The following is a 107927-nucleotide window of genomic DNA, read 5'->3' as shown; positions in this document are numbered from 1 at the left end:
GCGAGGTACTTCGCGCGACTGCCGCGGGCGCCGAGCGCGCTCACCGACGCGGTGGCGGTGTGGAGGACGAGCGGCGCGAACAGGGAGACGGCGAGCACGAGCGGGCTCGCGCCGAGCGTCGGGCCGAACGCGGCCTGCCCGAGTTCGAGGCCGGGGAGGCCGACGAGCTGTGTGATGAGTGTGAGCTTCTCCCCGAGGAAGAACCCGACGCCGGACGCGACGCCGAGCGCGAGCGCGGTGCGGCGGTCGTCCGGGAAGCGTGAGCGGAGGAAGCCGGCGCGGACGTGCAGGCTTTTCGCGGCCTCCTCGACGAGCGCGATTGCGGTGAAGAGGACGGGGAGCGCGAGCGACGCCGGGAGGACGAACAGGCTCGCGACCGCGAACAGCTCCGCGATGAACGCAAAGGGGATGAACAGCGCCGTCCACACGCCGACCCGCCAGACGGAGTGGAGGGGCGCGGCGAGCGCGTCCATCGCCTTCGCGGGAATCGGCCGCTGGGTGAACATGTCCTCTTCCCGGTAGACGCCGGTGCCGAGCGCGAAGCAGACGAGCGCGGCGAGCGAGACGGGGAGCGTGCCGAACAGGAACTCGCCGAGGCCGACCGGCGCGCCCTGGAGGTCCTGCACGACGAGTGAGAGCGGGCTGATGGCGGCGATGGGGTGGACTTCGGTGAACACGGCGGGCACGAACGCGTACGCCATCAGCGGGACGCTGACGAACACGGTGACGAACGTGAGTTCCTTGTAGGAGCGCGCGAGCATCGCGCCGACGAACGTCGCCGCGAGGAACAGCGCGGCGAGCGGGAGGACGGCGAGCACGCTCACGAGACCGCCGCCGACCGCGAACGCGATGACGGCCGTGATGGCGGCCGCGACGCCGAGGTAGGGCAGCGTCTTCCCGAGCACGATGTCACCCCGGCTCGCCGGCGACACCAGCATCGGTTCGCCCCGGCGGTTGATGCGCTCGTTGATGACGCTCGACCCGTACGCCTGGATGAGGACGTTCAGCGGCAGGAGGAACGCGAACGCGAGCACGAGCGAGCGCAGCGGGAACGGCGGGCTCAGCGAGCTCGGCGTCCCGGTCTGCGTTCCACCGAACGCGCCGCCGGGAACCGCGGGCACGCCACCACCTCCGTCACCGGTCGTTCCGTCGCCCCCGGGCGCGGTCGTCGTCGCGCCGCCGTCGGACGCGGTGGTCGTACCGTCCGCGCCGCCACCGGTACCGCCAGCGCCGTCGGTCGTGCCGTCGCCTGCCGTGCCGCCGTCGGTCGTGCCGTCGCCGACTGTCCCGCCGGTCGTGTCCTGTTCGAGGTACTGCAGGGTGACGGTGACGGGGAACGCGGCGGCCTGGTCGGGTTCGTGGCTCATGAGGTAGTCGTTGTGGGCGACGACGGCGGATCGGAGTTCGGCGAGCGCGGCCTGCGCCTTCGCGGAGTCGCCGACGTAGAACTGGCTGTCGCGAACGCTGAGCTCGGCCTCGCCCGCGACGACGTCCTGCGGGTCGGCGTCCACGGCGCGCAACTGTGGGTTGCGTTCGACGACGGCGTGGTAGTCGCTGGTCTCATCCACGCCGACGCGGTAGATGCCGTCGCCGGGACTCGGCTGAGCGGCGACGAGCACGGGCGCCAGCGCGGCGAGCACGAGGACGACACCCGCCAGCAGTGCGGCCGTTCGCCGGTCGACGTTCCCGGTGCTCTTCGCCGTCTCCCAGCGCGCGATGCGGAGGACGCGGCGCGGATTCACGCTCGGCCCTCGCGCGTCACGTCGAGGAACACGTCCTCCAGGGTCGACTCTCTCGTTCGGATGTCGAGTACCTCGCCGCCGGCGGCTTCCGCCTCGTCGCGGACGCGTTCGACGCCGTCCATCCCGTCCACCGTGACCTCGTAGCGTTCGCCCGATTCGGTGGCGTCCGCGACGGGGACGGACGTGTAGACGTGATACTCGATGCGGCCGTACGCCGCGCGGATGTCGGCGAGCGTGCCCTCGGCGGCGATGCGGCCGTCGTTCATGATGGCGACGCGGTCGCAGACGGATTCGACGTGGTAGAGGTCGTGCGCGCTGAACAACACGGTCTTCCCGCGGTCGGCGAGTTCGCGCGTGAATTCGACGACCTCGTTCGTGGTTCGGGGGTCGAGGCCGGACGCGGGTTCGTCGTAGACGAGCACGTCCGGGTCGTTCACGAGCGAGCGCGCGATGGCGACCTTCCGCTTCATCCCCTTCGAGAAATCGCCGACGGGGCGGTCGCGGGCGTCCAGGTCGAGCCGGTCGAGCGCGCGCTCGATGCGGTCGTTCGCGGTGTCACGGTCCACGTCGTAGAGGTCGGCGAAGAAGCGGAGGTAGCCCCGCGGCGTCATGTCCTCGTAGAGCGGGCTTTCCTCGGGGAGGAAGCCGAGCGTGCGCCGCATCTCCGGGTCCTGGGCGTCGTAGCCGTTCACGGTCGCGGACCCCGCCGTGGGTTCGACGAGGCCGGCGAGCATCTTCAGCGTCGACGTCTTCCCGGCGCCGTTCGGCCCGACGAGACCGAACACCTCGCCCTCGTCGATGTCGAGGTCAATGCCGCGGACGGCGGCCACGTCGCCGTACTGCTTCGTCAGTCCGTCCACGGATATCATACCCGAACACGGGGGCGTCGGGCATATCGTAGTTTCGGCAGTCGCGAGAACCTCGACGGTGTTAGAAGAAGGAGACGCCGGCGGCGTACGCCCAGTCCTGGCCGCCGATGGCGAGGAACGCGAGCGCGCCGCCCGTGATGACCATGTTCTTGAGGAACTGCGTCATCTCGTCCTGCTGCTGGTCCTCGGGCACGCTCCAGAACGCGTGCATCGTGAACGCGGAGACGACGTTGAAGACGGCGAGCGCGCCCGCGCTGAGCACGGGGTACGCGCCGGCCGCGATACCGATGCCGCCGAGGAGGAGCATCGCGCCGGACGCGACGGTCATGAACCCGGGGGCGGGCAGGCCCTTGTACTCGGCGTAGCCCGTCATCTGTTCGAGATTGAGGAAGTGGTTCAGGCCCATGAACGCGAGCGTCAGGCCGAACAGCAGGCGGCCGACCAGGAGGAAGAGTCCGGCGTCGCCGTCTACTGCCATGCGGTACGCACCTCTGTCGTGTCGAGTGACATACTCAACGGTAGTCGCGTCACGTACTTATACGTAAGCGAACCCTCGGGTAACGAGGTGACACGCGTGTCAGTGGGCTAGCCGAGGCGGGTCGCGTCGTCGCGAACCGAGTCGAAGCGCTGCATCGCCCAGTCGACCGCGTCGGGGTCGTCGTTCCGGAGGACGCCCGAGACGGGGCCGGTGCCGCAGACGACGAGCACGACGTCGCGGTCGTCGAGCGACGCGACGACGAGGCCGTACGGAAGCGCGTTGTTCGTGAGGGAGAGCGTCGCGTCGTCGCTCCGGATGAACGTCTCGACGGCGTCCTGATGGTTCGCGACGAGTTCGTCGAGCACGGCCCCCGTAACGACCACATCGGCGTCCAGTCCGTCGTCGACGCGGTCGCGGTAGAGGGCGACGTGGTTCGGGAGGACGAGCGGCGCGAGCACCCGCACTTCGGCCGCCTCCCGGAGGACGGTCGCGACCTCGTCCATCGGCTTCTGCGGGGTGTGCACGGCCTCGATGACGGTCGCGTTCTCGAACAACCGCACGTCGAGATCGGCGCTGTCGTCGACCCCGTCCAGCACGTCGTTCGCGTCGTCGATGGCGGCGACGCGGTCCCGGAAGGTCGTGTACGCGTCGAGCGCGAGGCGGCCGGTGGTCGTGAGCGCGACCTCGCCGTGCGTCCGGTCGACCAGTCCGGCGTCGGCGAGCTGGCGGACGGCGCGGTCGACGGTCGACCGGGAGGCGTCGTGGGCGTCGACGAGCGCGCGTTTCTCCGTGACGCCGCTCTCGATGCTCTCCAGGTAGTCGCCGCGCTGTGCGAGGAGGGCGACCAGGTCGGGTTCGTCCGTTGTCCCCGGAACCACGTATGTGTCAATATCGACGGGCGTTTAATATAAAGGTGGTGCGTAGACCGGTGAAATGCGCAGGCCGTGAGTGAACGCGCAACGAATGGCTTAATGACGCCTGGCGGCCCTGATACTGGTGCTGGTGTGTATACACCGGCTGTGCCTCTGAGAACGCTCCGGCCGCTCGGACGGCGGCCGGTCGGCGTTCACGCGACCCGGCGCGGTTATGTTGTCACGCGCGCTCACCATTCGTATGAGCGACACGTTCGAGTACGGTGGCGGCAGCGTCGCCCCGGGCGAGACCCTGCACACTCGATACGCCATCAGCGAGACGTTTCTCGGGGAGTCCATCCGCGTCCCGCTCACCGTCATCAACGGCGAACACGGCGGCCCGACGGTCTTCCTCTCCGCGGCCGTGCACGGCGACGAACTGAACGGCGTGAAGGTCGTCCACGACCTCGTTCAGCGCTACGACCCGAGCGACATCGCGGGAACGCTCGTCTGCGCGCACGTCGTGAACGTCCCCGGCTCCCTCGCCCAGCAGCGCTACCTCCCGATCTACGACCAGGACCTCAATCGTGCGTTCCCGGGGAAGGAGCGCAGCACGCCCGCCCAGCGCATCGCGAACGATCTCTTCACGGGCCTGTTCTCCCGGTGTGACTACGGCATCGACTTCCACACCTCGACGCGCGGCCGGACGACGATGTTCCACACGCGCGCCCAGCTCGCTGACGACGGGGTTGCGCGACTCGCGGACGCGTTCGGCGCGAACGTCGTGATGGCGGGTATCGGCGAGGAGGACAACTCCATCCGCACCGCCTGCACCGCGCGCGGCGTTCCCACGATTACCGTCGAGATGGGGAAGCCCACCGCTTCCAGCAGTCCTACGTCGACCGCGCGCTCGCCGGGACCGAGAGCGTGCTCACCGAACTCGGGCTGGTGGACGGCGAGCGCGTCACGGCCGACTGGCGGCGGGTCGTGGACACGCGGGCTGAGAAGACGTGGCTGCGCGCGGACCGCGGCGGACTGGTCGAGCTGCACGCGACCCGACGCAGCGTTCTCGACGCCGGAGACGCGGTCTGCACCGTCCACAACCACTTCGGCACGGAGTCCTCGGACGTGGTCGCGCCCTACCGCGGGCTCGTGGTCGGCTTGCTCAGGAACCCGGTCGCCCAGCCCGGTCATCCCGTCTGTCACTTCGTGAGCCTGAACGAGGAGACGGCGGACGCGATTCGCGCGACCGACCCGACGACTCCACCGGACGCGTGAGTTCGGGCGCGTCGTTCGACGGGTCGTTCACCGCCGCCGACACCCGGTGTGCGTCGAACGAAGCCGGCTCCGCGAGCACCGCGTTGAGGGGGTCGTCGCCCGCCAGCCACGCGTCGTAGTTCTCGGGCGCGACCACGACGGACTCGCGGTGATGGTAGTCCGCGACCGTTCCCGTCGCCGCCCGCGTCAGCACGGCGAACGTCTCCACCGGCTCGGGGTCGCTCGGTCCGCCCGCCGCGAACGCGTCCAGTCCCGCCTGCGCCGTCTCGGGGACGCGCTCGCTCCAGATGCCCGCCATCGCGAACGGCTCGCCGCTCTCGCGCTCGAAGTAGTACGGCCGGTTCTCCCCCGACTCCGCTCGCCACTCGTAGAACCCGCTCGCGGGCACGAGACACCGGCGCTCTCGGTAGGCGTCGTCGAAACTCGGCGTTTCGCGCACGGTCTCCGCGCGAGCGTTGATGTTCGGCGCGTAGCCGTCGTCCGCCCACGCCGGCACGAACCCCCACTCGGGCGTCGCCGCCTCACGGCCGTCGCTCCCTTGCTCGTCTTCGGCGTTCCGCACGACTGGAAGGGACTGACTCGGCGCGGCGTTGTACGTCTCGTAGCCCGCGGGCGGTGCGACGCCGAACGCCTGCTCGAACCGCTCGGGGTCGAAGAAGACCGCGTACCGCCCGCACATCAGAGCGCGCCCTCGGTCATAACCTCGCATACGGCGACATCGCACTTAGGCGTCCGGTTCCCCCGCTCGCACGAAGCTACTTGTGGCTCCCCGCCGCCCCTCCGGTATGGGTGACGATGCCATGCGTCGGTTCCCGGTGCCCGACCGGGCCGACCTCCCCGACGACGTCCGCGAGCGAATCGACGCCGAAACCGAGGACGCCGGGTTCACGCCGAACGTGTTCTCCGCGTTCGCGTACAAGCCCGCGCACTTCCGGCCCTTTTTCGACTACCACGACGCTCTCGTCGAGGAGTCCACGCTCGAACGCGGCGAAATCGAGATGCTCGTCGTCACGGTGAGCGGCGTGAACGACTGCCTCTACTGCGCCGTCGCGCACGGCGCGCTCTGCCGAATCTACAATCAGGCGCCGAAGCTCGCGGACCAGCTCGCCACCAACCACCGGCTCGCCGACCTCGGGGACGCCCACCGCGAGATGCTCGACTTCGCCGTGAAACTCACCGAGACCCCCGGCGAAATCACCGACGACGACGTACAGGGGCTCCGCGACGCCGGCTTCAGTCAGGAAGAGGTCTGGGACATCACGAGCGTCGTCTCCGTCTTCAACCTCAGCAATCGCATGGCGACGGTCGCCGATATGCGGCCCAACGACCAATTTTACGACCTCGGGCGATAGCAGACGCTTTACTTCTCGCGTTCCTCCCGTTAGGCGTGCAAGTCGTGGGGTATCGGACGGCCGTCCGGGAGGACGGGCCGGCGCTGGTCGTCGCGGACGACGGCGCGGTGTCGCGGGTGTCGCTCGCGACCGGGGAGCGACTGGACTACGGCCTCGGGGAGCGCCACTGCGCGGGCGCGGTGGACAGCGACACTCACTACGCGTGCGGCGACGAGCGCGCGCCGTACTGTCCGCAGCACAGTTCGACGTGGGTGTGCGCGCGCTGCACGGGCGACTGCTTGAAGGAGGAGATGGACTGCTACGAGGACCACGCGATATATCTCACGGCGTTCGCGCCCGCGACGTTCAAGGTCGGCGTCACCCGCGAGTGGCGCCTCGACACGCGGCTGCGAGAACAGGGCGCGCAGCGCGCGGCGCACCTCCGGACTGTCCCGAACGGCCGGCTCGCCCGCGAAATCGAGGCGGACATCGCGACCGAGATTCCGGACCGGGTGCGCGTCCCGACGAAGCTCGGTGGCATCCACGAGGACGTGGACGGGGCGGCGTGGGACTCCGTGCTCGCGGAGTTCGACCCGGTCGAAACGTTCGCGTTCAACTACGGACTCGACCTGGATAGCCGCCCCGTCGCCACCACGGCCGCCCGCGGCACCGTCGTCGGGACGCAGAGCCGCGTGCTCGTGCTCGAACGCGGGAACACGAAGTACGGCGTCGACCTCCGCGACCTCGTCGGCCGCGAACTCGACCCTGAGACGGAGAGCGCGGACCGCCAGTCGAGCCTCGCCGGCTACCTCTAGCTATATCTCGCGGAACATCGCGCGGAAACTGCTCTCGTCGAACTCCCGAACCGTCTCGTCCAGCCGTGATTCGAGTTCCTCGATGCGGTCCTCGAGCTCCTCGTACGCGGGGTTCTCCTCGAGTTCCTCGTCGGGAACGGCGCGTTCGAGGCTGCTGCGTTTCTCCACGAGCACGTACAGCTCCTGCACGTCGTCGTCGTACTGGTCGAGGGAGAGCAGGCGGTCGGCCGCGGTGACCACGTCCTCGCGGTCGACGGGCTTCGTGAGGTAGGCGTCGAATCCCATTCGGATGATGTCCATGTCGGGCGCGACCGCGGTGAGCATCGCAACCCGGCAGCTGTAGCCGCGCTCGCGAATGCGTTCAAGCACCTCCCGGCCGAGCAGGTCCGGCATTCGGCGGTCGAGGAACACCAGGGCGACGCGCTCGTCGATGCGTTCGAGGGCCTCGTGGCCGTCGTTCGCCACCCAGACCTCGTACTCGTCGGAGAGCCAGGCCTCGTAGAGACGCGTCATGTCCGGCTCGTCGTCGACGACGAGCACGACCGGCTCGTCCGCGTCGCTCATACGCATAGCGTATCGCGGGGTCACGGTTAACTGTGTTGACGCGACCGTTCGAGTTCCGGGAAAGCGTTATCACGGGCGACGTGAAACGTCTCGGCGTGCGTCTCACGACCGGTCGTGGTGGTCTCTTGTTGCTCGCCGCCCTCCTGTTCGGTGCCGCGGTCGTCACCGCCGGGGTCGTCGTCGACGCGACGCTCGCGACGGAAGAAACCCCGGTCGAGAGTGTCATCATCGGCGTGAAACTCGCCGTGCTGGTGGTCCCGACGCTCGCACTGGTCGTTCTCACTCGGCGAGTCGACCCCGGCGCTGCCGGGTCCGTGCTGGAGTGGGGCGTGCTCGTCGGCGTCTCCGTGGCGGGCACCGCGGTCGTCACGAACACCCACCTCGGCTCCCAGCCCTCCGCGGGGTCGTTCGCGCTGTCCGTGCTCACGGCGATGAACGTCGGCTGCCTGCTCGGCGTACTCATCGGCACGCACGCGGCCAACGCCGCGGAGAACGCCCGCGTTGCGAACGAGCGACGGGACGACTTCGTCTTCCTGAATCGCCTGCTCCGCCACCACCTCATGAACGCGGTTACCATCATTCGCGGTCGCGCGGAACTCGTGGCGGACGAGGTCGAGGACGAAGCGGAGTCCCACGTGCGCGCCATTCGCCAACGCAGTGACCACGTCGCGTCACTCGTCGAGACGGTGCAGACCATCGCGAACGCGCTCTCCGAGAACACGGAAACCGCCCGCGCCGACATCGGCCCGCTCGTTCGCGACATCGCCGGCGCGTACCGGGACGCGGCTCCCGAGGCGACTATCGAGGTGGACGTTCCACCGCAAACGTACGCCGAGACGAACGGCGCGCTTCGCGTGGTGTTCGACCACCTCGTCGAGAACGCGATCGAGCATAACGACGCCGCCGACCCACGCGTCCGCATCACCGCCAGCGAACGCGATGACGTGGTCGACGTGCGCGTCATCGACAACGGCTCCGGGTTCCCGGAACGCGTTCACGAGACCGCGTTCGAACCCGGAGACGCCGGAGATAGCGCGCTCGGCCTCTACGCGGTCGGTGTCATCGTCGAGGACTGCGGTGGGAGCGTCGATATCGCGGAAGCCGCCGACCGGACTGAGGTCGTGGTCACGCTTCCGCGGGCGGCTCCGCCGGCGTGACGCCACGGAACTCGAATCGCGCGCCGCCGTCCTCGCTTTCCGTCAGGTCGACCCGCCAGCCGTGCGCCTCGGCGATGCTCTCCACGATGCTCAGTCCGAACCCCGTCCCGGATTCGCTCGTCGAGTAGCCGTGTTCGAATACGCGGCCGCGCTTCGACGCCGGGACGCCGGGGCCGTCGTCCGCGACAAAGAACCCCGAGACCTCCGGGAGCGCGTCGACGGTTACGGTCACGTCGCCGTCGCCGTGCGTTCGCGCGTTCTCGAAGAGGTTTCCGAGTAACTCCACGAGGCGTTCGCGGTCCGCGGACACCACCACCGAGTCGTCGGGCGTGACGAGCGTCCCGGAGCCGTCCGGCGGGACGGTCCACGCGTCGCGCGCAGCGTCCGCGAGCACGACCGGGGTCTCGTCGCCCACGAGCGTGCCCTGTCGGGCGAGCGTGAGCACGTCCTCGATGAGGCGGTCCATGCGTTCGAGGGAGTGCTCGACCCGTTCGAGCGCGTCGCTGTCGCCGGTTTCGCGCGCCAGTTCGAGAAAGCCGCTCGCGGTGTTCAGGGGGTTCCGGAGGTCGTGTGCGACGATGCTCGCGAACTCGTCGAGGCGTTCGCGTTCCGCCGCAACCTCCCGTTCGTGCGCGACCCGGTCGAGGACGGTGGTGGTGTTCGCGGCGAGCACGCGGCCCGTGGTCACGTCCACTTCGTCGAACGTGTTCGGGTCCGGACTCCCGAAGATGAGAACGCCGAACTCGCCGAGTGGGAGAATGAGTTCACTCTCGAGCGGTGTGTCCGGGTTCGCGCACCCGTCCGTCGCGGCGAGGTCGTTGTAGACGCCGGGGTCCCCGGACGTGAACACGTCGTACGCGAGACTCTCGCCATCCGCGAGCGGCGGGTGTTCGCCGACCACCTCCTCCCCGCGGTCAGTCACGACCGCGGGACGGAGACACCTCGCGTCGGGGTCGTGGCGGAGCGCGCCCGCGAGCGGCATCTCGAGGGTTTCCACGGCCGCCGCGACCGCGCGTTCGAGCACCTCGCGCTCCGTGGTCGCGTTCGCCATCTCCCGGGTCGCGTCGTGCAGGGCGGAGAACGCACGTTCGCGTTCTCGGAGGTCTCGCTGCTGCTCGATGCGTTCGACCGCGACGTGCGCGTGCGAGACGAGAATTTCGGCGAGTTCGGCGTCCGATTCGTCGAACGCCTCGGGTTCGACGGCGACCACCTGGAACGCCCCCCAGTCGCCCATCGGGACGGAGAGCGCGGACTCGTAGGGGCCCTGGGGGTCGGCGTCCGGACTCTCGGAGACGTGGTCGGTGACGACGGTCTCGCCCGCCTGGTAGGCGGTGCCGAGCAGTCCCGCGTCCGACGGCATGTGTGTGAGGTTGTCCTCCGGGAGGTTGTCCGAGGCGTACTCCACCTCGAAGTGGTCGTCGCGCACGCTGTCGATGACGGAGAGGTCGAACTCGAGGATGTCTTCGGCCGCCTGGACGGTGCGCTCGCAGACCTCGGTGACGGTCGTCGCGGCCTCCAGTTCCACCGCGACCTCGTGAATCGCGGCGATCTTCTCCCGGCTCTCCGCCAGCTCGCGCCGGGTTTCGGCGGACTCGTCAGGGAGGAGAATGGTGCGTGCCGCCGGTTCGCCGTCGAGTGTGGCGGGCGCGCTCGCCGCGAGTGTGCGGATCGACTCGCCGTCCCTGTCTACGAGCGTGAGGTCGGTCGACGACGCCGCTGCGCGTTCGTCTATGACGCGCTGGAGGCGTTTTCTCGTCTGTTCGCGGTCGTTCGGATGGACCGTCTCGGCCACCGTGGCTCCCACGATATCCGCCTGGGTGTCGAACCCGAACAGGCTCGCGGTCGCCGCGTTCGCGCGTCGAATCACGCCGTTGCCGTCCACGACCAGGATGGGGACGGGGGCTTGTTCGGTGAACCGTGTGTAGTCGTCGCTGGCCCCGTCGCGTTCGTTCGGGAGCGCCGCGGCGAGCGCGCTCGTCCAGTCCCAGTCGTCGCCCGCGTACACGGGCGTGGCGTTCGCGGCGGTTACCGCGTCCGGTGTGGGGTCGCCGTCTGTGAGGACGACCGCCGTAGTGCCGGGAGTCTCGTTCGCGGCCGCGACGACGCGCTCCCACTCCTCGCCTGCTGCGGCGTCACAGACGACCGCGCGCACGCCCGGTTCGAGCGTGTCGCACGCAGTGGCCGCGTCGCTTACGACCGTTGCATCGTAGGGTGTGAGCGCATCCACGAGCGCGTCTCGGCGGTCGTCGGAAGCGAACGCGACGACGCGGGGGACCACCATGCGTTACGAACCTATCAGTAATCTCGACTGTATAAACATTCTGACTAGATTACTGTCGAGGCCCGTCCAGCCACTCGTCCGCCCACTCCTCGATTTCGTCGAAGACGGGGCAGAGCGACGCGCCCTTCTCGGTGAGCGAGTAGTAGGTGGCGACCGGCGCGTCCTCCTCCAGGCGTCGGTCCACGAACCCGTGTTCCTGGAGGTCGTCGAGCACCCGGGAGAGCGTGCGCGAACTCGCGTCCGTCGAGCGCTTGAGTTCGTTGAACCGCTTCTCGCCGTCGAGGAGGTCGTGGAGGACGACGAGGCGCCACTGGCTCCCGATCTGTTCGATGGAGTCCACCACGGAGCACGGTCCTTCGCCGGCGACCTGGGTCGGTTCGGATGACATGAGTGTTAGCTGGTAACCCTTACGTCGGGAAGCCCATAAATAGGTTCGCTCCCGAATCAGGTATCACGACGAAACTATGCACCGACAGACCGAACTCCCCCAGCCCCCTCGAACCACCCGATGAGCACCAGCGACCCACACGGCGACACGCAAGTCGTCACGGCGGGCACAGCGTTGAGCGAGGCGGACGCGGCGGTCGTGCTGTCGCACGGTCGCGGCGCGACCGCGCAGAGCGTCCTCTCGTTCGCGAACGAACTCCCCACGGACGGCGTCGCGTACCTCGCGCCGCAGGCCGCGCGGAACACGTGGTATCCGCAGGCGTTCACTGCCCCCGAGGAACGCAACGAGCCGTGGCTCTCCTCGGCGCTCGAGAAACTCGACAGCGTCGTCGAGACGGTCGCGGACGCGGGAATCAGTCGCGAACACGTCCTCGTCGGCGGGTTCAGTCAGGGCGCGTGTCTCTCCGCGGAGTACGTCGCGCGGAACCCGACGCGGTACGGCGGGCTCGCCGTGCTCTCCGGCGGCCTCATCGGGGCGTCCGTGAGCGAGGACGACTACCCTGGGGGCCTCGACGGCACGCCGGCCTTCCTCGGGTGTAGCGACAGCGACCCGCACATCGACGCGGAGCGCGTGCGCGAGACCGACCGCATCCTCACCGCGATGGACGCGGCGGTCGACACGCGGCTCTACGAGGGAATGGGCCACACCGTCATTCCGGACGAGCTGGACGCGGTCCGGTCGCTCGTCGAATCCCTGTAATCGTCAAGAACTGGACCGCGCGCGAGCGCCAAACGAGAAAATTCCAAACTTCTACTGGGGAAATCTTCTTTCCGGCGCTGGTGCTATCCTGAATCCCTGCAGAAGCATTAATATACATTTAATGTCTATCGCATCGACGATGTCCTTCGATTTCTTCATCTCCTCGCCAAACCACCGCGGGCAAGAATCTGTTCGAGGGACAGTCTTATATACGAACCCGGCTGTGGCGTGTATTACCATGTCCAACGACACTGGTGCGTCCTCTGACACCCGTCAGGGGGGTCGAGTTCTTCCAGGGCACATTGAGTGACCAGTCCGAGATCTCGGACGCACGCATCTTCGACACGACGCTGCGAGACGGCGAACAGTCACCGCGGACCTCGTTCGACTACGACGACAAGCGCGAGATAGCGGCGCTGCTGGACGAGATGGGCACCCACGTCATCGAGGCGGGGTTCCCGGCGAACTCCGACGCGGAGTTCGAGGCCGTTCAGGATATCGCGGCGAACACCGACGCCACCGTCTGCGGGCTGGCGCGGGTCGTGGACTCCGACGTGGAGGCCGCGCTCGACGCCGGCGTCGGCCTGGTGCACGTGTTCGCGTCCACCAGCGACGTCCAAATCGAGGACTCCATGCACTCGACGCGCGAGGAAGTCCTCGAACGCTCCGTCGAGGCGGTCGAACGCGTCCGCGACGCCGGTGCGGACGTGATGTTCTCGCCGATGGACGCGACGCGAACGGACCGCGAGTACCTCGTCAAGGTCGTCGAGGCGGTCGACGACGCCGGCGTGGACTGGATAAACATCCCGGACACGTGCGGGGTGGCGACGCCGCGGCGGTTCGCCGACCTCGTCGCCACCGTCCGCGAGCACACGGACGCCGGCATCGACGTGCACACGCACGACGACTTCGGGATGGCGAGCGCGAACGCGCTCTCCGGGTTCGAGGCGGGCGCGACGCAGGCGCAAGTGTCGGTAAACGGTATCGGCGAGCGCGCCGGAAACGCCGCCTACGAGGAGGTCGTAATGGCGCTCGAAGGCGCGTACGGCGTCGACACGGGCATCGACACGACCTACATCCGCGAGCTCGCGGACCTGGTCGCGGAGAAGAGCGACATCCCGATTCCCGCGAACAAGCCCGTGGTGGGCGCGAACGCGTTCAGCCACGAGTCCGGCATCCACGCCGCTGGCATCATCGAGAACCCCGCGACGTTCGAGACGGGCGTGATGGACCCGAGCGACGTGGGCGGCGAGCGCGAACTCGTGCTCGGCAAGCACACGGGCACGCACTCCGTGCGCGAACGCCTGCACGAAGCCGGGTACGCGCCGAGCGACGACCAGGTAGTCGCCGTGACGAAACGCCTCAAGGAGTACGCGGCGGAGCACGGCCGAGTCACCGCGTCGGACCTCGAACGGTTCGCCGCGGAGGCCGACGTGCCGACCGACCGCGAGACCGCGGAGGTGGACGCATGACGGCCCTGCACGAGCGCAATCGTTATGTCGGGTCGGCGCGTCAGGGTGTATCGTATGACACGGTCGCGCGCTCCCCGGAGTTCGCCGGTCGGGAGCGCCGCGGCCGCCGCAGCGATTCGCGTACGGGCCGCGATGGCCCACTAGCTCGCTTTTCCACCCCGAGACGTATCGTGCGCGAATCCCGACCAGTCAGCGACCGATGTACGACACACCCACCCCAGACCGATGAGTAGTGAACGAACGATAGAGCGAGACGCCGAAGAGAGCGCACAGCCCGTCACGTCGGGCGCCGAGTCCGTCGTGCGCGCGTTGGAGAACGCGAGCGTCGACACCGTGTTCGGCGTGCAGGGCGGCGCCATCATGCCCGTCTACGACGCGCTCTACGACTCCGCAATTTCGCACGTGACGATGGCGCACGAGCAGGGCGCGGCGCACGCGGCGGACGCGTACGGCCACGTCACGGGCACGCCGGGTATCTGCATGGCGACCTCGGGGCCTGGCGCGACGAACCTCGTTACCGGCCTCGCGGACGCGGGGATGGACTCAGACCCCGTGCTCGCGCTCACGGGCCAGGTGCCGACGGAGTTCGTGGGAAGCGACGCCTTCCAGGAGACGGACACGACGGGCGTCACGCGCCCAATCACGAAGGAGAACTACTTCGCGACCGACCCCGACGACGTGGGGGATACGGTCGGGGAGGCGTTCGCGATGGCGGAGCGTGGTCGACAGGGGCCGACGCTCGTCGACCTCCCGAAGGACGTGACGAACGCCGACACGGACCGCGAACCCGGCCCGGCCCGCCTCCCGGACACGTACCGGCCCGCGGTCGACGCGGACCCCGCGGCCGTGGACGCGGCCGCGAAGACGTTCGCGGCCGCTGAACGCCCCGTGATTCTCGCGGGCGGCGGCGTCATCAAGGCGGAGGCGAGCGACCGCATCCGCGACCTCGCCATCGAGAACGACGTGCCCGTGGTGACGACGATGCCCGGTATCGGCGCGTTCCCCGAGGACCACGACCTCTCGCTGTCGTGGGCGGGGATGCACGGCACGGGGTACGCGAACCTCGCGCTCACGATGTCCGACTGCATCTTCGCGGTCGGCACGCGGTTCGACGACCGGCTCACGGGCGGTATCGAGACGTTCGCGCCGGACGCCGAGATAATTCACGTCGACATCGACCCGGCGGAGATTTCGAAGAACATTCAGGCCGACCACGGCCTCGTCGGGGACGCGTCGGCGGTCGTTCGGCAGTTCGCGGACGCGCTCCCGCGCGCGCCGGACACCGAGGAGTGGGTGGCGACGTGCTGGACGTGGAAGAACGACTACCCGCTCGACTACAGCATCGACGAGGACGGCCCCGTCAAGCCCCAGTTCGTCGTCGAGGCGGTCGACGCCGCGACCGCTGACGATACGCTGGTTACGACGGGCGTCGGCCAGCACCAGATGTGGGCGGCGCAGTACTGGACGTTCACCGAACCCCGGACGTGGGTGTCCAGTCACGGCCTGGGGACGATGGGGTACGGCGTCCCGGCCGCCATCGGCGCGCGGTACGCGGCGGAGGACGACCAGTCCGTCGTGTGTTTCGACGGCGACGGGTCCTTCCTGATGACGTGTCAGGAACTCACCGTCGCGGCGCGTGAGAACCTCGACATCACGGTGTTCGTGTTGAACAACGAGTTCATCGGGATGGTTCGACAGTGGCAGGACGGCTTCTTCGACGGCCGCCGGATGGCCTCGGAGTACGACTGGATTCCCCAGTTCGACGTGCTCGCGGAGGCGTTCGGCGCCACCGGGTTCCGCATCGACGACTACGACGAGGTCGAGGACACCGTCGAGGCCGCGCTCGACGCCGACGGGCCGTCCGTCGTGGACGTGCACATCGACCCCGAGGAGGACGTGTTCCCGATGGTTCCGTCGGGCGGCGACAACGGCCTGTTCGCCCTGCAGGGTGATCACCTGTGAGCGACGGACTGCAGGGACCCGCGCCCGAGGAACGCCCGCGGCCCGAGGGCCGCCGGAACAGCCAGGGCATCCGCATCGACCCTGAGGCCGAGGCGGAACCGCAGCCCCGGCGCACCACCATCACGGCGCTCGTACAGAACGAACCCGGCGTCCTCTCCGAGGTCTCCGACCTGTTCAGCCGACGCCAGTACAACATCGAGTCCCTCACCGTCGGGACGACGCAGAACCCCGAGTGGTCGCGCGTCACCGTCGTGGTGGAGGAACCCGACCCGAACATCGAACAGATCGAGAAACAACTGGACAAGGTCGTGCCCGTCATCCACACGCGCGAACTCGGCGCGGACGCCGTGTCGCGCGAACTCGTGCTCGTGAAGCTGGACGCGGACGAACCGGAGCGCGTGCACGCCATCACCGAGATGTACGACGGCACGACGCTCGACGCCGGCCCGCGAAGCATCACGGTCGAGCTCACGGGCTCGGAGCGCGAAATCGATGACGCGCTCGACGCGCTCCGCCAGTTCGGCATTCGCGAGATAGCCCGCACCGGGAAGACCGCGCTCGCGCGCGGCGAGACCAAGACCTCCATCGCCCCAGACAGACTCAAATGACTGATTTCGAGAACTCCGTCTACTACGACGAAGACGCCGACGCATCGCACATTCAGGAGAAGACCGTAGCCGTCATCGGGTACGGCAGCCAGGGTCACGCGCACGCCCAGAACCTCGCGGACTCCGGCGTCGACGTGGTCGTCGGTCTCACGCCGGATTCGAGTTCGCGGAGCGCCGCCGAAGCCGACGGCCTCCGCGTCGCCACGCCGAGCGACGCCGCCGCGCAGGCGGACGTAGTGAGCGTTCTCGTGCCCGACACGGTCCAGCCCGCGGTCTACGACAGCATCGAGGACGACCTCGATTCGGGTGACGTGCTCCAGTTCGCGCACGGGTTCAACATCCACTACAGCCAGATCGACCCGCGCGAGGACGTGGACGTGACGATGGTCGCGCCGAAGTCGCCCGGCCACCTCGTCCGCCGGAACTACGAGAACGACGAGGGAACCCCGGGCTTGCTCGCGGTCTACCAGAACGCGACCGGGGACGCCCACGACATCGGGCTGGCGTACGCGCAGGCTATCGGCTGCACGCGCGCCGGCGTCATCGAGACGACGTTCCAGGAGGAGACCGAGACCGACCTGTTCGGCGAGCAGGCCGTGCTCTGTGGCGGCGTCACCGAACTCGTGAAGACGGGCTACGAGACGCTCGTGGACGCCGGGTACAGCCCCGAGATGGCGTACTTCGAGTGCCTGAACGAACTCAAGCTCATCGTCGACCTGATGTACGAGGACGGCATCGGCGGGATGTGGCACTCCGTCTCGGACACGGCGGAGTACGGCGGGCTCTCCCGCGGTCCCGCGGTCGTCGACGAGGACGTGCGGGAGAACATGGAGGACGTGCTCGCGGAGGTGCAGGACGGCACGTTCGCCCGCGAGTGGATTCTCGAGAACCAGGCGGGGCGTCCGAGCTACGACCAGCTCGTCGCCGCCGAGGAAGCCCACGACATCGAGGCCGTGGGCGCGGACCTCCGCGAGCTGTTCGCGTGGAACGAGGACGAGGAGCGAGAGACAGCTGAAGCCCCAGCGGACGACTGACAATGACCGAGCACACCACGATGGACGAGATATCGCACACGCATTCCGACACCGCGCCCAGCCGACGCCGCCTGTACGCGCGCGGCGAGACCGTCGCAGCGGACGGCGGCCGCCGGGACGCCGAAGACGGCGAGGAGCGCGACGAACGGGTGTCGATGGCGGACGTAACCCATTCGACACGGGAGGAGCCGAACCGCGTGTTCGAGCGCGGCGGCGAGTTCGAGGATGAGTAGCGGGACGCTCTACGACAAGGTCTACGACCGACACAAGGTCACGACGCTCCCCACGGGCCAGGACCAGTTGTTCGTCGGACTGCACCTCGTGCACGAGGTGACGAGTCCGCAGGCGTTCGGGATGCTCGAGGAGCGCGACCTCGACGTGGCGTACCCGGAGCGGACGCACGCGACGGTCGACCACATCGTCCCCACCGGCGACCGCGACCGGCCGTACGCGGACGACGCCGCGGAGGAGATGCTCTCGAAGCTGGAAGAGAACGTCCGGGACGCCGGCATCGAATTCAGCCATCCGGGAACGGGCGACCAGGGTATCGTGCACGTCGTCGGCCCCGAGCAGGGACTCACTCAGCCCGGAATGACCGTCGTCTGCGGCGACAGCCACACGGCGACCCACGGCGCGTTCGGCGCGCTCGCGTTCGGTATCGGCACGAGCCAGATTCGGGACGTGCTCGCGACGGGGACCGTGGCGATGGAGAAGGCGAAGGTCCGGCAGGTGCGCGTCGAGGGCGAACTCGGCGACGGCGTCTCCGCGAAGGACGTCATCCTCGAAGTCATCCGCCGGCTCGGCACGGACGGCGGCAGCGGGTACGTGTACGAGTACGCGGGGAGCGCCATCGACTCGCTGTCGATGGAGGGCCGGATGAGCATCTGTAACATGAGCATCGAGGGCGGCGCGCGCGCCGGCTACGTCAACCCGGACGAGACGACGTACGACTGGCTGCGCGAGACGGACGCCTTCGAGGACGACCCCGAGCGGTTCGCGGAGCTGAAGCCGTACTGGGAGTCGATTCGGTCGGACGAGAACGCCGAGTACGACGACGTTGTCACCATCGACGCGGACGACCTCGAACCCGTGGTGACGTGGGGGACGACGCCCGCGCAGGGCGTCGGCGTCACCCAGCCGATTCCCGACCCCGAGGACTGTCACAGTCCGGAGACGGCGCGGCAGGCGCAGGACCACGTCGGCGTCAGCCCGGGCGAGACGATGGAGGGCTATCCCGTGGACGTGGCGTTCCTCGGGTCGTGCACGAACGCCCGACTGCGGGATCTGCGGCGTGCTGCGGAGGTCGTGCGGGGCCGCGAGGTCGCGGACGGCGTGCGCGCGCTCGTCGTCCCGGGCAGTCAGCGCGTGCAGGCCGCGGCGGAAGCCGAGGGGCTGGACGCGGTGTTCCGAGAGGCCGGGTTCGAGTGGCGCGACCCCGGGTGTTCGATGTGTCTCGCGATGAACGACGATCAACTGGAGGGCGACGAGGTGTGTGCGTCCTCCTCGAACCGGAACTTCGTCGGCCGGCAGGGGTCGACGGAGGGCCGCACCATCCTGATGAATCCGAAGATGGTCGCCGCGGCGGCGGTCACCGGCGAGGTGACTGACGTGCGGACGCTGCGGGAGGTGACGACCGTATGAGCCAGGGTCCCGCCGACACCGTGAAACGGGTCACGGGCACGGGAATCCCCGTGCGCGGTGACGACATCGACACAGACCAGATAATTCCCGCGCGGTTCCTGAAGGTCGTGACGTTCGACGGCCTCGGGCAGTTCGCGTTCTTCGACCAGCGATTCAGCGAGGACGACGAGCCGTTAGAGCATCCGTTCAACGAGGACCGCTTCGAGGGCGCGTCCGTGCTCGCGGTGAACGCGAACTTCGGCTGCGGGTCGAGCCGGGAGCACGCGCCGCAGGCATTGATGCGGTGGGGTATCGACGCCATCGTCGGCGAGTCGTTCGCCGACATCTTCGCGGGGAACTGCCTCGCGCTCGGCATCCCCACCGTCGTCGCGGACCACGACACCGTCACCGACCTCCAGGACTTCATCGACGAGAACCCGGACGCCGAGGTCGACGTCGACATCGAGGACGAGACGGTGTCGTTCGGGGGTCGGACGGTCGATGTCGAGGTTGACGACGCCCAGCACACGGCGCTCGTGGAGGGCGTTTGGGACACGACGGCGCTCCTGAAGTCGAACGCGGACGCCGTCGAGGAGACCGCGCGCAGCCTCCCCTACACGGATGTCTGAGGAGATAGCGGTCATCCCTGGTGATGGCATCGGCTCCGAGGTTGTGCCGGTCGCGGTGGACGTGCTGGACGCCGTCGGCGATTTCGAGTTCGCGCACGCGGACGCGGGGGACGCCGTCGCCGAGGAGACGGGCACGCCGCTCCCCGAGGAGACCCGGGAGTTGGCGGCGTCGGCGGACGCGACGCTGTTCGGCGCGGCGGGCGAGACCGCGGCGGACGTGGTGCTCCCGCTCCGCGAGGCCGTCGGGTCGTTCGTGAACGTCCGGCCCGCTCGCGCGTATCCGGGCGTGGACGCGCTCTGTCCGGACCTCGACGTCGTCTTCCTCCGGGAGAACACGGAGGGCGTCTACACGGGCGCTGAGTCCCGCGAGAACGGTCGCGCGACCCTGACCCGGGTGGTGACGGAGGACGCGAGTCGTCGGCTCGCGGAGTACGCGTGCGACTACGCGCCCGAGGGGTTCCACGTCGCGCACAAGGCGAACGTGATGCGGGAGACCGACGGCCTGTTCCTCGAAACCGTCGAGTCGGTCGCGCGCGAGCGCGGCGTCCCCACCGAGTCGGTGTTGATGGACGCGCTCGCTACCCACCTCTGTCTCTCCCCGAGCGAGTTCGAGGTCGTCGTCACCCCGAACCTCGCGGGTGACGTGTTGAGCGACCTCGCCGCCGGTCTCGTCGGCGGCCTCGGTCTCCTGCCGTCGGCGAACATCGGCGGCGAACGCGGTCTCTTCGAGCCCGTGCACGGGAGCGCGCCCGACATCGCCGGCGAGGGTATCGCGAACCCGGCGGCGACCGTGCTGTCCGCCGCGATGCTCCTCGACTTCCTCGACCACGAGACCGAGGCCGCGGCGGTTCGGAGCGCGGTCGAATCCGTGCTCGCGGACGGTCCGCGCACGCCCGACCTCGGCGGGGACGCCGGAACCGACGCGGTCGCGGACGCGATTCTCGACCGGCTCTGAACGCAGTCATTACCTGGGTGGCCCGTTTCGTGCCGGTATGCAGGTGACGCGGCGGACGCTGGCGGGCGTGCTCGCGGTCGCGTTCGCGGTGAACCTCGCTGTGATGGGGGCGGGTGCGGCGCTCGCGTTCTACGAGCAAGACCTCGTGCAGACGCTGTTCTGGCTGCGGCTCCCCGGCGACACGCTCCTCGGCCTCGGCGCGCTCGTGTTCGCAGTCGACGTGTTCGCGAAACTCCGCCGACAGCGCACGCCGGACGAGTAACAACCTGGCCGACCGACGGCCCGAACCCTTACCTGACGCCTCTCGCTACACTCGCCCGATGAGCGGACACGCGCCCGCACCGACGCCGGCGGTCGAACTCGCGGCGGTCGGCATCGCGCTCGCGCTCGCAGCCGTCCACCTCTTCGGCCGACACCTCCGCGTCCTCGACCACCTCCCGCGGAGCCGCTGGCTCTCCGTCTCCGGCGGCGTCTCCGTCGCGTACGTCTTCGTGCACGTCCTCCCCGAAATAAGTCGCGCCGCCCGGCACGTCGGCGACGAACCGCTCGGCGTCGGCTTCCTCGAACGCCACGTCTACATCGTCGCGCTCGCCGGATTCCTCGCGTACTACGGCGTCGAACGCGCCGCGAAACAACACACAACGAGCGACCTCGACCCCGCGCAGGAGAGCGAGGAGGGCGAGCGCGTGTTCTGGATGCACGTCGTCGCGTTCGCGCTCTACAACGTCCTCGTCGGCTACCTCCTCCTCCACCGCGAGGAACCCGGTCTCGCCAGCCTCCTCCTCTTCGGGTTCGCGATGGCGCTCCACTTCCTCGTGAACGACTGGGGCCTCCGCACCCACCACGGCGACACCTACCACGACTACGGCCGCTGGGTGCTCGCCGCCGCCATCCTCCTCGGCCTCGCCGTCGGCTTCCTCGTCCCGCTCGACAGGCAGGCGCTCGCCGTCCTCTTCGCGTTCCTCGCCGGCGGCGTCATCCTCAACGTCATCAAGGAAGAAGTCCCCGCGGAACGCGAGAGCCGCTTTTCCGCGTTCGCGCTCGGCGCTATCGCGTACACCGCCGTCTTGCTTCTCGTCTGAACGCTGAGCGCAACCACCCCGGAATGGCACCCCGTAGCGTCCGAGTTGGACTCGACGGTTCCGTCAGTAGACCAAACCCACCACCAGCCTTCCGGGAGGAATTCGCTCCGTACTGCTGGGGTTCACGCGCTCGGAAGTAGGCTCGACCGATTATGTAGGCGAGAGTTCACGGTCTCGTGTGCATATTCGCGCTCGCGGACACTCACGGCCCGGCGAACACTTCTGGACGACGACAGTTCTGAGGTGGAACCGTCCCGAAATTGGGGTTCGAGTGAGGCAAATTCAATGGGTCAAGTGGGTTCGTACACACGAACTTCGTATGCGAATCCGAACTGACGGCGACTACGCGCACCGCATGGACACCATCGAAGCGGCCGCCGAACGCCTCGGCGTCAACAAAACTCGTGCTGTCCTCCTCGCGTGTGACTCGGTCGGGCAGCTCCTCGACGGCGTCGAAGAAGCGCTAGAACACCCCGATCTTCCTCCGAGCGTTCAGCAGGACATCGCTGACCAACTCAGCACTCGATATATCGAGGTCAGCACGTCAAATCCCACGGCATCGGTTTCACCCGGAAACGACCACGTATGAATCGAAAGGATAGACCCCATCTAGAAGCACCCTCCTGAAGTTTAGACCGGCCTAGGAAGAACCTCCAGAGCAAGAATTCGAGAGAGTTTCAGTTTCACCATCCCGCCAAGGGTTTATATGTCTCCATCCGGTACATTCGTTCACAAGGAGCTAGCAACAATATGACGCTTTCCGAAGAATGTATCGAGGGTCTTCACCGCTGCCACGGCAAGACCTTGAACCGGCTTCAGAGGCAGCCCGGGTGGTTTCCTAATGGGCTTACCCCGACAGTAGGGCGGGGGACACATAGATTCTCTGGCTCCGGTGAGATTTTTCTCTCCCATCAACTCTCTACCGCTCGATATGGTTCCTACTCGGCGGGAGATAGCCGCTCATATCGAACGTGGAACTCGCAAAATGAGTAATCTGGAAATTACTACAGACACACTCAGCGAGGATATTCTCCTCCCGAAACGGACGGTACGTATCGGCGATAAAGCAATATCTACGCCTGCGAAGGCGATCCCGGTTCGAAAGACACGGGAACACGAGCAAGTCCACGGAGCAACGCGCGGAGTCAGCGAACTCTACTGCGAAGTGGACGCACAGAAACTCAAAAAGGAACGACGAGGTGCCACAGCAATCCGTGACCACCTCCGCCGTGGCGCGAACAAGACCCGTGACGGAGAGCTGACCGCCACCTTCGTCAGCTACACCGACACGATGACCCTGCCGGTCATCGATGCGGCGTTCTTGGTGGAGGTTCAACGGCAGTTCTCCGATGTGCTTACGGTTCCGATGATGCCGCAGTTGGCTCGGAGCGTCGATGAGGCCAAGGACGAGGACGAGGCGACGCAGGATGCGTCGTACCAGTCCTACAAGAAGAGCGTTCTTCGGTTCCTCGATCAGGCAGAAGAACGCGCCCCAAACATGCCGGTAATGGGGATGCTTCCGCGCCTCGGCTGGGACTTCACCCGCGATTTGCTGGACGTATACGCGGCGCACGATATTCGTGCCTACGCTCTCAACTTCGACCGGCGCGAGATTACCGCGGCGAGCCAGGTCAGCGTCGTGAGTCCACTGATGAACAACATCGCTGGGCGTGGAATTGAGGAACACGTTCTCTTCTACGCCATCAACCTCAGCCCGGGGCAGCGCGAGGCTGCCATCGGGGCCCGACCCGCGTCCGACTTTGCATCTGTCGGAATGGGGTTCGACATCATCGGAGGCACCCACGAGGCACCCCGGATGCCGGCAGAGGTGTTCGAGCAAGACGAAGAGGAGGACGAGGAGATCACCTTCCGCCTCTTCGACAAGGAGGACTATGTGCGGCGAGAAGCCCCGATAGATCGGCTTCCCGAAGTCTTCCCTGACGACTCTGCGCTTGACGGCGAGAGCGTTGCAGAGCGCGTCAAAGCATCGCCAAACAACGCCAAGTTCCGGCTGCAGAAGCTCGTTAACGCTGAGCAGATGGGGATGGCACTCAATGCCCTCCGGAATACCGAGAATGTCGTGCTTGAGACAGTGTCAAGCAAACCGGGGATGACTGAGAAGTCGCTCAGTGCTTGCCAGGACGTTCGGGAAAGCTTCGACGACGAGTATTTCCAGTCGGGGCTTTCCGACTTCTAAACGTCGGCCCCTGGACACCGACCTACTGCGGCTTTTCTTTCGTGCTCAATCGTCTGCATGGGCTGACCACACTCTGGGCATAAATCGTATTGGGGCGTGTCATCGGCGAAGGTGGCTTTCACCTCTGCGAGTTTCTTCCATCCAACTCGTTCACCAGCATCATTCAGATTTGCGCGCCAGAGGAGAAGCTGAGTATCTGGTCCGGGTGCTGTCAAGAGGTAATTCTCACCGTCCGCATAGAGGAGTAGCTTCGGTCCGAAATAGGGCGTACTCCGCTGAGCAACTATCGTTTTCGACGGAATATCGTATCCATCCTGTAACCGGGTTATTACGTTAGCAATCGAAATTCGGTCTTTGCGTTCAGCCCGCAGCATGACCTTCTTCGATTCATAGTCGGTGACGGGTTCTCCCCTCGGGTCATCCTTCGAGAGTAAATTGGAATCCCCAATAGCGCGGGACATGTTACTCACAAATGAGTCGTTCTAGATAAAGGGAGGTGAAGGTTCAGAAGGCGGAGAACGCTTCCTTTGTTTAGAAGGCGGGTAGACCCATCTAGCCAGAACTCGTACGGGTGCTAACGGCCCCCGCCCTGAAAGACACGAAAGATAGCCCCGAGAATCAGGGCTGCGTCAGCGATACCTAAGAGCGCCCCTACCGCCAACCAACTATTCCAAATAGTCCTTAACACCCCACTCAGCGGGCCTCTCATTGCTGGTTCAGGAACCGCTCCGAGTAGTGCGACGAGAAACACAGTTACAACTACCCACGTAATCGTCCCAAGCACAATCGCGACCACGACCGCCTCAATGTCGTCGGACATACACGTACGGACTGAGTCGGTGCGGATAAACCACTACCACAGGGAACGTCTAGAATTTTCGCGCGCCCCGTGCGGGGCTGGAACCGCGCCGGAGGCGCGGTGTACCTGACTTTTGTGCCCTTAGCCCCCTCCTCCTTGGTAGGCCCCCACCCGGAAAACACTCCTAATACGTACGTGAAAACCACGAAAAGAAGGGTGGTTGGTGGTGTTGCAACTCCGCCGGCGGGCCGTCAGACCCGTAGCAGCTGCCAGAACGCCGTCGCACCGCGCCGGTCGCCACGCCGGTACCGGACTCGCGCGTTCCGAATCGCCGCCTCGTCGCGGCCCGTCCGTCCACAACTCGAACGCCCGCTGCACGCGCTCGCTTCGCTGCGCGCGCCTGACAGGGTTCGACTCCTTCGCGCGACACTTATCACTACTCACTATCGTTCGCAGGACAAGTGGGCGCTGCAGGATTGTGAACCTCCGAGAGACGGTCGCCTCACGTCGTTCGTCGCTGCGACTCTCGTCGTTCAAATCCTTCGGCCCAGATTCAGCTCCTCCCGTGTGGTCGTCGCAAAATCATGGGCGCTGCAGGATTTGAACCCGCGGCGTCTTGGTCCGAAGCCAAGTGCTCTGTCCAAGCTGAGCTAAGCGCCCGCACGTGTAGTTGTCGGCGCTGCGGGTTTGACGGTTTCGATTCTCAGTAGGTTTCGGCGAGGGCGTCGAGAGCGTCGTGGTGGTTGGTGGAGTGGGGGGCGGTGAGGGGGCTGACGGAGACGTGTCCGTCGAGGACTGAGCGGCGGTCGGTGCCTTCCGGGTCGTCGATGTCGCCGGATTCCATGTGGTCCCACATGCGGTCGTGGATGGTGACGTGGGTGGCGTCCTGGCGGCGGGCGGTCATGTCGTAGGCGTCGCTGGGGCGGGTGATGCGCATCTCGCCGGATTCCTGGCCGGTGATGGGGGCGTTGACGTTGAGGTAGTCGGCGTGGTCGAAGACGCCGGCGTCGAGGGCGTGTTCGGCGAGGTATTTGGTTGCGTGGGCGGCGGTCTGGTAGCCGGCGGTGGTGAGGTCGCGGGAGCCGACTTGGCCGGGTTCGAGGAGGCGGGAGACGGCGATTGCGGGGACGTCGAAGAAGGCGGCTTCGACGGCGGCGGAGACGGTGCCGGAGCGGCCGAGGACGTACGTGCCGAGGTTCGCGCCGGCGTTGCAGCCGGCGACGACGAGGTCGGGGGTTGGGCCGAGGGCTTCCATGCCGGCGACGACGCAGTCGGCGGGCGTTCCTTCGACCGCGTAGCCGGCGTCGCGTTCTTCGACCTGTACGTCGGTCGACATCGCGCGGCCGGTGGCGCTCTGGTCGTCCGCGGGGGCGACGACGGTGACGTCCCCGATATCGGTGAGGGCGTCGTGGACGGCGTGGAGTCCGGGGTTGTCGATGCCGTCGTCGTTCGTGAGGAGGATGTCGAGCGACTCGCTCATGGCTATTGGTTCGCGCGGTGGGGGATAAGTCCCGTCGTTAGCGCGCGCGGTCGACGACGGTGTCCTCGTCGACGACGACGTTGTACGCGGCTTCGTCGTCGTTCCAGAGGACGAGGCCTTCCTCGATGGAGAGCACGCTCCCGTAGGGTGCGCGGGCGAGCGCGGCGTTCAACGCGTCCTCGTTCACGTGAACCGCGTACGCGTCCTCGTTCTCGCTGCCGTCGCTGATTTTGTAGACGGGGTTCGCGTTCTCGTCGGCGAGGTTCGCGCTGAGTTTCGCGACGAGGAGGTTCACGCGGTTCGTAACGTGTGATTCGGCGTCCGCGAGTTTCGCGACGCGTGATTCGTCGAGCGCGATGTCGTATCGTCGCTCGCCGTCCGTGCGGAGGAGCGAGTACGAGAACTTCACGGTCTCGTTCAGGAACTCGCTCGGCCGCGGTGCGTTCTCGGCGAGCCGGCGCTGGAACCCCGGTGGTTCGATGTCGGGCCGGTGGTCGAAACTCCAGCCGGTATCGGTGGGGCGTTCGTTCGGCCAGAACCGGACGGTGGGGCCGTAGACGGTCGCGCCCCGGGATTCGAGTGCTCGTTCGGTCTCGCGGAGGCCGATGCTGGTGTTTCGGTCGGCGGGCGCGAGCGCGAGCAGCGTACCGTCGTCCGCGAGCGCGGAGAGGAGTTTCTCGCCGGCGGCGACGGGGTCGTCGAGTTCGGAGAGCACGCTGCACGCCATGACGAGGTCGTACTCGCCATCGGGCGTGAACTCCTCGATGCGCTCTCTGGTGATTTCGGTGTGGAAGTTCGGGCCGGTTTCGTCGAGGAGGGAGTCGAGCACGTCGGCGGCGTCGCTCGGCTCGACGGCGTGGTAGTCCACGAGCGCGTCGTCGGGGAGGTAGTCGTGCAGGCCGAGCGCGGGGCCGCCGACGCCCGCGCCCACGTCGAGCACGCGGAGGTCGCCGGAAAGCCGGCCGTCCTGCGCGAGGTAGTCGAGCGGGTACTGGACGGCCGCGTAGTAGTCCGGGAGGTGGTAGATGCCGTAGCCGAGCGCGGCCTCGTAGTCGTACTCGACGGGATGCTGGCGGTAGTAGTCCTCCTTCAGGCGTCGAATCGTCTCCCGCAGGCGCTTCCCGGAGTCGTTCTTCTGCCAGTTCCGTCCGTACTCGTCGAACAGGAGGTCCTCGAACGCGAACGCGTACCCGTCGGGGAACGCGGTCACCGGGTCGAAGTGCGGGCGGACGGGCGAGTCGTCGGCGGGGACGAACGTGCCGTCCTCGCGCTCGACGAGTCCGAGGTCCGCGGCTTCGTCCCGGAGCGCGAGCGCGACGACACGGTGGTCGGCCTCGACGTAGTCCGAGAGTTCCTCGGGGTCGAGCGGCCGAACGCCCCGGAGGTACTTCGCGGTGTCCCGCAGGCGCTCCCTATCGACCGGCATCCTCGTACACCTCCGTGAACTCCTCGCTCGCCAGTCGCTCTGCGGCGTCCCGGATGTCCTCCGCGCCGTCGAACGCGTCCTGAATGTCGCCGTAGACGCGCGGCGTTCCGCTCGTCACGCGGTCCGCAAGCGAACGCAGGTCCTCGTACACGGGCGTCTCTAGGCCGTCGGGCACGTCCTCCGCGGCGAGCGCGAACGCGAGAATCGCGGCGTGCGTCCGGCCCTGCACGGTCCGCATCGCGTCGTCGTGCTCCTCGGGTTCGACATCGACGAGCGTGTTCCCGGCGTCCTCCAGCTGGCGGAGCACGCCGTCCGTCGCGGGGCCGCCAGCGCCCGTCGACACCGCGACGTTTCCGGGCGCGCTGTCCCCCGCGAACAACGGGTGGAGGCTCACGCGTTCCCGGGCCGGCGCGGCGCGCGCCATCGCCGCGAGCGGGTCTGTCATCTGTCCGGTCACGTCGACGACGGCCTGCTGCGCGCGCCCCGACTGCGCCTCGATAACCTCGGCGGCGGCGTCCATCGGCACCGCGACGCAGACGAGTCCGTAGCGCTGTTCGCCGTCGAGACTCGCGACGCTCCCGCGCCCCCCGAGGGCGTCCGCGGCGTCCCGGGCCGCGTCCTCGTTCACGTCAGCGAACGCGACGGCGTTCGAGACGGTTCGCGCGAACCACCGACCCATCTCGCCCGCGCCGACGACGAGTACGTCCATCACCAGAGCGTACCGGACGACCCGGCAAAAGGCATTCGTAACAAGAGTCTTAGGGCCGCCGGGACTACTGAGGGCTATGACGGACCGGGCGACCGTCCTCGTGGTGGAGGACGAACGCGACCTCGCGGACCTCTACAAGTCGTGGTTGTCGGCCGACTACGACGTCCGGGTCGCCGGGACGGCCGAGGGCGCGCTCGACGCTATCGACGCCACCGTCGACGTGGCGCTCGTCGACCGCCGCCTTCCCGAGATGGACGGCGACGAACTCCTCGCCGCCCTCCAGGACACCAACCCCGACCTCCGCGTCGCGCTGGTCTCCGGTATCGAACCCGACTTCGACATCATCGGCCTCGGGTTCGACGCGTACGTCGTCAAACCCGTCTCCCGGACGGAACTCCACGACGTGGTCCGCCGCCTCCTCGCCCGCGCGGTGTACAGCGACGAGATTCAGGAGTTCTTCGCGCTCGCGTCGAAACGCGCGGCGCTCGAAGCCGAGAAATCGCAGGCGGAACTCGCGAACAGCGACGCCTACCACGACCTTGTCGACCGCATCCGCTCGCGCCGCGCCGAACTGGACGACCTCCTCTCCCAGCTCACGACCGACGACTTCGTCGCCGTGTTCCGCGAACTCAACGACGGACTCCGGGAGTGATCTGCCAACGCCTATTTACCGCTCAGTTCCGTTACCTCGAACCGTATGGACGGGAGTGCGCGCGTGCTCTACATCGGCTGCGGGGACGGTGTCCAGGAGCGCGCCGACCGTATCGCGGCCCACCGCGACACGCTCGCTATCCGCGTCGCCGACACCGAGTCGGCGCTGTTCGACGCGCTCTCCGAGGAACGAGTGGACTGCGTAGTGAGCGAGCACGACCCCGACACCCTGAACGGCATAGAGTTGCTCTCCCGCGTGCGGGACGTGGACCCCGCCGTTCCGTTCATTCTGTTCACGGCGAACGGGAGCGAGGCGGTCGCGAGCGCGGCCGTCGACGCGGGCGTGTCGAACTACGTGCCGCGGTCGGACGACGGGGCGTACGCCGACCTCGCGGACGCCTGTCAGTCGGCCGCCGACCAGTATCTCGCGGAGCGCGACGTAGCGATGCTGAACGACCTCGCGCGGAACGTCTACGAGCGCATCACGGACGCCTTTTTCGCGGTGGACCGCGACTGGAACGTCACGTACGTGAACGAGGAGGCCGAGGAGTTACTGGACGTGCGCGCGGAGGACGTGATTGACGAGAACCTCTGGGACGAGTTCGAGGAAGCCGTTGGGTCGCCGTTCTACACGGAGTTCCATCGAGCCATCGCGACCCAGGAGGCCGTAACATTCACCGAGCGCTACGACCCGATAGACGAACACCTTCAGATGCGGGCGTTCCCGTCCGAGGACGGCCTCTCCGTGCACTTCCACGCAATCGACCCGGGGAACGAGGCTGTGGACGGCGCGCACCTCCTCGAACTCACGAACGTGTTATCCTACGACCTCATCGACTCCATCGAGCGGGCGCAGACCGCGCTGAACGACGTGCGGGAGGGCGACCGCGAGGCAATCGACGACGTGGCGGAAGCCCTCGACCGCATGGACGACCTGGTGAATCACTCCATCACGCTCGCCTCGAACCCGGACTAGAGTTCGAAGTCGAGCGGGTAGTCCGTGAAGTTCTCGTAGCCGTCCTCGGTGACGACGACGATGTCTTCCAGGCGGACGCCGCCGACGTCGGGGTCGTAGAGGCCGGGTTCGATGGTGACGACGTGCCCGGGTTCGAGTTCGTCGGTTGCGTTCGTCGAGACCGAGGGCGCTTCGTGCACGTCGAGGCCGACGCCGTGGCCGGTGCTGTGAATGTAGCCCGTTTCCGTGCTCGGGTCGCTCCGGAGCGTGGCGTAGCCGGCGTCCTCGTACACGTCGCAGACGGCGTGGTGGACGTCCTCACCGGTCGCGCCGGGTTCGAGCGCGTCGAACGCCGCGTCCAGCGCCTCCCGCGTGACGTCGTAGAACTCGCGGGCCTCGGTGGTCGCGTCGCCCTTCACGAACGTCCGCGTCATGTCCGCGTGGTACTTCGTCTCCTTGTCCCGCGGGAAGATGTCGATGATGATTGTTTCGTCCGCGCGGAGCGGGCCGCTCCCGCGGTCGTGCGGAATCGACGCGGACTCCCCGCACGCGACGATGGTTTCGTCGAGCGAACAGCCGTGCCGGAGGAGCGTCACCTCTATCTCCTCCTTCACGCGCTCGGACGTGAGCGGCTCGCCCTCGTAGTGGAGGACGCCGTCCCGCACCGACGCGGCCTCGATGAGCGTCTGCGCGGCCCGCATCGCCGCCTCGTTCGCCTCCTGCGCGGCCTTCACGTGCTCGACCTCCTCGTCGGTTTTCGTCGCGCGAATCGTCCTCACCGTCTCGTCGTCGTCCACGTCGACGGAGACGCCGTGGTCGCGGAGACCGTCGGCGGTGGCGAGCGGGAAGCGCTCGTTCACCAGGACGGCGTCGACGCCGAACTCGTCGAGGAACTCGGCGTAGAGGAGGTCGCGCGCGGTCGACGTGTCGTTGTTCGCGCGCTTCTCCTGGTAGTCGTAGTCCGCGTACCGCCGCACGGTGTCCGCGCGCGACTCCCCTTTCGCCCGCGTGAACTCAAGCCCGGAGACGAGCAACACCGTCTCGTCGGGCGTGTAGAGGGAGACGAACGGGTCGCTCGCGTCGAACCCCGAGAGGTAGAGCTGGTCGGAAGTCGAGGCGTCCGCGTCGAGCAGATAACCGTCGGCGTCCGCGTTGTCGAGGGCGTCGTCGAGCGCGCCGAAGTCGGGTTCCATACTCGTGGCGTCCGCTGGCGCGAGTAAAACCCTACCGCCTCCGGAACGCCTACGTGCCGCCCGAGCGACTCCCCGCCATGGACGTCACGGTCACGAACTCTCGCGTGCACGGGGACGCGGACGCGCCGCCGTCGAAGAGCTACACGCACCGCGCGATTCTCGCCGCCGGGTACAGCGACGGCGCGCGCGTCCGCAACCTCCTTGACAGCGCGGACACGAAGGCGACGATGGGCGCGGTCGACGCGTTCGGTGGCGACCTCGTCGAGGTCGCGGACACGCTCGAAGTCGACGGGTTCGACGGCCGTCCCGACGTGCCGCCCGACGTACTGGACTGCGCGAACAGCGGGACGACGATGCGCCTCGTCACCGCCGCCGCGGCGCTCGCGGACGGCATCACCGTGCTCACCGGGGACGCGTCGCTCAGGTCGCGCCCGCAGGGCCCGCTGCTCGACGCGCTCAACGCGCTCGGTGCTCGCGCGGAGAGCACGCGCGGAAACGGTCAGGCACCGCTCGTCGTGGAGGGCCCGATATCGGGCGGCCGCGTCGAGATTCCCGGCGACGTGTCGAGTCAGTTCATCACCGCGCTCCTGATGGCCGGCGCGGTCACCGAGGACGGCGTCGACATCGACCTCACGACCGAACTCAAGTCCGAACCCTACGTCGACCTCACGCTCGACGTGCTCGACGACTTCGGCGTCGACGCGACGCGGACCGACGACGGCTATCGCGTCCCCGGCGGCCAGACCTACCGCGCCGAGGAGTACCAGGTGCCCGGCGACTTCTCCTCCGCGTCCTACCTCGTCGGCGCTGGCGCGCTCGCGGGCGACGACTCGGTGACCGTTCACAACGTCTACCCGAGCGAACAGGGCGACAGCGCCATCCTCGACATCGTCGAGCGGATGGGCGCGCGCGTCGACTGGAACCGGGACGACGGAACCGCCACGGTCGAGCGCGCGCCGCTCTCCGGCGTCGAGGTCGACGTCGGGGACACGCCCGACCTCCTTCCGACGATTGCGGCGCTCGGCGCGGCCGCGGACGGCACCACGCGCATCACGAACTGCGAACACGTTCGGTTCAAGGAGACGGACCGCGTGGACGCGATGGCGGCCGAACTCGCCGCGCTCGGCGCGAGCGTCGAGGAGGAACGCGACACGCTCACCGTCCACGGCGGCCAGAGCGACCTCGTCGGGGCGACGCTCTCCGGGCACGGCGACCACCGCATCGTCATGGCGCTCACGCTCGCCGGTCTCGTAGCCGACGGCGACACCACCATCACGGGCGCGCACCACGTGGACGTATCCTTCCCCGGGTTCTTCGACACGCTCTACGACCTCGGCGCGAGCGTCACGCTCGACTGAATCCCCCACGCTTCTTACTGCGCGGTTCGTCCGGCCGGTATGATTCGCTCCAGTCTCGCGGAGACGCTCGCGAGCGACGAACTCGAACCGGGGTTCGTTCGGCCCGCATACGACGACTACTGCTTCGCGCACGTTCCCGGCACCGCCGCCGGCGTGCTCGGGGAGGACCTGGGTCCCGCGCTCCCCGACGACGCCCTCCAGCACGTCGACACGGACGCCTCCACCGTGGTCGTCCTGCTCGTGGACGCGCTCGGTTTCGAGCACGCCCGCCGGCTCGCGGACTCGAACCACCTCATGGGCGGGTTCGCCGAGCACGGGACGGTGACGCCGCTCACCTCCACGTATCCCTCGGAGACCGCGGCGTGCGTCACGACGATGCAGACCGCGCGCTATCCAGTCGAGCACGGCCTGCTCGGGTGGAACGCGTACGACCCGGACGCGGACACGGTGTACGATTCGCTTCCCATGCTCGCGAAGGACGGCGGCGACCTCTCGCTCACCGCCCGCGAGCGCTTCGACGGCGACACCGTCTTCGACCGGCTCGACGCGGCGGGTGTGGACTGTCATACCGTGCAGGAGCACCAGACGCCGACGGACGCCGCGACCGACCACCACTGCGAGACCGTTGGCGAGTTCGCCGCGACGCTCGCCGAGGTCGTTGAGGCGGCCGCGGACGAGGAGCGCTCGTACGTCTACGCGTACTACTCGGGCGTCGACGCGACCGGCCACAACGTCGGCCCCGACCATCCGGCGTACGAACTGGAAGGACACGCGGTGCTCTCCGCGGTCGAGCGCGCGCTCGGCGACGTGTCCGCGGACGCGAAGGACGAGACGCTGGTGACGCTCACCGCCGACCACGGCCAGGTGGACACGACCGGGAAGACGCGGACGCTCGACGCGCTCGACGGCGTGCTGGACGAACTCCGGCGCGACCGCTCGGGCACGCCGCTCGTGCTCGGCGGCCCGCGGAACGTCCACCTGCACGTGGACGGCGACCGCTCGCGGGTCCGGGCGGCGCTCGACGGCGAGGACGCGCTCGTGTTCACCAGGGAGGAAGCGCTCGCTATCGACCTCTGGGGGCCGGGCGAGCCGGGGCCGGCGTTCGAGCGGAACTGCGGCGACCTCGTCGTCGTCCCCCGCGAGGGGATGCTGTGGTACGCCGCGGAGGACCACCAGCTCGAACTCGTGGGGATGCACGGCGGACTCGACGCTCGGGAGCTGCTCGTGCCGTTCGCGGCGGCGGGGCTCGCGGACCTCTGCTAGCACGGGACTCTCCGAGGGGCGCGTCGGTCGAGTCCCGGGGTTTCGCGGGGCCGGCGCGCTCGACGGCTACGTCACGCCCGGTCTGGCTCCGTCCTCGTATTTGAACGGTCGGTTGCGTGGAGTACAAACCCTAAATGCGCCCGCGATAGAGAGGGTGGTATGAACGGAAACCGGTTCGGGCGGCTGTTCCAGGTGACGACGTACGGGGAGAGCCACGGCCCCGGGATGGGCGTCACCGTCTCCGGCTGTCCCGCGGGTCTCGAACTCACGGAGGAGGATGTGCAGCGCGAGCTCGACCGCCGCAAGCCCGGGCAGTCGATGATAACGACCTCGCGCGGGGAGCCGGACGAGGTGTCGATTCAGTCGGGATTGCAGGACGGGTACACGACCGGGACGCCCATCGGGATGACCATCGAGAACAAGGACGCCCGGTCGGGGAAGTACGAGCCGTTCATCACGGCGCCCCGCCCGAGCCACGGCGATTTCACGTACTCCGCGAAGTTCGGAACGCGGAACTGGGGCGGCGGCGGCCGGTCGTCCGCGCGCGAGACCGTGAACTGGGTCGCCGCGGGCGCCATCGCGGACAAGATTCTCGAATCCGAGGGTATCGAGGTGAAGGCGCACGTGAACCAAATTGGGGATATCGAGGCGCCCGACGTGTCCTTCTCGGAGATGCTCGAACACACCGAGGAGAACGACGTGCGGTGTGCGCACCCCGAGACCGCCGAACGGATGCAGGAGCGCATCGAGGAGTACCAGGACGCGGGCGACTCCATCGGCGGCTCCATCTACTTCGAAGTGCAGGGCGTCCCGCGCGGACTGGGCGCGCCGCGGTTCGACTCGGTGAGCGCGCGACTCGGCCAGGCGCTGATGGCAGTGCCCGCGGCGACGGCGTTCGAGTTCGGGTTAGGTCGTGACGCCCGCGAGTACACCGGTTCGGAGCGTAACGACGAGTGGAAGTTCGATTCGGATGGTGAGCCCGTGCCCGTGGAGAACGACCACGGCGGCATCCAGGGCGGAATCACGACGGGCGAGCCGATTTACGGCGAGCTGACCCTGCACGCGCCCACGTCGATTCCGAAACCCCAGCAGACCGTGGACTGGGAGACGGGCGAGGAGAAGACGGAGCAGGTTATCGGCCGCCACGACCCCGTGCTCCCGCCGCGCGGCGTGCCGGTCGTGGAGTCGATGCTCTCGCTCACGCTCGTGGATTTCATGCTGCTTTCGGGCCGCATCAACCCCGACCGGCTCGACGGCCAGCCCGGCGAGTACGATACGGACTACCACCCGAGCAGTCCGCGGAACGAGTAGTCACGCGCGCCACGCGGCGAACGCGTTTCCGTCGTACCGGAACACGCGCTCGGGTTCGCCCCCGTGGAGCGCGTCGTCGACGACACCGTCCGTCGTCCGCAGTCGCACTTTCTGCACGCCGTCCTCGAAGAACGGAAGGGTGTTCCTGAGGCCGCGGTTCCGCGGCCGCATCACTTGCTCGGGGAGGAGGCGGGTGTCCGCGTCGTCGGTTCGCTGCACGACGAGCGTAGCGCGGTCGCCGCCGTCGTCGGGCGTGCTCGCCCGAACAAGTCGGTACTCGCGCTCGACGGACACGTCCTCGGTCGGCGTCACCGAGACCGCGGGCGCGTCGATATCGAACAGCGCGGCGTGCGTCGGGCCGGATTCGCTCGACATGTTCACGTGGAAGGCGTAGCGGCCGCCGCCGAGGTGGCCGAGCGCGACGGCGTTCTCGCACTCGACGCTCGGGCCGCTGAACGCGTGGAACGTCCACGTGTGCGTGTCGCCGGGCGCGAGCGGCGTCAGCGGAACGGGAATCGCCCACGGCGCGATGTGGTACCAGTCGTCCTCGACCTGTTTGTAGAGCGTCCAGTCGTAGACGTTTCCGGAGAGGGGTTCCGTTCGGTGGTTGTGGAGCGTGAACTCCACCGCGGCGGGCGCGTCGACGCGTTCCGCGCTCGGCCGGAGGAACGCCTGCGTCTCGGGCGTCGCGTCGTGATACCACGCTGGCGACTGCTCGGCGAACGCGGGCGGCGTCGCGTCCTCGAACGCCGACTCCTCGGTCGGCCCCGGCTGCGAGGACTGCCAGGCCGAGAGCGTGAGTGGGTCGTCGGTGTACCCGAACGCGTAGCGGCCGGGCGGGAAGGAATCCGGTCGTTCCGGCACGACCGCGAACTCCCCGACGAGCGTCTCGCCGGGAGCGAGTTCGACCGCTTCCGGCTGCCAGCGGTCGGGCGGGCCGTCGAGATACCAGCCGCCGGATTCGGCGCGGGCGACCGCGGGAACTGTCGTCGCGAACCCGTGGCGTTCGGTCGGCGCGAGGTAGAGCGTGTGGTCGTAGTCGCGGCCGGGAGACGCGTGCGGGGTCGTGTCGAACGGCGGCACCTCGTCGAGGCGGAGCGTGGTCTCGTACTCGGTGTCGTTCGTCAGCGTCGCCGTCACCCGCGCGGGATGGTCGGCGGTCGCGGTCGCGGACAGCCACGCCCGCATCACGAGGCCGCTCGGGAGGCGTCGCCGGCCGCCGAGCAGGCTTATCGTCCGGTCCCGCGTCTCGAACACCGCGGTCGTCGCGTCGGCGAGTCCGGTATCCGGCGGCGTCGGCGCGTCGGACGTGGTGGGCGTGGTCGTTCGCGTCGAATCGTCGTGTGTCGTCGTCCCGGTCGTCGCGTTCCCGCGCTCGTTACAGCCCGCGAGCGCGGCCACACTCCCCGCGGCGAGCGACGACAGGAGGGCACGTCGCTTCATACCTCAGTGCTCGCCCGCCCGAAGTAAGCGCCTTGTGGAGACGAAAACGCCCGTTTCAGTCTGTGGCGATGCACCTAACCCGCTCGCCGCCCACGAACCGGGTGATGGACGCCCGGCAGGAGACCCAGCGCAACCCGTACGGGATGGACGAGGAATGCACGAACTGCGCTCGCGCCGCCGGCCGCGACCGCGTCGTCCACGGCTACGGCGACGCCGGCGCCGACTTCGTCTTCGTCGGCCACACCCCCAGCGCGGCCGCTGAAGCCGCCGGCGTGCCCTTTGTCGGCGACGAACCCGGAGAGCGCTTTCAGGACATACTCGGGAACCTCGGACTCAACAACAGCCTCCCTACCAGCACCAGCCCCGAACTCGACAACGCCTACCTCTGTTATCTCGCGCGGTGTCGTCACCTCGACCACCCGCCGACCGACGACGAACTCCACGCCTGCGAACCCTACCTCACCGCCGACATCCGCATGATAAACCCCGAAATCATCGTCCCCGTCGGCGAACGCGCCCTCGACGAAATCGCCCGCGAATACACCACCACTCCCGCCGGCGAACTCAGTATTCAGGACCACCACGCCACCAGCGTCCGCGGCCGCGGCTTCGAACTCGTTCCCATGAAACACCCCGGCCGCATGACTGACGCCGAGAAAGAACAGTTCATCACCTACTTCCTCGACCTCCTCCAGACCGACTACCGACAAACCAAGGGCCGACGCGGCCGATAACACCGAACTCACCAGAAACACGTTCTCACCGTGCGGCAGAGCCGCGCGGGCTGAGCGCCGACTAACGCGGCGCTATGCGCCGCGCTTGGAGGTGCGACGGCTTTTTGGTGGAGGGTTTTGCCAGCGAGCGAAGCGAACGCAGCAAAAAATCCAGTATTCGAACTCGGACGAGACGGTCGCTCACGTCGTTCGCGCTGCGACTCGTCTGCTCGAATCCAGCGTTCTCGGTTTCCCTCCGGAGTCGCGCAGCCGAGACTGCGCGAATCAGTGTCGGGAAAACGCGGTGAGGCTGGGATTCGAACCCAGGAGGCTTGCGCCACCGGTTTTCAAGACCGGCGCAATAGGCCGCTCTGCCACCTCACCTCGTGCGTGTGGAGTCGGAGCGCGCACTTTACGGTGTCGTCTCTAGGCGCGCTGGAGGCCGTCGTCGGTGAGGTGGACGCCGAGTTCGGCGACGTACTGGGTGGTGTGGGCGGGGACGATGCGGCCGGCGCGGCGGCGGGCGTTGAGGACGGGGAGGAGGGTTTCGAGGTCGGTGCCGGTGCGGACGAGGGGTTGGTGGGAGAGGAAGTCCACGTCGTGGTCGGCATCGCGGGCGTGGGCGGTGATGGTGTCGAGTTCGGGGGTGGTGTACGCGCCGGCGAAGTCGATGGTGTCGGCGAACCCGGCGTAGTGGACGCGGCCGCGGTCGCTGGGACCGAGGACGACGTCGCGGCGGCGGAGTTTCATCGCGGCGCTGTCGAGGTCTTTGCGGGCGAGGAGGGGTGCGCGCGGGTCGACGACGGCGACGGTGGCGTGGTCCTCGTCGCGGAGGAGGTGGGTGACGGTGTTACCGACGCGAGCGTCGTAACTGGAGCCGACCTGGACTTCGAAGCGGGCGTCCTCGGGGTCTTCGAGCGCGTCCGTGACGGCCGCGCGGAGGTCGGCCTCGGGTGGGCGGCCGGTCTCGTGTTCCGGAGGGATGTCCTCCGCGGGCGGGTAGTTGACGAGGAGGCTGCCGCCGCTGGTGGCCGCGGCGACGCACGCGTCCTTCAGCATCGCCTCGTAGAGGCCGGTGGCTTCGGATTCGGTGAGCGGCGAGGTTTCGGGGAGGTCGGGGAGGACGAGGCCGTCGCGTGGCGGGTCGGCGAGCAGGACGTGAACGGTCATATCCGCCTCTCGGGCGGGCGCGCCGTAAAGGCCGATGATTACGGCTAAGGGTCTCGGGGGAGAGACGCGAGTATGGACTGGCGAACTCTGGCGGGCGCGCTCGCGGTGCTCAGTATTCTCGCGGGCGCGGTCGGCGCGGTAGTGTCGCTCGGAACGAACACGCTCGGCGCCCCGTCGGGGTACACGGTCGCGGCCGCGGGCGCGACGCTCGCGGTCGCGTGGGGCGGCGTCTTCGTCGCCGCGCTCGTGGGCGCGGGGAGTGCGGCGACGAAGACGACGCCGTACTGGTAGCGTCCCGCGAAAGATGGCTTTTTGACCCCCGGCGTCGAACCCGTGCGTATGGACGACATGTACGACCCGTCGGGCCGGGACTGGCCGCACGACCCGGACGGCGAGGAGGGTAGCGAGGGCGGACGCCAGTACGGGATGGCGGTCCTGTCGAAGAAGGTGGACGAGGAAGAGGACTTCCCGCTCCAGAAGGACGCGTTCGTCGAGGAGTACGGTGACGACCCCGTCCGTATCAACTACGAGAAGGTCGTCTCCGTCGAGGAGGTCTTCGAGCACGTCGAACCCGAGGAGTTCGAGACGAAGGTGGAGTTCTGGAAGAAGGTCGGTGACGGGATGCGTGCGGGCGACCTCTGGGAGTTCCAGCCGAGCGCGTAGGTCTATAGCTGGTTTTCGGCTTCGCGGGCGGCCCACTCGGCGAACGCGCCCGTTTCCGCTTGCACTTTCTCCTCGAGGAGGTTCACCGCGACGGAGTTCGCGCCCTCGGGGATGATGATGTCGGCGTTCTTCTTCGTCGGTTCGACGAACTGCTCGTGCATCGGTTTGACCGTGGAGAGGTACTGGTCCATCACGCCTTCGAGTTCGCGGCCGCGTTCGAGCACGTCCCGGTCGATGCGGCGGAGGATGCGCACGTCGGCGTCGGTTTCGACGTAGATGTGGAGGTCGAGCATGTCGTTCACGCGGTCGTCGTAGAGCGCGAGAATCCCCTCGAGAACGATGACGTCCGTGGGTTCGACGGTGACGCGTTCGTCCTGCCGGAGGTGTTCGCTGAAGTCGTACTGCGGCATCTCGACGGCCTGCCCGGAGAGGAGGCTGTCGAGGTGACTGCGGAGGAGGGGCCACTCGAACGCGTCGGGGTGGTCGTAGTTGGCGTCCGCGCGCTCCTCGAAGCTCATGTGGCTGAGGTCCTCGTAGTAGTTGTCGAGGGGGACGCGGGTGACGGCTTCGCCGACGTTCTCCGTGATTTCGCGGGCGACGGTCGTCTTCCCCGCGCCCGTTCCGCCAGCGATGCCGATGGCGAACGAGGGAATGGTCATCACTCACTGGGAGTCCGGACTGGCGTTTACAGTCTTCGGCTTGGCTTCGCGCCCGGTATGGCGTGCCACGCGCCTAAGGCTGTCGGGGAAACGGTTTAGTCCCGATGTGTGATAGGGACTAGCATGAACTCGTTGCCCGTGCGGGAGGTGATGGACCGCGACTACGTCGGCGTGAGCGAATCGGATAGCCTCCACGCCGCCGTGCGAACCATTCGGGAGGCCGACGCGACCGGCGCGCTCGTCCTCCGCGGCGGCGACGCCGTGGGCTACCTCTCGACGAGCGACGTGCTCGACCACCTCGCGGACGCGGGCGGGCTCGACGGCGCCGTCGGGGACGCGATGACCGACGTGCCGCCGTCCCTCCGCCCCGAAGCCGCCGTTGCGGACGCGGCTACGCGCCTCACTGCGGCCGATACCTCCCACGTCGTCGTCGCCAACGGCGAGGGCATCCTCGGGCTCGTCGACGCCACCGACCTCGTCCGCGCCGGACCCGACCCCGCCGCACCCCCCGCGGGCGACGAGACGCCGGACGCGGCGGCGCAGCCGGACGATCGGGTCGGCGAGCGCGACGACGCGTACTCCCCGCGGAGCGTTTGCGAGGTCTGCGGCTCGCTCGCGGACGGGCTCTCGAACGTGAACGGCCAGCTCGTCTGTGCGGACTGCCGAACGGTCTAGACGGTTCTCGACACCCAGCCGGTCGCGCCCCGCGGATACGGCTCGCGGTACTCCCGGGGCTGCACGGCGCCCGTACCGTCGACCGCGCGAACCACGACCTCGTGCTCCGTGCCGGGTTCGTCGTACGCGAACCGCCAGCCCCGCCACGCGTCCGCCGCCCGCCCGCGGAGCGTCGGGTTCTCCGCGTCGGCGGGGACGCGTCCCGGGAGCGGGTCGGTGAGTTCCGCCACCCCCCAGGTCGCTCCGCCGTCCGTCGACACCTCGACGCGCTCGATGCTGCGCGTTCCCGCGTACGCGTGCCCGGCGACCTCGATTCGCCCGCCGTCGCGGTTGACCGCGTGGAGTTTCGCGACGGTGTTCACGGGGCCGGTGCCGTGCCAGCCGCGCTTCTCCCAGTAGCCCTCGACCGGCGTCTCGGTGACTTCGAGTTCCGTCACCCACTTCACGTTCACCTCGCCCCAGTGCCCCGGGACGAGGACGCGGGCGGGAGCGCCGTGCTCGCGCGGGAGCGGGAGGCCGTTCATCCCGAACGCGAGCAGGCCATCCTCGACGGCCGAAAGCGGCACCTCCATGTAGAAGCCGTCCTTCGCGCGCAGTACGACACAGCACGCGTCCTCGGTGAGGCCGGCGTCGTCCAGGAGTTCCCGGACGGGGATGCCCGTCCAGAGCGCGGTGTCGAGTTTCGTGCCGTTCAGCGGGTCGCTCACGCAGCGCAGCGTCACGAACCGGTGTTCCGTCGGGAACGACCGGACGTCCGCGAGGTCGTGCGAGCGCTCCGTTTCCACCGCGCCGGTGACGTCGAGCGTCCAGCCGTCCCGGTCCGGCGTCGGGTTCACCGCGTTGATGTCGACCTCGTAGAACTCCCTGCTGACGAGCGGGTCGAGCCCGTCCACGTCGAACGACGCCGCGAGCGCGCGGTCGAGCAGCCGTCCCTCCGTTCCGGTTTGCGCCGCCCGCGCCTCCTCGTCGGTCGTCCCATTCGGCGCGCCCGGCGAGCCGACGACCCAGCCCCCGAGAGAGAGGCCTGTGGCGCTCAGCACGCTCGCGAGGACCGACCGCCTGTCGCCGTCCACCCCGCCAGGTTTCGGCGGGCGGAGCCGGGACGCGGCGACGGGAATGGTCGCGCCGACGGCCGCGGCGAGCGCGGACCCGAGCGCGCCGACCACTCCCCAGCCGACCAGGAGTGTCGCCGCGGCGACGAACGGTTCGGCGGGGAGCGCGAACCGACCGGCGGTCTCCCGCGCGAGTGCGACGACCGCGGCGTAGAGCGCGCCGACCCCGGCGAGCGCGCACGCCAGCACGAGCGACTGCGCGATGCTTCCGAGCGACTGGATGCCGACGCGGACGAGCACGGCCGGCGCGGCGTCCACGAACGCGGAGGCGACCGGCGCCGCGACGAACTGCGGGGTTCGACCCGCGAACCCGTACGACGCGGCGAGCGCCCCGACGCCGGCCGTCGCGGCGATACCGAGGCTGGTCGCGCGCGTCCGACACGCCCCCGTCGCCCGCGCCACCACGCCCATATCGTGCCAGTCTTTCACACGGTCGCGTGAAGCGTCTTTCGCCAAAGGCAACGCATATACGGACTCCGGAGTAGGCTTCGGTTGATGGCGATTCGGACTCTCGACGACCTCGACGCCGCCGGGACGACGGTCGGCGTGCGCGTCGACATTAACAGCCCGCTCGCGAACGACCGCTCGCTCGCGGACGACGCCCGCCTGCGCGCGCACGTCGAGACGCTCGACGAACTCCTCGACCGCGGCGCCCGCGTCGCCGTGCTCGCCCACCAGGGCCGCCCCGGCGGCGACGAGTTCGCCCGCCTCGAACCCCACGCCGCCCGCCTCGACGAACTCCTCGCGGGGCCGGTGTCGTACTGCGACGCCACCTTCACCGTCGGCGCGCGCGACGCCGTCGAGGCGCTGGACGACGGCGAGGCCGTTCTCCTCGAGAACACGCGGTTCTACAGCGAGGAGTACATGGAGTTCGACCCCGAGCGCGCGAGCGAGACGTTCCTCGTCGAGCGACTCTCGCCCGCGCTCGACGCGTACGTGAACGACGCGTTCGCCGCCGCACACCGCAGTCAGCCGAGCCTCGTCGGCTTCCCGCCCGTTCTCGACGCGTACGCGGGCCGTGTGATGGAGACCGAACTCGACGTGCTCGGGAGCGTGAACGACCAGCCCGACCCCCGTGTCGACATCGTCGGCGGCGCGAAGGTCGCGGACTCCATCGACGTCGTGCGGCACGTGCTCGAACACGACCTCGCGACCGAAGTCCTCACCACGGGCGTCGTCGCGAACGTCTTCATGCTCGCCGCGAGCGTCGACATCGGGGACGCGAGCGCCGCGTTCGTCCGCGAGGAAGGCTACTGGGATCAGGTCGAACGCGCCGCAACCCTCCTCGACGGCCACCGCGACCGTGTCCGCCTCCCGGTCGACGTGGCCGTCGAGCGCGACGGCGAACGCGTGGAACTCGACCGGGACACCCTCCCGCCCCGCGAGGGCGAGTCCGTGATGGATATCGGCCACGACACCATCGAGGCCTACTCCGAGGTCGTCGCGGACGCCGGCACGGTCGTCCTGAACGGCCCCGCTGGCGTGTTCGAGGACGACGTGTTCGCCGACGGCACCCGCGAACTTTTCACCGAGGTCGCGGAGTCGGACGCGTACAGCGTCGTCGGCGGCGGCGACAGCGCGGCCGCGATTCGACGGTTCGGTATCGACGGTTTCGACCACGTCAGCACGGGCGGCGGCGCCGCGCTCCGCATGCTCACCGGCGAACCGCTGCCCGCGGTCGACGCGCTCGACCAGTGACGACCGTCGATGACGCGACAACGGACGACCTCGACGCCCTCGCAGACCAGTGGGTCGCGCTCGTCGACGACCAGCGCCGCCACGGCACCCACCTGCTCGCCGCCGAGAACCGCGCGGCCGCACGGAACGTCCTCGGCCAGCGCATCGCCGCCGACCAACTCCGCGTCGCCCGCGACGGCGACGACTGTCTCGGGTTCGTCACGTTCTACCTCGAAGAGGGGCTCTACGACCAGGACGCCACCCGCGGCATCATCGAGAACGTCTACGTCGACCCCGACCACCGAACGCAGGGAATCGGTTCTCGACTCCTCGACGCCGCCGAAACGGCCCTCGAATCGCGCGGCGCTGACGCGCTCGCCATCGCCGTGATGGCCGACAACGACCGCGTCCGCCGACTCTACGAATCACGCGGGTACGCTCCCCACCGAGTCATTCTGGAGAAATCGGCGGAAAGCGATACCCACACAAACCCCGGGAGCCAACACTGACTCGCGCCAAGGGAGCTTGGGCGGTTCAAGCACTCGATTTGTAATCGAGAATTCGAGGGTTCAAATCCCTCCCTTGGCTTACGCGAACTCTTCGAGTTCGCGTCGTCCGTGCGGCGAGTCCTCGTGCTCGCCGCACGACCTCTCCGAGCGAGGAGAGCAACAGGTGGGATTCTGAACCAGGGAACGGAGCGTAGCGGAGTGACTGAGGTTCAAATCCCTCCCTTGGCTCGTACCTTTTTACGTCGTCGGGTGCGCTACGCGCACCACTCCTCGCAAAAAGCTACGCTAAAAACTCCCGCGCTCGCTTCGCTCACGCGGCGGGAGTACTGGGAGTTCCGCCGCGTCCCTTACCGCTGTGAGCGGCGGAGGATGAGGGGGCCGATTGCGAGGGTGCGTTTGGCGATGGTGGCAATGCGGGCGATGTAGGAGACGAGGAGGAGGAACGGGAAGACGGAGACGGTGAAGGCGGCTGCGACGAGCCAGAGGACGTTCCGGACGCCGAGCGTGGTGCCGGGGACGGGACCGGTGCCGAAGAAGCCGAGCATGCCGCCGGTGACGACGAGCGCGGGGATTGAGACGTAGAGGATGAGCTGGGAGAGGTCGATGAGCGACCACTGGAAGTAGAGCGTCTTGATGTGTTCGCGGGCGGGGCCGAACATCGAGAGTGCTGTGTGGAGTTCGTCCAGAAGCTGGTCAGCGTCGTCGCTGGCCTCCTCGGCGTACTCGTTCTGGAGGCGTTCGACCTGGAATATCTTCCAGCCGTAGTTGAAGTCGAGGGCGGCGTGGAGGACGCTGAATTCGCCGAACTGCGCGCCTTCGAGTTGGTCGCGGACGGCGTCCGCGTTCCCGGTGAGGCTGTCCGTGAATTCGTCTACTTCCTCGCGGAGGTCGTCGTCGTCGCTGCCGGCGACGGCGTCCCGGAGGGCTTCGGCGCGGCGCTGGGTTTCGTCGACGAGTGCGCGGAGGAACGCCGAAGGGTCAACGGGTGATGGGTGGCCGTACATCTCGCCGACGAACTCGCGGAAGTCCATCGTGTTGCTCATGCGGTCGTGTTGGTCGCCGAGCGGGCCGTTCTCCTGCGAGATGACGAGCTGGCTGATGGTGACAATGAGGGTGGTGCCGGTGATGATCGCGCCGAGCATCGTGGAGAAGATAGTGGCCTTGGTGTCGCCCGTGCCGAGGTTCGCCGCGAGGTCGTTCACGCTCCCGACCGCGACGAACGAGACGAACACGAAGGCGGCGAGCGCGCCCGCGACGAGGAGGCGGTTCGCGCTCAACAGCACGCGGAGTTTGATGCGGCTCTCGTTCGCGCGTTCACGCATCGTGTTCGCGGTGGAGATGTCGGCGGTGTCCTCGGCGGTCTCGATGTTCGTGTCGGACTCCGCGTCGGCGTCCACATCCCGGTCCGGTGACGTGCTCATCGCTCCACCGGGCGTTTGAGAACGAGGAACTTCGTTCCGCCGTCGGCGTAGTCGATGGTGCCGACGAGCTCCCAGCCGTCCGCGCCGAGTTCGTTCAATGCCGCTTTCGGGTCCTCCGCTTCCTTTTGCGTCGCGCCGCGTGGCGGCCGTAGCGTCTCGTACTCCCACTCCCGTGACATACGGACGGAAAGCCATGCAACCGGGAAATGCGTGGCGGCTACCGTGGAGTTCCGCGTGGCGAACGCTTACCACGCCGCGCGCAGAACGCCGCGTATGGACGACTCACTGAGTCCGGGACTGGGGACGTCGGGGAACGACGAGTTCGAGCAGTGCGCCGCGTCTGTGGAGGCGGCGCTCGAACTCGGCTACCGACACGTCGACACGGCGCAGATGTACGACAACGAGGCGGCGGTCGGCGAGGGCGTCGCGAGCGCGGACGTACCCCGGGAGGACGTGTTCGTCGCGACGAAGATTCATCCGGACAACCTCGCGCACGACGACGTGCTCGACACGTTCGCGGAGAGCCTCGACCGACTCGACATGGAGTACGTCGACCTGCTGTACGTGCACTGGCCGATGGGCGCGTACGACCCCGAGGGGACGCTGTCGGCGTTCGACGAGCTGTACGCGGACGGCCGCGTGGAGAACGTCGCGGTGTCGAACTTCTCGCCCGACCTGCTTTCGGAGGCGGTCGACCTGCTGGACGCGCCCGTGCTCGCGAACCAGTTCGAGTGCCACCCGTTCCTCCAGCAGGAGGAGTGGCGGGCCGCCTGTGAGGAACACGGCGTGACGCCGGTCGCGTACTGCCCCATCGCGCAGGGCGAGGTCGTCGGGCATCCCGTGCTCGAATCCATCGCGGACACCCACGACGCGACCGCCGCCCAAGTCTCACTGGCGTGGCTGGACGCGAAGGGCGTCGTCCCGATTCCGAAGGCGACCGGCGAACCCCACCTCCGGGAGAACTGGCACGCCCGTGACCTCGACCTCGCCGAGGGAGCGGTCGCGCGCATCGACGACATCGAGCGCGAGGAACGCCTCATCGACCCCGACGCGGCCCCGTGGAACCGGTAGACACGGAAGACTGAAACATCGACCCGGTCTACTTCTGGTGTGGCTCGGCCGCTCCGATTCAGGTACTCCGGCGAGGCGTGGAGCGACCAGCGGGTGCGCCGCGACATCCTCGAACCGCTCGACGACAACATCGGCGCGACCGAACGCGACCCGCGCTTCGACCCGCCGCCCGAGTTCCGGGCGCGCCGTTTCGAGATGGCGAACGGCGACCTCGCGCTGTTCGCGTGGCGGGCGGACGGACCGGGCGGATACTGGCTCGGGAACACGGAGACACCGAGCGCGCTCTGGCGCACCGACAAGCGCGACTTCGAGGACGCGCCCTACGCGATTTCGCGGTGGGCGCAACGCGAGTTCCTCGACACGCTCCTGGAGGCGGAGCCGTGGCTCGCGCCCTACCGGTATCTCGCGTGGTTCTTCCTGCCCGTGCTGTGTTCGAAGGACGGCCGGGAGACGACGCGAGCGTTCTTCCGCGAGCACGCCGCGGGATTCCCGGACGCGGACCGGGACGACGCGCTCTCGTTCTACGACGACTTCCTGAAGACGGGCGTATTTCAGGATGAGCGCCACGAGATGGCGGCGAAGCTCGGGACGAGCGCGGAGTTCGACCTCGTGCGGATGAGCGCGACGATGAGCGAGTTCAACGTCGCGTACGTCCTCACGGAGGCGGGCTACGACCTCACGCCCGAAATCGAGGTGTCGACGGGGCACTCGCTCGACTTCCGCGCGGACGACCCCGCGGGGAACGGCGTGCTGGTGGAGGTGACGCGGCCGAACCCGCCGTCGCGGCGCGTCGCTGATTCGCCGATAGCGGCCGTGAAGGAGACGGTGGATACGAAGACGCGCGGGCAGTTGCAGGCGCACGGCGGGGGTGCGGTGCTGTTCGTGGACTGTTCGAGTTTCCGCGATGACGACTGGCAGCGCGTGCTCGGGGAGCGCCCCGACGTGGGGCATCGGCCCGCGGTCGTGTTCCGGTTGCGGCCGGACGGCTCGCTCTCCGGGTACGCGAAGGGACGCGTTCCGCTCGACGTGGACTTCGTGCTGGAATCCGCGACTTCTTAGGTGAAGCGGCCCCAGCCGTGAGTAGATGAGTGAGTCCGCCTGGGAGTCCGTGTTCGGGTTCGAGGAGCCGTACGCGAACCAGGCGGACGCGATAGAGACCGCAATCGAGGTCGGGAAGCGACGCGGATTTCTCGCGATGGAGGGACCGTGCGGGACGGGGAAGACGATGGCCGCGTTGACCGCGGGCGCGACGCTCGTCCGGGAGACGAGTCGGTTCGAGCGCGTGCTCGTCGTCACGCCCGTGAAACAGCAACTCCAGCAGTTCGTCGACGACCTCCGCGCGATGAACGCCGACCTGGACGAGCCGATGAACGGCGTGTCGCTCGTGGGGAAGCGCGACCTCTGTCCGTACGGCCGCGAGGACGTGTTCCCGCGGGACGCGAGCACGCACGAGCGCTGCGACGACCTCCGGGAGAACACGGCCGCGCTCGTGGAGGGTGGCGAGGGGTCGACGCGCGGCACGACGACGGGCGAGGCGACCGCCGCGCTCCGGCCCGAGGACGCCCTCGAAGACGCGTGGTGGGACGCCGGGACGGCGCGCCGGCTCGCCCGCGACGCGCGCCACGACGACCCGGAGACGCTCTCCGGCGCGCTCGCAACTGCGGGTGCGGAATCGCCGTACGTCCGCCACCAGCCGAGCGCGCCCGACGAAGTCAGCGACGAGGACACGCTCTACTGTCCGTTCGAGGCGGACTGGTACGGCCGCGAGAAGGGGTCGCCGCTCGGGTTCGAGGACGCCGAAAACCACGTCGTCACCGTGGACGAACTCCTCCCGGGCGCCGTCGAGTACGGGACGTGCCCGCACCGCGCGCAGTCCGTCCTCCTCGAACACGCCGACGTGGTCGTCGGGAACTACAACCACCTCTTCGACCCCGGCACCCGCCCGCTCCTCGAAGGACTGCTCGACGAGGGGACGTTCGTCGTCGTGGACGAGGCTCACCGGATGGAAGAGCGCGTGCGCGACCTCCTGAGCGACCGCATCGGCCGACACACGCTCGTCCGCGCGCGAAACGACTTCCAGACGCTCCTCGGGTACGCCCGGCAGAGCCACGAGAACGAGCGCGAGTTCGACCAGAAGCTCGCGGACTACGGCGCGACCCTGGACGCCGTCGAGGACGCGAAGAACCTCGTGGACGACATCGTCGGCTGGCTCGACGACCGCGTCGAATCCCACCTGAGCACAGAGTACGGGACGCTCGACCCGGACCGGCTTCCCGAGCGCGACCTCGAAATCCCGCTGCGGGACCCGGAGACGAACGAGGTGGACGACCTCACGGAGTGGGCGGAGGAGTCGGGGTACACGGGCGGGCTGTGGCGGTCGCTCGGCGAAGTCGGGTCCGCCGTCGAAGCCGTGCTGAACGAGGGCGACAACGACCGCCAGTGTGTCTGCACCGCGGTCGGCCAACTCCTCGGCGCGTGGTGGGAGCGCGACCACGTCGGGTTCTTCCGGGAGATAGAACTCGAACACGCGCCCGCGGACGCCGGGTCGGTCTCCCGGACGTACGAGCAGGCGTACACGCCCGCGCTCGTGACGTTCAACTGCATGCCCGGCGACCAGATTCGGGACGTGCTCGAGGAGGTCGGCGGCGGCGTGCTGATGAGCGCGACGCTCGAACCAATCGACGTGTTCCGCGAGGTCGTCGGCCTCGACGCGCTCGCCGAGACTGAGGACCGCCCCGTCGTGGAGCGCACGTACGACATGGTGTTCCCGGAGTCGAATCGTGCGAGTTTCGTCGTGGATGCCGCGCCGTTCACGCGCACCAACCGGGGTGAACCCGGCGAATCCACGAGAACCCGCGACCAGTACGAGTACGTTCTGCGCACGGTCGCGCGCAGCCCGGGGAACGTGCTCGTCTGCATGCCGAACTACCGGGAGGCGGCGTGGGCGGGCGAGTACCTCGCGGACGCCGTGGAGAAGGACGTGCTCGTGGATTCGAGTTCGTCGAACGAGGCGACGGACGACCTGAAGGCCGAGTTCTTCGCGGGAGACGGGAAGGTACTCGTCACGAGCACGCGCGGGACGCTGACGGAGGGCGTTGACTACGACGGCGAGAAACTCGCGGCGTGCCTCGTGGTCGGGATTCCGCTCGTGAACATTGGGTCGCCGCGGGTGCGCGCGGTCCGCCACGCGTACGGCGACGCGTTCGGCGAGGAGAAGGCGTTCGAGTACGCGCTCACCGTGCCCGCGGTCCGGCGCTCCCGGCAAGCCATCGGCCGCGTCATCCGGGGGCGCGACGAGGTCGGGGTGCGCGTGCTCGCGGGCCGGCGGTACGTCGAGGGCGCGCGGCACTCCGTCCACGAGTACCTCTCGCCGGAGGAGCGCGCGGAGTTCGTGCGGATGACCCCCGAGTTCCTCGGCGACCAGCTCGACGCGTTCTGGCGCGACCACAAGTAACGTGGTCCTCGGGCACGTACCGCGCGTATGGTCGAACTCAGGACGCCCGATGAGCGGTCGTGTCTCCGCTGCGGGCGACGCGAGGTATGGGACGAGGACGCCGGCGCGTGGCAGGTCGGCGGCGACGAGGTCGGGGACGTGTACTGCATCCACGACTGGGACGTGACGGGCGAGTTCACGCCGGTCGCGAAGCCGTAGCGAACCCCTCGTTCGTCCGCCGGACGTGCCCCGTCTCGCGGAGCGACCGTAGGACGGTGAGGAGCGTGAGCTGTGAGAGGTCGAGCGCCGTCTGGAGGTCGGCGAGCGACGCGGTTCCTTCCGTTCTGAGGTAGAGGTAGACGAGTTTTCCGCGCGCCGACGACACGCCGTTCGGTATCTGTCGTTGACTCATTCGTCAGTCGGCGAAACGAGTACGACGAACATAAACACTAGCCTCGACGTTCGTCGAAACACGTGGGTTTTAGCGCGCGCGCCGCCTACGTGTGGACGTGACCGAGCGACGCCACGACCGCCTCGACCGCCACCCGACGGCGGGTCCGCGGAACTCCCTCCGGCACTGGCCGGACGCCGTCCACCCGCTCCGAGTGGCGCTCAACTACGCCGTCATCGTGCTCGCGCGCATCACGCCGAGCATGCGACTGAAGAACTGGCTCTACACGACGCTCCTCGGGATGACGGTCGAACCCGGCGCGTCGTGGGGGCTGGAGGCGACGCCGGACGTGTTCTGGCCGCACCTCATCACCGTGGAAGCGGACGCCATCGTCGGGTACGACGCGACGGTGCTCTGCCACGAATTCCTCCAGGACGAGTACCGCACGGGCGAGGTCGTCGTCGGCGAGCGCGCGATGATAGGCGCGGGCGCAATCGTTCTGCCGGGCGTCGAAATCGGTGCGGACGCGCAGGTCGCGGCGAACAGCCTCGTCGCCGAGGACGTCCCCGAGGGCGCGACAGTCGCGGGCGTCCCCGCGGAAGTCGTGGATTAGTCGATGACGCGGACGACGCCCGACCGAATCACGAGGTGGTTCGGAACGACGTACTCTGTGCCGTCGTCCTCGATGCGCGTGACGAACACGTCCACTTCCTGCACGAACCCCTCCATGTCCTCGACGCGAATCGTGTCCCCGATACCGTAGGGTTCCGTGAGAAGGAGGTAGAGCCCGGCGGCGCCCGCGGCGAGCAGGTCGCGGGTCGCGACGACAGTGAGGAGAACGGCGGCCGCGAGATACGCGGCGAACGCGACGACGAGCGCCATCGTGGCGACGCCGAGCTGGCTGAGCGCCACCAGCGCGGCGACGAACACGACGCTGTACCTGGCGGCGACGGGAAGCACGCCGATTTCGGGGAGCTTCACGCCGCGGAGGCGCTCGCTCACCGCGAGTTCGGCCTTGTCACCCGCGATGAGGCCGACAACGATTACGACGAGCGCGATGACGATGTTGGGTAGGTAGCCAGTCACTCGCACCCAGAGCGCTGTCGCGAGCAACGGATTCACGACGCGCAGCGCGAGGACGATGGCGACGCCGTAGATGACCCAGCCGGAGGTGCGGGCGACGAACGCCGTCGTCGTCGTGCCGAAGTTCCGGGCTGTGCGCTCGACGCTCGTCCCCTCGACGGCGTCACCGACGCCGAGCGCGTTCATCACGCGCTCGTTCATCCGGCGCGCGACCGCGCCCGTCACGAACCCGAGCGCGACGATGACGGCGGCGAGGATGTAGTCGTAGTTCTCCGCGACGAACTGGGAGACGTCCATCAGTACGCCTCCGGGTCGAGTTCGAGGACCAGTTCACCGCCCTTGAACGCGCGGACGAGCCCGTCGCTCTCCGAGAGCACGACGGAAACGGCGTTCGTGTCGCGCGTGATGGACGCCGCGGCCATGTGGCGGGTGCCGAGGCCCTTCGGGATGTCCACGCCCTCCGCGCTCGGTTCGAGGTAGCGGTACGCCGACGCGATTTTCCCCGAGTCCGTGATGACGAACGCGCCGTCCAACCGGGAGAACTCCTTCAACATCACGTTCACGATGGGGTCGCCGACGTGCACGTGACTCTTCTCGAACGGATTGTAGCTCAGGGGACGGCTCTTGTTCATCACCTTCCCGGCGTCCCCGACGACGAACAGCGCGCCGACGGGCTTTCCCTTCTGGCCCTTCCGGCCGAGCTCGATGACCACGTCGAGGACGTCCCGGATGACGCTCGGGTCCGCCCGGGAGTTCACGAACAGGTCGTAGATGCCGGAGTGCGCGGACTCGTCCGCCCGCACGCGGCTCATCGTGTCGATGTCGTCGCTGAACACGCTCGCCGCGCACCCGATTAGCTCGCCGTCCTCCACGAGACCGTTGTCGAGCGCGCCCTCGACGCCGAACCGCACGCGCTCCGTCACGTCCGCGAACTCGAGGGGGAGTTCGACGAACTCGTCCGCGCCGACCGAGTTCTCCTGCGCGACGACCACGACGTTCGTGTCCTCCAGCTCGGCCGCGCGCTCGTAGTACGACCCGCTCGGCGAGAACAGGAAGAGCACGTCGACGCCGTCCACGAGGTCGGTCGCGAGACCGGGGAGTGTACTCATTACTCCTACGTCGTGTGCGGGTTACGAAAAGGATTGTGGGGTGTCAGACGCCCGTCGAACGCCTCAGTCGTCGAGGTACGCGCGGATGCGGTCGTCGTCGATGTGCTCCAGCAGGCGGTCGTGCGCGCGCTCCCGCAGTTCCTCGACTTCGTCCGGACTGCGCCGGGTGGCGAACGCGTCGTCGATGTACTGCTCGCGCAGGTCGGCGTCCGCGTCGTCCGGCGTCCGGCCCTCGTACCACTCGCGCCAGCGCTCGCGCTCGCCCCAGTCGCCCGCGAACTCGGAGTCCGGGCGGAGCCAGTCGTAGTGCTCGCGCACGCCTTCCGGGTAGCCCTCGGTCGCGCGGTGGTCGGCGATGAGTTCGCGCGCGACGTGCGCGCCCGTCCCGGCGGCGATGATTGCCTGAGCGTTCCGCTCGCCCGCGGGCGCCGCGACGTACAGGCCGTCCACGCCCACGCGGCCGTCGCTGTCGGCGTACTCGGGGTCGAAGTGCTCGTGGGTCTCGCCGTCGTGTTCGTGCTCGTGGTACGCCTCGTCACCGAGAATCCCACGGAGGTAGCCGCCGTCGTACCACGCCGCCGCGAGGACGTACCGCGTCTCCACGCTCCGGCCTTCCTGGGTTTCCACGCGGAAGCCGTCCGCCGTCTCCGCGACCGACTCGACCATGTCGGGGACGAGGTCCGCGCCCGCCGTCTCGACGTGGTCGTGCAGGAGGTCGCGCAGCGTCTCCGTGTCGATGCCGCCGGGGAAGCCCGGGTAGTTCTCGACGAACGCCGCGCGCGCGAGCGCCGCGTTCCCGCGGTCGAACACCACCGTGTCGAGGCCGTAACGCGCCGTGAACACGCCCGCCGAACAGCCGGTCGGGCCGCCGCCGACCACGACCACGTCTCGGTCCGTCATCTCAGAACTCACCGTTCACGATGTCGGAGACGCGCCCGCGGTCGAACAGTTCCTCGTCCGCGTCGAACGTGTCCGGGAACAGCCCGCGCGCGGCGGTTTCGAGCTGGAACAGATGGATAATCGGGCCCTGATAGGTGAGGCCGCCGTAGAACACACGGCCGTCCTGGACGGCGGTGAGCCGGCTCGCCACCTCGTCCTCCTCCATGGGGGCGACGATGTTCTCCTGGAAGTACTCCTCGGAGATGTTCCCGGAGAGCCGGACGGCGATGGCGTCCGGGTCGATGTCGAGCAGGGTCTCGTAGTCGATGGTCGCGCCGCCCGCTTGCGCGTCCGTGACGCCCGCGGCGGCGAGCGCGTCGTCCACGCTGAGGTCGCGCCACTGCTTCGACGCCGTTCCTTCCCCGATAAGGTACGGGTAGAACGATTCCGGCGGCACGCCAGCCGGGTAGAGAAGCGCGATTTCGGGCGTCTCCTCGGGGATGCGGGACTGCACGTCCGCGACGACCTCGTCGTGGTAGGTCTTGAACGCCTCGTAGCGCTCGCGTTCCTGAAACACCTCCGCGAGCTTCTCGAACGCCTCGTAGAGCGAGTAGTACTCGTAGTCGTGCCAGTCGTACACCTGCGTGAAGATGGTGTTCCCGAAGAACGGCGCGACCCCGTTCGCTATCTCGTCCACGTCCGACTGCTCCCACTGCAGGCGGTTCACCATGAAGTTCGGGTCGATGACGTGGATGTCCGCGTCGACGGAGTAGAACACCTCCTTGCCGGTGCCGTCCTGGTAGAGCGTGGTGAGCGACTCCTTGTCGACGGAGACGCCGTCGAGTTCCGCGTAGTGGTGCGTGCCGTACCGCGACGGGACGCCGATGCCCGCGAGCCCGTCCGCCTGCCCGAGCGCCACGCCCATGTCGGCGTAGTCGCCCGTGTACGGCAGCCACGTTTCCGGCACCTCCTCGAACGTCACGTCCCCCACCGGCTCCATCGACACCGAGTACGACGTGTCCTCGGCCGTCGTGGTCTGCTCGGTCGTCGTTTCCGTTGTTGTCGTCGCGTCGGTCGTCGTCTCCGCGGTCGTGCCGTCGCCACTCTGACACCCGGCGAGCAGACCGGCCGCGACGAGTGCGCCACCGCCCTTCAGGACCGCTCGTCGACTCCGCTCTCTTTCAACCATACTGGTTTAGGCAAGCCTAAACACTAAAGGGTTTTCGAAACTTCGGCGAGCCTAAAACCTGGCTTCGAACCCGCTCACTCCGCATTCACTCCTCACGCGGTTCGCCGTAGAATACGCGGGACCGGATTCGAACTATCGGCAGACGTGCTCGCTCCGCTGCGCGCGCCTGACTGAGTTCGAATCCCTCCGGCGATTTTCACGCTCCTCACGACGCTCGTCGCGGAAAATGCGCGGGACCGGATTCGAACCACCGACGAGAAATACTCGCTCACGCCGTTCGCTGCGTGTTCCTCGTCAGGCCCGACCCGGCCTGCTCCCTCGTCGCTTCGCTCCTCAGTGCGCGGGACCGGATTCGAACCGGCGAAGGTCTACACCATAGCGTCCTAAGCGCTACGCCTTTGGCCTGGCTTGGCGACCCGCGCGCACTCCCCGGTAGCCGCGTCCGGCACAAGTACGTAACGCATCCCTCCGTGGGTTTAAATCCGGGAACGCCCAAACTCGGGTATGTACCGGGCGGGCGACGAGGTAGACCAGCGGGAGTGGCTCGCGGAACTCGACGCGGTCGCGGACAGACTCGAACTCGGGAGCGCCGCGCGGTCGAACGCCCGCGACATCTTCCTCTCCACGCTCCCCGACGAGGACCGCTCGAAGCAGGCGGCGCTCGCGGCGAGCGTGTACGCCGGCGCGCTCATCGCGGGCGACCAGCGCTCGCAATCACGGGTCGCCGACGCCGCGGACGTATCACGGCTCTCCGTGCAGGGAAAGTGGAAAACGCTGGTCGAGGAAGCCGGGTTCGACGCCCCCGACTGGTAGCTTACTGCTCCTGCGCTCGCCCCTCGCGCTCGGGAGTGACGTTGCCGTGTTCGTCTATTTCGCCCTTCACGATGCGCGTCGAGGAGATGGCGTCGCCGTCGTCGGCCGTCACGTGGTCGACGACCTCGATGTCGAGCGGGTCGAACCCGCGCTCCGCCCGGAGTTCGTTGATTCGCTCCGCGCCCGCCTCCGTCTCCGGCGAGACGATAAGCACGTCGAACTTCTCCTCCGTCGCCGCGATTCCCGTCGGTTCGTCGAGCCGCCGAATCTCGAACTCGCGGTCGTACTCGTCCGCGAACCGAGAAAGCTCCCGTTCGAGGTCGGCCTTCCGCTCGTCGAACGGCCGCACGTACCGGTCCTCGTTACGGGTCTTCGGCGCGAGGTCGTCACTCGTCAGTCCGACGGTAACGTCACCGAGTTCGAACGCTCGCTCGAAGAGCGCGCGATGGCCGTCGTGAATAGGGTCGAAAGTCCCGCCGAGGGCCACGTCCATACCCCGGGGGAAACGCCGCGCGCGTTTATCGGTTGGGGTTCTCCTGCTCCGCGTCCTCCGTCCCTTCGACCTCGATGTGGACGGGTTCGTTCTCGTCCTCTGCGTTTTCGTCCCCGCCCAGGTAGGTGTCGAGGTTGAACACGGTGTTCAGTTCGTCCTGCACGCGCCCGACGACGCCGCCGACGAGGTCGCTCGGCGCGATGGCCGTGTACTCGTAGGGGTTGTTCCCCGCGCCCTCGCTCTCCCGTTTCCGGCGCTCCACGGTCTCCTCCTCGTTCAGTTCCGCGAGCGCCTCCCGCACTGTGCTCGGGTAGAGGCCCGTTCCCTCCGCGATTTCCTCGCTCGTGCTGTTGGGGTGCTGGCGGAGGTAGACGTAGATTTTCGCGCGCGTCTCCGTGTCGAGCACCCACGAGAGGATGTTCACCACTCTGTCGTCGAACCCGGCCTTCGCTCGGTCCCGGGCGTTCCGGGAGTCCTCGCTGTCGTCTGAATCAGACATGTGTCGGCTCTTATGCGACGAAAGCCGCCCAGCGATTAAAACGCTTTGCTCAGAGACGAATCGAGTCGTAGAGCACGCGAACGCCGTCTTCCTCGCGAATGCGACGCTGTCGATGCGCGCCGCTCTCCCGGTCGTACACGTCCCAGATGCCCGAGACGCCGAGCCGTTCGACCTCCCGTTCGACGACCTCCCCGAGGTCCACGACGCCGCCCGCGGGTTCGAGGAACGACGCGTCGTGCCCGTGACGAATCGCCCGCCACTTGTTCTCGTCCAGAATCTCCCGCCGAACCTCCGTGCCCGGTTCGCCGTCCTCGTAGCGCTCCGCGAAGTCGACGACGAGCGCGTGCGTGTACTCGACGAACGCCTCCACCACCGCGGGGTCGTGCTGGCCGGCGGGCGCGCGAACCTCGACCGTGCCGTGTCCCGAGTGCGGACGCACGTCGAACCAGAGTTCGCCGCGGTCGTCGATGGAGCCGTTCTCCACCATCCGCTCCTCGTACGTCTCGAACGCGTCGTAGTCCTCGAACGCGGTCGGCATCCCCGTGTTCGGGAGGTTCTCGAAGACCTTCGCGCGCGCCGACGCCAGCCCCGTGTCGAACCCGTTCCAGAACGGCGAGTTCGCCGAGAGCGCGAGCATCACCGGGAGATACCACCGAATCTCGTTCGCCACCCAGACGGCCTTGTCCGGGTCGTCCACGCCGACGTGGACGTGCAGGCCCGCGGTCGTGTTCCGGTGCTGGGGGTACTGGATGCGCTCTAACTGCGAGCGGTACCGCGGCTTCTCCGCGTGCTCGTGTTCGCGCCACCGCGCGCCCGGGTGGAGGCCGGCACCGGCGATGCCGAACCCGTACGCGTCCGCGTACTCGACGAGCGCCTCACGCACGTCCCGAATCGCGTCGCCCGCCTCCTCGATGCCGTCGAGGCGCGGCGTCTGCGTCTCCACCACGAACTTGAACAGCTCGTGGTCCAGACGCCCGTCGAGCAACTCGGGCGGATCGCCCTCGTACACCAACTGGTCGCTCCCCGCCGTCGGCACGCCCGCCTCGTCGACCACGAAGAACTCCTCCTCGACGCCGAGCGTCCCGAGTTCCGTGAACGCGTCCCGCGAACCCGTCACCATTCGCCCGTTCGTTCACCGGCCGCGAATAAATAAGCCCGGATGCCGGCGAGCACCCGCCGCCCTACTTCGGTTGCGCGACCACGCCGAGGTGGTCCGCGTGGTAGGGTTCGAGCCGCTGCGTCTCCAGCACCTCGTAGGCGGCTTCGAGGTCATCCAGCACGTCCTCGAACACGTCGCTCGGGTCGCGCGTCACGTCCTCGCTGCGCGCCTTGAACGCGGCGAGCAGCCGGCCGTCGTCCGCGAGGAACTCGGCGTTCTCGACCGCGACCCGCGCCTGCCCGCGCGTCGCCACGTCCTGCACCACGGCGTCCACGTCCGCCTCGACGACGTGCGCGTACGTCTCCGGCTTCCGCGCGTCCTTCAGGAGGGGGAACAGCCGCGTCCGGGACTCGGCCACGTCGAGCAGGTCGCGCACGGGCCGCGGCGCGAACTCCACGGCGTACGTCGGCCCCGCGAAGTCCGCGACGTGGCTCACCGTCGTCCCGTTCGCCGCGCCGAGGTAGAGCACCGTGTCGCCGCCCGCGAGTCCGGTGTCCATCTCGTGTTCGAGCATCGCCCCCAGCTTCGAGCGGTTCGGGTTCCAGCGCCGCCACCCGTCCTCGGTGGGTTCGCCGTACACCGCGCCGCCGCGGGTCGCGAGCCACTCGCCCTCGCTCCCCTCGAACGCGCGCCGCTCCACGCCCTCCGGGCGGTTCATTCGTCACCCCGCGAGCGGATGCGCTCGATGCGCTCGTCCAGTTCGTCCTCGAGTTCGGGCCGCCGGTCGCCCGAGTAGTGGTCGATGCGCGCCGCGATGCTCAGTTTGCCCGCGAGCGCCCGCGCGGCCGACCCGCGCTCTTCTGGACGAGTCCCGCGGACGTACTCGTGAACGTAGATAACGCCGTGTTTCGGCGACGGTGCGTGCCCCCGGAGATGCGCGAACAGCGCGTCCTCCGCGCCGAGCACCTGCACCGTGCCCGACGGCATCTTCGCGAGCGACTCCAGCCCGCCCGCCTGCTCGATGAGCCGCGCGGCGAGCGTCGGCCCCGCGAGCATCGAGAGGTTCGGCGCGACGACGCGCGCCTGCTCCTCGACGTACGCTTCGAGGTCCGCGCGTTCGTTCGCCAGGTCGCGCACGCGCTCCGCGAGCGACACCACACGCTCCTCGGTCACGTCGCTCGGATCGCGCGCGGCGACCTCGCGGGCGTACTCCACACCCGTCCCGGACTCGTCGAACAGGCTGCCCGCCCACTCAGCGACGCGCTCCGCCAGTTCGTTCACGGTGTCCGTCAGGTCCGCGACCCCGCGAACGGCGTGCACCAGCTGCTGGTCGGTCGCGCGCTCGCGCTCCCGAACCTCCGTTCTCGTGGCTGCCACCGTCGCCGCGTGGAGCGCGTCGTAGTACTCGTCCGTGCTCTCCGCGAACCCTGTCTCTATCGCCTCCGTCGGCCAGTCCGCGGGCGCGTCCGCCGACCCGTCGCGCACGCTCGCCGAGAGCGCGCCCACGTCCTCGGCGTCGCCGCTCGCGAACCATCCCTGCGTCATACACTGGACTGCACGCCGTCCGCGTAAAAACCTACGTCTTCGAGTCGCTACCGCGGCTGCTCGCGCCCGCCCTCGGATGGCACGATGCGGCGCACGCGCCCCTCCGCGCCCGACTTCAACTTCACGTCAGCGCCGTTCGGGTCGGCCTCGCCGAGAACCGTCCCGACCTCGCCCTGAATCGGTTCCTTGTCGTGGCCCTGTTCGATTTCGACGGTCATTCCGCGCTCCAACTCCCGCGGTCGTGGATACTCGGGCATACTCGGAGTGTTCGACGCCCCTCCGAAAGAACGTGGCGGCCAACCTTCATACCGACCGCCCGCGTGCTCCAACCCATGCCGGAGCGCGAACTCGACCAGCTGTTCGACGAACTCGAAGCCCTCGAAGCCACGGTGGACGAGGACGCGCGCGAACGGGTGGCCGCCGCGCGCGACGCCGCCGAGGACGTGGAGGACGAAGTCGCCTCCCTCGAGGACCGCGGCGCGTTCGGGAACGTCATCCACGGGTACGACCGCGCCGACATCGCGGAGACGTTCCTCGGCAGCCTCCTGTTCGGCATCCCGATGGCCGTCGAGAGCGGCACCACCGAAGTCGGCGCGTTCTTCGCCACCCACCCCGTCTTTCTCCTCGGCACGGTCGCGGCGACGCTCGCGGTCGCCCACGGCGTCCTCTACGTCGCCGACATCCAGGACGTCCGCGTCAAAGACCCCCTGTTCGGCCTCGTCCCACGGCGGTTCGCCGGCGTTGTCACCGTGTCCCTCGGCACCGCCGTCGTCCTGCTCACCGCGTGGGGGCGAATCGACTGGGACGACCCGGCGGTCGCGCTGGGCGCGTGCGTCGCCGCGTTCTTCCCGATGGCTATCGGCGCGGCACTCGGTGACATCCTCCCCGGAAGCTAGCGCGGAAAGGACAACCGTTAAAACCGCTCCCGCGACTAACCCGAGTATGAGCGAATCAGAGACCCGGCAGGCGCGCAAGTGCGTCTCCTGCGGGATTAACATCTCCGGCACGACCGCCGCCTCGTTCAAGTGCCCGGACTGTGGCCAGCAGATCTACCGATGCTCGAAGTGCCGGAAGCAGAGCAACCTCTACGAGTGTCCCGACTGCGGGTTCCGAGGGCCATAACGATGGGGAAGGTCGCTGCTCGCATCAAGGTCATGCCGCAGAGCCCCGAAGTCGACCTCGACGACCTCACGGACCGTCTCGAGGACGCGCTCCCTGAGGGCGCGAAAATCAGTCGCACCGACCGCGAGGACGTCGCGTTCGGCCTCATCGCGCTCTTCCCGACGGTCATCATCCCGGACGAGGCGGGCGGCACGGAAGCCGTCGAGGACGCGTTCCGGAACGTCGACGACGTCGAATCCGTCGACGTCGACGAAGTCGGTCGGATATAACGCACCCACTTTTTTATTGCGGGCCTGCTGCGCAGGCCCGATAAAAACCTGGACTAAAAGCCTCCTTCCTCCAGCCGCGGCCCTCCGGGCCGCGTTAGTCGGTCGTCGGCCCGCGCCTGACAGCGCGGTGAATCGCTCCCCTCGGGCTCTAACGAGCCCCTCGGTCCGCGAACGATCGATGAGAGTTCGTGTCCCCGCCGTAACTGTTGTTCGTGTCTCGTGCCGCGTCCGGTACGGCTTTCTGCGCTCACCGAATTTCTCGACTGATGACTGAGGACGTCCGCGCAGTCGCCCGTTCGTACTTCACTGCGGAGTTGAGTCCGGCGCACGATTGGTTCCACGTGGAGCGCGTGGAGGCGAACGCGGAGCGACTCGCGGCGAGGCGAGCGGACGTGGACGAGCGCGTGCTTCGCCTCTCAGTGCTCTTGCACGATATCGGGCGGGCGCGGGAGGACCGCGGAGAGATCGAGGACCACGCGGAGTGGGGCGCGGAAGAGGCGCGGGAGATCCTCGAAGAACGCGATGCGGAGGAAGCGACTGTCGACGCCGTGGCGCACTGTATTCGGGCGCACCGCTACTCGAACGACGTGGAGCCGGAGACGGCGGAAGCGAAGGTAGTGAGCGACGCGGACAACCTCGACGCACTCGGCGCAGTTGGCGTCGCGCGGTGCTTCAGCTACGGCGGCGAAATCGGGTCGCCGATCTACGACCCGAGCCTCCCGCCCGAGGCGGATGACTCCGTGGCGGGCGAGACGCAGTTCAATCACGTCCACAAGAAGCTCCTCGACCTCCCCGAGCGGATGTACACGGACGCCGGGCGCGACCTCGCCGAAGAGCGCGCCGGCTTCGTGCGGGAGTTCGCCCAACGACTGGAAGCGGAAGCGGCGGGCGAGCGGTGAGGGTCAGAGCGTCACCTCGAACCCCCACTCGGTCTCCCCGAGGTAGTTCCCGTCCTCGAATCGGTAGGTCGCGGCGGTGAGGCAGTCGCTCTCCGGGCCGCCGAGCAGGGCGTACGTCCCGCGTTTCGTCTCGTCGGGCGCGAACTCGACTTCGTTCACGACCTGCGCGGTTGCGATGCCGTCGGTTGCACGCCAGCACGCGTCGTCCTGGGGTGCGTCCGGCACGACCTCGTTCTCCGCGCCACCGGGTGCGAGCAGGGCGGTCGCGTCGCCATCGGTGCGCGACCCGTAGAGCGTCGACCAGGGGACGATTGCGCCGAACTGCCACGTCCGCGCGGCGTCCGCGGTGTTCGTCACCGATACTTCGACGGCCGGCGGGTGCATCGTCGTCGCGTCCGCCGTTCCCGTCACCGCGAGGGACGCGTCCACGTCGTCCGGGATGTCGTCGAGCGTCACGTCATCGACGACGAACCGCGTCTCGGCCGTCGGCGTCGTAGTCGTCCCGTCACTGGTGGTTCCGTCGGTCGTGGTGTCGCTGGTGGTCGTGTCGTCGCTACCGGTCACGTCACCGAGACAGCCGGCGACCGCGGTCGCGCTGACCGTCGCGCCGAGCGTCGCGAGGAGGGCACGTCGCTGCATACCCGGAAGAACGCACGGGCGGGATAAACAGTCCGCGGAGGGTCAAAAAGCGGCTTGTCCTATTCGAGCGCGCTCGTGATGGCCTGGTCGAGGTCGGCCTTCAGGTCGTCGACGTTCTCGATGCCGACGCTCGCGCGGATGAGCGGGTCGGTGAGGCCCGCGGCCTCGCGTTCTTCCTTCGGGATGGCGGCGTGCGTCATCGCCGCGGGCTGTTCGATGAGGGACTCGACGCCGCCGAGCGATTCGGCGAGCGTGAACACCTCCGTGCTGGAGACGAACTCGCTCGCCTCCTCCAGGCTCGCGTCGAGCTCGAAGGAGAGCATCCCGCCGAAGTCGTCCATCTGCTCGGCCGCGAGGTCGTGCTGGCGGTGGGATTCGAGACCGGGATAGTAGACGTGCTCGACGTGCTCGTGCGCCTCGAGCCAGTGCGCGAGAACCTTCGCGTTCTCGCAGTGGCGGTCCATCCGCACGGGCAGCGTCTTCGTTCCGCGGAGCACGAGGAACGCGTCGAACGGCCCCGGCGTCGCGCCGACGGAGTTCTGGTAGAACCCGAACTCCTCGTCGAGTTCGTCGTCGTCGGTGATGAGCGCGCCGCCGACCACGTCGCTGTGCCCGCCGAGGTACTTCGTGAGCGAGTGCGAGACGATGTCCGCGCCGTGTTCGAGCGGCCGCTGGAGGTAGGGCGTCGCGAACGTGTTGTCCACCGCGCAGAGCGCGTCGTTGTCGTGCGCGATATCGCTCAGCGCGTCGATGTCGTTCACGCGCATCAGCGGGTTCGTCGGCGTCTCCACCCAGAGGAGTTCCGTGTTCTCCCGCATCGCCTCGGCGACGGCGTCGTGGTCGGTGGTGTCCACGAAGTCGAACTCCACGTCGTACTTCTCGTACACCTGCGTGAACAGTCGGTGCGTCCCGCCGTACACGTCGTCGCCGGTGACGACGTGGTCGCCGGCGTCGAGGAGGTTCATCACGGTGTTGATGGATCCCATTCCCGACGAGAACGCGCGGCCGTGCTCGCCGCCCTCGAGGGCCGCGAGGTTGTCCTCCAGGTCGGTCCGCGTCGGGTTTCCGGTTCGACTGTACTCGTAGCCGGTGTGCTCGCCGGGCGCGGACTGCTCGTACGTGGAGTTCGCGTAGATGGGAGTCATCAGCGCGCCCGTCTCCTCGTCCGGTTCCTGGCCGGCGTGGATGGCGCGCGTCTCGAAGTGCTCGTCGTCCATACCGATGGATGGAGTGAGTTCGTGTTAGGCCTGTCCCTCCCACCCGAGTCTGCCGGCGTCTCCGACACGAACGCGTAGCGTGCGTTTTATAACGCCAACGGCAGTACGAACCTGCATACGACTATGCCGAGTTCCAACGGACCCCTCAACAGCACGCGGAAGAAACTCTCCAACAAGCCCCGAGAGCGCGGTACGTCGCCGCCCCAGCGCTCCGTCGCCGAATACGACGAAGGCCAGAAAGTCCACCTGAAGATCGACCCCTCCACTCAGAACGGTCGGTTCCACGCCCGATTCAGCGGTCTCACCGGCGAAATCGTCGGCGAGCAGGGTCGCTCCTACAAGGTCAAAATCAACGACAACGGCAAGGAGAAGGTCGTGCTCGCCTATCCCGCGCACCTCCGCGCGCAGAACTAGCATGACCATCTTCAAGGAAACGCTCGACGAGGAGTTCCTCACCACCTCGGAGGCGAAATCCCTCCTCGAGGAGATCGAGGCCGAGCGCGCGGCCGACGAGGACCGCGAGCTCCGGTACGAGCTCGCGCGCGCCGTCGAGCACACGAATCGGTTCGCGGTGCTGGAGGCCGAGGAGTCCCGCGAGCTTGTGGACGAACTCCTCGAACTCGACACGCTGGAGGCGCAGGCGGCGTTCAAGATTGCGGACCTTCTGCCGCGGAGTCGTGACGAACTCCGCGCGGTGTTCGCGCAGGAGCGGTACGCGCTCTCTGGCGACGAACTCGACGACGTGCTGGACATCGTCGCGAAATACGCGTAACGCGTCCGACTTTTTAAGTATCGCGTCGTACTAGGTCGAGTATAGTATGAGCGACGCTGCTAGCGACGAGACGTCGGAAGCGGTCGTGCTCGATGTCCTTCACCACGGCCGGAGCAACGGCGGCGCGTACAGCGGGTCGCCGCTCGCGTACGCGGTCGCCGTGGACGATTTCACACTCTACGAGCTCAGCCTGCGCGAGGACGCCGACATCTCCATCGGTGACTACGTGCAGGTGACGCCCGCCTTCGACGCGGGTATCGAGCGCGGGCACACCGTGGGCTACGAGGACCTCACTGACGGCGCGCGCTCCGAGCTCGACTACGTCATCGAGGAGCTCGTGGAGGCGCACGAGAAGCGGTTCGTGGACTTCTTCAACGACGCGCAGCCGCTCTCGCTCCGCCTCCACCAGCTCAACCTCCTCCCCGGAATCGGCGACAAACTCCGGGACAACGTCCTGGACGAGCGCAAGCGCCACGGTCCGTTCGAGAGCTTCGACGACCTCGAAGACCGCGTCTCCGGCCTGCACAGCCCGAAGGAGACTGTTGTCGAGCGCATCGAGGAGGAGTTGGAGAACCCGGACGACGTGAAGTACCGATTGTTCGTCCGGAGAGAGTAAGGGAGTCCTGCGAGAAACACTGGTATGAGCGAGTATCGGAACCCGGACGCCCTGATTCGGCGTGCGGGCCGCGGGAACCCCGACTTCGACCAGCACTTCCTCGTCGACGACCGCGTGCTCGACCGCGTTCCGACGTACGCGAGCGAGTTCGACCGGTCGCACGTGCTCGAAATCGGCGCCGGAACGGGTGCGTTGACGGACCGCTTGCTCGTGGTTGCGGACCACGTCACCGCAATCGAACGCGACCCCGACCTCGCGGCGTTTGTGCGCGAGGAGTTCGCGGCGGCGCGCGAGCGCGGCGACCTCACCGTCATCGAGGGAGACGCGCTCGACGTGGCCCTCCCCGCGTACACCTGCTGCATCTCCAACCTCCCGTACAGCGCGTCGAGCGAACTCACGTTCCGCCTGCTGCCCGCGGGGGAGCCGGCGGTGTTGATGTACCAGCGGGAGTTCGCGGAGCGGATGGCGGCCGACGCGGACACGAGCGAGTACGGCCGGCTCTCCGTCACCGCCCAGCACTACGCGGATGTGGAGGTCGTCGAAATCGTGCCGAAGGAGGCGTTCGACCCCCAGCCCCGCGTCGAGAGCGCTATCGTGCGGTTGACGCCGCGGGCACCGGACTACGAGGTGCCGGACGAGCAGTTCTTCCTCGACTTCGTGAAGGCCGTGTTCACGCAGCGCCGGAAGACCATGCGGAACGCCATCCGGAACACCGCCCACATCTCCGGGCTCGGCGACCCCGATGCGGTCGTGGACGCGCTGGACGACGACTTGCTCTCCGCGCGCCCGGAGAAACTGGACCCGCGGCGGTTCGCGGCGGTCGCGAGCGTCGCGTACGACCACGGTGACCCGTCGTGAGCGCGCTCACGCAACTGACGGAGGCGGTGCAGGCGCTCGGTCCGGTGGAGCGCACCGTGCTCTCCGCGGCCGCGCTCGTCCTGCTGGCGCTCGGGTGGCGGGCCGCGCGCCGGTTCGCGTCCGCCGCGCGGGAGAACCGGAGCGACCGACTCCTCGACGTGCTGTTAATCGTGCTCGCGGTCGCGTTCCTCGCGCTCGGCGCCGAGGCGTTCCTCGTCCTCTGGGGCGCCCACCCGCTCGCCGTGGACGCCGTGAAGGCCGTGACCGCTCGTGCGGAACTCGGCGTTCGCTTCCTCATCACGCTCGGCCTCCTCGCGGGCGCGTACGTCTTCACGGAGTTCCTGCACGGCCGCGTAGACGACTTCGTCGCCGCGCGCGAGAACATCACCGACCACCAGGCCGAAATCACGTTTCGACTCCTCCAGATAACGCTCTACATCGGCGCGCTCATCACCGCGCTCGGCGTCTGGAACGTGAACCTCTCCGGCCTCCTCATCGGTGCTGGGTTCGCCGGCATCGTGTTCGGTATGGCCGCCCGACAGACGCTCGGCGCGGTCATCGCGGGGTTCGTGTTGATGTTCGCGCGGCCGTTCGAAATCGGCGACTGGGTGAAAATCGGCGACAACGACGGCATCGTCACGGACATCACCATCGTGAACACGCGCATCCAGACGTTCGACGGCGAGTACGTGATGCTGCCGAACGACTACGTCGGGTCCGAGGAGGTCGTGAACCGCTCGCGGAAGGGACGCCTCCGCCTGCACGTCGAGGTCGGCGTGGACTACACGACGGACGTCGACCACGCCATCGAGGTCGCGGAGGAGACGCTGAAGGACGTGGATGACGTGCTGACGGTGCCGCAGCCGCAGGTCGTGCTCACCGAGTTCGGGGATTCCGCGGTCGTGCTCGACCTCCGGTTCTGGATAGACAAGCCGAGCGCGCGCCGGAAGTGGCGCGCCCAGACCGCGGTCATCTCGCGGGTTCACGAGGCGTTCCGCGAGGAGGGCATCACCATCCCGTTCCCGCAGCGCGAACTCTCCGCGCGCCAGAACGGTCTCGGCGCGACCATCCCCGACGACTACGGTCCCGCGGGTGACGAGGGTGAGTGACCTCGCGGAGCGACGCGGCGTCGAAACCGAGGTGTATCAGCCCGCGGAGGATTCGCGGCTGCTCGCCGACGTCGCCGTGGACGAACTCGAAGCCGATGCCCGCGTGCTGGAGGTCGGGACGGGGTCGGGCGTCGTCGCGGAACGCGTCCGGAACGCGGGCGTGAACGTCGTCGCGTCGGACCTGAATCCGCACGCGTGCCGGCAGGCCCGCGAGCGCGGCGTTCCGGTCGTCCGCGCCGACCTCGTCGCGCCGTTCCGGGACGGCGCGTTCGATGCGGTGCTGTTCAATCCGCCGTATCTGCCGGCGGACCCCGACGCCGAGCGCGACGACTGGCTGGAGGTCGCGCTCACCGGCGGCGAGACGGGCCGCGAGGTCGTGGAGGCGTTCCTCGACGACGTGGCGCGCGTGCTCGCCCCCGACGGCTTCGTTCTCCTGCTCGTCAGCACGCTCACGGGCGTCGAGGAAGTCGCCGAGTACGCCGGAGACCGCGGGTTCTCCGCCGTCGCGCTCCGCGACGAGTCCTTCCCGTTCGAAACGCTCACCGTCCTGAAGTTCGTCCGATAGCTCTTCCTTCCCGGCGGTCCTTCTCTTAGGTATGTCCGGCGCGTCGAAGTGGCGGTACGCGGTGTACGCGATGCCGGCTGTCACGGCCGTCGAGGCCACGCTCGGCCTCTTCCTGGTAGCCGTTGTCGCGCGGACGGGCGTGTCGCTCGCGGCGCTCGCGGTGCTCGCCGCCCCCTTCTTGCTCGCCGCACTCGTCGTCCGCCTTCTCCTCCCGATAGCGATTCGCGCGGACGCCCGCGCCGTCTACGAGACGACCGATGGCGCGTTCGACGGCGAGGTGTACGCGATGGCGGCCGTCCCGGGAATCTTCGTTCCCGTGGTCGACTCGTTTATCGCGCTCCGGTATCTACAGCGTAGCCGCCGCGCCCTAGATAACTACGAAGAATAAACTGAGAGAGAAAATATTAAACGAGGGTATGGCGTACTCCCGAGTAGATGACAGTCGTCAGCACGACGCTCGGCCTGTTCCCGCTGCCCGACGAAGCGCGCGAGCGCCTCGCCGACCTCAAGGGCCACCAGAAAGAGGACCTCGTCTCCGGGGACGAACCCCCCGACGTCGAGGCCGTCTACGACGAAGCGCGCGACGACCTCCTCACCCGGCAGGCGGACGCCGGCCTCGACCGCGCCGTCGAGGGACAGGCGCGCTGGGACGACATGCTCGCCCACCCGCTCGCCGTCCACGAGAACGTTCGCACCGAGGGCATCGTCCGGTACTACGACAACAACAACTTCTACCGCGACCCCGTCGTCACCGGCGACCTCACGCACAGCGGCGACCTCGCGCGCGACCTCGAAACGGCGAGCGCGCTCACCGACAGCCTCCAGGCCGTCGTGCCCGGCCCCTACTCGCTCTCCCGACTCGCGACCGACGAGCACTACGGGAGTCCGGACGAGTTCCTCGCCGCCGTCGGCGACTTCCTCGCCGGCGAAGTCGAGTCCTTCCCGGACGCCGTCGAGACCGTGTTCGTCCTCGAACCCAGCCTCGCCACCGAGTCGCTCGACGACGGCGAGGACGAGCGCGCCGCCGCCGCCATCGACACTGTCGCCGCCGCGACCGACGCCGAGGTCGTCGTGCAGTCCTACTGGGGGACGTACGGCGAGAAACTCCACGCGCACCTCCTCGACACCGACATCTCGGCGCTCGGCTACGACCTCGTCACCGCCCACGACGACGCCACCTACCTCGTCCAGGAGTACGGCACGCTCGATTCGGTGAGCCTCGGCGTCGTGGACGGCCAGAACACGCTCGTCGAATCCCCCGACACCATCGAAGAACGCATCGCGTGGTTCAGAGACCAGATTCCCGTCAGCGAGTTCGACACCGTGTACGCCACACCCAACACCGAGTTGTTCTACCTGCCCGTGAACAAGTTCCAGGCGAAACTTCGCGCGCTCGGCGCCGTCGGAGGTGACGCCGATGAGTGAGAACCGCGAGCAGTTCCGTCCCCCGGGTCACGAGAACGACCACTTCCTCCTCACGACCGTCGTCGGGTCCTACCCGAAGCCGTCGTGGCTGAACCGCGCCCGCGACCTCCACAGTGACCCGGAGAGCGAGTTCGACGACGAGGACTGGCGGGAAGCCCAGGACGACGCCAGCCGACTCATCACGAACGAACACGAACGCGCCGGCCTCGACGTGGTCGTGGACGGCGAGATGCGGCGCAACGAGATGGTGGAGTTCTTCGCGGACCGCATCGACGGCTACGAATTCAACGGCCCGGTGAAGGTCTGGGGGCACAACTACTTCGACAAACCCAGCGTCACCGACGAGGTCGAGTACGACGAGTCCTGGCTCGTCTCCGAGTACGAGTTCACCGCCTCGGTCGCCGACCGCCCCGTCAAAGTCCCCATCACCGGCCCGTACACGCTCGCGTCCTGGAGCTTCAACGAAGCCTACGAGGACGAGGAAGCGCTCGCGTACGACCTCGCGGACCTCGTGAACGAGGAAATCGAGAAGCTCGTCGCCGCCGGCGCGCGCTACATCCAGATCGACGAACCCGCGCTCGCCACCACGCCGGACGACCACGCCATCGTCGGCGAGTGCCTCGAACGCATCGTCTCCGGCATCCCGGACGACGTCCGAATCGGCCTCCACGTCTGCTACGGCGACTACTCCCGCATCTATCCCGAACTCCTCGACTTTCCCGTCGACGAACTCGACCTCGAACTCGCGAACGGCGACTACGACCAGCTCGACGTGTTCAAGGACCCCGACTTCACGAAGGACCTCGCGCTCGGCGTGGTCGACGCGCACGTGGCCGAAGTCGAGTCCGTCGAACAAATCGAGCGCAACATCCGGAAGGGCCTCGAAGTCGTGCCGCCCGAACAGCTCACGGTGAGCCCGGACTGCGGCGTGAAACTCCTTCCCCGCGAGGTCGCGTACAGGAAGATGGAGAACCTCGTCACCGCCGCACGGAACGTCGAAGCCGCCCTCGACGCCGGCGACATCGACGTTCCGGCGCGCGAGTAATCCGCGAGCGCGCTTTTCTCTCTTCGCGCTCGATAGCCGATTATCGGACGCCGCGAACGAGACCGCCGAGCGTCGCGTACACGAGCGGGACAGCGAGCGCGACGTACAGCACCTGGCCGGTGTCGAGCGCGACTCCGAGGCTGTTGTGGCCGGCGAGCAGGCCGACGAACACGCCGACCGAGAAGAGGCCGACGAGGAACCCGGCGAACACGCCGTACCGGAACGAGCGCTGGCCGAATCCCGCTATCGCGCCGCCCGCGAGGAACCCTATCCAGGAGAGGTGGCCGAGCAGCACCGCGACCGCGGCGCCGGCGGCGAACCAGACGAGGTTCGCGCGCGGGTTCGCGCGCCAGTCGAGGGTCATCGCTCTTCCTCCACGAACCGAATGCTCGTCTCCGCTGGCTCGACGGGGAACGGCTTGTACTCGGTGTCCGCCCACATGCGGAGTTGGTCGCTGTAGTTCGCGCTCCACACCTCGCCGTCGTTCCCGCCCGGAACGATGCAGACCGATCGGCCGCCGGGTTCGCACACCATCCGCCAACTGCTCCCGGTCGGGCGTTCCACGGCGTAGTTGTTCACGGTCGCCCGCGAGCCGTCCGTCGGATACTCGGGATAGTTGAGGAACGACTGGCCGAACGGGTGCGTGATGGCTCCAGTCGTATTGTAGTCGCCGTACGTCTCGTAGCCCTCCGCGCCGATGGTTTCGACGGCCGCGTCGAACGCCGCGCGCATCACGTCCGCGCGCGAGCGGTCCGCGAACCACTCGCCCTCCGGGTCGAGGTGTTGGACGACCCAGTCGCGGGGGTAGTAGTCCGCGTCCAGTCCCACCGCGTCGAAGCGCGACTCGAACAGTTCGTGTTTGTACTCGTCGAACCAGAGCGCGAACGCGAGCGCGGCCGTCGAATCTCGCTCCATGTGGCCGTTCCAGTCGCGGAGCGCGCTCGCGTGTTCCGGGTGGTCGTCCGAGATGGCGTCCGCGAGCGGGCCGACGAGTCCCTCGGTGCGCCCGTCGTAGGCGTCGTCGTGGAGGTCCTGCACGAACTCGAACGTCACCGACTCCGCCGACTGCACGCGTTCGTCGAGGCGGTCGTAGATGCGGATACCGCGATACGGGTCGGAGTAGGACTCCGCGAGGTAGTGCTTCGACGCGTCGGTGACGCGCTGGTTCGCCGTCGCAACGTACGAGGGGTTCACGACGCCGGGCTTCTCGTCGAACGGCACGAACCCCTCGCTCCAGTCCGTCGCGCCGTACGGCGTGAAGCCGTCCCACTCGCCCTCACCCGCCGAGCCGTCGAAGATGCGCGTCCCCCGGACTTCCTCGCCGTCTATCGTGCGAATCGGAATCTGGCCGGTCGCGTAATAGAGCGTGTTCCCCTCGGTGTCGGCGTACACGAGGTTCTGCGTCGGCTCGTCGAACAGTTCGGTCGCCGCGAGCACATCCGAGAGGCCGGTGCTGCGGTTGAAGTCGTAGATGGCGTCCGTCGTGCGGGTGGCGGTGAGGCCGGTCCACGCGACGGCGACGCTGTACCCCTCGCGTTCGAGGTAGGGGCCGTGACGGGTCGTCCGCCGCGTGATGGTCTCGTCGGGCGCGTTCGCGACGGGAATCGTCACCTCCTCCGTCTCGAACGCCTCCCAGCCGTCCCCGTACCGGTACTCGCCGTCCCGGGTCTCGTACTCGTAGACGTCGAGCACGTCCGCGCCGACGTTCGTGAACCCCCACGCGCCGTGGTCGTTCTCGCCGATGACGACGAACGGCACGCCCGGGAACGTCACGCCCCGCACAGTGTAGTCGGGCGCGTCCAGCGCTTGCTCGAACCACACCGGGGGCGCCATCAGGGAGAGGTGGGGGTCGTTCGCGACGAGCGGCCGTCCCGACTCGGTGAGGTCGCCCGAGACGACCCACGAGTTCGACCCGATACCGGGCGGACTCTCGAACCCGGACAGCCACCCGACGAGCCCGCGCGCGTCACCGCTCGGCGTCCGCACGGGCGGCTCCCGACTTGCCTCGGGTCGTCCGCCGTCACCGTCGCGGAGGATCGGCGAATCGTGGTCCAGCCGGTACGGGTAGAGCGTGCTCGCCGTCTCCTCGCCGAGCGCGTCCGCGGCCGCCGCGTTCCGCAGCGTCTCGAAACTACCCGTGAGCTGCCACGCGATCTGCTTCTCCATCAGCACCGTGTCCGCGGGCGTCCACGGCGCCGGCTCGTACTCCAATAGCCCGAACTCCACCGGAAGGGGTTCGCGCTCGATACAGGCGTTCACACCGTCCGCGTACGCTTCCACGAGGTCGCCGGTCTCGGAGCCCGCGAGTTCGTCCCAGGTCGCGTCGGCGGCGCGCGCGAAATCCATCCGCCGGTGGAACTCGTCGGAATCGAGCGTCGCCTCCCCGACGACTTCGCTCAGCTGTCCGCGCATCTGGCGGCGCTGCAAATCCAGCTGGAACAGGCGGTTCGCGCCGTGCACGTACCCGGTCGCGAAGTAGAGCGCGCGCTCGTCGTCCGCCGCGATGGTCGGGACGCCGTACTCGTCGTCGTACGCGACGGTAGCGGGGCCGTACGGACTCGTCACAGTACCGTTCGTCCGGTCGGTCGCGTCCGCCCACGCCCCGCCCGAGAACGGCGCGAACCGCCGGAGGTAGCTCGACACGGGCGACATCGCGCCCGCCGCCGCCCCGCCGCCGACGATGGCGGCGATGAGACCGCGACGCGTCAACTCGGTATCCATAGCCCCAGCTAGGCTACCTAATACGATAAAAGGATAGAGAACTCGAGAGGGGTTTGCGAGCGTTTAGTGGTCGTCCGCGTCCTCGTACACCCACTGCGTGGTGGCGAGGTCCCAGTCAACCAGCTCGTCCTCGTCGAAGAACAGGCTGATTTCGCGCTCGTTCGCGCCCTCGTCCTCGTGGTCGCTCCCGTGGATGAGGTTGTGGCCGAGGTCGTTCCCGTAGTCACCGCGGATGGTGCCGGGAGCGGCCTCCTGCGCGTCCGTCGCGCCCATCATCTGGCGGACCTGACGGGTCGCGTCAGCGCCCTCCCAGACCATCGCGAAGACGGGGCCGGACGTGATGAACTCGACGAGCCCCTCGAAGAAGGGCTTGTCCTCGTGCTCGGCGTAGTGCTCGTGCGCGAGGTCCTCGTCGATCTGCATGAACTTCCCGCCGACCATCTTCAAGCCCTTCTCCTCCAGGCGGCCGACGATGTCGCCGATGAGGCCGCGCTGAACGCCGTCGGGCTTCACCATCACGAACGTCCGCTCGTCGTGGTGGCTCATTCGTTCTCCCCGCCCTGCGCCTGACCTTCCTCAGTCCACTCCAGGTCGCGCGGCTCGCGACCGAGGTCCGCGTTCTTCTCGCACTTCGACGAGCAGAAGTGGACGGCGGTGCCGTCGTTGTAGACGAACATCGTCCCCGTGCCGGGTTCGATGTCGCTACCGCAATAGTCGCATTCTCGTGTCTGGGGCATTATTGACCTCCGATGGGGTCAGCCTCGCGAGCCGTCTCGCGAAGCTGAATAACGTCGCCGACCCGGACGGGACCGAGGCAGTTCCGCGTGATGATGCGGCCCTGATTCGACCCCTCCTGGATTCGGCACTTCACTTGCATCGCCTCGCCGTGCATCCCGGTCTTTCCGACGACCTCGATGACCTCGGCGGACGTGGAGTCGCTTGCTGGTTCTTCCGCGCTCATGAGTTATTACTTGAGTTCCTCGACTTTCGCCGAGATGTCCTCGACATCTTCCTCGGCGTCGCCGGCGTCCACGACGGCCGCGGCGGCGGAGCCGACTTCGAGACCGGCGGCGTTCCCGAGTTCGTCCTGCGTGTCGACGAACACGTACGGGATTCCCTTCTCGTCTGCGAGTTCGGGGATGTGGAGGACGATCTCCTCGGGGGAGACGTCTTCCGCGACGAACACGAGGTCTGCGTTCCCGCGCTCGATGGACTTCGTGGTCTCGTTCGTACCTTTCTTCACGCTCCCGGTGTCGCGAGCCACTTCGAGGGCTTCGAGGGCTCGTTCCTGGAGGTCCGCTGGGACGTCGTAGTTAACGTACACTGGCATAGTTGTGTTCACCTAGTTGCCGTGGCGGGCTTGCGCTCCCCTGCCGGGTCAATCCCTAACGGCTAGGAGCATCATCGACCCCCACTGGCTGTACTACTACCGTGGGGTTCCTATGCTTAAAAGCGCTTTCAAACCCTCGCGGGAACGGCTTTCTCGCTCCTCGTCCGTGCGACGTGGACCCACGCCACCCGACACTTTTACGCCGTTTCGAAGCACAATTTAGAATGTGAAATTATCCGTCGAAGACGCACTCGCGACTGGATTCGAGAGCGTCCGCCAGCGCAACGGGCTGCTCCTCTTCGGTATCGTGTACGCCCTGACGGTCGTCGAGTCCGTCTTCGGGACGGCCTCGTCGTTCACGTTCACCCTCCCGGGCGGCGAGGAACTCACGGTGGACTCGACCGCTATCGTCGAGGTGTCGCCGCTCGCCGACAGTCTCATCGCGCTTCTCGTCGGCGTCGCCGGACTCCTCACGACCATCGCCGCGCTCCGCGTGTTCGCGAGTGACGAGACGGAACCCCTCCCGCTCGCGGCGTTCACGCGCCGCGGCGTCCGGACGTTCGCGAACGCGTTCGTCGGCGCCATCGTCTTCGCCGTCGTCGTCGCGCTCGGATTCGCCGCGCTCGTGCTCCCCGGTCTCTACCTCCTCTCGGCGCTCTTCCTCTGGGCCGTCTTCGTCGCCGTCGAGGACGAGAACTTCCTCGACGCACTGCGCTCCTCGTGGCGTCTCACGTCCGGCCACCGCCTCCAAACGTTCCTCCTCGGCGTCGCATTCCTCCTCGTCGCGTTCCTCGTCAACATCGCCACCGCGATTCCGATTACTGTCTTCGGGGCGTTCGAACTCGACTTCCTCATCACCAACCTCGGGTCCGCGTTCGTCACCGTGTTCGGGAACGGCGTGCTCGTCGCCGCCTACCAGCAGCTCTCCACCGACGAGGCGAAGCCCACTCCCGACGTGTAGGGCGAAACTGCCTTGCCCGCCTCGGCCGAACGTCCGGTAATGGTTCGCGAGGTCGCCGCCGCGCTCCGCGAGGAGGCGGAGTCCGTGAACGAACGCCGCATGCTCGTGCTCACCGGGTCCCGCGAGACGTGTCTGGACGCCGCGGACGCCGCGCTCTCCGCCGCGGACGTGCCGCGCGACGACGCCACCCACCTCGGGACGGTCGGGCGCCTCGACTGCGAGCGCCTTCGACCGCGCGACTCCGGCGACCTTCTCGGAACGACGCGGACGGCCGTCGTGTACGACGCGCACGACGAGTGTCGGCCGAACGCGCTCGGCCGCATCGCGGGCGCGGTGGACGGCGGCGGTCTCCTCCTCCTGCTCGCGCCCCACCTCGACGACTGGCCGCGCGTCCGCGAGGACTTCGACGAGAGCCTGGCGGTGCCGCCGTTCTCGCTCGCGGACGTGACCGGGCACTTCCGCCGCCGGCTCGTCGACACGCTCCGCGCGCATCCCGGAATCAGCATCTACGACGCGGACGCCCAGTCGCTCGAACGGGACGGCCGCACGCGTCCCGCGCCCCGGATTCGCCCGCCGCCACCCGAACCGCCCGCCGACCACGACTTCCCCGAGCGCGCGTACAACGCCTGCCGAACGCAGGACCAGGCCGACGCGGTGCGCGCGCTCGAAGCGCTCCGCGAGCCGGACGCGGCGGTCGTCGTGGAGGCCGACCGCGGCCGCGGGAAGTCGAGCGCCGCCGGCATCGCCGCCGCCTGTCTCGCCGACGAGGGTCTGGACGTGCTCGTCACCGCACCCCGGAAGCGGAGCGCGGACGAACTGTTCGAGCGCGCGGACGAACTCGGCTGCGACAGTCTCCGATTCGAGAAACCGCCGGTAGCCGCCGACCTCCCGGACGACCCCGACGTGGTGTTCGTGGACGAGGCCGCGGCGCTCCCCGTCCGCCTGCTCGAATCCTTCCTCGACGCAGACCACGTCGCGTTCACCACCACCGTCCACGGCTACGAGGGCGCGGGCCGCGGGTTCGACGTGCGCTTTCGCGACCGCCTCGCCGACAGCGACCTCGACGTGGCTGAAGCCCGCCTGAGCGACCCCATCCGGTACGCCGCGGGCGACCCAGTCGAGGTGTGGGCGTTCCGCGCGCTCCTCCTCGACGCCCGGCCGCCGGTCGACCCGCTCGTCGCCGACGCCACCCCCGAAGACGCGACCTACGACGCGCTCACGAGCGAGGACTTGCTCGCGGACGAAACCCTGCTCCGGGAGGCGTTCGGCCTGCTCGTCTACGCGCACTACCGCACCGAACCGAACGACCTCGCGCGCCTCCTCGACGCGCCGAACCTCCGCCTGCGCGCGCTCCGCCACGACGGTCACGTCGTCTCCGTCGCCCTCCTCGCCCGCGAGGGCGGCCTCGATTCCGAGACGCGCGAGGAGATGTACGCGGGCGGCCGCATCCTCGGGAACATGATTCCGGACGTGCTGACCAGCCAGCTTCGGGACGCGGACGCCGCCGTCCCCGTCGGCTGGCGCGTGATGCGCATCGCCACCCACCACGCCGCCCGCTCCCGCGGGTTCGGCAGCCACCTCCTCGGCGAAATCCGGCGCGAAATCGCGGGCGACCTGGACTGGTTCGGCGTCGGGTACGGCGCGACCCCCGAACTCGTCTCGTTCTGGGACGAGAACGGCTTCGACACCGTCCACGTCTCCACGACCCGGAACGACATGAGCGGCGAGTACTCCGCAATAATGCTCGACCCGCTCAGCGAGGCCGGCGAGGCGGTGCACGACCATCACGCCGAGTGGTTCGCGGACCGAATCCCGGACGTGCTCGGGGACGCACTCGACGACCTCGACGCGGACGTGGCGCGCGCCTGCCTCGCCGCCGCCGACGCGCCGCCCGCGCTCTCGCTCACCGACCACCGGTGGCGGGTCGTGGTCGGCGCCTCCTACGGGCCCGGTCTCTACGCCGCCGACCCCGCGCCCTTCCGCGCGCTCGCCGCCCACCACCTCACCGGCCCCCACCCCGACCTCCTCACCGACCGAGAGGAACGCCTTCTCGTCCGGAAACTCCTCCAGACCGAGGACTGGGACGCGGTCGCCGACGCCCTCGACTACCACTCCACGGGCCAGTGCATGCGCGCGCTCGGGAGCGCGCTCGAACCGCTCGTCGACGAGTACGGCACACCGGCCGCCCACGAGGAAGCCCGGAGGTACGACTGATGGACACGCTCGTCCTCCTCGCGTTCGGCCTGCTCGCGCTCGGCATGGTCGGCAGCATCGTTCCGCTCCTCCCGAGCGGCCTCACGGGTCTCGCCGGCGTCGCCGTCTACTGGTGGCAGACCGGCCAGCCAGGCCCGCTCGCCCTCGCCGTCCTCGTCGTGCTCGGCGTCACCGCGACCCTCGTGGACTGGTTCGGCGGCGCGCTCGCCGCAAACGCCGGCGGCGCGTCCACACGAACCACCCTGATAGCCGCGGTCGTCGGCCTGCTCCTCCTCCCCCTCGGCGGCCCCATCGGCATCATCATCGGCATCGCCGGCACCGTCTTCGTCCTCGAATACTACCGACACGGCGACCGCGATGTCAGCCTGAAAACAGCCGCGTACGCCACCGCCGGCGTCCTCGCGTCCGCGCTCGCCCAACTCCTCCTCACCGGCGCGATGTTCGCGATACTCCTCGCCGTCCACTACCTCTGAACCCGGTGTTTATTTCGAGTGCCCGCGACGCCACGATATGGGCGAGAGCCGTAGCGATTCGGACGTAACCGGCCAACTTCACCACGTCGAACTCTACACGGACGCCTTCGACCGGTCCGTCGCGTTCTGGGACTGGCTCCTCGACGAACTGGGATACGAGCCGAAGAACGACTGGGATGCCGGCCGCTCCTGGAGCAACGACCCGACGTACGTCGTGCTCGTCCGCGTCGACGACGCGGAACGGGCGTTCGACCGGAACGCGCCGGGACTCAACCACCTCGCGTTCCACGCGGCGTCCCGAAAACAGGTAGACGACTTGACGGCGGCCGTTCGGAACCGCGACCATTCGACCGTGCTGTACGAGGACCAACACCCGTTCGCCGGCGGGTATTACGCGCTCTACTGCGAAAACCCGGACGGACTCAAAGTCGAGGTCGTCGCGCCCGACTGACCGTCAGGGGTGCGCGTAGTAGACGACGCACTCCTCGTCCGCGTGGCGGTCTCGCGGCTCGCCACCGTCATCAGAAGCGCTTTGCGCTTCTGATTGGCTGCGAGAATCGCGTTGCGATTCTCGAACGCTCGACCGTTCCGTGGCGCGTTGCGCCACCTCGTCCACGCGCACGAAGCCGACGCGAACAAACTGGAGCGTCTGGTCGGACTCGTACTCGACGAGTCCGGGTTCTGCACGGCCCGACACGTCCCCATCGGGCGTCCGCATCCGCACGGGAACGCTTTCGCTGGCGGGCACCCACTGCACCACGTCCACATCGTGTTCGCGGACGAGGTCGATGTCGTCGTCCGTCACCGTCAGCGAGTCGCCGTCGTACTCGACGGGCCCGTAGCCCTTCAGCCAGAGTTTCTCGCCCTTCGCGGGAAGGTCGTCCTCCTCGACGAGGACTGCGTCGCCGACGGGGATGTCGCGCTCGCCGCAGTCCTCGTGCTCGGGGTGGACGGGCGGGTGCGCGCTGTCCGGACCGCCCGAAATCGGGAGTTCGACGCCGTCGGAGACGAAGAAACACCGCGGGCTCTCGTCGTCGATGCGGTCGCGGTTGTTCGCGTACACCGAACTCATCGCCAGGTCGACGTCCGAGGTCGAGGTTCCCAGTTCCACCATCGCGTCCACGATGGCCTCGCCGCGGATGCCGCGGCGGCGCGTCGAGAGCAGGGTGGGGACGCGGGGGTCGTCCCAGCCGTCGAACTCGCCGGCCGTTATCTTCTCCCGAATCGTGGAGGTGCTCATCTTCACGTCGTACTCGTCCACCTGCACGTGCCCCCAGTGGACGACCTCGGGGTACTCCCAGCCGAAGTAGTCGTAGACGAACCCCTGGCGCTTCGCGGAGTCCTGGAGGTCGATACCGCGAATGATGTGGGTGACGCCGGTGAGGTGGTCGTCGATGCCGGACTGGAAGTCGAGCATCGGCCAGCACCGGTACTCGCTCGCCGCCTCACGAGGATGCGGTGTGTCGATGATGCGGAATGCGACGAAGTCCCGGAGTGCGGGGTTCTTGTGCGTGATGTCGGTTTTCACGCGAAGTACCATCTCGCCCGAGTCGTACTCACCGTCGACCATCGACTCGAACTCCGAGAGGACGGTCTCCGCGTCCTTCTCGCGGTGCGGACACGCCTCACCAGCGTTCTTCAGGTCGGAGAACTCCTCGGCGGGACACGAGCACGTGTACGCGCCGTCCATCTCGATGAGGTCGCGGGCGTACTCGTAGTAGGTTTCGAGGCGGTCCGAGGCCGTGATGACCTCGTCCGGCTCGAACCCGAGGTACTCCACGTCGTCGATGACCTGGTCGTACACCCAGTCGAGCGGGCGTTTCGTCTCGGGGTCCGTGTCGTCGAACCGGACGAGCATCCAGCCGTCGTAGCGCTCCTTGTAGGAGCCGATGACGGCGGGCATCCGCGCGTGCCCGATGTGCCAGGGGCCGTTCGGGTTCGGCGCACACCGCATCCGCACCTCGTCGTACTCCTCGACGTTCGGGAGGTCGGGGAGCGGGTGCTCCTCGCCCTCGTCCTCCGCCTCGAGTTCCGCGAGCCGTTCGGGTGCGAGGTCCTCCAGTCGCTCGCGTTGCTCCTCGGTCGAGAGAGCGTTCACGTCCTCGACGACCGGCGCGATAACTCCGGGAATCTCGTCGCCGTACTCCCGGAACTCGGGGTTCTCTCCCATCATCGGCCCCATCAGGGCGCCGACCTGGGCGTCGCTCCCGTGCTTGAGCGCGTTGTAGAGCGCGTACACTTCCGCCTCCCGGCGGACGCGCTCGCGGAGGTCTTCGTCCATTACTCGCGAGTAGCCGGGACGCGGGGAAATTCGTTTGGATTCTGCGGACAGACGACCCTTCCCTCGTGCGTCGGTCGGTCGCCGTTTCCGCGGGCCCGACGCACGCCACTCGCTACATACCACCCGCTGGTCCCGTCTTCGTATTTGAACGCTCGCACCGACAGCGGGAAACCGTTCGCCTCGTAGGAACACGTATGCCCACGGTCCGGACGAACGGCGTCGAGACCTACTACGAGTCCCGCGGCGAGGGACCGCCGGTGGTGGTCCTGCACGGCGCGTTCAGCGACCACCGCGTCTGGGCCGAGCGTACCCGCCCCCTCACGGACGAGTATCGGGTCGTCGTGTACGACCTTCGCGGTCACGGTCGAACCGGAGGTTCCGACCGCGGCGCGTACAGTATCGACACATATGCCGACGACCTCCGTGAGCTCGTGGTCGCTCTCTCACTCGGCGCGCCGGTCGTCTGCGGGCTCTCGATGGGCGGCATGGTCGCGCAGCGCTACGCCGCTGAGGGCGGTTCGCTCTCCGGACTCGTCACCGTCGCGGCGCTCTCCTCGCGCGCACTCTCACCCGGGGAGTGGGTGGAGCGCCAGGTCGCCCTCCCGGGCGCGCTCGCGCTCGCTCGCTTCGTCGGGTTCGACGCCGTCCAGCCGTTCGTCTCCTGGATTACGAGTCGCGGCGACGACTTCGACCCGGGCGACCTCGACGAGAAAACCCGCATCGAAGACGCTCACGCCAGCGACTATCCCGGCGTTTCTCCGGTGGAAGCCGCGAAAATCCGTCACGCGCTCCTCTCGTGGGGGACGCTCGACACTGACTACGCGAGCATCGACGTGCCCGCGCTCGCGATGTGCGGCGGAAACGAGACCGCGCGAATGACAGCCCACGCGCGCTTCCTCGCGAGCGAGATTCCGAACGCCGACTATCGAGAACTCCCGGACGCCGGGCACAACGCCCACGTGGACAACCCCGACTTCCTCCGGGATGCGCTTGAAGCCTTCCTCCAGGAGACGTCGTAGAACGAACCAACTCACCGGGTGCGGCTCCGTGCGGTTGCGGACGCGATACGGTCGCTGTGCGGTGTCGTTCCGACGCCCGACCGCGAGCGCCGTGGGCGCTCGCGGCCTTTTTATCGCCAGAACGCACGGCGTTCTGGCTGTATAGCGAGAAGCAACGCTTCTCGCGATTAGTGGAGGTTTTTACTCAAGCGGTCGCGCGAAGCGCGACCCGCCGAGTAAAAAAGTCCGTTAGTAGCCCCGTTCGATGAGGTAGTCGGCGAGGTCGTCGAGCGTGGCGTGGGCGTCGTTGTCGGGGAGGCCGCTGAGGTGGTCTTTGCCTTCCCGGACGAGGTCTTCAGCGAGTTCGCGGGCGAACTGGATGCTGCCGGCGTTCTGGAGGGTGTCGACGGCGTCGTCGATTTCGGCTTCGGTGACGTTCTTGGGGCGGTCGGCGTCGACGAGGGTGTCGATGTCGACGCCCTGTTCGCGGGCGTGGAGTGTTACGGCGGTGCGTTTGCCTTCGATGAGGTCGCTACCGCGCTGTTTTCCGAGTTCGTCGCTGGGGACGGTGAGGTCGAGAACGTCGTCCTGAATCTGGAACGCCTGGCCGATAGCGCGGCCGTACTCGTAGAGCGCGTCGACGGTGTCGTCGTCGGCGCCGAGGACGATGCCCGGCACCGATGCGGCGGCGGCGTAGAGGACGGCGGTCTTCAGTTCCACCATGTCGAGGTACTCCTCGATGGTGACGTTGTCGCGAGTTTCGAAGTCCACGTCGTACGCCTGGCCTTCACAGATGTGGGTGCACGTGCACGCGAGCATACGGAGGGCGTCGAGACCGCGCTCTGGCGGCGCTTCGGTGCGGAGCATTATCTCGAACGCCTTCGAGTAGAGCGTGTCGCCCGCGAGTATCGCGGTCTCCGTGTCGTACTCGCGGTGGACGGCGGGGACGCCCCGGCGGAGGTCGTCGTCGTCCATGATGTCGTCGTGGATGAGCGTGAACGACTGAATGACCTCGATGGAGACCGCGGCCGCCATCAGGTCCACTGTGCCGTCGTTGAGCGAGGGGAACGCCTGGTAGTCCTCGCTCAACGGCTCCACGTCGAGCAGCGCCTCCCCGACCAGCATCGAGACCGTCGGTCGGAGACGCTTCCCGCCGGCTTCGAGGAGGTAGCGCGAGGCCTCGTAGAGCCGTTCGGGTTCCGCCATCGGGAGTTCCTCGTCGATGGCGTCGTTCACTTGCTCCCGGCGGTCCTCGATGGCCGCGAGCACCGTTTCCTCTCGTGCTTCTTGCGTCATTCTACGAGCTGAATGATGTTGCCGTTGTCGCTCAGGTGGAGGTCGCGGCCGAGCTTGTACCCCTCGCCCTTCGCGAGCTTCGCGTACTTCCCGAAGTGTTCGAGGTTCTGGTGGGCGGGGATGACGTGCTGGGGCTGGAGAGCGTTCAGCATCTCGTAGTGGCCTTCCTCGCGGAGGTGGCCGGAGACGTGAATCTCGTCGTAGATGCGAGCGCCCTGCATCCGCAGAAGCTGTTCGGACTGGTAGCGCTGGCCCTCGTTCGTCGGCTCCGGAATCACGCTCGCCGAGAAGATGACCTTGTCCCCGTTCTCGATGTCGTACGGCGTCTCGCCGCGCCCCATCCGCGTGAGCATCGCTCGCGGTTCGCCCTGATGGCCGGTGACGATGGGGAGGAAGTTCTCCTTGCCCTCGTTCATGATGCGCTTGAACGCGCGGTCCACGCTCTTGCGGTGGCCGAACATCCCGAGGTTGTCCGGGAAGTTCACGCGCCCCATCCGCTCCGCGGTGCCCGAGTAGCGTTCCATCGACCGACCGAGAAGGATCGGTTCGCGACCGATCTCCTGTGCGAACTCGATGAGGCTCGACACGCGGGAGACGTGACTGGAGAACGTCGTGGCGATGATGCCGCCGTCGTAGTCCTCCATGCTGTGGATGGTGTCCTGGAGTTCGCGTTGCGCGACGGACTCGCTCGGCGTTCGACCCTTCCGACCGGCGTTCGTCGTGTCCTCGATGTACGCGAGCACACCCTCGCCCTCGCGGCCGATTTCGCGGAAGCGCTTCATGTCGATGGGGTCTTCGAGCACGGGGTCGTGGTCGAGGCGCTTGTCGAGCCCGTAGACAACCGCGCCCTCGGGCGTGTGGAGGACGGGGTTGATTGCGTCGATGATGGAGTGCGTGACGTGCACGAACTCCAGCTCGCAGCGCTCGCCGATGGGCATCGTCTCGCCGGCTTCCATCTCGACGAGGTCGTTCTCGACGCCGAACTTCTGCTCGCCCTCGATTTCGTCCCGCACGAGTTCGAGCGTGAACGGCGACGCGACGATGGGCGCGTTGTAGCGGTGTGCGAGCTTACTGATCGCACCGATGTGGTCGAGGTGGCCGTGCGTCGGTACGATGGCCTGCACGTCCCCTTCGAGTTCGCTCATGACGCGGTCGTCCGGAATCGCGCCCATGTCGATGAGGTCGAGGCTATGCATCTGTTCGGTCTCGACGTTATCGTGGATCAGGACCTGCGAGAGGTTGAGGCCCATGTCGAAGATAACGATGTCGTCACCTGCGCGGACGGCAGTCATCTGCCGGCCGACTTCTTCGTATCCGCCGATTGTTGCGATTTCGATTTCCATTGTTAATCACTGAGAGCCGGGTGGCTCTCTGAAACCCCCGCCGGAGTGGCGGCCGCGGGTCGCGGCGTCTTACAGCCGTCGTCCCGCCGCCGGTATCCGTCCGGCGGGACGCTTCTTAGCCCATGGTACGATTCCCGGTATTAAAAGTAGCAGGGTCTTGCGGGACACCGGAACCCGGATAGCGGTGTCGTTACCCGCGGACCGTCGTTCCCGCGTTTTCGCCGCGTAGGAAGTCCGCGAGGTCGTCCGCGCCGAACACGGATGCGGGCGCGCCGAGCGCGAGTAACTCCCGGACTTTTCCCGCCATCCCCCCAGTCACGTCGGTGTCCTCGCTCCCGTCGAGCACGTCCGCCACGTCCTCGTACGCGGTTATCTCGCGAATCACGTCTCCCTCCTCGTCGAGGACGCCGGGGACGGTCGAGCAGAGGCCGACGCGGTCCGCGTCCAGCTGGGCGGCGAGCGTCGTGACGACTTCGTCCCCGCTGAGAATTGTCGCGCCGTTGCCTGCCTCCGTGACCACGTCGCCGTGCAGGACCGGCGTGAACCCCTCGGCGAGCATCGTCTCCACTTGCTTCGTGTAGAACTCCAGGTCGTCGTCGCGGCGCGCCGCGGAGAACGGCCGCACCGGGACGCCCGCGACGCCGGCGTCGTCGAGGTAGTCGAGAACGGCCGTGTTCAGGCGCGCCATCGAGTCGTGAATCTCCCGGACCGCCCGCGCGTCGCGAGTCCCCTCCGTCGTCGAGACGTCGTGTTCGTCCGCGTAGTAGTGCCCGAAACTCCCCGCGCCGTGCACGACGATGAGGTCGTCCACGTCGGCTTGGCCGATAACGCCGGCGAGCCGGGCGAGCGCGTCGAGGTCGACCGTTTCGCGCTCGTCCTTCTCCGTGATGACGCTCCCGCCGAGTTTGAGGACTATCATTCGACGCGCACCCCGTCCTGTGCGAGTTCCGCGCGGAACGCCCGCGTACAGTCCGGCGTGAGCGACAGCGCGGTTTTCGTGCCGTTCTCGTCGTCCAGTGCGACGATGCAGCCGCCGCCGCCCGCGCCCGTGAGTTTCGCGCCGAGCGCGCCGCCGTCCCGGGCCGCCCACACCATGTTGTCGAGCGACCGCCCGGAGACGCCGAGCGCCGCGAGCAAGCCGTGGTTGAAGTTCATCAGGCGGCCGAGTTCGGCGAGGTCGCCGTCCGTGAGCGCGTCCTCGCCCTGTCGGACGAGGTCGCCGATGGCGGCGACGGTGTCGTTCGCGAAGCCGTACTCTTCTCTGAGAGCTCGAACGCCGGAGACGAGTTCGCCGGTGTCGTGGCTCGTCCCGTCGTACCCGACGATGAACGGGAGGTCGGGCGTGTCGAGCGTCCGGCACTCCTCGCCCTCGACGCGAACCGCGCCGCCCATCGCGGAGCAGAACGTGTCCGCGCGGGACGCCTGCCCGGACTGCACGTCGTACTCCACCTGATACGCGCGCTCTGCAATCTCACGGGCGTCGAGGTCGCAGTCGAGTTCGGTCGTCGCCGCCGCGATACCCGCCACCGCGACAGCGGCCGACGACCCGAGACCCGCGCCGAGCGGGATGTCGCTCTCGATCTCGACGTTGAATCCCACCTCAGGTGCGTCCGCCGCGTCCCGCGCCTGCTCGACCGCGGCGTCCACGTACCCGAACGCCGCCTCGATGAGCGGCGTCGGCACGTCCACGTCCGGCCGCTCGTCGCTCGACCCGCTGTACTCCACCGTAAAGCCGTCGAGCGACAAGTCGTCCGCGCTCACCCGGAGACGGTTGTCCTCCCGGGCTTCGACCGTGACGGACGCCCGGCGCTCGATGGCGCACGGAACCGCCGGCTCCCCGTAGACGACGGCGTGCTCCCCGAACAGGTAGACCTTCCCGGGGGCGCTCGCAGTAGTCGACATACTCGAGAGTCCGGGCGACCGAGTGAAAGACCGTTCGGTTCGCTACTCGCCGTACCGGCGTTTCGCGACGACGTAGGTCGCGTAGGCGACGACGACGTAGAGCGCGGTGAACGGGAGGGCGAGCGTCGTGGAGAATGATTCGAGGACGGTCGTCCCGCCGCCGACGAACGTCGTCATCACGCCGATGCCGACCATCGCGATTCCCCACGCCGCGCGGTTTCGCGTGTTGGGTTCGCGCTCCCCGAGGGTGATGGCGGCGAGCATGTAGACCGCGGAGTCGAGGCTGGTGACGATGTAGCCGGCGAGCGCGAGGAGCGCGAGCGCGCCGACGAGTCGGGGGGCGGGAACGAGCGTGAGCGCGGTGCTGAGCGCGGCGGCGTTCCCGTCCGCGGCGAGCGCGGCCGCGACGGGGTCGAGGTTGCCGGGGGCGAGCGCGAGGCCGCCGAGGACGCTGTGCTGGACGACGAGGAAGGCGGCGGGCGCGATGCAGAGTCCGACGAACACCTCCCGTATCGTTCGGCCCTTCGAGATGCGCGCGACGAAACTCCCGACGAACACACCCCAGGCGGCCCACCACGCCCACCAGAAGCTCGTCCAGTTCTGCGGCCAGTTCCCGGGCGAGGTCGGGGCGGTGTAGAGCGAGAGCCGGGGGAGGTTTGACAGCCAGACTCCCATCGCGTCCAGTCCGAGATCGAGCATGAACCCGGTCGGGCCGAGGACGAACAGGACGGCGGTGAGGAGGACGTTCGCGGCGACAGCGACCCGGGCGGCGTTCTGGATGCCGCGGCGGAGGCCGGCGAACACGTCCACGACGAAGACGACCGCGACGGCGAGGAATAAGAGGAGGGTGACGTAGCTGGCGTCGAACCCGAAGACGACGCGGATGATGGAGGAGAGCTGTTGGCCGATGAACCCGAGGGAGGTTCCGAGTCCGCCGACGATGGCGAGCACGGTGACGATGTCCACGAGCCACGCGACGGCGGGGTGGGTGAACGGACGGCCGAGCGGTTCGAGGAGGACGCTCGCTTTCCAGTTGTCGTGTTGCCACGCCACCAGTCCAAACAGCACGGCGAACGGGAGGTACCACGCGATGAGGCCGGGGAGGATGTCGTGGAGGAAGGTGAACGCGAGCGCGAGCGATTCGGGGGATGCGCCGGGGACGGGCGAACTCGGCGGGGGGCTGGTGACGATGCTGACGGGTTCAGCGACGCCCCAGAACAGGACGGCGATGGAGTAGCCGACGGTGAACGCCATTGCTATCCACGAGACCGTCCCGAAGTCGGGGTCGGCGTCCGGGCCGCCGATGCGCAGGTCGCCGTACCGGGAGACGCAGAGCCACGTGAAGAAGACGGTGAGCGCGAACCCGAGGAGGATGAACCACCAGCCCGCGTTCACGGTGACCCACGCGAAACTGTCCGCGAAGAACCCGCCAACGTCGTCGGGGTAGAGGATGCCGGCGGCGGCGAGCGAGAGCGAGAGCGCGATGGAGAGCGCGAACAGCAGTCGTTCCGCGACCGTTGTCGATTCGAGGCCGAACAGCCGTGCGAGTCGCGTCATCTGTCGGTGTACCGACCGCTACCAACTCCTGGATAAAATTATTTTCCAAACTCTATTAGTGAAGGGGATAGTTCTTCACGAGGTGCCGGTACAGTAACTACTACCTTCGACCAGTCCGCGTGGAGGCGTATGTCCGACGACGCGACGCTCGACCTGCTCGCGTACGCCAACTGCAGTCACTCCCCGGCCGTCGAGGACGCGTGGCGACTCCCCGAACACCGCCAGCCGGACGGCTACCGCGACATCGACTTCTGGCAGTCCCTCGCCCGCCGCCTCGACGGCGCGTTCAGCGCGCTGTTCTTCGCGGACGCCTACAACGTCGCCAACACGTACGAGGACAGCATCCGCCCCACCGTCCGCCACGGCGAACAACTCCCCGAGAACGACCCGCTCCCACTGCTCTCCGCGCTCGCCGCCGCCACCGACACGCTCGGTCTCGTCACCACCGCCTCCACGTCATTCTACCCGCCCTACCTCCTCGCGAAGAAACTCTCCACCATCGACGACCTCACCGACGGCCGCCTCGGCTGGAACGTCGTCACCTCCAGCGGCCAACTCGAATTCGAGAACGTCGTCGGCGAGTACGTCCCCCACGACGAACGCTACGACCGCGCCGACGACCACCTCACCGCCTGCTACGGCCTCTGGATGGACTCCTGGGACGACGACGCCGTCGTCCGCGACGCCGCCACCGGAACCTACGCCGACCCCGACCGCGTCCGGTTCGTCGACCACGACGGCCCCCACCACCGCGTCCGCGGCCCGCACATGACCGCGCCCACACCCCAACGCACGCCCGTCGTCTTCCAGGCCGGCCAGTCCGAGCGCGGCCGCGAGTTCGCCGCGAAACACGCCGAAGCGACCTTCGCCTTCCACCTCTCCCGCGACTCGCTCGCGGACGCCACCAGCGACCTCGACGCGCGCGCTCGAGACCACGGCCGCACCATCGACGACATCCGCGTCTACCCCGCGATCACGCCGTACGTCGCCCCCACCGACGCGGCCGCCGAAGCGCACCACGACCGCGTCATCGACGCTATCGACCCCGAGACCGGACTCGTCCGCCTCTCAAACCACCTCAACCACGACTACAGCCAGTACGACCGCGACTCACCCCTCGAAGACATCCCCGTCGAAGGCATCCGCGGCGCGCTCAACGCCTTCCTCCGCGACGACCGCGAGTGGACAGTCGGGGACGCCGCCGCCCGCTACGCCCGCTACCCCACGCCCGAGTTCGTCGGCACCCCCGAATCCGTCGCGGACGACCTCGAAGCCTGGATGGACGCCGGCGCGGACGGGTTCGTCGTCATGGCCCCCGTCGTCCCCAAGACCTTCACCGACGTTATCGACTACCTCCTCCCCGAACTCGACGCGCGCGGCCTCGCCCCCACGCCCGCGGACGGCACGCTCCGCGAGACGCTCGGGTTCGACGGCCCGCGACCGGCCAGCACGCACCCCTCGCGGGACTGACGGCGCTGTCGCTCACCGCACGAGAAACGGGACAGAAACGAAAGAACCCCTTAGATTCCGCTCTCGAAGTCTTCGAGGGCGTACGACGGTTCGGCGCCGCGGCGGTCGAGCGTCTCGTTCGCGAGCAGCCAGTAGACGACGCTGAGGGCGCGACGGCCCTTGTTGTTCGTCGGGACGACGAGGTCGACGTTACTGGTCTGGTTGTTCGAGTCACACATGGCGATGACGGGGATGCCGACCGTGATAGCTTCCTTCACCGCCTGCGCGTCGCCGATAGGGTCGGTGACGACGAGCACGTCCGGCTCGATGTAGCCGTCGTACTGGGGGTTCGTGAGCGTCCCCGGGATGAAGCGGCCCGTACGGGCGCGCGCGCCGACGGCGTCCGCGAACTTCTCCGCGGGGAACCGGCCGTACTGGCGGCTGGAGGTCACGAGGACCTGCTCGGGGTCGTAGTTCGCGAGGAAGTCCGCGGCCGTGCGGATGCGCTCGTCCGTCTTCGAGACGTCGAGCACGTACAGGCCGTCGGTGCGGACGCGGTGGATGAACCGGTCCATGTCCTCGGTCTTCTGCTGGGTACCGATGTGGACACCGGCACCGAGGTAGTCCTCGACGGGGATGAGGAGGTCGGCTTCGGCGTCACTCATGACGTCCTCCGCCGACTCCGTCGGTTCTGCGGCAGGCGCGTCCTCGGCGGCGTCCTCGGCGGTGGCCTCGACGGCCTCCTCCTCGGACGCGGCCTCGGCCGCGTCGGCCTCGGTCGATTCTTCGGGTTCGAGTTCTTCTTCGTTCTCGCTCATAGGGCTTCGTCCGCGATGCGGATGAGTTCGTTCAGCTTAGCGGTTCGCTCGCCGCCCACGGTCCCCGTCTTGATGAACGGGGCGTCCGCGGCGACGGCGAGGTGTGCGATGGTTGTGTCCTCCGTCTCGCCGCTCCGATGCGACACGACGGGCGTGTAGCTCGATTCGACGGCGAGTTCGATTGCGTCGAACGCGTCGCTGAGGGTGCCTATCTGGTTCGGCTTCACGAGGATGCTGTTCGCCGCACCCTGTTCGATTCCCTCCTGGAGACGGTTCGTGTTCGTGACGAACAGGTCGTCGCCGCAGACGAGCGTTCGGTCGCCGACGCGGTCCGTGAGGTCCGCGAACGCCTCGTAGTCGTCCTCGTCGAGCGGGTCCTCGACGTACACGAGTCCGTACTCGTCGACGAGGTCCGCGATGTACTCGACCTGCTCCTCGGTGGAACGAGTCGTGTCGCCGTACACGTACGCGTCCTCGTCGGCGTCGTACAGCTCCGCGCCAGCGACGTCGAGTCCGAACTCGATGTCGAACCCGAACGCGTCCTCGACCTCGTCGACGGCCTCGGCCATCAGTTCGAACGCCTCGGCGTCGCTGATGCTGGGCGCCCACGCGCCCTCGTCGCCCTTCGCCGCGGGCGTTCCGCGGTCCTCGAGGAGTTCGCCGACCGTCTCGTGGACGGCGGCGTTCGCGAACACGGCGTCCCGAACGTTCGGCGCGCCGACGGGTGCCGCGAGGAACTCCTGGATGTGAGTGGCGTCCGCGGCGTGCTCGCCGCCGCCGATGACGTTCCCGAGCGGGACCGGATAGTTCCGCCCGCGGAACGCGCCGCCGAGATGCTGGTAGAGCGGCGCGCCGAGCACGTCAGCGCCGGCCTTCGCCGCCGCCATGCTGATAGCGACGGCGGAGTTCGCGCCGATGGTGGAGAAGTCGTCGGTACCGTCCGCCGCGTGCAAGGCCTGGTCGACCTCGCGCTGGTCCGCGGCGAACGACCGTCCTTCGAGTCGGGGAACCGCGTGCTCGCGAGCCGCGGCCACGGCCTCCTCCGCCGGAAGCTCGATAGCCTCGTACTCGCCAGTGCTCGCGCCCGACGGCGCCGCCGCGCGACCGTGCCCACCGCTCTCGGTGTGCACGTCCGCCTCGACGGTCGCGTTCCCGCGGGAGTCGAGCACCGTCCGCAGCCGAACCGACTCGATGCGCGTCATTGCTCTCTCCGAACCGTGAACGGAAGGACGTTCGCGTCGTACTCCTCGGCCGCGATGAGGATGGGCTCCGTCTGATCGGTGTCGACGAGCACGGGCGCCCCGTAGGACACCTGCAGCGCTCGCGCACCGATGATCCGGGCCTTCTCGTAGCGGTTGAACTCCCCTCTCATTGGTAGGGGCTCACGACGTCCACGAGGTCTTGGTGGCTGACGAACATCCGCCGGCAGCAGTAGCGGTCGAGCCCGAGGTCGTCCAATACTTCCTCGGGGTCCTCGTCACCCTCCTTGGAGGCGGCTCGCGCCTTGAACTCCTCCCAGTGTTCGCCGATGACTTTACCGCAACTGAAACACCGGACTGGTACCATCATGGTTGGATTCCTCTTAGCGGTAGGACTTCTGGTAGCGCGCCCGAGCGCCCGGGCCGCCCCACTTCTTGGACTCGCGCTGCCGCACGTCGTTCACGAGGAGCGACCGATCGAACTCCATGAACGCGTCGCGGAGTTCGGCGTCGTTCCGGAACTCCACGATGCCGCGCGCGATGGCGGTGCGGACGGCGTCAGCCTGTCCGGCGAACCCGCCGCCGTTCACGGTTACGTCCACGTCGACCTCGCCGCGGAGGTCCTCGCCGGCGATGCGGAACGGTTCCAGCATCTTCAGGCGCGAGACCTCGGGTTCGACGAGCTCGACGGGCGTGGAGTTGATTCGCACACGACCCTCGCCGTCGCTCACGGTCGCCCGTGCGACGGCGGTCTTCTTCTTTCCGCTCGTGTTGGTTACCATGTGACGTTAGCACCGAGTTCTTCGGACACTTCTGCGAGCGTGACGAACTTGATGTTCGACAAGCGGTCGAGGGAGGTGCCGTCGAGCACCTCGCCGTCCTCGTCGGTGTGGTTACCGACGTAGATGCGGACGTTCTCGAACGCCTCGCGGCCACGGTCCTGCTTGTAGGGGAGCATCCCGCGCACCGCGCGCTTGAAGATGCCGTCCGGCCGCTTTGGGTAGTACGGACCCGAGTCGGACCCGAGTTCCGCGCGCTTATTGTAGGTCGCGAACGTCGCTTCCTTGTTCCCCGTGATAACCGCCTTCTCGGCGTTCACCACGGCGACGGACTCGCCTTCGAGCGCGAGCTCAGCGACGTTCGAAGCGACACGACCCACGATGCAGTCGCCGGCGTCGACGACGATGTCTGCGTCAAACTCTGCGAGACTCATCGGATCACCCGGACGTTCGACCCTTCGGGGTTCTGCTGGATTGCCTGTTCTAGCTGGACGGTCTCACCGTCTGCGTGCTCGATCTTCGTCTTCGCGCTGCCGGAGAAATCGACAGCGGCAACCGTGACGGATTTCTGAAGCACGCCGGACCCGAGCACTTTGCCGGGCACAACGACGGTTTCGTCCTCGTTCGCGTACCGTTCGATGCGACTCAGGTTCACCTCTGCGTGCGTCCGGCGCGGCTTCTGCAGCCGTTCCGCGACGTCGCCCCAGATGTCCGTACCCTCGTCGCGAGAGACGGACTTCAGCTCGGCGATGAGACTGCTGAGTCGTGGACTCGTCTTACTCATAGTTCTGACTGTATGTATTAGGAGTGGAGTGCAGGGAGCAGGATTTGAACCTGCGAACCTCTACAGGACAGCGCCCTGAACGCTGCGCCTTTGGCCAAACTTGGCTATCCCTGCACGCCCGTTGAGAAGGCGTACCTCCACGTTGTCCCCCGCCCTTCATACCGATTTCGGTCCGACGGAGCGACGGCTCTGCCGGGACGCGAACGACGGTAGTGTGGGTCGGGGAGGTCATTTTGTTATAGTTGGACTGCCTGTTCGAGTTCGTCCGCGCGCGAACTCAGGGAGTTCACGGCACGGAGTACCAGTTCGTCGACGGGCATCGAGCCGTCAGACTCGACGTGGAAGACGAACGCGCCCTGCACGTCGTGGAGCTCGACCTCCTTCCCCTCGTATCGCTGGGTGAGGTCGTGGTCGAACTCCTCCGTCGGGACGAGTTCGCCGTCGTCCTCGATGACGCCCCGAACGATCTCGGGTTCGTCCTCCGCGTACTCGTCCGCGTCACCGACGACTTCGACGCGCTGGAGGTGGCGGTAGCCGACACCCACGCCGCCCTGGTGTTTGGCGTGGTTGCGGCCCCGTCCGAGCACGGCGTCCGCTTCGAGTTCCAGCCGCTGGTCCTCCTTCAGCTCGATGATGGGGACGTTCTTGTCCGCTGGCTCGACCTGTGGGTCGTCGGTGACGAGGTCGCCCGAGTAGGCGACCCCGGGCCCCTCGACGTCGAGCGCGAGCGTGACGCCCTCGCCCTCCTCGAACTCGCCCTCGGGCGTCGTGAGCGGCACGAGACCCAGTCGGAGCGCGAGTTGCTCGTCGAACATCACGCTCGAGTTCTCGACGAACCGAACGGTGTCGATGGAGAGCGTCGGGACGTCCGCGATGATGGCCCGACGGATGCCGTTCGCGAACGCGGGCGTCGCGTTCCGAACGAGGAAGCGGGATTCCCGGTCGCCGTGGTCGATGAATTCGACGTCGAAGTCAGTTGCCATGTGTTAGAATCCCGAGTTCTTGGGGGGTCGCGTCCCGTCGTGCGGGATAGGCGTAACATCCTCGATGCGGCCGATTTCGATACCGGCACGGGCGAGCGCACGGATCGTCGCCTGTGCGCCCGGACCCGGGTTCTGCTGGAGGTTGCCGCCGGGGCCGCGCACGCGAACGTGCACGCCCTCGATACCCTGTTCTTTCGCGTCCTCTGCGATCTTCTCCGCCATCTGCATCGCCGCGTACGGCGACGCCTCGTCCCGGTTCTGCTTCACGACCGCGCCACCGCTCGACTTTGCGAGCGTCTCGGCGCCCGTCTCGTCGGTGATGGTGAGGATCGTGTTGTTGAACGAGGCGTGCACGTGGGCGATGCCCCATTTGTCGTCTGTTTCTTCAGCCATGATTTATTCCTGATTGTCCGCTCGCGCGGGATGAAGCTCGTCCGTGAGCGGGCTGGTTTCGTCGAATTCGATGGCGTCCTCCTCCGCGACCTCGACCTTGTACGACGGCGCGGTAACGCGGTGGCCGTCGACCGTGACGTGGCCGTGGGTGATGAACTGTCGCGCCTGCTTGGGCGTGTTCGCGAGACCCTTGCGGTACGCGACCGTCTGGAGGCGGCGTTCGAGCACGTCCGTCACGTCGAGCGACAGGACGGCGTCGAGTTCGTCCGTCTCGCCGAGAACGCCGATGCGCTTCAGGCGAGCGAGGAACTCCTCGCCCTCCCGGTCCTCGGGGTTCGTGGTACCGAGGAGGTCACGCGTCTCGCGGCGGTACGAACGCAGTTCGGACTGCGCACGCCAGAGCTCTTCTTTGTTCTTCAGGCCGTAGCGGCCGAGGAGGTCGGACTCCTCGGCGATGCGCTCGCCCTGATAGGGGTGGTTCGGCGTCTCGTAGAACTTGGTGTTCTCACCGGGAAGCGCCATTATTCACCAGCCTCCTCGGCCGCTGCTTCTTCTTCGGCTTCTTCGCGGAGCTCCTCGACGTTCACGCCGATGGTGCCCTCGGTACGACCGGTGGACTTGGTGCGCTGGCCGCGGACCTTCTGTCCGCGCTCGTGGCGCACGCCCTTGTAGGACCGAATCATCCGCATCCGGTTGACGTCCTGATTCCGCGTCAGTTCGACGTTGTTGCCGGTGATGTGTTCGGAGTCGCCGGTGTAGAAGTCGTTGCGTCGGTTCATCAGCCAGTCGGGGACCTCGTCAGCGAAGCCCTCAACGGACTCGACGACGGCTTCGATTTCGTCGTCGTCGAGTCGGCCGAACGTCGCCGAGCGGTCGACGCCGGAGTTGTCGGCGACGATTCGCGCGGTGCGTCGACCGAGACCGTCGAGTTCGGCGAGGGCGCGCTCGACGGTCTTGGTGCCGTCGAGGTCCGTCTGACCGATGCGGACGAAGTACTGAAGTTCCTCGTCTTCGTCCGGTTCTTGGTGGTCTTCTGCACTCATAGTTTGATTTCGTGGTGTTCGTTGCGGTTGAGGCGTCGTGGCGGGGATTTGAACCCCGGAGGCTTACGCCACAGAGTTAGCAACCCTGCGCCTTGACCAGGCTAGGCTACCACGACCCGTTCTCGTGTGTACTGTCGCCCTTCCGGACTCGGGACCTGACGCCCCTACAGTGACTGCATCAGTACCGAACCGCCGCCCTTACTTAAACATCACGAACCACCATCGGCGGCATCGGGACAGCGTTACGCTGTCACGTATTTCTCGTTGACTTCCCAGCCGCCGTCGCCGTCTCGGACCATGTACTCGCCGTAGAACGGCACGCGCTCGTCCACGGTCTGCTCGAACGCCTCCCGGATTTCGGGTTTCGTCATCTCGCCCATCGATTTGAGGTCGTCGTTGCGGTTCAAACAGCCCTTGAGGTAGCCTTCGTGTGTGACGCGCACGCGGTGGCAGTTCGCGCAGAAGTTCGCGTTCCCGACAGGGTCGACGATTTCGACCATTCCGCCGTCAACCCAGTAGCGCTTCCGGTCGTGCATCTCCCGGTGCTCGACCTCGTCCGCCTGCTCGGCGAGCCAGTCGTGCACGCGCTCGATGTCGATCGCCCACTCGGGCTTCCCGACGAGTTCCGGCATGAACTCGATGAGTTGGAGCTGTAGTCCCGGGTTTTCGGAGACGTGGTCGACCATTCCCTCAACGTAGCCCGCGGTCTTCTCGAAGACGACCATGTTGAGCTTCACCGGATCGAGGCCTGCGTCGAGCGCGGCGTCCACGCCCTCCAGCACGCGGTCGTACGCGCCGGACTGCGTGACGTGCTTGAACTGCTCTCTATCGAGCGCGTCCTGACTGACGTTCACGCGCTCCAGCCCCGCGTCCACGAGGTCCTCGGCGCGCCCGGGGAGGAAGGTACCGTTCGTCGTCATCGACACCTCCATCCCGTCCGGCGTCCGCCGAATAATCTCCTCGAGGTCGTCGCGCAACATCGGCTCTCCGCCGGTGAACTTCACGGAATCGACGCCGTACTCCGCCACGACTTCGAGGAACCGCACCACGTCGTCCGCGCTCATCTCGTGGTCGCGCGCGTCCATCGGCCCCCGCGTGTCCCCCAGTCCCTCGTTGTGACAGTAGACGCAGTCGAAGTTACAGCGGTCCGTCAGGGACACCCGGACTCCCGTGACGTCCCGGCCGAACGAGTCCTCGCGCATACACGTAGATGACCGCCGGACGTGCATAAAATCGTGGGTAGGAGCGCGTTTCCGTAACCAGAATCGGTTACGTCCGCCGGTACGCAATCCTTATCCACGCCACACCACCTACTCCGCGCCATGACTCCCGAGGACGTACGCGACATCCTCCGCACCGTCGAGGACCCCGACCTCGGCGGCGACATCGTCTCGCTCAACCTCGTCAACGACATCCAGGTGGACGGCGACACAGCCAGCGTCTCCCTCGCCCTCGGCGCCCCCTACGCCCCCAACGAAACCGGTATCGCGAACCGCGTCCGCGACGCGCTCCACGACGAAGGCCTCACCCCAGACATCTCCGCGCACACCGACACGGACAGCTCCGTCCTTCCCGGCGTGAAGAACGTCATCGCCATCGCCTCCGGGAAGGGCGGCGTCGGCAAGAGCACTGTTTCCGTCAACGTCGCCGCCGGCCTCGCCGACCGCGGCGCGCGCGTCGGCCTGTTCGACGCCGACATCTACGGCCCGAACGTCCCCCGGATGGTCGACGCCGACGACCACCCGAAAGCAACCCAGGAAGACACCATCGTCCCGCCCGAGAAGTACGGAATGAAACTCATGAGCATGGCGTTCATGGTCGGTGAGGACGACCCCGTTATCTGGCGCGGCCCGATGGTCCACAAGGTCATCACCCAGCTCGTCGAGGACGTTGAGTGGGGAGCCCTCGACTACCTCGTCGTCGACCTCCCACCGGGAACCGGCGACACCCAACTCACCATGCTCCAGACCGTCCCCCTCACCGGCGCCGTCGTCGTCACCACCCCACAGGACGTCGCCGTCGACGACGCCCGCAAGGGCCTCCGCATGTTCGGCAAACACGACACGCCCGTCCTCGGCATCGCCGAGAACATGAGCACGTTCACGTGCCCCGACTGCGGCAGCCAACACGACATCTTCGGACGCGGCGGCGGCGAGGAGTTCGCCGACGAGAACGACCTTCCCTTCCTCGGCTCCCTCCCGCTCGACCCCCGCGTCCGCGAGGGCGGTGACGGCGGCCGCCCAATCGTTCTCGACCAGGACAGCGAGACCGGTGACGCCTTCCGCGACCTCGCCGGAAACGTCGCCAACATGACCGGCATCCTCAACCGCCGGAGCCTCCAGTAACAATGCCCACTGACGACGAAAAACGGGACGTCCTTCGTGATGTCGCCAGCGACCTCCGCGACGAGAGCGACGAAGGAGAGAAAATCGCCGCACTCCTCCAGCGCGTCAGCGACCTCTACGACGAGGACGAGGACACCACGCCCCAAGAAATCTACCTCAACATGCGGAACATCCTCCAGGTCAGCGAACAGGGCGGCCTCGACCGCTAACGCCGCCACCACCACACGCCACCGAGCAACACCACACCAAGAACTCCCGCCCCGAGCAGCGGGATGTCTTCCGGAACGCCCTCACTCCCCGAACCGCCGTACGAATACCCGCCGTTCGGCCCGTCCAGACTGAACGGCTCGTACACCTCCTGTTCGTACTCCGTCTCCGACCCGGCCGCCCCACTGAACTCCACCTGCTCCAACGCACCCTCCGTCTCGTTCGGCTGCCCCATGAACAACCGAATTTCCCCTTGGACCTCCGAACCGATCGGCTCCAACAACTCCAACGTAACCGTCTCAGACGTTCCCGGCAAGGGGTTTGCCATACTCGACGTTGCAGCTGTTTCTTGCGTGTAACCTACGACATGTGATACGTATACGTTCTTGCTCGGGTTTTCGACGGTTACGTAGGCGACTGTCGATTCGTTTCCGCGTGCAGTCCCGGTATCGACTTCGATATCAGTGATTTTTGGGACTGGGACGTTTGCGGGGTTCAGGGTCGAATACGTTCTGTTGAACTCAAACTGGGCGCTTCCACCCGCGGTAACGAGGTGTATCGAGTGAACGTCTTGCTCGACACGTATTCCGTCGGTGATGTTGTACGCTTGGTGGCGTGATTCGTCTGGCTTAAGTGTGAACGTGCTTCGGCTGTACTCCCAGCCGTCGACGTCGAACGAATACGTGGTGTTCAGTGTTCGATCCGTAGGGTTCTCGATATCAACGCGTAGCTGTTTGGTGCTTTCGCCGAACGAAACTGTGTACTCAGCACCCATTAGCGAGTCGAACGTTTTCGTATCCACCTCCGTCGGCGTCGATGCGGCGTGAACGCCAGTCGTCAGAACCGCGACGACGAGAATCGCGAGCAAGCATTTTTTATCCATATACATTTGGTATTTTATATTATATTTGGGTATTTTACTCTACTGGTTCGTATCCGTCGACCGTTTTCGTCGTTGTATTCACGACTGTTTCCGCAGTGAACGTGCGTAGCTCTTCGTTCACGTACGGGATGCTGACCTCCTGACGAATCGTGAGTCGGGTCTTACTGACCGCCGATTCACTACGCGGGTCGTCGACCCATTCGGTTTGCGTGCCGGTTCGTTTTTGCATCGTCCACTCGATGATCGGTTCTGAGTCGCTGATTCGTCGCGTCGGGTCTGTGGCGAGCGATGCGGCGTCAAGGATGTTGCTCGTCGTGTCTACGTCGACCCACTCGTAGGTAGCTGGCGAGGTTTGAACCTGCCGTGTCGCCGTGTACGTCGTCACCCGTTCGGTGTACGTCCGGTCGTAGCCGTACCGGTATTCGGTTCCGTACTGGGCGTTCTGTACTTTCACCCGCGAGGTCCGTCCGGTAAACTCGTGATCCCAACTCCGCTTGAACAGCCCCCAGTACGTCTCAGTCTCTGTCGTCCAGTACGTGTACGAGACGGTCTCCTGGTACGGTTCGTGCACAGTCTTCCAGCGTGTCTCAGTGACAGTCGCCCAGTAACACCCGAAGAAGTCGTTACACCGCCGAACTTTCTCCGTGACTTCGTACGGGATGCGTCCCATCCGATACCGCGTCACGGTTTTTGTCCCGGTTCGCTGCACGCGACGGTCGTACTCGTATTGTCGATACGTCTTGTAGTCCGCGTCGTCGATGAGCACGCGCCGCGTCTCTCCCGTGAACCAGCCGTCTCCCGAACGGGAGTTCCGCCACTCGTACTCGGTCACTGTACGCTCCTCACTGGTCGTCGACGACGGCCCCTCGCGCCACGCGTCGTTCTCCGCGAGGAACACATTCAGATAGCCTCGATGTCGGAACGTCTCGTACCGAGTCTCGTACTGTGCGGGTTCAACAAGCCGGCGTTCCGCTATAGTATGCAACGTTCCGACCTGTTCTTTCCGCGTGATAGCGTACCCTGACCCAAGCAGTTCATTCTTTTTCTGCTCGCTCTGCACCACTTGCGTCGTGTACGTCGGACGCTCAACCAAGTACTCCGCGTCGATGACTGTCTCGTTCACTACTCCGGGTGTGCCGTGCGGAACTCTCGAAATACTCGGCAGAGTTTTTCGCACCACGTTCCAACTTCCTCCGTCCCTGTTGAACAGCTCGACCACCGGTTGTCCTCCCTCGAACGCCTCGACCGGAACCGAAACTGTTCCACTGAACTGAACGCCCGTCCCTCTTCGTGGCCCGCCGTACACCAATCCGTAGTCCTTCTTCCAAGAGACGACGTGACCGCTACCCGGTACACGAATACCAATGTCGAGATTCAACTCGTAGGTGTTCTTCGGAAGCATCGCTGCGATCGAAGACACACGGAACAGAACTGAGTCACCCAACCGATACGGGCCTGCAGAAACCTCGGTAATATTCTCTATGTCTGGAACATATCCATCCAAGAAATTGTATGTCTGCTCTGACCTACCACTGTTCCCGTCCCGGACGACTAATGTGGATCTCCCTAATGCTTTAGTTTTCGCCACCTCTGGTGAAAACTTCTCTACGGACACATCTCCTCTCCATTCGAATTCAAGTGGAGTATCGTCTGGGTCGAACGTTCTGCTGGCGTTGATAACTATACCCCGCTCATCGAAATTCCCGGTGACTCCTTCGCTATCGATGGTATATCGGATTACGGGATCGCTGGGATAGGCTTCGAACGATTGTTGTACGGGTTCTGGGATGAGTGTCCCGTGCCACGTGACAGTGTGGATGACTTGGCCGACTTGGGGTGTCTCGGCGGCCCAGTACGTGTGGACGGTGAGTACGTCTGTTCGTCGGTTGTACGCTCGGTCGCGTTCGTGGTTGTCTTTTGGGAGTTCGAAAACGCCGGTAACGGTGGGATTGCCTATGAGTTTTACATCGGCGGGTGTTGCGCCGTTGAGTGCGATTCTGGTGATGTGGTGGGCGGTGTATTTCTCGGGGTCGAGTCGGTGGTCGTATGCGGTTCTGTTGTCGCGTTCGACGAATTCGGCGGAGAGTATTTCGGGTGGGCGGGGGACCGAAATCGTTTTAGTTTCGATAGTGGTCTGGTTGCGGGTGTCGGTGGCGGTGACGGTGATAGTGTGGTTGCCGGGTTCGAGCGTGGGTTGGCGGTATGTGGTGCGGAGGGTCGTGTGGGTGTGTTTGATGTGGTCGAGGTCGGTGCGGGCGCGGTGGTGGACACGGGTGCCGTCGATGCTGATGGTGAGCGTGTCGAGGTTGTCGAATGCGTCAGTGGCGCGTGCGGTGATGGTGAGTCCGGGGCCGGTCTGGGTGTCGGGGATGGCGACTGTGGGTGCGGGGTCGGCGATAACGGTGCTGGTGTTGTCGGGGAAGCGGATGGTGGGGGTGGTGTCGACGGTGGCGGTGATGTCGTGGACGCCGGGCTGGAGCGTGAGTGTCGCGGCTCGGCCGAGGTGTCGGCGGGTATCGTCGACGCGTATGACCGGCGTCACGCTGTCGGGGGTGTCGATCACTCGATAGGTCCCGGTGAGGGGCTCGGCTCCGGTGAGGAGTCGCGGGCCGCGGAGACCGGGATTCACGTCGGGGGGCTGTTGGATTTCGGCGGGTGGGATGTCGGTTGTCGGGTCGGTGCGTTCGGTCGTCGTGTTGCTGTCAGTGAGGGCGCTGGTGTGTGTTCGCGCGGTCGCGTGGCGGTCGTCGGTGTCGGTGACGCGAACGCGGACGGTGTGGTCGCCGGTGCGGTTGAAGTAGTGAGTGAGCGTGTCGGTTGTTCCCGCCCCGTTGAGAACGGTTGTTCGGACGCGCGTCTCGTCGACGTACCACATTAGCGCCGCGAGGGGCGCGATGCCAGGTGAGGCAACTGCACGGTAGGTCGCGCCGTGTCCGGTTCGCGCGGCATCGGGGCCGTTGAGTGTGACTGTCGGCGGGTCGCCGGGGTTGACGGTGACGTAGAGTGTGTCGGTGGCGCTCGCGCCGTCGTCGTCGGTGATCCGGACAGTGACAGTGTAGGTTCCGGTGGCGTGTGGCGTGAACGAGGTGCGCGGACAGGTCGGACAATCCGGCGTGCGCGTCGTGTCGTTCGGACGGCGTATTGTCCACTCCGTTTTGGTGAGTTCGCCGTCGGGGTCGTGGGAGCCGGTGGCGTCGAGGTAGACCGGGGCGCCGCGGGTGACGGTCTGGTCGAGGCCGGCTTCCGGAAGCGGCGGTTCGTTCCCATCGGCGGTGACGGCCACCGGGAGAAGCACGAGGAGAATGAGGACAGCCACGATATATTTCCGCATTTATACACTGTTGTATTTACCCGATTGTATTTGAACGTTCGTTTTCTCTGAGGGGTGTGTCGGCGTAGTCGAATTCCTGCCTGGTCAGGGGGAGAGCGTTCGCAGGCCCGTTTTTCACGATTTTTCCCTGCCAATGGATAGCAAACGATTTAGTGAGTCCCGCCAAATTTTGCGATAAGGCCCAGACTGTAGGGGGGCCAGAAACCTACTATGACTGACAACGAACTCATCTGGCGAATCGCGGGCGGTTCCGGCGACGGAATCGACTCGACGAGCCAGAACTTCGCGAAGGCGCTGATGCGTTCGGGCCTCAACGTCTTCACGCACCGGCACTACCCGTCGCGCATCCGCGGCGGCCACACGTACGTCGAGATTCGCGCGGCGGACGAGAACGTCCGCTCACGGGGAGACGGTTACAACTTCCTCCTCTCGCTCGGCGACTCCTTCGCTCGGAACCCGAAGGAGGGCGCGTACTACGGCGAGGAAGAAGTGAAACCGCTCTCCGAGAACCTCGACGAACTCCGCGAGGGCGGCGTCATCGTTTACGACTCCGGCCTCCTCGACACCGACGACATCGAGAACTTCGACGAGCGCGTCGAGGAGAACAACTGGCACGTCTACGACCTGGACCTCCGCGGTCTCGCGAAGGAACACGGCCGCGAGATTATGCGGAACACCGCCGGCGTCGGCGCGACCGCCGCCATCATCGGCTTCGACCTCGACTACATCGAGGAACTGATGGCCGACGCGATGGGCGGCGACATCCTCGACGCCAACATCGAGGTGCTCCGCGACGCCTACGAGACCGTCCAGGAGGAGTACGACGTGGACGCCCACGACGTGTCCGTGCCCGAGGGCGAACACGAGGAAGAACAGGTGCTCGTCTCCGGCAGCCACGGCATCGCGTACGGCGCCCTCGACGAGGGCTGCCGGTTCATCTCCGGCTACCCGATGACGCCGTGGACGGACGTCTTCACTATCCTCACCCAGCTCATGCCCGACGTGGGCGGTATCAGCGAGCAGGTGGAGGACGAAATCGCCGCGGCGGCGCTCGCGGTCGGCGCGAGCCACGCGGGCGTGAAAGCGATGTCCGGCTCCTCCGGCGGCGGGTTCGCCCTCATGTCGGAGCCGCTCGGACTCGCGGAGATGACGGAGACGCCGCTCGTGCTCGTCGAATCGATGCGCGCCGGCCCCAGCACGGGAATGCCGACGAAGCCCGAGCAGGCCGACCTGGAGCACGTCCTCTACACGAGCCAGGGCGACAGTCACCGCGTGGTGTTCGCGCCCTCGGACCCCATCGAGTGCTACGAGCAGACGCGGAAAGCGTTCCAGGTCGCGTGGGAGTACCAGATTCCGGTGATGGTCATCTACGACCAGAAGCTCTCCGGCGAGTACCGGAACGTCCCCGCGTCGTTCTTTGACCAGGAAGCGAACCCAAGCCTGGGGTCGACGCTCACCGAGGACGAAATCGCGGAGGCCGCGCACGACGAGTTCGGGAAGTTCGAGCGGTTCCGCCACGACCCCGAGAACGGCGTGAGCCCGCGGTCGATTCCCGGCCAGAAGGGCGGGCACTTCCTCGCGACGGGGAACGAACACACCCCGGAGGGACACATCAGCGAGGACCCCGACAACCGCGTGAACCAGATGAACCGCCGGCTCCGCAAGATGCGGACCATCCGCGCGGACCTCGACGAGGACGCGCGTCAGGACACGTACGGCGACGAGTCCGCGGACTTCGGTCTCGTCTCCTGGGGCAGTCAGACGGGGACGGTCGAGGAGGCCGTCGACCGCCTGAACGACTCCGGGTATTCGGTGAAGGCTCTCTCCATCTCGGAGATGGCGCCGTTCCCCGAGCGCAAGGTCCGTGACTTCCTCGACAGCGTCGACGAGGCACTCGTCGTGGAGATGAGCACGACCGCGCAGTTCCGCGGCCACATCCAGAAGGAGACCGGGAGCTACGGCGGGATGCTCTCCAGCCTCCTCAAGTACAACGGGAACCCGTTCGAACCCGGGGAGATCGTGGAAGCGGCCGAAATAGAGATCGAGGACCGACTCGACGAACCATCCAGTCAGACGCGGCTCGAACCCGCGGCAGGTGACTAACAATGAGTGCATTCAGCGCAATCGGTAACGACCGCGAGGTCGACCAGAACGAATTCACGCCCGGTATCGAACCGCAGCCGACCTGGTGTCCGGGCTGTGGGGACTTCGGCGTCCTCAAAGCCCTCAAGGGCGCGATGGCGGAACTCGGGAAGGACCCCGAGGAAGTCCTGCTCTGCACCGGCATCGGTTGCTCGGGCAAACTGAACAGCTACTTCGACAGTTACGGCTTCCACACGATTCACGGTCGCTCGCTCCCGGTCGCGCGCGCGGCGAAGCTCGCGAACTCCGACCTCGAAGTCGTCGCCGCCGGTGGCGACGGTGACGGGTACGGTATCGGCGGGAACCACTTCATGCACACCGCCCGGGAGAACCACGACATGACCTACATCGTGTTCAACAACGAGGTCTTCGGGCTGACGAAGGGCCAGACGTCCCCCACGTCCCCGCAGGGCCACAAGTCGAAGACCCAGCCGGAGGGGAACGCGAAAGCCCCGATTCGCCCGCTCTCCCTCGGTCTCACGTCGGGCGCGTCATACGTGGCGCGCACGGCCGCCGTGAACCCGAACCAGGCGAAGGAGATTCTCGTCGAGGCGATGGAGCACGACGGCTTCAGTCACGTCGACTTCCTCACCCAGTGTCCGACGTGGAACAAGGACGCGAAGCAGTACGTCCCCTACGTGGACATCCAGGACTCCGACGACTACGACTTCGACGTGTCCGACCGCCGCGAGGCCCAGGAGATGATGCACGAGACCGAGGACGCTCTCTACGAGGGTACCGTGCTCACGGGCCGCTACTACGTGGAGGAGGGCCGTCGGTCCTACCAGCAGGAGAAGCGCCACCGCGGCTCGATGCCTGAGCAGCCGCTCGCGGAGCGCTACTTCGACGACGACGCCGAGTGGGAGCGGTCGTTCGACTACATCGACCGCCACAAGTAGCGTTTACTCCTTCGGAAGATATTTTTTCACGGACGCCAAAGAGAGGGTGTGAGTAGTGAATCGACCGAGGACCGCATCCTGTCGGCGCTCGAAGCGGACGCGCAAGCCTCGTACGCTGATATCGCCGAGGACGCTGGTGTCTCGAAGCCGACGGTCCGGAAGTACATCAACAAACTCGAAGACGAGGGCGTTATCGTCGGGTATTCGGCCGACGTGGACCCGAAGAAGCTCTCGGGACAGAGCATCGCGATGGTCGGTATCGACGTCGCGAGTGAACAGTACGTCGAGGCGACGCGCGCGTTGAAAGAGATGGAGAGCGTGCACGCGCTCTACACGTCCAGCGGCGACCATATGCTGATGGCGGAAGTGCGCGCGGCGGACGGCGACGAACTCGGCGCGGTCATCTCCGACGAGATTCTGGAAATCGACGGCGTCACCGCCGCTCATCCCTCATTCCTCCAGGAACGTCTCAAATAGCGGTCTGCGTCAGGAGGTCGTCCAGTCGGGAGACGGCTTCTTCGAGGTCGCTCGTGCTCGTCGCGTAGGACGCACGGAGCGTGTCCGCCGCGCCGTCGCCGAAGTCCGGCCCCGGCGTCATTGCGACACCGGCCTCTTCCAGAAACACGTCCGCAATCTCGAACGCGTCACCGGGCAGGTGGCTCACGTCGAGCAGGAGGTAGTACGCGCCGCCCGGCGTGTAATCCATCGAGAGACCGAGGTCGACGGCGGCGTCCACGAGGAAGTCGCGGCGTTCCCGATACGTCTCCTTGATGCCGTCGAGCCAGTCGTCTCCCATGCGGAGCGCGGCCTCCGCGCCGTCCTGGACGTGGTTCGGCGCGCAGATGACGATGTTCTGCGCGAGCCGATTGAGCGTCTCCACCAGGTCGGGCGGCGCGACCATCCAGCCGAGCCGCCAGCCCGTCATCCCGTAGCGCTTCGACACGCCGTCCAGCACGATTGCGTCGTCCGTGTATTCGAGGACCGTGTGTTCGTCGGCGTCGTACGTGAGGCCGTGGTAGACCTCGTCGGAGACGAGTCGCGTGTCGGTGCGGCGCGCGCGCTCGGCGATCGCGTCCAGGCTGTCGCCGCTCATCACGGCGCCGGTGGGGTTGCTCGGCGAGTTCACGAGCGCCGCCGCGGTGTCTCGGGTGATGGCGGACCGGAACGCGTCCACGTCGGGCGCGAACCCCGCGTCGGGGTCGAGCGAAACGGTCGAGATGGTGCCGCCGGCCTGCCGGACGAAGTTCGGGTAGCACGCGTAATAGGGGTCGGTGAGAACGACCTCCTCGCCGGGGTCCACGACCGTGAGCATCGAGAGGAGGAGCGCGGGCGACGACCCGGGCGTGACGATGATTCGCTCGGCGGGCACGTCGACGCCGTACCGGCGGTCGTAGTGGTCGCTGATCGCGTCCCGCAGGCTCTGTTTTCCGCGGCTCGACGTGTACTCGGTCGGGCCGTCCCGGAGCGCCGCCGCCGCTGCCTCGACTGCCGCCGCAGGAGGTTCGAAGTCGGGTTCGCCCACCTCCATGTGGACGACATCCTCCAGTTCGCTGGCACGTTCGAGGACGGACATCGCTGTGAACGGTGTCGTGCGGGTCGCACGCTCCGAAGGCATACGTTCCGAACGTTCCTGCGGGTACATAAGCGTGCTTCCTGTCGCTGTCACGTGACACGGCCGCCGGGAGTGTTTAGGGCATCGCCTCCGTCTCCATCGTATGGCGACCTACGAGCGCGAGGTGCGCGTTGACGCGCCGCTCGACGACGTATGGGCGTTCCATTCTCGCGTCGCGGGCCTCGAAGAACTGACGCCCGCGTGGGCCGGCCTCCGCGTCGAGTCCGTCGTCGGCCCGGACGGCGCGCCCGACCCGGACGTCCTCGATTCCGGCTCCCGTATCCGAATGTCCGTCGGCCCGCCGTTCCTCCCTGGCCCACGACAATCCTGGACGTCCGTCATCGCCGAGCGCGAGGAGCGCGACGGGTTCGCGTACTTCGTGGACGAGATGGAGGGCGGCCCCTTCGAATCGTGGCGGCACACCCATCTGTTCTACGCGGAGTCCGACGACCGAACGCTGATTCGGGACCGCGTCCGGTACGAACTCCCGTTCGGCGCGCCCGCCGTGCTCGGCCGCCCCGGCCTCGACGCGATGTTCCGCGCGCGTCACCACCGAACCCGCGAACGTTTCTCCGGCCTGTAGCTTTATCCGGTTCGCGACCGGATTCTAAGACATGTCTGACGTACTCGTCGTCGGCGGTGGCGCGGCAGGACTGAGCGCGGGACTGTTCACCGCGAAGAACGACCTCGACACCACGGTCTTCGACACGGACGGAACGTGGCTCCACAAGGCCCACCTGTTCAACTACCTCGGCATCCGGTCCATCGACGGGAGCGTCTTCCACGAGCGCGCGCGCAAGCACGCGAGCGACGACCACGGCGCGGAACTCCACGACGACGAGGAGGTCGAGTCCGTCACGAAGACCGAGGACGGCCGCTTCCACGTCGTGACCGGCGAGGGCGAGTACGAGTCGGACTACCTCGTGCTCGCGACGGGCGCGAACCGCGACCTCGCGGAGGAACTCGGCGCGGACTTCGACGGCGACGTGGTGGATGTGGGCGTCGACATGGAGACGAGCGTGGAGAACGCGTACGCGACCGGCGCGATGGTTCGCGACCAGGAGTGGCAGGCCGTCATCTCCGCGGGCGACGGCGCCGCCGCGGCGCTCGACATTCTCTCGAAGGAGGAGGGCGAGCACTTCCACGACTTCGACACGCCCGCCAACGTCTAGAAACGCACTTCTTTCGCGACCCGTGAGTCCCCCGTAGTGAGTGGCTTCGACCGACTGGCGGCGCGCACCGACCCGATGGCGGCGCTCGCCGTCGCGGTCGCCGCCGTCTCGACGAGCGCGATTCTCGTGGAGGCGTCGAGCGCACCGAGCCTCGTGAAGGCGTTCTACCGCGTGCTCTTCACCACCGCTTGCATCCTCCCGTTCGCGCGCGGCCACGGCGATGCAATCCGGTCGTTCGACCGCGCAGACCTCGCGGTCGCGGTCGTCTCCGGGGTGGCGCTCGCGCTGCACTTCGCGGCGTGGTTCGAGAGCCTGAACTGGACGAGCGTCGCCGCGTCGGTCACGCTCGTGCAGACCCAGCCGCTGTTCGTCGCGCTCGGCGCGGCCGTCCTGCTCGGCGAGCGCCTGACGCGGCGGATGCTCGCCGGCATCCTCGTCGCCGTCGCCGGCGCGGCGGTGATGGCGCTCGGCGAACCCGCCCTCGGCGGCGCGAGCGTTCTCTCTACGTTTCTCGGGTCGGGCGCGCTCTACGGAGACCTGCTCGCCGTCGCGGGCGCGCTCGCCGCGTCCGTCTACGTGCTCGCGGGCCGGTCGCTCCGCCAGCGCGTCGCGCTCGTCCCCTACACGCTCGTCGTCTACTCCGTCTGCACGCTCACCCTCCTCGGGTTCGTGCTCGCCGCCGGCCACCCCCTGCTCTCGTATCCCGCTCCGGAATGGGCGTTGTTCGCGGCGATGGCTCTCGGCCCCGGTCTGTTCGGGCACACGGTCGTGAACTGGGCGCTCGAACACGTCGAGTCCAGCGTCGTCTCCGTCAGCCTCCTCGGCGAACCACTGGGAAGCACGCTGCTGGCGCTCCTCGTGTTCGCTGAAGTCCCGGGCGCGGCCACGATAGTCGGCGGCGCCGTGGTGCTCGCCGGTATCACCGCGACCGCGCGAGCACGACAGAGCGCATAACTCGCGTCCGCACCGATCCGCCCGACTATTACCGAAAATTCTGGATACTCCACGAGAACCTAGTTTCGTACAGTTCAACGTTCCGTGCGTTTACAGCGATAACGTTCTGTCGGTGGTTTAATGGGCGAGCGCGTCGACCCACCGAGTATGGACGTAGACGACATCGAAACGGTCACAGTCATCGGTTCCGGGAACATGGGTCACGGCATCACGGAGGTCGTGGCGATGGCCGGCTACGACGTCACGATGCGGGACATCGAGGAGGACATCGTACAGGACGGCTACGAGTCCATCGAGTGGAGTCTCGACAAACTCGACGAGAACGACCGCCTCGACGAATCCCCCGAAACCATTCTCGACCGCATTAGCACCGCGGTCGACCTCGAAACCGCCGTCGCGGACGCGGACATCGTCATCGAGGCCGTCCCCGAGCAGATGGACCTCAAGAAGGACGTGTTC

121 protein-coding genes, 6 tRNA genes and 1 pseudogene (2 of these 128 running past the window's edge) are annotated in these 107927 nt (G+C 67.4%); 63 read left to right on the top strand and 65 right to left on the bottom strand.

Going from position 1 to position 107927, the window contains the following annotated elements:
* From U3A55_RS10545 to U3A55_RS10530, 4 genes are all read right to left on the bottom strand, one after another.
* Positions 1–1742: the 5' portion of a PrsW family intramembrane metalloprotease gene (locus U3A55_RS10545; protein ID WP_330991460.1), read on the bottom strand. 67 nt of this gene lie to the left of the window's left edge; the window shows 1742 of its 1809 coding nt (coding positions 1–1742); the start codon lies at positions 1740–1742; the stop codon falls past the left edge of the window.
* Positions 1739–2611, bottom strand: coding sequence for an ABC transporter ATP-binding protein (locus U3A55_RS10540; RefSeq protein ID WP_330991459.1), 873 nt, complete (start codon positions 2609–2611; stop codon positions 1739–1741). Before U3A55_RS10540 ends, U3A55_RS10545 begins: the two co-directional genes overlap by 4 nt.
* A gap of 61 nt (positions 2612–2672) precedes the next feature.
* Positions 2673–3089, bottom strand: a complete 417-nt coding sequence (locus U3A55_RS10535) for a DoxX family protein (protein ID WP_330991458.1) — start codon at positions 3087–3089, stop codon at positions 2673–2675.
* Positions 3090–3196: 107 nt separating this feature from the next.
* Entirely contained in the window at positions 3197–3967 is a 771-nt protein-coding gene (locus U3A55_RS10530) for a helix-turn-helix transcriptional regulator (protein WP_330991457.1), read from the bottom strand.
* Positions 3968–4202: 235 nt separating this feature from the next.
* On the opposite strand from U3A55_RS10530, the pseudogene U3A55_RS15265 reads away from it, so the two are divergent.
* Positions 4203–5218: pseudogene (locus U3A55_RS15265) on the top strand (succinylglutamate desuccinylase/aspartoacylase family protein).
* Here U3A55_RS15265 and U3A55_RS10515 read toward each other — a convergent pair.
* A complete protein-coding gene (locus tag U3A55_RS10515) occupies positions 5106–5897 on the bottom strand; it encodes an SOS response-associated peptidase (RefSeq protein WP_330991456.1) in 792 nt (263 codons plus the stop codon). The pseudogene U3A55_RS15265 and the gene U3A55_RS10515 sit on opposite strands and share 113 nt — an antisense overlap.
* Before the next feature lie 106 nt (positions 5898–6003).
* Between U3A55_RS10515 and U3A55_RS10510 the strand changes: the two genes are divergently transcribed.
* Together U3A55_RS10510 and U3A55_RS10505 are read left to right on the top strand one after the other, a co-directional pair.
* Positions 6004–6570: a peroxidase-related enzyme gene (locus tag U3A55_RS10510; RefSeq protein WP_330991455.1), complete on the top strand. Its 567-nt coding sequence runs from the start codon at positions 6004–6006 to the stop codon at positions 6568–6570.
* 35 nt (positions 6571–6605) lie between these two features.
* A complete protein-coding gene (locus U3A55_RS10505; protein WP_330991454.1) occupies positions 6606–7364 on the top strand; it encodes a DUF2797 domain-containing protein in 759 nt (252 codons plus the stop codon).
* Here U3A55_RS10505 and U3A55_RS10500 read toward each other — a convergent pair whose 3' ends face one another.
* A complete protein-coding gene (locus tag U3A55_RS10500; RefSeq protein WP_330991453.1) occupies positions 7365–7928 on the bottom strand; it encodes a response regulator in 564 nt (187 codons plus the stop codon).
* Positions 7929–7960: 32 nt separating this feature from the next.
* Here U3A55_RS10500 and U3A55_RS10495 point away from each other — a divergent pair, with 32 nt between their 5' ends.
* Positions 7961–9085, top strand: coding sequence for a sensor histidine kinase (locus U3A55_RS10495; protein ID WP_330991452.1), 1125 nt, complete (start codon positions 7961–7963; stop codon positions 9083–9085).
* Here the strand turns inward: U3A55_RS10495 and U3A55_RS10490 are convergent.
* Both U3A55_RS10490 and U3A55_RS10485 read right to left on the bottom strand, forming a co-directional pair.
* Entirely contained in the window at positions 9054–11366 is a 2313-nt protein-coding gene (locus U3A55_RS10490) for a GAF domain-containing sensor histidine kinase (RefSeq protein ID WP_330991451.1), read from the bottom strand. The two genes, U3A55_RS10495 and U3A55_RS10490, sit on opposite strands and share 32 nt — an antisense overlap.
* Before the next feature lie 49 nt (positions 11367–11415).
* Positions 11416–11754, bottom strand: coding sequence for a winged helix-turn-helix transcriptional regulator (locus U3A55_RS10485; protein ID WP_330991450.1), 339 nt, complete (start codon positions 11752–11754; stop codon positions 11416–11418).
* A 120-nt stretch (positions 11755–11874) separates the two neighbouring features.
* Between U3A55_RS10485 and U3A55_RS10480 the strand changes: the two genes are divergently transcribed.
* From U3A55_RS10480 to U3A55_RS10420, 13 genes are all read left to right on the top strand, one after another.
* Positions 11875–12513 (top strand): alpha/beta hydrolase, encoded by a 639-nt coding sequence (locus U3A55_RS10480; protein WP_330991449.1) that lies wholly within the window; start codon positions 11875–11877, stop codon positions 12511–12513.
* Between the two features lie 221 nt (positions 12514–12734).
* Entirely contained in the window at positions 12735–13985 is a 1251-nt protein-coding gene (locus U3A55_RS10475; RefSeq protein ID WP_442978302.1) for a LeuA family protein, read from the top strand.
* A gap of 225 nt (positions 13986–14210) precedes the next feature.
* Positions 14211–15947, top strand: a complete 1737-nt coding sequence (gene ilvB / locus U3A55_RS10470) for a biosynthetic-type acetolactate synthase large subunit (RefSeq protein ID WP_330991447.1) — start codon at positions 14211–14213, stop codon at positions 15945–15947.
* Complete coding sequence (gene ilvN, locus U3A55_RS10465; RefSeq protein ID WP_330991446.1) at positions 15944–16555, top strand: acetolactate synthase small subunit; 612 nt, start codon at positions 15944–15946, stop codon at positions 16553–16555. The genes ilvB and ilvN overlap by 4 nt, the downstream gene beginning before the upstream one ends.
* Positions 16552–17589: a ketol-acid reductoisomerase gene (ilvC, locus tag U3A55_RS10460; RefSeq protein ID WP_330991445.1), complete on the top strand. Its 1038-nt coding sequence runs from the start codon at positions 16552–16554 to the stop codon at positions 17587–17589. Before ilvN ends, ilvC begins: the two co-directional genes overlap by 4 nt.
* 2 nt (positions 17590–17591) lie before the next feature.
* A complete protein-coding gene (locus U3A55_RS10455) occupies positions 17592–17822 on the top strand; it encodes a hypothetical protein (protein WP_330991444.1) in 231 nt (76 codons plus the stop codon).
* Complete coding sequence (leuC, locus tag U3A55_RS10450; RefSeq protein ID WP_330991443.1) at positions 17815–19230, top strand: 3-isopropylmalate dehydratase large subunit; 1416 nt, start codon at positions 17815–17817, stop codon at positions 19228–19230. The genes U3A55_RS10455 and leuC overlap by 8 nt, the downstream gene beginning before the upstream one ends.
* Positions 19227–19838, top strand: coding sequence for a 3-isopropylmalate dehydratase small subunit (leuD, locus tag U3A55_RS10445; protein WP_330991442.1), 612 nt, complete (start codon positions 19227–19229; stop codon positions 19836–19838). The genes leuC and leuD overlap by 4 nt, the downstream gene beginning before the upstream one ends.
* On the top strand, positions 19831–20793 hold the full coding sequence (locus tag U3A55_RS10440; protein WP_330991441.1) for an isocitrate/isopropylmalate dehydrogenase family protein: 963 nt from the start codon (positions 19831–19833) through the stop codon (positions 20791–20793). Before leuD ends, U3A55_RS10440 begins: the two co-directional genes overlap by 8 nt.
* Before the next feature lie 37 nt (positions 20794–20830).
* Positions 20831–21055: a hypothetical protein gene (locus tag U3A55_RS10435; protein WP_330991482.1), complete on the top strand. Its 225-nt coding sequence runs from the start codon at positions 20831–20833 to the stop codon at positions 21053–21055.
* A gap of 58 nt (positions 21056–21113) precedes the next feature.
* Positions 21114–21875 (top strand): hypothetical protein, encoded by a 762-nt coding sequence (locus U3A55_RS10430; protein ID WP_330991440.1) that lies wholly within the window; start codon positions 21114–21116, stop codon positions 21873–21875.
* 319 nt (positions 21876–22194) lie between these two features.
* Positions 22195–22464 (top strand): DUF7692 domain-containing protein, encoded by a 270-nt coding sequence (locus U3A55_RS10425; RefSeq protein ID WP_330991439.1) that lies wholly within the window; start codon positions 22195–22197, stop codon positions 22462–22464.
* Between the two features lie 396 nt (positions 22465–22860).
* Entirely contained in the window at positions 22861–24072 is a 1212-nt protein-coding gene (locus U3A55_RS10420) for a hypothetical protein (RefSeq protein WP_330991438.1), read from the top strand.
* Here the strand turns inward: U3A55_RS10420 and U3A55_RS10415 are convergent.
* The 6 genes from U3A55_RS10415 to U3A55_RS10390 all read right to left on the bottom strand — a co-directional run bounded on the left by U3A55_RS10415 (position 24069) and on the right by U3A55_RS10390 (position 28486).
* Positions 24069–24533, bottom strand: coding sequence for a hypothetical protein (locus U3A55_RS10415; protein ID WP_330991437.1), 465 nt, complete (start codon positions 24531–24533; stop codon positions 24069–24071). The two genes, U3A55_RS10420 and U3A55_RS10415, sit on opposite strands and share 4 nt — an antisense overlap.
* Positions 24534–24646: 113 nt before the next feature.
* Positions 24647–24892, bottom strand: a complete 246-nt coding sequence (locus tag U3A55_RS10410) for a hypothetical protein (RefSeq protein WP_330991436.1) — start codon at positions 24890–24892, stop codon at positions 24647–24649.
* A 564-nt stretch (positions 24893–25456) separates the two neighbouring features.
* Positions 25457–25531 (bottom strand) — tRNA-Arg (locus U3A55_RS10405).
* A gap of 43 nt (positions 25532–25574) precedes the next feature.
* Entirely contained in the window at positions 25575–26351 is a 777-nt protein-coding gene (surE, locus tag U3A55_RS10400; protein ID WP_330991435.1) for a 5'/3'-nucleotidase SurE, read from the bottom strand.
* A gap of 37 nt (positions 26352–26388) precedes the next feature.
* Positions 26389–27777 carry a small ribosomal subunit Rsm22 family protein gene (locus U3A55_RS10395; protein WP_330991434.1) on the bottom strand — a complete coding sequence of 463 codons (1389 nt, stop codon included), beginning with the start codon at positions 27775–27777 and terminating at the stop codon, positions 26389–26391.
* A complete protein-coding gene (locus U3A55_RS10390; protein ID WP_330991433.1) occupies positions 27764–28486 on the bottom strand; it encodes a prephenate dehydrogenase in 723 nt (240 codons plus the stop codon). Before U3A55_RS10390 ends, U3A55_RS10395 begins: the two co-directional genes overlap by 14 nt.
* A 76-nt stretch (positions 28487–28562) precedes the next feature.
* On the opposite strand from U3A55_RS10390, the gene U3A55_RS10385 reads away from it, so the two are divergent.
* Together U3A55_RS10385 and U3A55_RS10380 are read left to right on the top strand one after the other, a co-directional pair.
* Positions 28563–29138 carry a HalX domain-containing protein gene (locus tag U3A55_RS10385; protein ID WP_330991432.1) on the top strand — a complete coding sequence of 192 codons (576 nt, stop codon included), beginning with the start codon at positions 28563–28565 and terminating at the stop codon, positions 29136–29138.
* Between the two features lie 45 nt (positions 29139–29183).
* The gene (locus tag U3A55_RS10380; RefSeq protein WP_330991431.1) at positions 29184–30113 is read left to right on the top strand and encodes a response regulator; all 930 of its coding nucleotides are present in this window, start codon (positions 29184–29186) and stop codon (positions 30111–30113) included.
* On the opposite strand, the gene U3A55_RS10375 is transcribed toward U3A55_RS10380, so the two are convergent.
* Positions 30110–31285, bottom strand: coding sequence for a M24 family metallopeptidase (locus tag U3A55_RS10375; RefSeq protein ID WP_330991430.1), 1176 nt, complete (start codon positions 31283–31285; stop codon positions 30110–30112). The two genes, U3A55_RS10380 and U3A55_RS10375, sit on opposite strands and share 4 nt — an antisense overlap.
* 77 nt (positions 31286–31362) lie before the next feature.
* On the opposite strand from U3A55_RS10375, the gene aroA reads away from it, so the two are divergent.
* From aroA to aroC, 3 genes are all read left to right on the top strand, one after another.
* Entirely contained in the window at positions 31363–32643 is a 1281-nt protein-coding gene (gene aroA, locus U3A55_RS10370; protein ID WP_330991429.1) for a 3-phosphoshikimate 1-carboxyvinyltransferase, read from the top strand.
* 39 nt (positions 32644–32682) lie between these two features.
* Complete coding sequence (locus U3A55_RS10365) at positions 32683–33906, top strand: alkaline phosphatase family protein (RefSeq protein WP_330991428.1); 1224 nt, start codon at positions 32683–32685, stop codon at positions 33904–33906.
* A gap of 159 nt (positions 33907–34065) precedes the next feature.
* Complete coding sequence (gene aroC / locus U3A55_RS10360) at positions 34066–35217, top strand: chorismate synthase (protein ID WP_330991427.1); 1152 nt, start codon at positions 34066–34068, stop codon at positions 35215–35217.
* Here the strand turns inward: aroC and U3A55_RS10355 are convergent, their stop codons facing one another.
* Positions 35218–36660 carry a hypothetical protein gene (locus U3A55_RS10355; RefSeq protein WP_330991426.1) on the bottom strand — a complete coding sequence of 481 codons (1443 nt, stop codon included), beginning with the start codon at positions 36658–36660 and terminating at the stop codon, positions 35218–35220. It abuts the gene before it with no gap.
* 104 nt (positions 36661–36764) lie between these two features.
* Between U3A55_RS10355 and U3A55_RS10350 the strand changes: the two genes are divergently transcribed.
* Positions 36765–37394 (top strand): uracil-DNA glycosylase, encoded by a 630-nt coding sequence (locus tag U3A55_RS10350; RefSeq protein WP_330991425.1) that lies wholly within the window; start codon positions 36765–36767, stop codon positions 37392–37394.
* A 281-nt stretch (positions 37395–37675) separates the two neighbouring features.
* Here the strand turns inward: U3A55_RS10350 and U3A55_RS10345 are convergent.
* Positions 37676–37757 (bottom strand) — tRNA-Ser (locus tag U3A55_RS10345).
* Between the two features lie 42 nt (positions 37758–37799).
* Complete coding sequence (locus tag U3A55_RS10340) at positions 37800–38543, bottom strand: hypothetical protein (RefSeq protein ID WP_330991424.1); 744 nt, start codon at positions 38541–38543, stop codon at positions 37800–37802.
* 72 nt (positions 38544–38615) lie between these two features.
* Between U3A55_RS10340 and U3A55_RS10335 the strand changes: the two genes are divergently transcribed.
* Complete coding sequence (locus U3A55_RS10335) at positions 38616–38834, top strand: hypothetical protein (protein WP_330991423.1); 219 nt, start codon at positions 38616–38618, stop codon at positions 38832–38834.
* Between the two features lie 48 nt (positions 38835–38882).
* The gene (locus U3A55_RS10330) at positions 38883–39206 is read left to right on the top strand and encodes a DUF5785 family protein (protein WP_330991422.1); all 324 of its coding nucleotides are present in this window, start codon (positions 38883–38885) and stop codon (positions 39204–39206) included.
* Between the two features lie 2 nt (positions 39207–39208).
* On the opposite strand, the gene udk is transcribed toward U3A55_RS10330, so the two are convergent.
* Positions 39209–39865: a uridine kinase gene (gene udk, locus U3A55_RS10325; protein ID WP_330991421.1), complete on the bottom strand. Its 657-nt coding sequence runs from the start codon at positions 39863–39865 to the stop codon at positions 39209–39211.
* 123 nt (positions 39866–39988) lie between these two features.
* On the opposite strand from udk, the gene U3A55_RS10320 reads away from it, so the two are divergent.
* Complete coding sequence (locus tag U3A55_RS10320) at positions 39989–40540, top strand: CBS domain-containing protein (RefSeq protein ID WP_330991420.1); 552 nt, start codon at positions 39989–39991, stop codon at positions 40538–40540.
* Here the strand turns inward: U3A55_RS10320 and U3A55_RS10315 are convergent.
* Positions 40537–42081, bottom strand: coding sequence for a molybdopterin-dependent oxidoreductase (locus tag U3A55_RS10315; protein WP_330991419.1), 1545 nt, complete (start codon positions 42079–42081; stop codon positions 40537–40539). The genes U3A55_RS10320 and U3A55_RS10315 overlap by 4 nt on opposite strands.
* A 66-nt stretch (positions 42082–42147) precedes the next feature.
* Between U3A55_RS10315 and U3A55_RS10310 the strand changes: the two genes are divergently transcribed.
* From U3A55_RS10310 to U3A55_RS10300, 3 genes are all read left to right on the top strand, one after another.
* Positions 42148–43350 (top strand): phosphoglycerate kinase, encoded by a 1203-nt coding sequence (locus U3A55_RS10310; protein ID WP_330991418.1) that lies wholly within the window; start codon positions 42148–42150, stop codon positions 43348–43350.
* Positions 43347–43838, top strand: a complete 492-nt coding sequence (locus U3A55_RS10305) for a GNAT family N-acetyltransferase (RefSeq protein WP_330991417.1) — start codon at positions 43347–43349, stop codon at positions 43836–43838. Before U3A55_RS10310 ends, U3A55_RS10305 begins: the two co-directional genes overlap by 4 nt.
* A gap of 5 nt (positions 43839–43843) precedes the next feature.
* A tRNA-Thr gene (locus U3A55_RS10300) sits at positions 43844–43917 on the top strand.
* Between the two features lie 268 nt (positions 43918–44185).
* On the opposite strand, the gene U3A55_RS10295 is transcribed toward U3A55_RS10300, so the two are convergent.
* Together U3A55_RS10295 and U3A55_RS10290 are read right to left on the bottom strand one after the other, a co-directional pair.
* Positions 44186–45259 carry a hypothetical protein gene (locus U3A55_RS10295; RefSeq protein ID WP_330991416.1) on the bottom strand — a complete coding sequence of 358 codons (1074 nt, stop codon included), beginning with the start codon at positions 45257–45259 and terminating at the stop codon, positions 44186–44188.
* Complete coding sequence (locus U3A55_RS10290; RefSeq protein WP_330991415.1) at positions 45256–45438, bottom strand: DUF4177 domain-containing protein; 183 nt, start codon at positions 45436–45438, stop codon at positions 45256–45258. Before U3A55_RS10290 ends, U3A55_RS10295 begins: the two co-directional genes overlap by 4 nt.
* Before the next feature lie 94 nt (positions 45439–45532).
* Here U3A55_RS10290 and U3A55_RS10285 point away from each other — a divergent pair, with 94 nt between their 5' ends.
* The 4 genes from U3A55_RS10285 to U3A55_RS10270 are packed head-to-tail and all read left to right on the top strand — an operon-like array spanning position 45533 to position 49982.
* The gene (locus U3A55_RS10285) at positions 45533–46330 is read left to right on the top strand and encodes an aldo/keto reductase (protein WP_330991414.1); all 798 of its coding nucleotides are present in this window, start codon (positions 45533–45535) and stop codon (positions 46328–46330) included.
* Between the two features lie 39 nt (positions 46331–46369).
* A complete protein-coding gene (locus U3A55_RS10280) occupies positions 46370–47389 on the top strand; it encodes a DUF5784 family protein (protein ID WP_330991413.1) in 1020 nt (339 codons plus the stop codon).
* Positions 47390–47414: 25 nt separating this feature from the next.
* Entirely contained in the window at positions 47415–49784 is a 2370-nt protein-coding gene (locus U3A55_RS10275; protein WP_330991412.1) for an ATP-dependent DNA helicase, read from the top strand.
* A gap of 27 nt (positions 49785–49811) precedes the next feature.
* Positions 49812–49982, top strand: a complete 171-nt coding sequence (locus tag U3A55_RS10270) for an HEWD family protein (RefSeq protein ID WP_330991411.1) — start codon at positions 49812–49814, stop codon at positions 49980–49982.
* On the opposite strand, the gene U3A55_RS10265 is transcribed toward U3A55_RS10270, so the two are convergent.
* Positions 49960–50175 carry a TrmB family transcriptional regulator gene (locus tag U3A55_RS10265; RefSeq protein WP_330991410.1) on the bottom strand — a complete coding sequence of 72 codons (216 nt, stop codon included), beginning with the start codon at positions 50173–50175 and terminating at the stop codon, positions 49960–49962. The genes U3A55_RS10270 and U3A55_RS10265 overlap by 23 nt on opposite strands.
* 91 nt (positions 50176–50266) lie before the next feature.
* Here U3A55_RS10265 and U3A55_RS10260 point away from each other — a divergent pair, with 91 nt between their 5' ends.
* Positions 50267–50767 carry an acyltransferase gene (locus U3A55_RS10260; RefSeq protein ID WP_442978297.1) on the top strand — a complete coding sequence of 167 codons (501 nt, stop codon included), beginning with the start codon at positions 50267–50269 and terminating at the stop codon, positions 50765–50767.
* Here U3A55_RS10260 and U3A55_RS10255 read toward each other — a convergent pair.
* The 5 genes from U3A55_RS10255 to U3A55_RS10235 form a co-directional block, all read right to left on the bottom strand.
* On the bottom strand, positions 50764–51534 hold the full coding sequence (locus U3A55_RS10255; RefSeq protein WP_330991408.1) for a mechanosensitive ion channel domain-containing protein: 771 nt from the start codon (positions 51532–51534) through the stop codon (positions 50764–50766). The two genes, U3A55_RS10260 and U3A55_RS10255, sit on opposite strands and share 4 nt — an antisense overlap.
* On the bottom strand, positions 51534–52346 hold the full coding sequence (dacZ, locus tag U3A55_RS10250; RefSeq protein ID WP_330991407.1) for a diadenylate cyclase DacZ: 813 nt from the start codon (positions 52344–52346) through the stop codon (positions 51534–51536). Before dacZ ends, U3A55_RS10255 begins: the two co-directional genes overlap by 1 nt.
* A 63-nt stretch (positions 52347–52409) precedes the next feature.
* A complete protein-coding gene (locus U3A55_RS10245; RefSeq protein ID WP_330991406.1) occupies positions 52410–53246 on the bottom strand; it encodes an NAD(P)/FAD-dependent oxidoreductase in 837 nt (278 codons plus the stop codon).
* 1 nt (position 53247) lies between these two features.
* Entirely contained in the window at positions 53248–54414 is a 1167-nt protein-coding gene (locus U3A55_RS10240; protein ID WP_330991405.1) for an ABC transporter substrate-binding protein, read from the bottom strand.
* 337 nt (positions 54415–54751) lie between these two features.
* Positions 54752–54836: transfer RNA gene (locus U3A55_RS10235), tRNA-Leu, on the bottom strand.
* Between the two features lie 82 nt (positions 54837–54918).
* Between U3A55_RS10235 and U3A55_RS10230 the strand changes: the two genes are divergently transcribed.
* Complete coding sequence (locus U3A55_RS10230) at positions 54919–55227, top strand: transcription initiation factor IIB family protein (protein WP_330991404.1); 309 nt, start codon at positions 54919–54921, stop codon at positions 55225–55227.
* 1 nt (position 55228) lies between these two features.
* Here U3A55_RS10230 and U3A55_RS10225 read toward each other — a convergent pair whose 3' ends face one another.
* The 6 genes from U3A55_RS10225 to U3A55_RS10200 form a co-directional block, all read right to left on the bottom strand.
* Positions 55229–55720: a phosphopantetheine adenylyltransferase gene (locus U3A55_RS10225; protein WP_330991403.1), complete on the bottom strand. Its 492-nt coding sequence runs from the start codon at positions 55718–55720 to the stop codon at positions 55229–55231.
* A gap of 25 nt (positions 55721–55745) precedes the next feature.
* Entirely contained in the window at positions 55746–56219 is a 474-nt protein-coding gene (locus U3A55_RS10220) for a helix-turn-helix domain-containing protein (RefSeq protein ID WP_330991402.1), read from the bottom strand.
* A gap of 49 nt (positions 56220–56268) precedes the next feature.
* Positions 56269–57339, bottom strand: coding sequence for a glutamate--cysteine ligase (locus U3A55_RS10215; protein ID WP_330991401.1), 1071 nt, complete (start codon positions 57337–57339; stop codon positions 56269–56271).
* 61 nt (positions 57340–57400) lie between these two features.
* Complete coding sequence (locus U3A55_RS10210) at positions 57401–58036, bottom strand: fibrillarin-like rRNA/tRNA 2'-O-methyltransferase (protein ID WP_330991400.1); 636 nt, start codon at positions 58034–58036, stop codon at positions 57401–57403.
* The gene (locus U3A55_RS10205; protein ID WP_330991399.1) at positions 58033–58863 is read right to left on the bottom strand and encodes an NOP5/NOP56 family protein; all 831 of its coding nucleotides are present in this window, start codon (positions 58861–58863) and stop codon (positions 58033–58035) included. The genes U3A55_RS10210 and U3A55_RS10205 overlap by 4 nt, the downstream gene beginning before the upstream one ends.
* Positions 58864–58910: 47 nt before the next feature.
* Positions 58911–59120 carry a DUF2196 domain-containing protein gene (locus U3A55_RS10200; protein ID WP_330991398.1) on the bottom strand — a complete coding sequence of 70 codons (210 nt, stop codon included), beginning with the start codon at positions 59118–59120 and terminating at the stop codon, positions 58911–58913.
* Positions 59121–59195: 75 nt separating this feature from the next.
* On the opposite strand from U3A55_RS10200, the gene U3A55_RS10195 reads away from it, so the two are divergent.
* The 4 genes from U3A55_RS10195 (at position 59196) to U3A55_RS10180 (ending at position 61153) form a co-directional block, all read left to right on the top strand.
* A complete protein-coding gene (locus tag U3A55_RS10195) occupies positions 59196–59759 on the top strand; it encodes a DUF2391 family protein (protein ID WP_330991397.1) in 564 nt (187 codons plus the stop codon).
* A gap of 46 nt (positions 59760–59805) precedes the next feature.
* The gene (locus tag U3A55_RS10190; protein ID WP_145846749.1) at positions 59806–59985 is read left to right on the top strand and encodes an HVO_2753 family zinc finger protein; all 180 of its coding nucleotides are present in this window, start codon (positions 59806–59808) and stop codon (positions 59983–59985) included.
* Between the two features lie 2 nt (positions 59986–59987).
* Entirely contained in the window at positions 59988–60254 is a 267-nt protein-coding gene (locus U3A55_RS10185) for an elongation factor 1-beta (RefSeq protein ID WP_330991396.1), read from the top strand.
* A 266-nt stretch (positions 60255–60520) separates the two neighbouring features.
* A complete protein-coding gene (locus U3A55_RS10180) occupies positions 60521–61153 on the top strand; it encodes an HD domain-containing protein (RefSeq protein ID WP_330991395.1) in 633 nt (210 codons plus the stop codon).
* A 3-nt stretch (positions 61154–61156) separates the two neighbouring features.
* Here the strand turns inward: U3A55_RS10180 and U3A55_RS10175 are convergent, their stop codons facing one another.
* Positions 61157–61792, bottom strand: coding sequence for a hypothetical protein (locus tag U3A55_RS10175; RefSeq protein WP_330991394.1), 636 nt, complete (start codon positions 61790–61792; stop codon positions 61157–61159).
* 59 nt (positions 61793–61851) lie between these two features.
* Entirely contained in the window at positions 61852–63009 is a 1158-nt protein-coding gene (locus tag U3A55_RS10170; RefSeq protein WP_330991393.1) for a cystathionine gamma-synthase, read from the bottom strand.
* 123 nt (positions 63010–63132) lie between these two features.
* Here U3A55_RS10170 and U3A55_RS10165 point away from each other — a divergent pair, with 123 nt between their 5' ends.
* The 9 genes from U3A55_RS10165 to U3A55_RS10125 are packed head-to-tail and all read left to right on the top strand — an operon-like array spanning position 63133 to position 69399.
* Complete coding sequence (locus tag U3A55_RS10165) at positions 63133–63423, top strand: 50S ribosomal protein L21e (protein WP_330991392.1); 291 nt, start codon at positions 63133–63135, stop codon at positions 63421–63423.
* A 1-nt stretch (position 63424) separates the two neighbouring features.
* A complete protein-coding gene (locus U3A55_RS10160; RefSeq protein ID WP_330991391.1) occupies positions 63425–63781 on the top strand; it encodes an RNA polymerase Rpb4 family protein in 357 nt (118 codons plus the stop codon).
* Positions 63782–63827: 46 nt separating this feature from the next.
* On the top strand, positions 63828–64397 hold the full coding sequence (locus U3A55_RS10155; protein ID WP_330991390.1) for a DUF655 domain-containing protein: 570 nt from the start codon (positions 63828–63830) through the stop codon (positions 64395–64397).
* Positions 64398–64421: 24 nt separating this feature from the next.
* Positions 64422–65255 carry a 16S ribosomal RNA methyltransferase A gene (locus U3A55_RS10150; RefSeq protein ID WP_330991389.1) on the top strand — a complete coding sequence of 278 codons (834 nt, stop codon included), beginning with the start codon at positions 64422–64424 and terminating at the stop codon, positions 65253–65255.
* Positions 65252–66364, top strand: a complete 1113-nt coding sequence (locus tag U3A55_RS10145) for a mechanosensitive ion channel family protein (protein WP_330991388.1) — start codon at positions 65252–65254, stop codon at positions 66362–66364. The genes U3A55_RS10150 and U3A55_RS10145 overlap by 4 nt, the downstream gene beginning before the upstream one ends.
* Positions 66357–66929, top strand: coding sequence for a HemK2/MTQ2 family protein methyltransferase (locus U3A55_RS10140; protein WP_330991387.1), 573 nt, complete (start codon positions 66357–66359; stop codon positions 66927–66929). The genes U3A55_RS10145 and U3A55_RS10140 overlap by 8 nt, the downstream gene beginning before the upstream one ends.
* A 31-nt stretch (positions 66930–66960) precedes the next feature.
* A complete protein-coding gene (locus U3A55_RS10135) occupies positions 66961–67317 on the top strand; it encodes a hypothetical protein (protein WP_330991386.1) in 357 nt (118 codons plus the stop codon).
* Between the two features lie 47 nt (positions 67318–67364).
* A complete protein-coding gene (locus U3A55_RS10130; protein WP_330991385.1) occupies positions 67365–68354 on the top strand; it encodes a 5-methyltetrahydropteroyltriglutamate--homocysteine methyltransferase in 990 nt (329 codons plus the stop codon).
* Complete coding sequence (locus U3A55_RS10125; protein WP_330991384.1) at positions 68347–69399, top strand: methionine synthase; 1053 nt, start codon at positions 68347–68349, stop codon at positions 69397–69399. Before U3A55_RS10130 ends, U3A55_RS10125 begins: the two co-directional genes overlap by 8 nt.
* Positions 69400–69439: 40 nt before the next feature.
* Here the strand turns inward: U3A55_RS10125 and U3A55_RS10120 are convergent, their stop codons facing one another.
* The 6 genes from U3A55_RS10120 to rpl7ae form a co-directional block, all read right to left on the bottom strand.
* Positions 69440–69763 (bottom strand): hypothetical protein, encoded by a 324-nt coding sequence (locus U3A55_RS10120; RefSeq protein WP_330991383.1) that lies wholly within the window; start codon positions 69761–69763, stop codon positions 69440–69442.
* Positions 69760–72120 carry a penicillin acylase family protein gene (locus U3A55_RS10115; protein ID WP_330991382.1) on the bottom strand — a complete coding sequence of 787 codons (2361 nt, stop codon included), beginning with the start codon at positions 72118–72120 and terminating at the stop codon, positions 69760–69762. Before U3A55_RS10115 ends, U3A55_RS10120 begins: the two co-directional genes overlap by 4 nt.
* Before the next feature lie 63 nt (positions 72121–72183).
* Positions 72184–72666 carry a nucleoside-diphosphate kinase gene (gene ndk / locus U3A55_RS10110; protein ID WP_330991381.1) on the bottom strand — a complete coding sequence of 161 codons (483 nt, stop codon included), beginning with the start codon at positions 72664–72666 and terminating at the stop codon, positions 72184–72186.
* Positions 72663–72857 carry a 50S ribosomal protein L24e gene (locus U3A55_RS10105; RefSeq protein ID WP_330991380.1) on the bottom strand — a complete coding sequence of 65 codons (195 nt, stop codon included), beginning with the start codon at positions 72855–72857 and terminating at the stop codon, positions 72663–72665. The genes ndk and U3A55_RS10105 overlap by 4 nt, the downstream gene beginning before the upstream one ends.
* Positions 72857–73081, bottom strand: a complete 225-nt coding sequence (locus U3A55_RS10100; RefSeq protein WP_330991379.1) for a 30S ribosomal protein S28e — start codon at positions 73079–73081, stop codon at positions 72857–72859. Before U3A55_RS10100 ends, U3A55_RS10105 begins: the two co-directional genes overlap by 1 nt.
* A gap of 6 nt (positions 73082–73087) precedes the next feature.
* Complete coding sequence (gene rpl7ae, locus U3A55_RS10095; protein ID WP_330991378.1) at positions 73088–73450, bottom strand: 50S ribosomal protein L7Ae; 363 nt, start codon at positions 73448–73450, stop codon at positions 73088–73090.
* A 226-nt stretch (positions 73451–73676) separates the two neighbouring features.
* Here rpl7ae and U3A55_RS10090 point away from each other — a divergent pair, with 226 nt between their 5' ends.
* The 4 genes from U3A55_RS10090 to U3A55_RS10075 are packed head-to-tail and all read left to right on the top strand — an operon-like array spanning position 73677 to position 77549.
* Positions 73677–74411: a hypothetical protein gene (locus tag U3A55_RS10090; RefSeq protein WP_330991377.1), complete on the top strand. Its 735-nt coding sequence runs from the start codon at positions 73677–73679 to the stop codon at positions 74409–74411.
* A 39-nt stretch (positions 74412–74450) separates the two neighbouring features.
* Positions 74451–76625: a tRNA(Met) cytidine acetyltransferase TmcA gene (tmcA, locus tag U3A55_RS10085; protein WP_330991376.1), complete on the top strand. Its 2175-nt coding sequence runs from the start codon at positions 74451–74453 to the stop codon at positions 76623–76625.
* Positions 76625–77098, top strand: coding sequence for a DUF456 family protein (locus U3A55_RS10080; RefSeq protein WP_330991375.1), 474 nt, complete (start codon positions 76625–76627; stop codon positions 77096–77098). Before tmcA ends, U3A55_RS10080 begins: the two co-directional genes overlap by 1 nt.
* A 37-nt stretch (positions 77099–77135) precedes the next feature.
* Positions 77136–77549 (top strand): VOC family protein, encoded by a 414-nt coding sequence (locus tag U3A55_RS10075; RefSeq protein ID WP_330991374.1) that lies wholly within the window; start codon positions 77136–77138, stop codon positions 77547–77549.
* 3 nt (positions 77550–77552) lie between these two features.
* On the opposite strand, the gene U3A55_RS10070 is transcribed toward U3A55_RS10075, so the two are convergent.
* The gene (locus U3A55_RS10070) at positions 77553–79379 is read right to left on the bottom strand and encodes a glutamate--tRNA ligase (protein WP_330991373.1); all 1827 of its coding nucleotides are present in this window, start codon (positions 79377–79379) and stop codon (positions 77553–77555) included.
* Between the two features lie 194 nt (positions 79380–79573).
* Between U3A55_RS10070 and U3A55_RS10065 the strand changes: the two genes are divergently transcribed.
* Positions 79574–80398, top strand: coding sequence for an alpha/beta fold hydrolase (locus tag U3A55_RS10065; RefSeq protein WP_330991372.1), 825 nt, complete (start codon positions 79574–79576; stop codon positions 80396–80398).
* A 228-nt stretch (positions 80399–80626) separates the two neighbouring features.
* On the opposite strand, the gene idsA3 is transcribed toward U3A55_RS10065, so the two are convergent.
* From idsA3 to U3A55_RS10040, 5 genes are all read right to left on the bottom strand, one after another.
* Positions 80627–81673: a geranylfarnesyl diphosphate synthase gene (gene idsA3 / locus U3A55_RS10060; protein ID WP_330991371.1), complete on the bottom strand. Its 1047-nt coding sequence runs from the start codon at positions 81671–81673 to the stop codon at positions 80627–80629.
* Positions 81670–83016: an RNase J family beta-CASP ribonuclease gene (locus tag U3A55_RS10055; RefSeq protein WP_330991370.1), complete on the bottom strand. Its 1347-nt coding sequence runs from the start codon at positions 83014–83016 to the stop codon at positions 81670–81672. The genes idsA3 and U3A55_RS10055 overlap by 4 nt, the downstream gene beginning before the upstream one ends.
* A 190-nt stretch (positions 83017–83206) precedes the next feature.
* On the bottom strand, positions 83207–83935 hold the full coding sequence (locus tag U3A55_RS10050; RefSeq protein ID WP_330991369.1) for an isopentenyl phosphate kinase: 729 nt from the start codon (positions 83933–83935) through the stop codon (positions 83207–83209).
* On the bottom strand, positions 83932–84918 hold the full coding sequence (mvk, locus tag U3A55_RS10045; RefSeq protein ID WP_330991368.1) for a mevalonate kinase: 987 nt from the start codon (positions 84916–84918) through the stop codon (positions 83932–83934). Before mvk ends, U3A55_RS10050 begins: the two co-directional genes overlap by 4 nt.
* Positions 84919–84960: 42 nt before the next feature.
* Positions 84961–86475 carry a BCCT family transporter gene (locus U3A55_RS10040; RefSeq protein WP_330991366.1) on the bottom strand — a complete coding sequence of 505 codons (1515 nt, stop codon included), beginning with the start codon at positions 86473–86475 and terminating at the stop codon, positions 84961–84963.
* A gap of 129 nt (positions 86476–86604) precedes the next feature.
* Between U3A55_RS10040 and U3A55_RS10035 the strand changes: the two genes are divergently transcribed.
* Entirely contained in the window at positions 86605–87945 is a 1341-nt protein-coding gene (locus U3A55_RS10035; protein WP_330991365.1) for an NtaA/DmoA family FMN-dependent monooxygenase, read from the top strand.
* Between the two features lie 50 nt (positions 87946–87995).
* On the opposite strand, the gene rpsB is transcribed toward U3A55_RS10035, so the two are convergent.
* The 14 genes from rpsB to moaA all read right to left on the bottom strand — a co-directional run bounded on the left by rpsB (position 87996) and on the right by moaA (position 95125).
* A complete protein-coding gene (gene rpsB, locus U3A55_RS10030; RefSeq protein ID WP_330991364.1) occupies positions 87996–88742 on the bottom strand; it encodes a 30S ribosomal protein S2 in 747 nt (248 codons plus the stop codon).
* Entirely contained in the window at positions 88739–89944 is a 1206-nt protein-coding gene (eno, locus tag U3A55_RS10025; protein WP_330991363.1) for a phosphopyruvate hydratase, read from the bottom strand. Before eno ends, rpsB begins: the two co-directional genes overlap by 4 nt.
* Positions 89941–90114: a DNA-directed RNA polymerase subunit K gene (locus tag U3A55_RS10020; RefSeq protein WP_330991362.1), complete on the bottom strand. Its 174-nt coding sequence runs from the start codon at positions 90112–90114 to the stop codon at positions 89941–89943. Before U3A55_RS10020 ends, eno begins: the two co-directional genes overlap by 4 nt.
* A complete protein-coding gene (locus U3A55_RS10015) occupies positions 90111–90311 on the bottom strand; it encodes a DNA-directed RNA polymerase subunit N (RefSeq protein ID WP_145846812.1) in 201 nt (66 codons plus the stop codon). The genes U3A55_RS10020 and U3A55_RS10015 overlap by 4 nt, the downstream gene beginning before the upstream one ends.
* A 13-nt stretch (positions 90312–90324) precedes the next feature.
* Positions 90325–90723, bottom strand: coding sequence for a 30S ribosomal protein S9 (locus U3A55_RS10010; protein ID WP_330991361.1), 399 nt, complete (start codon positions 90721–90723; stop codon positions 90325–90327).
* The gene (locus tag U3A55_RS10005; protein WP_330991360.1) at positions 90717–91154 is read right to left on the bottom strand and encodes a 50S ribosomal protein L13; all 438 of its coding nucleotides are present in this window, start codon (positions 91152–91154) and stop codon (positions 90717–90719) included. The genes U3A55_RS10010 and U3A55_RS10005 overlap by 7 nt, the downstream gene beginning before the upstream one ends.
* Complete coding sequence (locus tag U3A55_RS10000) at positions 91151–91504, bottom strand: 50S ribosomal protein L18e (protein WP_330991359.1); 354 nt, start codon at positions 91502–91504, stop codon at positions 91151–91153. The genes U3A55_RS10005 and U3A55_RS10000 overlap by 4 nt, the downstream gene beginning before the upstream one ends.
* 29 nt (positions 91505–91533) lie before the next feature.
* Positions 91534–91618: transfer RNA gene (locus tag U3A55_RS09995), tRNA-Leu, on the bottom strand.
* Positions 91619–91740: 122 nt separating this feature from the next.
* Positions 91741–92487 (bottom strand): DNA-directed RNA polymerase subunit D, encoded by a 747-nt coding sequence (locus U3A55_RS09990; protein ID WP_330991358.1) that lies wholly within the window; start codon positions 92485–92487, stop codon positions 91741–91743.
* Positions 92488–92490: 3 nt separating this feature from the next.
* Complete coding sequence (locus tag U3A55_RS09985; RefSeq protein ID WP_145846822.1) at positions 92491–92880, bottom strand: 30S ribosomal protein S11; 390 nt, start codon at positions 92878–92880, stop codon at positions 92491–92493.
* A gap of 3 nt (positions 92881–92883) precedes the next feature.
* Complete coding sequence (locus U3A55_RS09980; RefSeq protein WP_330991357.1) at positions 92884–93402, bottom strand: 30S ribosomal protein S4; 519 nt, start codon at positions 93400–93402, stop codon at positions 92884–92886.
* Positions 93402–93923: a 30S ribosomal protein S13 gene (locus U3A55_RS09975; protein ID WP_330991356.1), complete on the bottom strand. Its 522-nt coding sequence runs from the start codon at positions 93921–93923 to the stop codon at positions 93402–93404. The genes U3A55_RS09980 and U3A55_RS09975 overlap by 1 nt, the downstream gene beginning before the upstream one ends.
* A 33-nt stretch (positions 93924–93956) precedes the next feature.
* Positions 93957–94039, bottom strand: a tRNA-Ser gene (locus U3A55_RS09970).
* A 126-nt stretch (positions 94040–94165) separates the two neighbouring features.
* Positions 94166–95125, bottom strand: a complete 960-nt coding sequence (moaA, locus tag U3A55_RS09965) for a GTP 3',8-cyclase MoaA (protein WP_330991355.1) — start codon at positions 95123–95125, stop codon at positions 94166–94168.
* A 120-nt stretch (positions 95126–95245) separates the two neighbouring features.
* On the opposite strand from moaA, the gene U3A55_RS09960 reads away from it, so the two are divergent.
* Together U3A55_RS09960 and U3A55_RS09955 are read left to right on the top strand one after the other, a co-directional pair.
* A complete protein-coding gene (locus U3A55_RS09960; RefSeq protein ID WP_330991354.1) occupies positions 95246–96268 on the top strand; it encodes an Mrp/NBP35 family ATP-binding protein in 1023 nt (340 codons plus the stop codon).
* A 2-nt stretch (positions 96269–96270) separates the two neighbouring features.
* Positions 96271–96477: a hypothetical protein gene (locus U3A55_RS09955; RefSeq protein WP_330991353.1), complete on the top strand. Its 207-nt coding sequence runs from the start codon at positions 96271–96273 to the stop codon at positions 96475–96477.
* Here U3A55_RS09955 and U3A55_RS09950 read toward each other — a convergent pair.
* Together U3A55_RS09950 and U3A55_RS09945 are read right to left on the bottom strand one after the other, a co-directional pair.
* Positions 96474–97343 carry a hypothetical protein gene (locus U3A55_RS09950; protein ID WP_330991352.1) on the bottom strand — a complete coding sequence of 290 codons (870 nt, stop codon included), beginning with the start codon at positions 97341–97343 and terminating at the stop codon, positions 96474–96476. The genes U3A55_RS09955 and U3A55_RS09950 overlap by 4 nt on opposite strands.
* A 49-nt stretch (positions 97344–97392) precedes the next feature.
* The gene (locus U3A55_RS09945; RefSeq protein WP_330991351.1) at positions 97393–100674 is read right to left on the bottom strand and encodes a PKD domain-containing protein; all 3282 of its coding nucleotides are present in this window, start codon (positions 100672–100674) and stop codon (positions 97393–97395) included.
* A gap of 225 nt (positions 100675–100899) precedes the next feature.
* On the opposite strand from U3A55_RS09945, the gene U3A55_RS09940 reads away from it, so the two are divergent.
* The 3 genes from U3A55_RS09940 to lrpA1 are packed head-to-tail and all read left to right on the top strand — an operon-like array spanning position 100900 to position 104207.
* Positions 100900–102792, top strand: coding sequence for a 2-oxoacid:acceptor oxidoreductase subunit alpha (locus U3A55_RS09940; RefSeq protein WP_330991350.1), 1893 nt, complete (start codon positions 100900–100902; stop codon positions 102790–102792).
* Positions 102793–102794: 2 nt separating this feature from the next.
* Entirely contained in the window at positions 102795–103730 is a 936-nt protein-coding gene (locus U3A55_RS09935) for a thiamine pyrophosphate-dependent enzyme (RefSeq protein WP_145846838.1), read from the top strand.
* A gap of 48 nt (positions 103731–103778) precedes the next feature.
* The gene (gene lrpA1, locus U3A55_RS09930; RefSeq protein ID WP_330991349.1) at positions 103779–104207 is read left to right on the top strand and encodes an HTH-type transcriptional regulator LrpA1; all 429 of its coding nucleotides are present in this window, start codon (positions 103779–103781) and stop codon (positions 104205–104207) included.
* On the opposite strand, the gene U3A55_RS09925 is transcribed toward lrpA1, so the two are convergent.
* Positions 104200–105345, bottom strand: a complete 1146-nt coding sequence (locus U3A55_RS09925; RefSeq protein WP_330991348.1) for a pyridoxal phosphate-dependent aminotransferase — start codon at positions 105343–105345, stop codon at positions 104200–104202. The two genes, lrpA1 and U3A55_RS09925, sit on opposite strands and share 8 nt — an antisense overlap.
* Positions 105346–105445: 100 nt before the next feature.
* On the opposite strand from U3A55_RS09925, the gene U3A55_RS09920 reads away from it, so the two are divergent.
* The 4 genes from U3A55_RS09920 to U3A55_RS09905 form a co-directional block, all read left to right on the top strand.
* On the top strand, positions 105446–105925 hold the full coding sequence (locus U3A55_RS09920; RefSeq protein ID WP_330991347.1) for an SRPBCC family protein: 480 nt from the start codon (positions 105446–105448) through the stop codon (positions 105923–105925).
* Between the two features lie 31 nt (positions 105926–105956).
* Positions 105957–106514, top strand: a complete 558-nt coding sequence (locus U3A55_RS09915; RefSeq protein WP_330991346.1) for an FAD-dependent oxidoreductase — start codon at positions 105957–105959, stop codon at positions 106512–106514.
* A 75-nt stretch (positions 106515–106589) separates the two neighbouring features.
* Positions 106590–107468: a DMT family transporter gene (locus tag U3A55_RS09910; RefSeq protein WP_330991480.1), complete on the top strand. Its 879-nt coding sequence runs from the start codon at positions 106590–106592 to the stop codon at positions 107466–107468.
* A gap of 147 nt (positions 107469–107615) precedes the next feature.
* Positions 107616–107927: the 5' portion of a 3-hydroxyacyl-CoA dehydrogenase/enoyl-CoA hydratase family protein gene (locus tag U3A55_RS09905; protein WP_330991345.1), read on the top strand. The gene runs 1647 nt beyond the window's last position; the window shows 312 of its 1959 coding nt (coding positions 1–312); it begins with the start codon at positions 107616–107618; the stop codon falls past the right edge of the window.

The organism is Salarchaeum sp. III (assembly GCF_036418315.1).
In the GTDB taxonomy this organism is placed as follows: domain Archaea; phylum Halobacteriota; class Halobacteria; order Halobacteriales; family Halobacteriaceae; genus Salarchaeum.
Note: the sequence above shows the minus strand (reverse complement) of the source record. Positions and strands in the feature narration are given on the sequence as shown.

Excerpts from the sequence above, each read along its gene's own strand:
- U3A55_RS10540 (WP_330991459.1), bottom strand. The coding sequence starts at position 2,611 with ATGATATCCGTGGACGGACTGACGAAGCAGTACGGCGACGTGGCCGCC.
- U3A55_RS10535 (WP_330991458.1), bottom strand. The coding sequence starts at position 3,089 with ATGGCAGTAGACGGCGACGCCGGACTCTTCCTCCTGGTCGGCCGCCTG.
- U3A55_RS10515 (WP_330991456.1), bottom strand. The coding sequence starts at position 5,897 with ATGTGCGGGCGGTACGCGGTCTTCTTCGACCCCGAGCGGTTCGAGCAG.
- U3A55_RS10510 (WP_330991455.1), top strand. The coding sequence starts at position 6,004 with ATGGGTGACGATGCCATGCGTCGGTTCCCGGTGCCCGACCGGGCCGAC.
- U3A55_RS10500 (WP_330991453.1), bottom strand. The coding sequence starts at position 7,928 with ATGAGCGACGCGGACGAGCCGGTCGTGCTCGTCGTCGACGACGAGCCG.
- U3A55_RS10490 (WP_330991451.1), bottom strand. The coding sequence starts at position 11,366 with ATGGTGGTCCCCCGCGTCGTCGCGTTCGCTTCCGACGACCGCCGAGAC.
- U3A55_RS10485 (WP_330991450.1), bottom strand. The coding sequence starts at position 11,754 with ATGTCATCCGAACCGACCCAGGTCGCCGGCGAAGGACCGTGCTCCGTG.
- U3A55_RS10480 (WP_330991449.1), top strand. The coding sequence starts at position 11,875 with ATGAGCACCAGCGACCCACACGGCGACACGCAAGTCGTCACGGCGGGC.
- ilvB (WP_330991447.1), top strand. The coding sequence starts at position 14,211 with ATGAGTAGTGAACGAACGATAGAGCGAGACGCCGAAGAGAGCGCACAG.
- ilvC (WP_330991445.1), top strand. The coding sequence starts at position 16,552 with ATGACTGATTTCGAGAACTCCGTCTACTACGACGAAGACGCCGACGCA.
- U3A55_RS10455 (WP_330991444.1), top strand. The coding sequence starts at position 17,592 with ATGACCGAGCACACCACGATGGACGAGATATCGCACACGCATTCCGAC.
- leuC (WP_330991443.1), top strand. The coding sequence starts at position 17,815 with ATGAGTAGCGGGACGCTCTACGACAAGGTCTACGACCGACACAAGGTC.
- leuD (WP_330991442.1), top strand. The coding sequence starts at position 19,227 with ATGAGCCAGGGTCCCGCCGACACCGTGAAACGGGTCACGGGCACGGGA.
- U3A55_RS10440 (WP_330991441.1), top strand. The coding sequence starts at position 19,831 with ATGTCTGAGGAGATAGCGGTCATCCCTGGTGATGGCATCGGCTCCGAG.
- U3A55_RS10435 (WP_330991482.1), top strand. The coding sequence starts at position 20,831 with ATGCAGGTGACGCGGCGGACGCTGGCGGGCGTGCTCGCGGTCGCGTTC.
- U3A55_RS10430 (WP_330991440.1), top strand. The coding sequence starts at position 21,114 with ATGAGCGGACACGCGCCCGCACCGACGCCGGCGGTCGAACTCGCGGCG.
- U3A55_RS10425 (WP_330991439.1), top strand. The coding sequence starts at position 22,195 with ATGCGAATCCGAACTGACGGCGACTACGCGCACCGCATGGACACCATC.
- U3A55_RS10420 (WP_330991438.1), top strand. The coding sequence starts at position 22,861 with ATGAGTAATCTGGAAATTACTACAGACACACTCAGCGAGGATATTCTC.
- U3A55_RS10415 (WP_330991437.1), bottom strand. The coding sequence starts at position 24,533 with ATGTCCCGCGCTATTGGGGATTCCAATTTACTCTCGAAGGATGACCCG.
- U3A55_RS10410 (WP_330991436.1), bottom strand. The coding sequence starts at position 24,892 with ATGTCCGACGACATTGAGGCGGTCGTGGTCGCGATTGTGCTTGGGACG.
- surE (WP_330991435.1), bottom strand. The coding sequence starts at position 26,351 with ATGAGCGAGTCGCTCGACATCCTCCTCACGAACGACGACGGCATCGAC.
- U3A55_RS10395 (WP_330991434.1), bottom strand. The coding sequence starts at position 27,777 with ATGCCGGTCGATAGGGAGCGCCTGCGGGACACCGCGAAGTACCTCCGG.
- U3A55_RS10390 (WP_330991433.1), bottom strand. The coding sequence starts at position 28,486 with ATGGACGTACTCGTCGTCGGCGCGGGCGAGATGGGTCGGTGGTTCGCG.
- U3A55_RS10385 (WP_330991432.1), top strand. The coding sequence starts at position 28,563 with ATGACGGACCGGGCGACCGTCCTCGTGGTGGAGGACGAACGCGACCTC.
- U3A55_RS10380 (WP_330991431.1), top strand. The coding sequence starts at position 29,184 with ATGGACGGGAGTGCGCGCGTGCTCTACATCGGCTGCGGGGACGGTGTC.
- U3A55_RS10375 (WP_330991430.1), bottom strand. The coding sequence starts at position 31,285 with ATGGAACCCGACTTCGGCGCGCTCGACGACGCCCTCGACAACGCGGAC.
- aroA (WP_330991429.1), top strand. The coding sequence starts at position 31,363 with ATGGACGTCACGGTCACGAACTCTCGCGTGCACGGGGACGCGGACGCG.
- U3A55_RS10365 (WP_330991428.1), top strand. The coding sequence starts at position 32,683 with ATGATTCGCTCCAGTCTCGCGGAGACGCTCGCGAGCGACGAACTCGAA.
- aroC (WP_330991427.1), top strand. The coding sequence starts at position 34,066 with ATGAACGGAAACCGGTTCGGGCGGCTGTTCCAGGTGACGACGTACGGG.
- U3A55_RS10355 (WP_330991426.1), bottom strand. The coding sequence starts at position 36,660 with ATGAAGCGACGTGCCCTCCTGTCGTCGCTCGCCGCGGGGAGTGTGGCC.
- U3A55_RS10350 (WP_330991425.1), top strand. The coding sequence starts at position 36,765 with ATGGACGCCCGGCAGGAGACCCAGCGCAACCCGTACGGGATGGACGAG.
- U3A55_RS10340 (WP_330991424.1), bottom strand. The coding sequence starts at position 38,543 with ATGACCGTTCACGTCCTGCTCGCCGACCCGCCACGCGACGGCCTCGTC.
- U3A55_RS10335 (WP_330991423.1), top strand. The coding sequence starts at position 38,616 with ATGGACTGGCGAACTCTGGCGGGCGCGCTCGCGGTGCTCAGTATTCTC.
- U3A55_RS10330 (WP_330991422.1), top strand. The coding sequence starts at position 38,883 with ATGGACGACATGTACGACCCGTCGGGCCGGGACTGGCCGCACGACCCG.
- udk (WP_330991421.1), bottom strand. The coding sequence starts at position 39,865 with ATGACCATTCCCTCGTTCGCCATCGGCATCGCTGGCGGAACGGGCGCG.
- U3A55_RS10320 (WP_330991420.1), top strand. The coding sequence starts at position 39,989 with ATGAACTCGTTGCCCGTGCGGGAGGTGATGGACCGCGACTACGTCGGC.
- U3A55_RS10310 (WP_330991418.1), top strand. The coding sequence starts at position 42,148 with ATGGCGATTCGGACTCTCGACGACCTCGACGCCGCCGGGACGACGGTC.
- U3A55_RS10295 (WP_330991416.1), bottom strand. The coding sequence starts at position 45,259 with ATGAGCACGTCACCGGACCGGGATGTGGACGCCGACGCGGAGTCCGAC.
- U3A55_RS10290 (WP_330991415.1), bottom strand. The coding sequence starts at position 45,438 with ATGTCACGGGAGTGGGAGTACGAGACGCTACGGCCGCCACGCGGCGCG.
- U3A55_RS10285 (WP_330991414.1), top strand. The coding sequence starts at position 45,533 with ATGGACGACTCACTGAGTCCGGGACTGGGGACGTCGGGGAACGACGAG.
- U3A55_RS10275 (WP_330991412.1), top strand. The coding sequence starts at position 47,415 with ATGAGTGAGTCCGCCTGGGAGTCCGTGTTCGGGTTCGAGGAGCCGTAC.
- U3A55_RS10270 (WP_330991411.1), top strand. The coding sequence starts at position 49,812 with ATGGTCGAACTCAGGACGCCCGATGAGCGGTCGTGTCTCCGCTGCGGG.
- U3A55_RS10265 (WP_330991410.1), bottom strand. The coding sequence starts at position 50,175 with ATGAGTCAACGACAGATACCGAACGGCGTGTCGTCGGCGCGCGGAAAA.
- U3A55_RS10255 (WP_330991408.1), bottom strand. The coding sequence starts at position 51,534 with ATGGACGTCTCCCAGTTCGTCGCGGAGAACTACGACTACATCCTCGCC.
- dacZ (WP_330991407.1), bottom strand. The coding sequence starts at position 52,346 with ATGAGTACACTCCCCGGTCTCGCGACCGACCTCGTGGACGGCGTCGAC.
- U3A55_RS10245 (WP_330991406.1), bottom strand. The coding sequence starts at position 53,246 with ATGACGGACCGAGACGTGGTCGTGGTCGGCGGCGGCCCGACCGGCTGT.
- U3A55_RS10240 (WP_330991405.1), bottom strand. The coding sequence starts at position 54,414 with ATGGTTGAAAGAGAGCGGAGTCGACGAGCGGTCCTGAAGGGCGGTGGC.
- U3A55_RS10230 (WP_330991404.1), top strand. The coding sequence starts at position 54,919 with ATGTACCGGGCGGGCGACGAGGTAGACCAGCGGGAGTGGCTCGCGGAA.
- U3A55_RS10225 (WP_330991403.1), bottom strand. The coding sequence starts at position 55,720 with ATGGACGTGGCCCTCGGCGGGACTTTCGACCCTATTCACGACGGCCAT.
- U3A55_RS10220 (WP_330991402.1), bottom strand. The coding sequence starts at position 56,219 with ATGTCTGATTCAGACGACAGCGAGGACTCCCGGAACGCCCGGGACCGA.
- U3A55_RS10215 (WP_330991401.1), bottom strand. The coding sequence starts at position 57,339 with ATGGTGACGGGTTCGCGGGACGCGTTCACGGAACTCGGGACGCTCGGC.
- U3A55_RS10210 (WP_330991400.1), bottom strand. The coding sequence starts at position 58,036 with ATGAACCGCCCGGAGGGCGTGGAGCGGCGCGCGTTCGAGGGGAGCGAG.
- U3A55_RS10205 (WP_330991399.1), bottom strand. The coding sequence starts at position 58,863 with ATGACGCAGGGATGGTTCGCGAGCGGCGACGCCGAGGACGTGGGCGCG.
- U3A55_RS10200 (WP_330991398.1), bottom strand. The coding sequence starts at position 59,120 with ATGCCCGAGTATCCACGACCGCGGGAGTTGGAGCGCGGAATGACCGTC.
- U3A55_RS10195 (WP_330991397.1), top strand. The coding sequence starts at position 59,196 with ATGCCGGAGCGCGAACTCGACCAGCTGTTCGACGAACTCGAAGCCCTC.
- U3A55_RS10190 (WP_145846749.1), top strand. The coding sequence starts at position 59,806 with ATGAGCGAATCAGAGACCCGGCAGGCGCGCAAGTGCGTCTCCTGCGGG.
- U3A55_RS10185 (WP_330991396.1), top strand. The coding sequence starts at position 59,988 with ATGGGGAAGGTCGCTGCTCGCATCAAGGTCATGCCGCAGAGCCCCGAA.
- U3A55_RS10180 (WP_330991395.1), top strand. The coding sequence starts at position 60,521 with ATGACTGAGGACGTCCGCGCAGTCGCCCGTTCGTACTTCACTGCGGAG.
- U3A55_RS10175 (WP_330991394.1), bottom strand. The coding sequence starts at position 61,792 with ATGCAGCGACGTGCCCTCCTCGCGACGCTCGGCGCGACGGTCAGCGCG.
- U3A55_RS10170 (WP_330991393.1), bottom strand. The coding sequence starts at position 63,009 with ATGGACGACGAGCACTTCGAGACGCGCGCCATCCACGCCGGCCAGGAA.
- U3A55_RS10165 (WP_330991392.1), top strand. The coding sequence starts at position 63,133 with ATGCCGAGTTCCAACGGACCCCTCAACAGCACGCGGAAGAAACTCTCC.
- U3A55_RS10160 (WP_330991391.1), top strand. The coding sequence starts at position 63,425 with ATGACCATCTTCAAGGAAACGCTCGACGAGGAGTTCCTCACCACCTCG.
- U3A55_RS10155 (WP_330991390.1), top strand. The coding sequence starts at position 63,828 with ATGAGCGACGCTGCTAGCGACGAGACGTCGGAAGCGGTCGTGCTCGAT.
- U3A55_RS10150 (WP_330991389.1), top strand. The coding sequence starts at position 64,422 with ATGAGCGAGTATCGGAACCCGGACGCCCTGATTCGGCGTGCGGGCCGC.
- U3A55_RS10135 (WP_330991386.1), top strand. The coding sequence starts at position 66,961 with ATGTCCGGCGCGTCGAAGTGGCGGTACGCGGTGTACGCGATGCCGGCT.
- U3A55_RS10130 (WP_330991385.1), top strand. The coding sequence starts at position 67,365 with ATGACAGTCGTCAGCACGACGCTCGGCCTGTTCCCGCTGCCCGACGAA.
- U3A55_RS10125 (WP_330991384.1), top strand. The coding sequence starts at position 68,347 with ATGAGTGAGAACCGCGAGCAGTTCCGTCCCCCGGGTCACGAGAACGAC.
- U3A55_RS10120 (WP_330991383.1), bottom strand. The coding sequence starts at position 69,763 with ATGACCCTCGACTGGCGCGCGAACCCGCGCGCGAACCTCGTCTGGTTC.
- U3A55_RS10115 (WP_330991382.1), bottom strand. The coding sequence starts at position 72,120 with ATGGATACCGAGTTGACGCGTCGCGGTCTCATCGCCGCCATCGTCGGC.
- ndk (WP_330991381.1), bottom strand. The coding sequence starts at position 72,666 with ATGAGCCACCACGACGAGCGGACGTTCGTGATGGTGAAGCCCGACGGC.
- U3A55_RS10105 (WP_330991380.1), bottom strand. The coding sequence starts at position 72,857 with ATGCCCCAGACACGAGAATGCGACTATTGCGGTAGCGACATCGAACCC.
- U3A55_RS10100 (WP_330991379.1), bottom strand. The coding sequence starts at position 73,081 with ATGAGCGCGGAAGAACCAGCAAGCGACTCCACGTCCGCCGAGGTCATC.
- rpl7ae (WP_330991378.1), bottom strand. The coding sequence starts at position 73,450 with ATGCCAGTGTACGTTAACTACGACGTCCCAGCGGACCTCCAGGAACGA.
- tmcA (WP_330991376.1), top strand. The coding sequence starts at position 74,451 with ATGGTTCGCGAGGTCGCCGCCGCGCTCCGCGAGGAGGCGGAGTCCGTG.
- U3A55_RS10080 (WP_330991375.1), top strand. The coding sequence starts at position 76,625 with ATGGACACGCTCGTCCTCCTCGCGTTCGGCCTGCTCGCGCTCGGCATG.
- U3A55_RS10075 (WP_330991374.1), top strand. The coding sequence starts at position 77,136 with ATGGGCGAGAGCCGTAGCGATTCGGACGTAACCGGCCAACTTCACCAC.
- U3A55_RS10070 (WP_330991373.1), bottom strand. The coding sequence starts at position 79,379 with ATGGACGAAGACCTCCGCGAGCGCGTCCGCCGGGAGGCGGAAGTGTAC.
- U3A55_RS10065 (WP_330991372.1), top strand. The coding sequence starts at position 79,574 with ATGCCCACGGTCCGGACGAACGGCGTCGAGACCTACTACGAGTCCCGC.
- idsA3 (WP_330991371.1), bottom strand. The coding sequence starts at position 81,673 with ATGACGCAAGAAGCACGAGAGGAAACGGTGCTCGCGGCCATCGAGGAC.
- U3A55_RS10055 (WP_330991370.1), bottom strand. The coding sequence starts at position 83,016 with ATGGAAATCGAAATCGCAACAATCGGCGGATACGAAGAAGTCGGCCGG.
- U3A55_RS10050 (WP_330991369.1), bottom strand. The coding sequence starts at position 83,935 with ATGATAGTCCTCAAACTCGGCGGGAGCGTCATCACGGAGAAGGACGAG.
- mvk (WP_330991368.1), bottom strand. The coding sequence starts at position 84,918 with ATGTCGACTACTGCGAGCGCCCCCGGGAAGGTCTACCTGTTCGGGGAG.
- U3A55_RS10040 (WP_330991366.1), bottom strand. The coding sequence starts at position 86,475 with ATGACGCGACTCGCACGGCTGTTCGGCCTCGAATCGACAACGGTCGCG.
- U3A55_RS10035 (WP_330991365.1), top strand. The coding sequence starts at position 86,605 with ATGTCCGACGACGCGACGCTCGACCTGCTCGCGTACGCCAACTGCAGT.
- rpsB (WP_330991364.1), bottom strand. The coding sequence starts at position 88,742 with ATGAGCGAGAACGAAGAAGAACTCGAACCCGAAGAATCGACCGAGGCC.
- eno (WP_330991363.1), bottom strand. The coding sequence starts at position 89,944 with ATGACGCGCATCGAGTCGGTTCGGCTGCGGACGGTGCTCGACTCCCGC.
- U3A55_RS10020 (WP_330991362.1), bottom strand. The coding sequence starts at position 90,114 with ATGAGAGGGGAGTTCAACCGCTACGAGAAGGCCCGGATCATCGGTGCG.
- U3A55_RS10015 (WP_145846812.1), bottom strand. The coding sequence starts at position 90,311 with ATGATGGTACCAGTCCGGTGTTTCAGTTGCGGTAAAGTCATCGGCGAA.
- U3A55_RS10010 (WP_330991361.1), bottom strand. The coding sequence starts at position 90,723 with ATGGTAACCAACACGAGCGGAAAGAAGAAGACCGCCGTCGCACGGGCG.
- U3A55_RS10005 (WP_330991360.1), bottom strand. The coding sequence starts at position 91,154 with ATGAGTCTCGCAGAGTTTGACGCAGACATCGTCGTCGACGCCGGCGAC.
- U3A55_RS10000 (WP_330991359.1), bottom strand. The coding sequence starts at position 91,504 with ATGAGTAAGACGAGTCCACGACTCAGCAGTCTCATCGCCGAGCTGAAG.
- U3A55_RS09990 (WP_330991358.1), bottom strand. The coding sequence starts at position 92,487 with ATGGCAACTGACTTCGACGTCGAATTCATCGACCACGGCGACCGGGAA.
- U3A55_RS09985 (WP_145846822.1), bottom strand. The coding sequence starts at position 92,880 with ATGGCTGAAGAAACAGACGACAAATGGGGCATCGCCCACGTGCACGCC.
- U3A55_RS09980 (WP_330991357.1), bottom strand. The coding sequence starts at position 93,402 with ATGGCGCTTCCCGGTGAGAACACCAAGTTCTACGAGACGCCGAACCAC.
- U3A55_RS09975 (WP_330991356.1), bottom strand. The coding sequence starts at position 93,923 with ATGAGTGCAGAAGACCACCAAGAACCGGACGAAGACGAGGAACTTCAG.
- moaA (WP_330991355.1), bottom strand. The coding sequence starts at position 95,125 with ATGCGCGAGGACTCGTTCGGCCGGGACGTCACGGGAGTCCGGGTGTCC.
- U3A55_RS09960 (WP_330991354.1), top strand. The coding sequence starts at position 95,246 with ATGACTCCCGAGGACGTACGCGACATCCTCCGCACCGTCGAGGACCCC.
- U3A55_RS09955 (WP_330991353.1), top strand. The coding sequence starts at position 96,271 with ATGCCCACTGACGACGAAAAACGGGACGTCCTTCGTGATGTCGCCAGC.
- U3A55_RS09940 (WP_330991350.1), top strand. The coding sequence starts at position 100,900 with ATGACTGACAACGAACTCATCTGGCGAATCGCGGGCGGTTCCGGCGAC.
- U3A55_RS09935 (WP_145846838.1), top strand. The coding sequence starts at position 102,795 with ATGAGTGCATTCAGCGCAATCGGTAACGACCGCGAGGTCGACCAGAAC.
- U3A55_RS09925 (WP_330991348.1), bottom strand. The coding sequence starts at position 105,345 with ATGCCTTCGGAGCGTGCGACCCGCACGACACCGTTCACAGCGATGTCC.
- U3A55_RS09920 (WP_330991347.1), top strand. The coding sequence starts at position 105,446 with ATGGCGACCTACGAGCGCGAGGTGCGCGTTGACGCGCCGCTCGACGAC.
- U3A55_RS09915 (WP_330991346.1), top strand. The coding sequence starts at position 105,957 with ATGTCTGACGTACTCGTCGTCGGCGGTGGCGCGGCAGGACTGAGCGCG.
- U3A55_RS09910 (WP_330991480.1), top strand. The coding sequence starts at position 106,590 with ATGGCGGCGCTCGCCGTCGCGGTCGCCGCCGTCTCGACGAGCGCGATT.